Source organism: Guyparkeria sp. WRN-7, from assembly GCF_001641825.1.
Classification (GTDB): Bacteria; Pseudomonadota; Gammaproteobacteria; order Halothiobacillales; family Halothiobacillaceae; genus Guyparkeria.
In genome coordinates this window covers 1-112,573 of the sequence record NZ_LRFH01000016.1, presented here as the reverse complement: position 1 = coordinate 112,573, position 112,573 = coordinate 1, and the positions used below count along the sequence as shown (strand labels likewise).

The window sequence follows — 112,573 nt, the reverse complement described above, 5'->3', positions numbered from 1 at the left end:
CCGCATGTCTCCAATGGCGCGCGCGGGCTGCTGGGCATCGGCCTGGAGATCACACCCGAGGCCGCGGACTATGCGCGGCTGCGCCAGCGCTTTCTCGACCTGTATGCCGCGGACCTGGCCGTGCACACCTGCCTGTTCCCGGGACTGGAAGCATTGGTGGAATCGCTCGAGGGGCGCGACATGCCCTGGGGCGTGGTGACCAACAAGCCCGGCGGGCTGACCCACCGGCTGCTCGATGCACTCGAGCTCGTCCCGGCGGTGGTGGTCTGCGGGGACGAACTCAAGCGGGCCAAGCCGCACCCCGACCCGCTGCTGTTCGCCGCGGGCAAGCTGCGGCTGGCGCCAAAGGACATCTGGTACATCGGCGACCACGAACGCGACATCATCGCCGGCAATGCCGCCCGGATGCCGACCATCGCCGGACGCTGGGGTTACCTGGACGGCGAGCGCCCGATCGAGGACTGGGGCGCGACCATGGTGATCGACCGCCCCGAGGACATCGCCGGCCTGCTCCAAACCGACAACCCGACCGAGGCGAACGCCTGAGATGATCCCCCGCGTCACCGCCCTGCTCGCCTGGCCCGTGGAAGTGAAACTGCGGGAAGCCCCGTTGGTGCCGGTGACCGAGCCGGCCAACCTTGGCGACCTGATCGCGCACTACCGCGCCCGCCTGCCGGCCTTCCGGCCCGCCTGGTTCAAGCGTCTCGGCAAGGCCGACCAGGCCCGGGTGGACGGACTGATCACGGCGGTGCTGATGCTCGACGGCTGGCTGGATGCGCATGCCGACTGGGCAGCGGGGCATGCCATGCGCCTGCCGGCCGACACGCTCGCCGAGATGCGGGTCACCGACTCGCACTGGCGGGAAAAGCGGGTCGACTTCGCCTTCCGGCGATTCAACGAACACTTCGCCGGGCAGATTCGCGGCGTGCTGCAGGGGGCAGCCGCCCTGGGCCAGCCCTGGCTGGGCGGCTGGCGTTACCGGCTGACGATCGCCCGGGTCGAGCAGATCCTGCGCGAACGGCAGGTCGACCCGTCGCTGTGGTTCACCGACCGGACCGAACGCCACGGGATGGCCAGGCCGATGGCCGCCGCGCGGGTCGCCTGGCGAGTGTTGACCGGCCGCGGCTGACGCGGCCCGCCGAGTACCGGATCAGAGCCGGAAGCGCGACACCTGATCGGCCAGCCGGCCGGCCTCGCGATTGACCGAATCGACGGCGGTGCTCGCCGACTGCATTACCTCGCCGTTGCGCTCGACCACCTCGATCAGGGTATTGAGATCCTCGGTCAGCCGCTCGATGGCCGCCTGATGCTGATGACCGTGACCGGCCGCCTCTCCGGTCAGCGACACGGTCTGCGACACCGACTCGAGCATGCGGGCCAGCCCGCCGGAGGCCGTCTGCAGCGACCGCTCGGCATCCGACGAGTAGCGGCTGGCCTCCTGCATCTTCGTGTCGGCGGCCGTGACGTCGTCGCCGAGCGACTCCATCACCAGCCCGATCTCACGTGCGGCCTCGGCACTGCGGCCGGCCAGCTTGCGCACCTCGTCGGCGACCACCGCAAAACCGCGGCCGTGCTCGCCGGCGCGGGCGGACTCGATCGCCGCGTTCAGGGCGAGCAGATTGGTCTGCTCGGCGACCGCGTCGATAGTGGCGGTCATGCCGCTGATGCGGTCGCGGGCGGCAACCAGCGAGGTGATGATGTCGGCGGTCTCGCGGACACGTTCCTGCGAACGGCTGATCGACGTGACGCTCTCGCCGACCTGGTCACGCGTCTGCTCGGCGCGCGACTGCATTTCGCTCGCCTGCTGCCCCGCCTCGACGATCGCGTCGACCAGTCGGTCCCCGCCGTCGGCCACCTCGCGCGCCTCGCCGATGGTGCGCTCCCGCTGCGCCTGGACCCGACCCTGGGCGGCCATGACACTCGACACGCTCTCGTCGAGACTGCCCGCCGCGGAGGAAAGCGAATCGGAGCTCTGGTTGAGATCGCCGATCTGGCCGTGCAGCTGGTCGATCATGGCGTTGACGCTGGCGACGATATCGCCCAGCGAGTCGTCGCTCGCAATGGTGCACTTGTGGGTCAGGTTGCCGTCCCGAACCGCCGCGGCGATCCGTGCCAGCGATCCCATGCGCCGCAGCAGGATCAGGTTCGCCAGCCCATAATTGACGAACCCCACCGTCAGTCCCGCGCCGAGACAACCGACCACGAACCAGCCCAGCATGCCGTCACGGAATTCGACGAAGAACGAGGCGAACACCGGAAAAATGGCCCCCATGACAACGCCCATGCCGACAAACGACCACTTGAGACGGCGCAGAATGCTGGGTTGCTTCATTGTTGGGGATACCTATTTCGACGGAACGGCGGAAAATACTAGACGCTCTGTTTGCCGTTGTATCGGTCGCGCGACGGATTTCTTGAGCGCAGGGCCGAGCCGGCGGGCTCCCGGGAACTGATATGATCCGCGCCCATGAGCAGTGAACCCGTCAACCCCAGCGTCGACCCGCATCTGGCCCACGCCGAATGCGAGCGGCTCGCCCGCCCGGTCGGCAGCCCGTTCCGGCTCGCCAGCCTCAAGCTGCCCGCCGATCGACAGCAGGCGATCACCGCACTGCGGGCGCTGGACGTGTCGCTGGCCGAGATCCCCGAGACGGTCAGCGAGCCGCAGGTCGCGATGGCCAAGCTCGACTGGTGGCGCGAGGCGCTGCTGGGCATGACCCGGGGGCGCAGCGAACACCCGGTCATCCAGTCGCTGCTGGCCGGCCTGGATGCGCTCGGCCTGGGCGAGGAAGCCCGTCGCGAGGACTCGCCGTTGATCGCCCGGCTCGAGGAACGACTGGGCGGCGCGCGCATCGAGCTCGAATACGAGGGTTTCGCCGCGGAAGCCGACCTCGAGGCCTACCTCGATGCCCGCTACGCAAGCCTGTTCGCCCTTTACGCCCGGCTGCTGGATGCCTCCGACGAACAGGTCGACGCGGCGGCACGCCTGGGCCGCTGGCATGGCCGACTGGACCGGGCGCGCCTGCTCGGCCGTCACGCGCGCAGCGGGCGGGTCTATGTGCCGCAGGAGACCCTCGCCCGCCACGGTCTGGACGAGGCGGACCTGTATCGCGAGACCGCCCCGGACAGCCGCGAGGCGCTGTTCCGCGAGGAGCTCGAACACATTGCCGCCGGCCTGGACGACTGGCAGGCCACCGGACGGCCGCCGCGCCTGTTTCGCATCCTCAATGCCATCGACCGCGAACACCTGCGCCTGATGCGCAGCGCACCGGCCGAGCTGACGGCCGGGCGGGTGGAGATCAGCCCGCTGCGCTGCTGGTGGCTTGCCTGGCGTGCGGCCTGGTAGTCCCGTTCACCTCGAAGGAAAACCGATGACCGATTCGTCCCGCCCCGACACCTCCTTCGCCGGCCAGATCGTGCTGATCAACGGCGCCAGCGGCGCGCTCGGCACGGCCACGGCACAGACCCTGGCCGCGCGCGGCGCGACGCTGATCCTGCTGGGGCGCAAGCTCGATCAGCTCGAACGACTGGCCGACGACATCAGCGAGCGCGTGCTGCCCGAGGTGCCGGCCGACGCGCGTGGCGAGGCACCGGTGATCCAGCCGGTCGACTTCTCCGGCGCCGCTCCCGAGGACTACGAACAGCTGGTCACGGGCATCGAACAGGCCTTCGGCCGACTCGACCTGCTGGTCCATGCCATGGGAACGGCCGGCGAACTCGCGCCGCTCGCCCATGCCGACCTGATGAAGTTCCAGGAAAGCCTGCACGTCAATCTGACCGCACCCTTCGCCCTGACCCGCGCCTGCTGGCCGTTGCTGGAACGCGCCGACCGCCCCCGGGTGCTGTTCTTCACCGACCGCGGCACCGAGGCCTTCGGCAGCGCGCATGACATCGCTCACGCCGGGCTCGAGCGCATGATCCGCCAGTGGGCGGCCGAATCGCCGGAGGTCTGGATCGGCGGTTTCGACCCGGGCGCGGTGAACAGTCGCCTGCGACACGCCCGGTTTCCCGGCGAGCTCACCGAAGACCGGCAGCCCCCCTGCGCCGTGATGCCGGCCCTGCTCGAGTGGCTGGCGCAAGGCGAGTCCGGGGAGGTCCGCCGCCTGCCCCGCGAGCCCGGCTGATCAACCGCCGAGACGCAGGCGCATGACGCGAAAGCGCTCGCCCATCTCGGTAGGCATCACCAGCTCGCGGAACTCCTGCGCCAGCTGCGCCTGATCGGTCAGCGAATCGCGCGCCTGGAGTTCGCGTTCGACCTGTTGCGGGACGTCGGTCCCCAGCAACCACTGCGCCTGGCTGCGCTCGCCGTCAATCGCGAATCCCGCCTTCCGGGCTGCCTGCTCGACGGCCTGGAAATCGACCCAGGCCGTGATGTCCTGCAGCCCCGGGTAGACGAAGGGGTCCTCGTGGGCCAGGTGGCGGTAGTGGCACTTGAGCGTGCCCTCGTCACGGTCGGCGCGGTAGATGTCGGCAGTGTGGCTGCCGTAATCGAACAGGTAGACCCAGCTTTCGTCCCCCGCGCCGAGGGCGCCCGCCATCTCCGCGAGCCACTGGCCCAGCTCCGGGTTGTATTCGGCCAGCACCGTCTCGCGCGGGGTCACGATCGGCTGCTCGATGCGCGCACCGATCGCCTCGACCGCCGCCCGCAACCCCGCATCCGCCGACCGCGTCTCCCAGACGAAGCGCTGGCCGCCGAACCCCACCAGCATCCGCTCGGCCGTCTCCGGCTTGCCCGGCCACCAGCGAAAGCGCTCGACCGGCATGGCGTCGAGGACCTCGTTGGCGATCACGACCCCGCCGGACCAGTCCAGTGCCGACCAGGCATCGATCCAGCGCACCCGCTCGACCACCTCGGGGGGCAGCGACTCTTGCAGGTTGTCTGCCTGGCGGGTGGCCAGGGCGGGCGAGATCTCGAGGATGGTATAGCGCTCCGGGAGGGCATCGGCCGCAGCCAGCTGCTCGAGCAGGTCGATGGCCAGGCGCCCGGAACCGGCGCCGACCTCGAGGATCTCCTGCCCCAGCCCCGACTCGCGGGCCTGGCGCCACTCGTAGGCCAGCCCGGCGGTGAAGAAGCGGGAACGCTCGGGGGCGGTGATGAAGTCGCCTCCGGCGCCGAAGGCCACCTGGCCACTGCCGTAGTAACCCAGCGTCGGGTGGTAGAGCACCGTCGCCATGTAATCGGCAAACGGGATCGGCCCGTCGCGCATCTGTTCGACCAGCAGCTCGATCAGCTCGAGGCTCTTGGCCTGATCGGCCTGGCCCGGCGCGGGCAGCTCGAAGCCTTCCTGGCGGGACTCGGCGTTCATGCGCCCTCCCCGGCGGCGGCCTCCCGCGTGATCTCGACGCCGACCCCGGCCGCCTCGGCCAGCGCGTGCGGTTTCATCGCTCGCAGCGTGATCCGCCGGATGGGGAATTCCGCGAGCAGGGCTTCGCACGTCCGCTCGGCCAGGGTCTCGACCAGCTGGAAGCGCCCTTCGCGGGCAATTTCGGTCACCCGCCGCGACACGGCCGCATAATCGACCGTCCGATCGATCTGCTCACTGGCCGCCGCCTCGCGAAACGAATCGACCTCGAGCACCAGATCGATACGCAGTGGCTGCGGGATCTCGCGCTCCTGCGGCAGGATGCCGATGATGGTCTCGAACTCGAGCCCCTGCACCAGGATGCGATCGGTGGCGGGGGCGGTCGACAACGGGGGAGCGAGTGGTTGGTCGGCGTCGGTCACGGCGTCGGCTCTCGGGGGTGGGCGATGGACCCCGGGGTGCCCGGGGAGCCGCCCATTTTAGCCCGGATACACGCCGCTGTGCAGCGCGCGCCGGCGATCAGAACTGGGCGAAATCGAACTCGAGGGTTTCCTGCGGCGCCTGGATGAAGTCGCCCTGCACGAAGTCGACCCCCATTGGCCACAGGATCTGCAGGCTGGCCGCGTTCTCCACGTTGGGCACGATCACGGCCATCTCCGACTGCTTGGCGTGCTGCACCACCTCGCCGACACGCTCCTGGTTGGCCGCTTCCTGGGAGAAGCTCTCCAGCAGCGGACGGGCGATCTTGATGGTCGAGACCGGCAGGTGATCGAGGATACGGAAGCCGTCGTCGCCCGAGCCGAAGCCGTCGAGGATCAACTCGCCGCCCAGCGGCCGCAGCGTGTCCTGCAGATCGGCGAGGTGACGCAGGGCGTGACCGGCCTTGTCGACCGAGACCTGCATCGCGAGCAGCGTGTCCGGCAGACGCGTCATCTGCAGGCGCTGGGCCACCCACTTGCCGAACTCGGGGTCGTGCAGCGAGGCATCGCTGATACGAATGTAGAGCTTGGGTTTCTCGCCGGCCTTGACGCCGTTGTGGATCTGCTTGATCGCCGAGAGCACCACCCAGCGGTCGATCGACTGGATCAGATCGCCGCGTTCGGCCTGGGAGAGGAATTCCGCCGGCGAGATCAGGCTGCCGTCCTCGTCGACCATGCGGACGAAAACCTCGTAGCGGCTGATCTCGCGATCGCCGGTCAGCGAAACGATCGGCTGGAATACCAGCGAGAAGCGGCTCTCGCGCAGGGCATTCTTGATCTTGCGCGCCCATGCCTCGTCCTGTTCGCGCTCGGAGGCCGTCTTGATATCCGGCTCGTACAGCCGGGAGAGGTAATCGCCCTCCTGCGCTGCCCGGTTGGACGCGCGCTCGACCCGGTCGACCAGCTCCGCGGCCTTGGACGGCGAATTCTCGTCGAGCACGAGATAGCCTGCCGAGGTGATCACCGTCACCGACGTGGTCCCCTGGGTATAGACGTACTCGCGGGCCAGCTCGTTGAGCGCGTCGGCCAGCTCGGCGGTGCGCTGAGGGTCAAGGCGACCCAGCAGCGTCAGGAAAGAGAAGGCGCCATGCCGGGCCACCAGACCCTGACCGCCGACACGCTCCTCGATCTCCTTGCCGAATTCGGTCAGGAGATTGTCCATGCCGGTGGTGCCGATGTGCTTCTTGATCTCGTCGTGATTGAGGATCTCGAGCAGCAGCAGGGAACCGCTACCTTCCTCCTCGGCATCGATTTCCGCTCGACGAGCCTCGATCTGCTCGAACAGGTAGTTGCGGTTGTACAGGCCGGTGAGCAGGTCGCGACGGGCGAAGTATTCGAGCTGTTCGGAGATGTCGCCGACATCTTCCTTCACCTGATTGGCGAAGATCTGCAGGCAGGGCTCGCCGTCAAAGGAGGCGGCGGTGCTGCTCACCTTGACGTCGATCTCGTGGCCGCCGCTGGTGCGCAGCGTGAAGGTGTCCTCGGCATCCTCGGTCTTGAGGAACGCCTTGAGCCGCTGGGCCGAGTCCCCGCCCGCCAGGTCGAGGATGGGCTCCTCGAGCAGATCGTCGATGCTCTCGAAACCGAGCAGGTCGAGATACGCCCGGTTGGCGTAGATGTGCAGACCGTCCTGGATGTAGGCGACCGCCTCGGCCGACCCGTCGATCAGTTTCTGGCAGCGCAGCTCGGACTTCGCCAGCTGGGCGGCCTTGCTCTCGCGATCCTTGTGCATCAGGCCGGTGGCCACCGCGCGCATCAACAGCGGCTCGACCAGCGCCTCATCGCCGATGACCAGAAACGCCCCGGCCTCGAGGAATCCCTCGACCTCCTCGGTGCCGGCCATGTCGTCGTACACGACAACCGGCACGCCGTTGAGGGCCGGCTCCTTGGCAGCCAGCTCGCTCAATGCCGTCAGCATTTCCCGGGCATTGGCACCGAATTCGATGTAGATCACATCGACCGGCGTCTTGGCAAGCTCCTTGCGGACGGCATCGAAATCGGCAGCGTTGTGCACGCTGGCCTGCAGGCCGGCATTGCGCAACTCGCCCCTCAGCGCGATCGAGTCATTGACCGAGCCGGTGATGTGCAGAATGGAAAACGGGGTGTTTTCGATGGATTCGACGAGGGTCACGCGTTGCTTGCCTCCATGACCACCAAGTGGGAACCGACCATCACGATTCGCTCCAGTTTGAGATGAATGTCGCCGCCCTGCTCGCGGATCACGGTCACCCGGTCACTACGACCGGCAAGCTCCGGCGGCAGGATCAGGCGGTCGACCTGTCTGCCGGCCAGGCGGGCCAGCACGGGCCATGTGCCCGACGCCTGCGCAGAATCCTCGCTGGGATGGGCGAAATAGGCCATCCAGTTGCCGGCCAGTCGCTCCACGCCCATGTCGATGGTGCGGTTCGCCTCATCGAGGTGGCGCACCCAGCGAACGATGCCAAGCCCGATGACGGCATCGAGCCCGCCGAATTCTTCGTCCGGATCCTGTTCGATCAGGATCAGCTCGTCGACGGCTGCCCGGCTGTTATCGGCCAGACGCCAGTGAAGCCTTAGCCCTCGCTCGGACAGATTGACCACGTCCCAGGTGGCCGGCTCGTTCAGTCGCGGCCCCCTGCGCCGCCTTTCGGCGTCCGGCCTGGCTTCCCAGTCGATGTCGTCCTTGGCGCCGCCTTCGAGCTCGAGCTTGAAGTCGTGAATGCTGGGCGCTTTCTTGACCTGCCCGTGCACCGGGCGCTCCAGCCCCTCCCAGTCCAGCCCGGAAAAGGTCAGGTGCTGCGAGGCGCGCATGGTGTAAAGCATCTCATCGAGCAGGCGATGATGCACGCTGTGAAAGCCGATGGTGATCAGCGAACGCTCACCGACCGGCGCTTCGTGATGCTCTCGGTGACGCGTTTCCCGCGGCGTCAGGAAAAAGTTCAGCCGCTGCAGAAAGCCACGCAGGGCCTCGCGACATTCGCCATCAAGCTCGGCGGCCACCTCTCGCTCGTAGAGCGGATCCACAGCCACGTAGACGGCACCATCGGCAGCCGCCTGGCCACCGCGGACGGCGATATGCGGGGCCAGGCGGCCGGTCACGTCGACGAACCGCGCCGATCCCGGCGGCCGCTCAGCCGTAATCTCGACCCGGTCGGCGACCTCGCGAAGACAGGGGTAGAGCCCCACCATCTCGTCAACCGTCAGGGCGTAGGGGTTGACCATGCCAAGCAACAGGATCGCCACGTAAGCGGACCGGACCCGCTCCCAGTCGCTCGGGCGGGTCTCGGCGAGATCCCGATGCGCGGCGCGAGCGAACTGGTGCAGATCCGTGAACAGTGGCCGAGGCACACTGACGTAGAGCTGATAGCAGTCGAGGATCAGCTGCGCCGACCACTCGACCCGGTGGCGATGGGCATCGATTCTCGCGTCGACCGCTGACGCGGTATCGGCCGGGGCCAGTCCGAGTTGCAGATTGGCGAGCGCCTGGGCGGCGCGATACAGCGTGAACAAGGCCGCCAGCTGGTTGCGCGCCCTGTCCGTCATGGGCAGGGGGCTCTGTCGCACGGCCCGTCTCAAAGCGGTCGCCGTCCGCTCCAGCCGCGGCTCGACGGCGGCGATGAGGTCGGCAAGCGCCTCGTCGCTCATTTCCTCCAGGTCAGCCCGACCGAGGAAGCCCGCCAGCAGGCTCGCCGCCTGGGTCGGCTCGACCACCGCGACACGTTCCAAGAGCGCCTGCAGGTCCTCTGCGGCATCCATCTGTACTGATTCCGGCATTGACGAAACTCCTTTTCCCGCCCCTACCGGGACGCGCCCACCGTCTGTTGACCCTCGCCGTCCGGGCGAAGAACCGAATGATACTGTATTCAAGCGCCTGCCCGAATCCAAGCGACGGCGCGCCCGCGGGGCGTTGCCCGGGTCAAAGCGGCGTCTTGTTCGGCTCGCCGGCCTCCTCGACCACGAAGCGGGGCACGAGGTAGCCCGGCAGCCGTGCCCGCAGGGCATCCACCAGCGCACGGCCGGTATCGGCATCGACGGCAAAGTGCGCCGCCCCGGCCACCGGATCGAGGTGGTGCAGGTAATAGGGCAGCACGCCCTGCTCGAACAGTGACTCGGAGAGCGCCGCCAGCACCTCGACCTCGTCGTTCACCTCGCGCAGGAGCACCGACTGGTTGAGCAGCGTCACACCGGCACGCCGCAGACGCTCGAATGCCTCCCGGCTGGCCGGGCCCAGTTCGCGCGGGTGGTTGACGTGAGCGACCAGCACCACCGGCACGGGAAAGGCGGCCAGGGCATCACACAGGCGCTCGTCGATACGCTCGGGCGCCACCGTGGGTATGCGGCTGTGGATACGCAGACGGCGCAGATGGGGAAGTTCGGCCAGGCGGCCGAGAACCCCGGCGAGGCGACGCGAACTGAGTACCAGCGGGTCACCACCGGAGAGGATCACCTCGGTCATGTCCGGATCGTAGGCAAGGTAATCCAGCGCCCGATCGAGGGCCGGCTCGTCGAGCCGCTGGTCGCCATAGGGGAAGTGGCGCCGGAAACAGTAGCGGCAGTGCACGGCACAGGCCCCGGTCAGCACCAGCAGCGCCCGGCCGTGATACTTGTGCAGCACCCCGGGCACGGCATTGGCGGCCAGATCGCCGACCGGGTCGGCATCGAATCCGGGCACATCGAGGGACTCGCGCGGATCGATCCGGAACTGACGGGCAATCGGGTCGTCGGGGTCGCCGGCGTCGATCTGCGAATCGACCAGTGACGTGGTCAGCTCGACGAATGCCTCGTCGGCACGATCGGCGCGGCGCTGGGATGTAGAGGGGTTATCGGGTATGATCGCGGCCATTTCCAACGACTTTCGATTGACTGACAGGTTTCCATGGCTACTTACAGCACCAACGAATTCCGCTCCGGCCTCAAGGTCATGCTCGACGGCGACCCGGCCAACATCGTCGAGAACGAGTTCGTCAAGCCCGGCAAGGGCCAGGCTTTCAACCGGGTCAAGCTGAAGAACCTCAAGACGGGCAAGACGATCGAGCGCACCTTCAAGTCGGGCGAGTCGATCGAGGCGGCCGACGTGCTCGAGCTGGAGATGCAGTATCTCTTCTCCGACGGCGAGGAGTGGCACTTTATGGACCCCGAGTCCTTCGAGCAAGTTGTCGCCACCAAGGAGGCCGTCGGCGATTCGTCGCAGTGGCTCAAGGAGCAGGACATGTGCCAGATCGTCCTGTTCAACGGCAACCCGATCCAGGTGCTGCCGCCGAACCACGTCGAGCTGAAGGTGGTCGAGACCGACCCGGGTATCCGTGGCGACACCGCCACCGGCGGCACCAAGCCGGCCACCCTCGAGACCGGCGCCGTGGTCAAGGTGCCGCTGTTCATCGAGGAAGGCGAGGTGCTGCGCTGCGACACCCGCACCGGCGAATACCTCTCGCGCGTCAAGAACTGACGCGCCCGAACCATCGGTTCACCCCCCTTCCCTGACCCGAACTGGCGCCCTGGCGCCAGCCGCGACATGCTCGTCCGGCGGGCACGCCTCAAGCGCTGCCTGCGCGCCGCCCTCGACGAGCGTGACTGGCTGGAGATCGATGCCCCGAGCGTGATCGACAGCCCGGACTTCGAGCCCAACATCGCGCTGTTCCGGGTCACCCTGCCCGACGGCACGCCCGCCGGCAGCCTGCACAGCTCGCCCGAGCTTGCGATGAAGCGCGTGCTCGCCGCCTATCCCGATCTGCCCGGCATCTACTCGCTCGCCCCGGTGTTCCGTGCCGGGGAGTCCGGCCCGCGCCACAATCCCGAATTCGGCATGCTGGAATGGTACGAGAGCGGAGCGGACCTCGAGGGCGGCATTGAGACCAGCCTCGCGCTGATTCACGAGGCATGCCGGGCACTGGACCATCCCGCCCCGCGCATCGAACGCCGCGATTACGGCGCGCTGTTCCGCGAGCATTGCGACCTCGATCCCTACACCGCCGATGACGAGGCGCTCCGGAAGGCCGCCACGGCCGCCGGCGTCACGCTCAACGCCCCCGACGACATGGAACGGGACGACTGGCTGAATCTCCTGATGAGCGTGGTGATCGAGCCCCGCTTCGACCGTGACACGCTGACGGTGGTGACCGGCTATCCGGCCAGTCAGGCGGCCATGGCCCGCCTGGAGACAAACGAGTTCGAGGGACGGGAAGTCGTCGTGGCCAATCGCTTCGAGATCTACGGCGGCACGCTGGAACTGGCGAACGGCTATCACGAGCTCAGCGATCCGGACGAGCAGGCACAACGCCTCGATGCCACGGCGGACGGTGCCGAGGTCAGCCCCTCGCAGCATCGCTTCCTTGCCGCCCTGCAGCACGGTTTGCCCGACTGCAGCGGGGTGGCACTGGGGATGGACCGGCTGCTGATGTGGCTGACCGGCAGCGACGAGATCGATCAGGTCATGCCGTTTACCACCAGCCGGGCCTGAGCTGGCCCGCCATCGACCGCCCCGATGCCGGGCAGCGGATCAGGCCTCGGCGCCAGCCGCCTGCAACCGCTCACCCAGCTTGACCGGCACCTCGGCCTGCCAGCGGGAATCGAAGTCCACGCCGGGCGCGGTCAGCAGGATCACGGTCGAACCCATGTTGAAGCGCCCCATTTCGGCGCCGCGCTTCAGGCGGATCGACAGCCCCTCCTCGTCGCGATACGTCCAGCGCCCCACCTGACGCTGCGGTGACGGCGTGACCAGCCCCGCCCAGACCGTCTCGATCGCCGAGACGTTGATCGCACCGACCAGCACCATCGCCATCGGTCCGTCGGCCGTGTCGAACAGGCAGACAACGCGCTCGTTGCGGGCGAACAGGCGCGGCACCTCGGCCACCGTGCCGGTCGAGACCGAGAACAGCCGCCCCGGCACGTGGATCATCTCGCGCAGCGTGCCGCCGATCGGCATGTGGATGCGGTGATAATCCGACGGCGAGAGATACAGCGTCGCGAACGAGCCGTCCTTGAACTGTTCGGCCAGTTCGGCATCGCCGCCCAGCAGTTCCGTGGCGGTGTAGGCATGCCCCTTGGCCTGGAAGATGTTGCCCGACTGGATGTGGCCGATCTGGCTGATCCGGCCGTCGACCGGGCTGACCCACTCGCCGGCATCACCCTCGAGCGGCCGTGCCCCGTCGGCAAGCGCGCGGGTAAAGAACGCGTTGAAGGTCTCGTAGGCGGCCGGGTCGGTCTGTGCCGCCTCGTCGAGATTGACGCCGAAGGCACGCACGAAACGCCGGATCAGCCAGGTGGTCCAGGGGGCCCGCCAGCGAGTGACGCGAAACACCACGCCCGAGATCAGGTGATGAGGCAGGACGTACTGCAGACGCGCCCAGAGACGCGATTGCCATTTCACGGTATTCGATCGGGATGCCATGTTGCCTCGCTGTGGCGTGAAGAGTGCCAGTGGAAAGGTAGTATTGTGCCAGAGTCACCGCCGCCCAACGGCCCAACCCACCTACGCATACACGATCCGTCACGACATGATGCCAGCCGAATCACAGGACCCGAGGCCGGACGCACTCGGCAACCACGACCATCTCGAGACCATCCTCGACTTCGTGCGCTGGGCAGCCAGTCGCATGGACGAGCATGGCGTGTTCCTCGGACACGGCACCACCAATTACCTCGACGAGGCCGCCTGGCTGGTGCTCGAAGGCCTGCGACTGCCGCCGGACCTGGGTCGCGACTGGTGGGACGCACGGCTGACCGGCGAGGAACGTTCGTACCTGGCCGAACTGATTCGTCGCCGCTGTCTCGAGCACATCCCCACGGCCTACCTGCTCAACCGGGCCTGGTTTCTCGGCCAGCCCTACTTCGTCGACGAGCGCGTCCTGATCCCGCGCTCGCCCTTCGGCGACCTGATCCGCGACGACTTCAAGGGCGTGCTGCACCACGGCCGGCGCATCAAGCGGGCACTGGACATCGGCACCGGCTCCGGCTGTATCGCCATCGCCCTGGCCGAACATTTCCCCGATGCCTGGGTGGTGGGTAGCGACATCGATTTCGGGGCGCTGGCCGTCGCCGCCCAGAACGTGGCCGACTACCAGCTCGAGGACCGGGTCGAGCTGATGCAGTCCGACGGCTTCGACCAGTTGCGTGACGAGCAAGACGACCCGCTGGTCTTCGACCTGATCGTCAGCAACCCGCCCTATGTGCATCCCGACGAGGCCCAGGACCTGCCGGCCGAGTACGGCCACGAGCCGGCCGATGCGCTGTTCGCGCCCGACCAGGGACTGGCGCTCGTCGAACGCCTGCTCGACCAGGCCGCGACCCACCTCGAGCCGGGTGGCTGGATCTTCGTCGAGATGGGCAATGGCCGCCACTGGTTCGACGAACGCTGGCCCGATCATCGCGGCCTGTGGGTGGACCTGTCTCCGGCACCGTCATCGATCATCGGCTTCCCCCGGGAACACCTCCACGACTGGCGCGGAGCCGGCGCCCGATAGCGCCATTTATTGTTTACTAATATTCTCAGGAACCACGTGCAAGGCTTGTATTTCAAGCCGTTACGGAACGACCGAGATCAGTAATTGCATTCCTTCTGAACGATCCTTGATTTTTCCCGCCTCCTGGGTGAACAATCGGTAACGACGCATTAACAAAGGGTCATATCCGCAAGGGCCGCAACGGCCCGCGGGGCACCGACAACAGGGGGAACACGTCATGGCACATATCGTCATTCTGGGCGCCGGCATCGGCGGCCTGCCGGCCGCCTACGAGGCACGGGAGGCATTGGGCGACGAACACCGGATCACGGTGATCAATGCCGAGCCCTATTTCCAGTTCGTTCCCTCCAACCCCTGGGTGGCCGTTGGCTGGCGCAACCGCGACGACATCACCTTCCCGATCGAGCCCTACCTCAAGCGCAAGCAGATCGACTTCATCGCACAGAAGGTCGATCGCATCGATGCAAAGGAAAACCGCCTGGATCTCGCGGACGGCGAGTCGGTGGATTACGACTATCTGATCATCACCACCGGTGCGAAGCTGATGTTCGACGAGGTCGAAGGTGCCGGCCCGCACGGCGGTTATACCGAGTCGGTCTGCACCATCGACCACGCCGAACAGGCCTACGACGACTTCAAGAAGCTGGTGGAAAACCCGGGCCCGGTGATCGTCGGCGCCATGCCGGGGGCCAGCTGCTACGGCCCGGCCTACGAGTACGCCTTCATTCTCGACTCGGCGCTGCGCAAGAAGAAGCTTCGCCACAAGGTGCCGATCACCTTCGTCACCGCCGAGCCCTACATCGGCCACCTCGGCCTGGGCGGCGTCGGTGACTCCAAGGGCATGCTCGAGTCCGAGATGCGCAGCCACGACATCAAGTGGGTCACCAATGCGCGCACCACCAAGGTCGAGGACGGCACCATGCACGTCGAGGAGCTGAACAGCGATGGCGAGGTCAAGCAGACCCACGAGCTGCCGTTCAACCATTCGATGATGCTGCCGGCGTTCAAGGGCGTGGACTGCGTCGCCGAGGTGGAGGATCTCTGCAACCCGCGCGGCTTCGTCAAGGTCGACGACTACCAGCGCAACCCGACCTACAAGAACATCTTCGCCGCCGGCGTGGCCATCGCGATCCCGCCGATCGAGAAGACCCCCGTACCCACCGGTGCACCGAAGACTGGCTACATGATCGAGTCGATGGTCACCGCGATCGTCCACAACATCCAGGCCGAGCTGACCGGCGAGGGCGAGCCGACGTCGAAGGGGTCCTGGCAGGCTATCTGCCTGGCCGATTTCGGCGACCGCGGCGCGGCGTTCATCGCCCTGCCGCAGATCCCGCCGCGCAACGTCAACTGGTTCGCGGCCGGCCGCTGGGTACACCTGGCCAAGATCGCCTTCGAGAAGTACTTCATCCGCAAGATGAAGAAGGGCACCTCCGAGCCGCTGTACGAGAAGTACATCATGCGGGCGATCGGCCTGAACCGACTGGAGAAGTAACGACTGCTGCCCCGCTCGGGCATCGAACGGCGCACCCACGGGTGCGCCGTTTTTTGTTGGCGCCCCAAGACGGATTGCCTCGCCTCGCGACGCATCAGGTAGACTCGGGGCCCGAGGATTCACCGCCGGACGAGACCACCCATGACAGATCATGCGCCCATCCCGACCCACGTGCTCGGCGACCTGTCGGTCGACACCTTTCTTCGCGACTACTGGCAGAAACAGCCGGTGCTGATCCGGGGGGCGATCCCCGGTTTCGAGAGCCCGCTGGCGCCCGAGGAACTGGCCGGTCTCGCCTGTGAGGCCGACGCCCCGTCGCGCCTTATCCTCGAGCACGGCGAGGAGCGCGACTGGCAGCTGAAGATGGGCCCGTTCCGCGAGGACGACTTCCGCGCCCTGCCGGAAGACGGCTATTCCCTGCTGGTCACAGACGTCGAGAAGCTGATCCCCGAGCTGATGGAGCTGGTCGAGCGCTTCCGCTTCATCCCCGACTGGCGCATCGACGACCTGATGATCTCCTACGCCCCGCCGGGCGGCTCGGTCGGCGCCCACATCGACGAGTACGACGTCTTCCTGCTGCAGGCGCACGGCCGGCGCCGCTGGCAGATCGAGAACCCGCCGGTGCACACCGCCTATCGTGAAGGGCTCGACGTGCGCATCCTGACCGAGTTCACCCCAAGCGATGAGTGGGTGCTCGAGCCGGGCGACATGCTCTACCTGCCGCCCGGCATCCCGCACCACGGCGTGGCGCTGGACGACTGCATGACCTACTCGATCGGCTTTCGTGCGCCCACCCAGATGGACCTGGTGGGCGGCGTCTGCGACCGGCTGGCCACGATGGCCACGGAAACCCGTTACGGCGACCCCGACCTGACGGAAAGCGCGAACCCGGGCGAACTCGAACCGGCCACGCGCGAACGCCTGCGCCAGTGGGTACGTGAGGCCATGCGCAGCGACGACGGCCTGATCGACCGCCTGATTGGCGAGACGCTGACCGAACGCCCCGTCGATCATGCCGCCCTCTACCCGCGCTATCACGAGGAGGAGATCGGCGGCATCCTCGACCACCTCAACGAACTGCCCGAATTCCAGCGCACACCGGCATCACGCTGGCTGCTACTGGAACCGACCGGCAACACCCCGGGCTACCTGTGCATCGATGGCCAGAGCCACGAACTGGATAGCGAGAGCCTGCCGCTGGCGCGTTTTCTTAGCCAGCGCATTGTTGTCGACGGCGAGGCGCTGGCCGAACGGGCCAGCAATGCCAGCGCGCGCATCCTGCTCGAGAAGATCCTGACCGCGGGGCAGTTGCTGATCCCCGACGAAGACGAACAAGACTGAGGAGACACCCATGACCCAGCCGTTTGCCACCGAATGGGGCCTGATCGGCGCCGGCGAGATCGGCGGCGTGCTCGCCCACGGCCTGCTCAAGACCGGCCACCCGGTCTTCCCCATCGGCCGTGACACCGACATCGCGACCGCCCTGGCCGCGAAGCCCGACCTAGACGGGCTGCTGGTCGCCGTGGGCGAGAAGGACCTCCAGCCGGTGCTCGAGCAGATACCGAGCGTCTGGTTCAATCGGCTGGTGCTGATCCAGAACGAGCTGCTGCCGGAGGACTGGCGCAAGCACGGCATCGAGACACCGACGGTCGCCTCCATCTGGTTCGAGAAAAAACCCGGCAAGCCGGTCAAGCCGCTGGTCTCCTCGCCGGTGCACGGCCCCAAGGCCGACGGCCTGGTCGCGGCGATGCAGTCGCTCGACATCCCCGCGCATCGGGTGACCGATAGCGATGCGATGCTCGAGGAGCTGGTGATCAAGAACGTCTACATCCTGACCACCAACATTGCCGGCCTCGAGACCGGCGGTGACGTCGAGGATCTTTGGAACAACCACCAGCAACTGGCTCGCAACATCGCGGCAGACGTCATTTCCCTGCAGGAAGCGAAAGTCGGCAAGGCATTCGACCACCAGCGCCTCATCGACGGCATGGTGAAAGGCTTCGACGGCGACCCGCAGCATCAGTGCATGGGCCGTTCGGCGCCGCAGCGGATGGCACGAGCGCTGTCGCAGGCCGAGGAGCTAAACGTGGACATGCCGCACATTGCCGACGTGGCAGCGAAACAGGCCGGCTGAATCGCAGCGATCGCCTGGCGGGAGTCACAGAGAGCGGGATTACCCTGGCCGCCCGTCTCCATCCAGCACGGCCCAGTCCACCGGCGTGGCCCGCCGCACGTCCCGCGTCACCCGGCAGCCGACCACCCGGTGGAGATGCTTCGGCGCCAGGCCGAATCCGGGGCGCACGCTGGCGACGGCATCGGCTGACACCGTATCACCGGCGCGCAGATCCCGCGTGAAGTACAGCGACCGACGGAACTGGGCGTTGCCCTGCTCGCTCGACTTCCTGCCGTAGTCGACTTCTCCCAGCGCCTCCCACGCCGTGTGGGCGCCCTTGCACAGGGCGGCAAGCTCGGCCGGCTCGAGCGAGAAACTATCGTCCGGCCCGCCGCCGTTCCTGTCGAGGGTGAAGTGCTTTTCGATGATCGAGGCTCCCAGCGCCACGCTGGTGACCGCGGTGGTGTTATCGATGGTGTGATCGGACAGGCCGGTGACCAGACCAAAACGCCCGATCATGTCGGCGATGGTGCACAGGTTGTAATCTCCCGGCGGGGCGGGATAACCGCTCACGCAGTGCAGGATGGCAAGCTGGTCGCAACCGGCATCACGGGCGGTGTCGACCGCCTCCTGGATCTCCTCGGCGTCCGCCATACCCGTGGAAATGATCATCGGTTTGCCGGTGCGGGCGACGTAGTCGATCAAGGGCAGGTCCACGGCCTCGAACGAAGCGATCTTGTAGGCCGGCGCGCCCAGCTCTTCCAGCAGATCGACTGCCGTGGCATCGAACGGCGAGCTGAAAATGGTCATGCCGAGCTTGCGGGCGTGCTCGAACAGCGGCTGGTGCCACTCCCAGGGCATGTGGGCCTCTTCGTACAACTCGTAGAGGGTGCGTCCGTCCCACAGGCCTCCCTCGATGCAAAAGTCGGCACTGTCGCTGTCGAGCGTGATGGTATCCGGGCGGTAGGTCTGCAACTTGACCGCATCGGCTCCGGCCGCCTTGGCCTCGTCGATGATCCGGAGCGCCGTCTCGAGGCGACCGTTGTGGTTCGCCGACAGCTCGGCAATGACATACGGCGGCTCGTCTGCCGCAATGCGGCGACCGGCGATTTCGATACTTGGCATTCTCATCGGACCTCAGATCCTGATTCCCGTGACCATTCCGTTGCCAGCAGCCCGAAACCGATGACATCGTGATAGCCACTGCCGTCGAAATGGTGATCACGCAGCCGGGCCTCCTGCCGGAAACCGAGGCGTTCGTGAAAGCGAACCGAGCGCTCATTGTAGGCCAGCGCCTCGCCACAGAGTTTGTGTAGCGTCAGGTCGCGGAACACGTAAGCCAACGTCTGTTCTCCGAGCTGACGACCGCTGCCCCGGGGAGCGTCCGGCGCCAGGTAGAAACCCCATTCCGCCCGCCGGGCGACCTCGTCCACGATCGTCACGTTGACGAACCCGTCGGGCCGCCCCTCTCGTTCGAAGACCAGCAGATGCCTGGCCGGATCGGCGTGAGCACGCTCGAACCACGCCTGGTGCTCGTCCCGGCCGATGACATGCTGGGTGTACATGTATCGACGGACCTCGGGGTGATTCCTCCACGCGAGGACCCGATCCAGATCCCCGGCATGCATGGGCCTCAGACCACTACCCGATTCGCTCGCCATCACGCCTCCTGATTCAGCTGCTGACACACTCTTGCCGCCCCCTGGCCGTCGGTAATCGAGGCACTGGCCCGGGACATGGCGCGCAACGTGCCCGGCCGGGTCCATTCGTTCCAGCGCTCAGGTAGCTCCGCCAGCCCGTCGGCATCATCGAGGCAGATGCAGGCGTCGGCTACGGCCAAGGCCGCGGCGATACCCCGCTGATTTTCGGCCAGCACCACCATCACGGCTGGCAGGCCAAGACAACATCGTTCCCAGGAAGTGCTGCCCGCCGCACCGATGGCAAAGTCCGCCTCGGCCATCCGCTGCGCCATGTCGGGGATATCGACCATCACCCGTGTCGGTCTCGGCATGGCGGCGGCCTGATCCTGGACCTGTCGCAACCACGGGGCGTTACCGCCCATCACCACATCGATCTGGAGATCGGACGGCAGGGGCGCGGCACGAAGCGCGTCAAGAACCTTGCCGGTGACGTTGTCCTTGTCCATGCCGCCCATGCTGACCAGCAACCGCTTCAGGCGGGGCGACCGCCGGCGGCGGCGCAGGCTGTCCTCGCGCAGTTGGGCGAACTCCGGGCGCAACAACGCATGTCGCGGTCCGATCAGGAGCCGGCAGTCCTCGGGCACCAGACCGCCGTAGTCGCCCGCCTGGCGACCCAGGTTCTGGTCGAGCAGGACGTCGGCCTGGTGAGAGCGATCGGCCAGGTCGTCCAGCACCATCAACCCGGTGCCCTGTGGCCTCACGGTGGCTTCCCAGCGGGCGTCGAGCGCGTAATGATCGACCACCACCCAGCTCGGATGGAGCCCCTGCAACACCTCGGCCGTCTGCCTGGCATCGGTCTCCCATGAGGCACCCAGCCACGGGGCATGAGCCGGCCCCGCCGCGCTCTGGCCGCCCTGCTCCTCGGAGACCGGCAGGACATGAACCGGAAACCCACGCTCCCGGATGGCATCGACCAGGTGACCGGGATGCTCCCGACAGATGAAGTGGCATTCTCGCCCCTGCCCGCGAAGGGCATCGGCCAGCGTGAGGCAGCGCATCACGTGTCCGGTACCGATCTGTAACGAGGCATCGGTGCGAAAGACGATGGTCTCCCCGTCGGTCATCGACTCTCGCCCGCCTCGGCCTGCATGGCATTGAACAGCCATTCGGCCCGACGCCAGTCCTCGGGGGTATCGATGTCCTGCACGCGCTCGCGCGGCAGAACGACCGGGACGGCATCCGAGGTCATCACCGGCCGATTCCCGAGCCACGCCTCGCTTTGCCCCCAGTAGAACTGGCCGGCATCGTGCCACGCCTCCTCCAGGTCCTGGGAGCGGGTCGTCGCGTATTCGGGCTGGAACATGGCGACCCGACCATCTTCGGTGAGCCGCAGGGCACGCTGGATGGGAAAGGCGTAGCTGGTCACGGAGAAGGCGTAATCACAGCCGGTGCGCTCCAGCGCCTCCAACCCACGCCGAAGATCGGCGGCACGAACGAAGGGGGCGGTCGCATACAGGCAACAGACGGAATCGGGCGCCGCGCCGTGCTCCCCGAGCCATTCGATCGCATGGGCGACCACCGGGACCGTGCCGGCATAGTCGTCGGCCAGAGCCTGTGGGCGCCGGAACGGCACCTCGGCCCCGAGGCGCTCGGCCGCCGTGGCGATCTCGTCATCGTCGGTGGAGACGATCACCCGATCGAAACAGCCGCTTGTGCAGGCGGCCTCGATCGACCAGGCGATCATCGGCCTGCCGCAGAACGGCCGGATGTTCTTGCGCGGAATGCGCTTGCTGCCGCCGCGCGCGGGTATGACGGCCACTCTCATGCGGCGAGCGCCCCCGCGAGCGCGGCGACCACCTGGTCCTGCTGCGCCTCGGTCAGGGTCGGGAAAAGCGGCAGACTGATCGCTTCGGCGTAATAGCGCTCCGCTTGCGGGAAGTCACCCGGCTCGAAGCCGAACTGCCGATACCACGGCTGCAGGTGGATCGGGATGTAGTGCAGGTTGACGCCGACGCCCTGCTCCCGCAGCGAGTCGAACACCGCCCGATGACCGGGTTCAATGCGGTCGAGCTCCAAGCGGATGACGTACAGGTGCCGACCCGAATAACCCTCCGGATGCTGCCATGGCGTGATCACAGGCAAGTCAGCAAGCAAGCGGTCGTAGCGCTCGGCCAGCTCGTGACGACGGGCCACGTACGAGTCCAGTCGCTCGAGCTGAGACAACCCCAGCGCCGCCTGCATTTCGGTCATGCGGTAGTTGAAGCCCAGGTCGACCTGCTGGTAGTACCACGGCCCGTCCGGCGCGTGCGTCATGCGATCCGGGTCCCGGGTCACGCCGTGGCTGCGCAGCAGGGCCATGCGCTCGGCAAGTGCCTCGTCGTTGGTGACGGCCATACCGCCCTCGCCGGTGGTGACAATCTTCACCGGGTGGAAACTGAACACGGTGACATCGCTGTAACGGCCGTTACCGATCGGTTCGTCCCGATACCGGCCGCCGATGGCATGCGAGGCATCCTCGATGATGCGGAAACCGTACTGCCGGGACAGCTCGTGAATTGCCGCCATGTCGCATGGCTGGCCGCTCAGATGCACGGCCACCAGCACCTTCGGCAGGCAGTCGTCACGCTCGGCCTGCTCCAGCTTCGCCGCCAGCGCTTGCGGACAGAGGTTATGGGTCCTCGGGTCGATGTCGACAAAGTCGACCTTCGCGCCACAGTAGAGACCGCAGTTGGCCGAGGCCACGAACGTCACGGGCGTGGTCCACAGCCAGTCGCCCTCGCCCAGCCCGATTGCCAGACAGGCGAGATGCAACGCGGAGGTGGCGCTATTGACTGCCAGCCCGTAACGGGCGTCCACCCGCCGGGCCACCGCCTCTTCGAAGCACGGCACCACCGGCCCTTGGGTGAGAAAATCCGAGTGGAGCACCTCCACGACCGCGTCGACGTCCTCCTGGCGGATGTCCTGACGGCCGTAGGGGATCACACGCCCGCCCTCTCGTTGAAAGCGAGGATTTCATCCTCGTCGAGAAAGTGATCGTTGCTGCCCGAGTTGTACTCGAACCCGATCTCGACCGGGCGGCCGGTCTCGCCCAACGAATTGGTCTCGAAGTCATTGTTCCGACCGGTAAAAGTGATCGTCGGCCGGATGACGAAGTGGTCGTCGAATTCCAGGGTCAGGTGGGAGTCGTCCGCCGGGCACATGATCTCGTGGAGTTTCTCGCCGGGGCGGATACCCACGATCCGCTGAGGCAGGTCTGGCGCCAACGCCCGGGCCAGGTCGGTAATGCGCACCGACGGCAGCTTGGGCACGTAGATCTCCCCGCCGTGCATGCGCTGGAACGCGCTGATGACCAGGTCGACTCCTTCCTGCAGCGTGATCCAGAAGCGGGTCATGTCCTCGTGCGTGATCGGCAGGTGGTCCGCCCCCTCGGCAATCAGACGACGGAAGAACGGCACCACCGAGCCGCGGGATCCCACGACGTTGCCGTACCGCACCACGGAGAACCGCGTCGGGTGCCCGCCGGCCATGTTGTTCGCCGCGACGAACAGCTTGTCCGAGGCCAGCTTGGTCGCCCCGTAGAGATTGATCGGATTGGCCGCCTTATCGGTGGATAACGCGACCACCCGGGCGACGTCGTTCTGCAGGGCGGCCTGGATAACGTTCTCGGCCCCGTGCACGTTGGTCTTGATGCACTCGGTCGGGTTGTACTCCGCCGCCGGAACTTGCTTGAGAGCCGCGGCGTGAATGACGTAGTCCACCCCCTGCATCGCCTGCTGCAGGCGCTCGCGATCCCTCACGTCACCGAGGAAGAAGCGCATGCGCGAATCGGTAAAGCGCTGCTGCATCTCGAACTGCTTGAGTTCGTCCCGCGAATAGACGATCACACGACGCGGACTGTGCTGCTCCAGCAGCGTGGAGACCATGAGCTGGCCGAAGGAGCCGGTGCCCCCGGTGATCAGAATCGATTTATCCTCAAACATCGCTCGTCGTGTTCCTTAAGTGTTCCCTTGCTCAACGGCGGGTTATGTATCCTTGACCTCGGACCGGGCCGCGGACATGGCCCGTCCCGGCCGGTGTCCGGCCGCACCGAACGATCAGCACAGGGACAACCATACATGACGACCGCCGAACGCTCGTCGACTACCGCCCCAGAGCACCGGGAGAGCTTGGAATCCCCCCGCGAATGGCTCCAGACGCAGCAGGGCGACTGGATACTGCCATCCATCAATGCGCGCCATTTCGGGGCGCAGCCAGGCAGCGCTCCGGAGACCGATCAACAGGAAAGCAAGAGCCATGCCCAGACGGTCCTTGCGGAGCACTTCGGCGACCGGTTACACCGGGAAGATAGGCTTTACGTCATCATCGGCAGCGATTCCGGCCAACTGCTGCGCTACATACGCGAACATGCCCCGATGCCGCGGGGCAGCCGCTGGCTCGTCATCGAGCCCGAGGACATCCTCCAGACGCTGCGGCAGAACCCCGCCATCGGCGCACTCTGTGACGAGTTCGTCCAGCTGGTGGGTTTCGACGAATGGCAGGAGCAAGCCGCCCTGCTGCAGCTGCCGGCCTACTTCAGAATCGATGGAGTGATACTGGAACGCTCGCTTGGCGCGCTCGACGGCACCGACCCGCAATACGTCGAGCTCACAGCCCACTTCGATGCACACCTGACGGCAGAACGTTTCCGCACCACCGCCCAGCTCAACGTGGCGCCGTTCATTGAGCCCCACATCCTCTCAGCACCCAATTTCCAAGGTGGCATTGACTCCTTTGAAAAGCTCTTCGTCGGACGACGGGCGGTCATTATCGCCGGCGGTCCGTCACTTGACAGCCAAATCGACTGGCTCCTCGAAAACCGAGACGCCCTATTCTTGATCGCGGTTTCGCGAGTGAGCGCGCGGCTGCTCGAGGCAGGCATCAACCCGGATCTCGTGGTCACCGTTGACCCATTCCCGATAAGCCTGACAGTCAGTCGTCAAATGTTTGACTTCACCGAACGCACGATCCTTGTCACCAGCAGCCATCCATACCCAGCCATAGCCAATCGCTGGCCTCACAGCCTTTTTTGCGTCGGCCCGATCGTCCCTTGGGCGGACGACTCCATCAACACCGGGCGGTCGATCTCGATGAGCGGCCCGACCGTAACCCACATGGCAGCTCAGCTCGCCGTCTTCATGGGGTTCAGCGAGTTGATCTTTTGTGGACTCGATCTGTGTCACGCGCCAGACGGACAGACACATGCCAGCGGCAGCAGTGAAGCGGCCGCCGGCCCGCTGATGGAATTCAGCGCCGTGCCGGTAACGACCAATTCCGGAGAGGCCACCTGGACCACCCCAGATTACTATGCCGGCATTCGAGCAATGGCCGAAATAGCCCGGCAAGCCACCTCCGTGGACTTCATCAATCCAAGTCCAAATGCAGCGGTCATCAAAGACGTCAATCATCAACCGCTCGATACCATCGCGATTCCCGAGCAGACCTTCGACCGAAAACCGCTTGATCGGATACGTGAAAGCGTGACAAAAGAGGCTCGCGAGGCGACGCTCCAGGCTCTTAACCACAGCCTGTCCAATATCCGCGATGAATTGCAAAAGGTGGGTAACCTCGCGCAACTAGGTCTGGAATCCAACCAGGCATATTTCAATTTAATTCACCCCGGCCGTCAGAAGCGTCACAAGCGCCGCATGCAGGCCATCGACCGGCTGTTCAAAGGACGCTTTAAAAGGGCGGCGCGCTTGGCCCAACGAGCTGCGACTCGGGCCATCATGCGGACCGATCTACCGCACGATTTCTTTGCACTCGACCGACAGCAGGCAGAGGAACTAGCCAGTCGCTATTACGACGCCATTCGCGAAGAGGCGCGACGCCTGATCATCCCATTGGAGCTGGCCCAAGAACGGGTAATTACCCGGGAACTCGAACTATCCGATTTAGCGAATGCAGATGAAATAGCACAACGCTACATCGAACATGGCGAACCAGAGCGCATCAGGTGGCTGGAATGCCGTCACGATGGCGCCGATACCTCGGCCATGTGGGAAGCCCGGAGCGCCTATGACGACCGCATCGAGCATCTGCTCGAGAAAGACCGGGAGCGAAACCGACAGAAGCGCTCCCCACGCGTCTCGCTGAGGCAGATTGAACGCCACTTCTCGACCAACAACTCGGAGGCTCTCAGCTCTCTCGCACAGGCTTTGGAACACCATCGAGAGAGCGACATCGCCCGTCCTTACGCCAGTTATGCAAGAGGGCTTGCGGCAGAACTCAGCCAAGATTTGCTCACAGCTGCAGACATGCATGCCGCTGCACTCGAGTGGGCCGATCCGGAACATGATGCGGTACTAATCGAACACACGCTGTTGCGCCTTACACATATCAACATCGAAGCACACAGACCGTCTGATGCTTTAGCGACCTTACAGACCGCTGCAACCATCAACCCCACCCACTGGCGAATGGCCGCGCGGCTAGCACTACTGGAGAATGACGCGGAAGCCGGCATTACCGCCCTGACCCGCCACCTTGAGCAGTTCCCTGGTGATGTCAAACGCATCAAACAAATGGTACGGCTGTTCGTGGCACTGAAGATCCCGGACGGCATCCCGTTCTGCGAGCAATACCTGAACTACTGTGCCCCGGCGGCCCGGAACGAGCTCGAGGCGTTTCTTCAGGAAGCGCGGCTAGCCCTCGACACCCCTGCCGCCCCAACCTAATACAAAAAAAAAGGCCGCCGTCCTCGATGGACAGCGGCCCTTTCCGTGTTCTGAACAGTGTGGCGTCTCTGCAGATCAGGATACCTGATTCTTCAAGTAGGCATCCGAGGCCCGATGGCGTGACAGGCGCAATTCCGCCTCACCGTTCAACTGGCGGCGCGCACGCTCGACAAGCCCGAAAAAACGCTCGAACCGGTTTAGCCAGTCTGATTTGAGTGCCACCAGCCTAGGGTCCCCGAGCTGCTGACGCGACTCCGCTTCGACCACGAGCTCCGCGATCTGCGCCTCAGCCTGATCGAGGCCCTCGGCCATCTCGCTCAGCGTCTCGTCCTGATCACCCGCCTCAATCCGCGAGGCAATCTGGTCCAGGGAGAGAGCCAACCCATCGAGCTCTTCGATTGAAGCTTCGATCGACGATACGTCCGTCATCAGTTGCCTTCCTCCGGTCACCACGGATCCAGACGTTAATATGCATCTGTCGGGAGTCAGATCCGACTAGTCGGCACAGTCCTTTCAGCTCGCCTGGGCCATCTGAGCGACTTCCGGCTCGATGGCGTCCCAGGCCTCCTTGACCTCGCGGATCAGCGAAGCCACCTCGTCGAAGCCCTCGGCATCACGCTGTGCGCTGGCATCAAGCAGACGACGCTGGCAGTAATCGTACAGCTCGCCCAGACGCTCAGACAATTCCGGGCTTTGCTCTGGGTTCAGGCCATCCTTCAGTCCGCCAAGGATGTTGTGCGCCTTGGTCACGTTGATGCCCTTCTGCTCGAAGTTGCCGGCGAGCATGGCCGCCTTGGCCTGAGCCACCCGCGTGAGAAAGCCCTCGTACAGCATGCCGATCAGACCGTGCGGCGATGCCGACTCGACCTTCGCCTCAAGGTCGATGGACTGGTACTGCGCGTAAGGATTCGCTCGCATGGTTGTCTCCTGAAATCTCTTTTATCTGGCTTGTCGTTCTGAGCGGGAGAAGCGTTGATCCGCGCTCTTCGCTCTACTCAAGTTGATCGGCCAGTCGAGTAAAAACTTGAGGCCTTCACTCCCCCGGATTTTCTCGGGATCAGGAGCCCACATCGATGCCAATCCGGCTGAGATAGCTTGCGGAGGACTGAATGTTCTGCACGATCTTGTCCATGGCGGTGAACTGCTTGGTCAGGCTTTCCTGGTAATTCTCCATCCGCCGATCCAGCGCCGCCCGCTGGTCATCGATGCGGTCGATCGAGCGGTTCAAGCTGTCCGTGCGGTTGTCAAAGATACCGTCGAAGCTCAGGTACGGCTTGAGCAGCTCGTCCACCTGTTGCGAGACCCCGTCGGCCGGGTCCGTAAGAAAGTCTTTCACGGCCTGACTGTCGCTGTTGAGGGCGTTCTCGGTCACCGACTCGTCCAGGGTCATCTTGCCCTCGGAATCGATCTGGATGCCGATCTCGGACAGGTTGTCGATGGTGCCGGTGCCCATATTGTCACCGAGGAGCGATCGCAACCCGCGGTTGATGCCGTTCGCCGTCGCGTCGCCCTGGAGCACCCCGCCCTGCTCGGTCTCCGCGTCATAGGAGGTCAGGCCCCGATAGGTGCTGTTCAACGCGTTGTACTTCTCGACGAAATTGTTAAGCGCCTCGAGTACAGGTGCGTTATCGCTCTCGACGGCCACTTCCACCTGGGTGCCCGGTTCGGCCTGGTTGAGATTGAGGGTCATCCCCTCGACAACCCCTTCGACCACGTTAGTGGAACTGGTGACGGCCATGCCATCCACGGTCAGTTGGGCATCCTGCGCGGCCGTGAGCTCGGTCAGGTTGGCGCTGGCAAGCTGGGAGAGGCCGGCGGCATCGGTGTTGTTGCCATCGTCATCGGTCGCCGTCACGGTCACGGCGTTGGCCGTCCCCGTTTCGCTGGCAGAAAACACCAATCGTGCCTCGGTGCCGCCGGCGCCATCATCCACGTTCAGGATCGAGGCGCGCACCGAGTCATTTGTACTCGCGTTATTGACCTTGTCACGGATATCGGCCAGCGAATCACCCGCGGCCACGGCGACGCTGAACGAGCTGCTGCTGGTGTCGAACGTCAGCTGCCCGGACCCGACGGTCGCGGTCGAATCCGCAAAACCAGTCGAAGCCTGCTTCTGAGCGGTAGCCAACTGACCGACTTCGACTTGGTACTTCCCCAGCGCCGTGCCGGGCGAGGCCGTGGCTGTGAGGATGTCCTCGTTGCTCGACGATACTGAGCGCGTGCGAAATGTGTCCAGACTGCGCAGATCGAATGCCGCCGAACTCAGCTCGGATGCGGCGCTCTTCAATTTCGAAAGGCCCGACAAGGTCGCCTCGTAGGAGGCTTCACGACTGTTTAGAAGATTCAGTCGCGGGGAGCTCTCCGCACGGACGAGCTGGCTGACAATGCCTTGAATGTCGAGGCCGCTGCCTACGCCGGAAATGGAAAGTCCACTGGAACTGGCCATGGTTACCCTCTCTGCTCAAGATTCGTCGGAAAGGAGGCTGCCCGCAGGAAGCACATCGGACCAGCGAAGCTCATCGAACTCTCTTAGCCGCTCCCGCATGGCAATGATCTCTTCGGGAGGTATTTCCCGAATAACCTGTTTGTTTGACGGATCAACGACCTTGACGACCACGTCTCCCAGCTTATCGTTCACGGAAAAGTCCAATGCCCTGGGACCAGGCTTCAACTTCTCCTGAATCGCCTCGATAGCCTCCCTTAGCTTGTCTCTTCCACCCTCGAACTGGGAACTGGCGCTCTCAGTTTGCGCGAGCTCGACAGGTCGCGAGCCGGACGAAGGCTTTGGCGGCTGCTCCGCTGGAGCGGCCGTCGAAACCTTCGATTCCACAGGGCGCAATTTGCCCTTTTCTGAAGACAAAAAGGCATCCTGTCCGCTGGCTGCGGACGGGATGCCCATCATGGAAATCAGATTGATCGAACTCATGGGTTCGTCCTCAAGCATCAAGCGGTCACAGCATACACAAACTCAAATTTTAACGACTTGGGTTCAGGTGTGTGACTGTCGGGGTCCGTCCCCACCGCTCTACTGATAAGCCGGGACCTCCTCAGGTCACCGGCTTATCCATTTCCTTTTGGGGTATTAGCCCAGGAGGCCCAGTACCGACTGCGGCGCCTGGTTGGCCTGCGTCAGGACCGAAGTGCCAGCCTGCTGCAGGATCTGCGCCTTGGACAGTTGAGCCGTTTCCTTGGCGAAGTCCGCATCCTGGATGCGCGAGCGGGCAGCCGATTCGTTGACGATGAAGTTGTTCAGGTTGTCGATCGTCACTTCGAAGCGGTTCTGGACGGCACCCAGCTTTGCTCGAGTCGTATCTACCGTGGTGATCGAGCTATCCAGGATATTGACGGCACTCATGATGTCGCCAAAGGAGGCGTTGCTACCGATTGATACAGCTGCGTTCAAGGCTGAACCAATACCCGTGCTGGCAGCGGCGCCGAGGCTAGCCAGGGAGAAGGTAATCTGGTTGTCAGCCGTCGTGTTGGCACCAACCTGGAACTTAGCACCATCGCCGATGGACCCAGCAAGGATCTTCTGACCGTTGAACTCGGTGTTGTTGATGATGCGACCCAGCTCGTCCTGCAACTCTACGAATTCGGTCTGAAGGTTCTGACGATCACTGGAGCTGTTCGAGGCGTTCGCTGCCTGGATCGCCAGATCACGCATGCGCTGCATGGTGTCGGTGAGTGCGCCCATTGCGCCCTCAGCGGTCTGTGCCATGGAGATGCCATCGTTGGCGTTGCGAGCAGCGACTTCGGAGCCACGGATCTGGGTGGTCAGGCGGTTGGTAATTGCCAGACCAGCCGCATCGTCCTTGGCGCTGTTGATGCGCAGGCCGGTGGACAGACGCTCCAGGGAGGTCTGCAGCTGGTTGTTGGTCTGACGCAGTGCGTTCTGACCCTGCAGCGAGAAAATGTTGGTGTTGATGACACTTGCCATGATGAAAAACCCCTTACGACGTTGCGTAAATTCCGGCCCTTGGCCTTTGTTGGACAAGACGCCTTTCAGGTCGCCTTGCTGAGCTTATCGGCTGAGTCTCGAAGAACTTTAATCCCGATTTTCATCCGATTTTCGCTGGATGCCCTTTCGGCTTTTCTCGGGCTTCGGGCCGGTTGGTCACGACTCCCGGATCTGGCATCCGAGAAGGTTGTCGGTCCCGCTCCGTAAAACTTTAGCCCCCTGGCAAAAAAATCCGCTGATACTCGAGATGGCGGGATCACGGGGAACGCCGCGGCCGTTATCCAGGCGCAACAAAAGCCCCCTACACTCGACCGTCAGCCACCCATGGACGAGCAGACGCCGTGTCGCATACCACCTATCACCTTGAAATCCGCCCCACCCTGCCGCCGGCTCTCGCTCGGCTCAACGATCTGGCCAGCAACCTGTATTACAGCTGGTCGCGGCGCACCCGGGACCTGTTCCAGGCGATCGACCCGGCGACCTGGGCGATGGTGGAGGGCAATCCGGTGCGCTTTCTGCAGCTCGTTGCACAGCCCCGACTCGATGCCATGGCGGACGACCCGGCCTTTCTCGCCGAGGTTCGGGCCGTCTGGCAGGAATTCGAACGCTACCTGGGCACCACCCAGCCGGGGCCATTGACGCCGGATGGCAACGACCATCATGTCATCGCCTATTTCTGTGCCGAGTTCGGCTTCCACGAGTCGCTGCCGATCTACTCGGGGGGGCTTGGCATCCTGGCGGGCGATCACTGCAAGGCCGCCTCCGACCTCGGCTTGCCGCTGGTGGGCATGGGGCTGCTGTACCGGCAGGGCTATTTCCAGCAGTACATCGATGCCGAGGGCCGCCAGCAGGCGCGCTACGCGGATCTGGACTTCGAGCATCTGCCCATCCGGCCGCTTTACCGTGACGGGCAACCGGTGCGGGTGTCGGTGGGGCTGCCCGGGCGGCAGGTGCGGCTGCAGGTCTGGGAAGCCCGCGTCGGCCGGGTGTCGGTCTATCTGCTCGATGCCGACGTCGAAGACAACGAACCGGCCGATCGCAAGATCACGTACCGTCTCTACGACAGCGACCCGCGCCGTCGGCTGGAACAGGAAATCCTGCTAGGGGTCGGCGGGGTAAGAGCCTTGAGCGCTCTCGAGATCGAACCCGGTGCCTGGCACATCAACGAGGGACACGCCGCGTTCTCGATACTCGAACGGGTAGCGACTCTGACCGCCGAGGGACTGGGCTTCGATACCGCCCTCCAGGCCGTCGCCGCATCAACGGTATTCACCACCCACACGCCGGTTCCGGCCGGTCACGATCGATTCGCCGCGGACCTGATCAGCGAGTATTGGGATGCGTGGCTGCCGGGATTGGGCATCGACCGAGCGGCGCTGCTGGCCCTGGGTCACGATCCCGCCAACGACGGCCATCACTTCAACATGACCGCGCTCGCCATCCGCGGCTCGCGCCAGTGCAACGGCGTCTCTCGCATCCACGGCGGTGTGGCCGCCCGGGTGGCGCGGGGTTTCTGGCCCGAAATCGAGCCTGAGGAAAACCCCATCACCCACGTGACCAACGGCGTGCACGTCGAGACCTTTCTCTATCGCGATCTGGCACGCCTGTTCGATGCCACGCGTCTGGATTGGCGCGACCATCTCCACGAGGCCGGCATCGGTTCGCTGGTGGAAAAGACCGAGCCGGCACGCCTGTGGTCGCTGCACCTGTCGGCCAAGGCCGAACTGGTGGACGACCTCAAGCGACGTCTCCAACGACAGGCGGAACGCTGGACTCAGAGCGACGTACGGCTCAGGCAGCGCGAACAAGTGCTCGAGCGGCCGCTCGACGAGTTTCTTCTGGTGGGCTTTGCCCGACGGTTCGCCACCTACAAGCGGGCCACCTTGCTATTCGAGGATCGCGACCGACTGGCCCGACTGATCGCCAGCTCGTCACGCCCCGTGCTGTTCGTCTTCGCCGGCAAGGCCCACCCGGCCGACGAACCGGGCCAGGCCATGATGCGCACCATTCACGAACTGGCCGACGACCCCCGCTTCACCGGACACGTGCTGCTGATCGAGGGCTACGACATGGGACTGGCGCGCCGCCTGGTGGCCGGCTGCGACATCTGGCTCAACACGCCCGAATACCCCATGGAGGCATCAGGCACCTCGGGTCAGAAGGCAGGCATCAACGGCGTACTCAACCTGTCGATCGCCGACGGCTGGTGGGCGGAAGGCCACGAGCAGGACGAGAGGGCGGCCAACGGCTGGTCGGTGGCACCCTACCCGTCCACCCCCGACCGCCTGCAGGCCGAAGCCTGGGATCTGCTTACCGTGCTGGAACACGAGGCGATCCCGCTGTTTGACCGCCGGGACGATCAGGGCCTGCCGCGCGACTGGATCGAATGGCAACGTCTGGCCATCGCCACGATCCTGCCGCGATTCAATGCCGCGCGGATGGTCCGCGACTATGCCGAGCGTCACTACCATCCCGCCGCCCGTGCCGGCCGGATGATGGCGGCCGACGCATTCGCATCGGCACGGGAGCGTGTCGTCTTCGAGAAAGCTCTCGCCGATCACTGGAACGACGTGGAGGCCCGAATCGTCCGCGTGCCGGACGCCGTCATCGAAAGCGGGGCCGCGGCGGTGATCGAGATCGAGCTCGTCAGTCCCGGCCTGCTACCGGAAGGGCTTCGCTGCGAAGCGGTGCTCGACACCATCGAGACACGCCGCGTCATTGCCGGCGAACGGGTCGAACAGGCAGCAGATCGGTGGCTGGGTCGCCACCGGATCACCCTGCCCGCCGATCTGGGCGGGGAAATCGACTATCGCCTGCGGATCGTGCCGACCCACGAGACGCTGCTGCATCCCTACGAGCTGGGACGCATGCGCTGGCTGTGATCCGACCGCCCCGGTCAGTCCACGGTGAGTCCGTGACGACAGCCGGCCCGCAGTGAGCAGTCATGGCAGGCCGGCCGGGCCCGGCAGTGGGCCTTGGCGTGCTCGACGATCAGGCCGTGCCACTGCGCCAGTCGCTCGGCGTCCGGAGCGGGGGTCGCGTCCAGCAGTTCGGCGGCCAGTGCGTCGTAGGGCATGTCGGCAAGGGCAGGGAAGCCCAGCCGGGCGAACAGACGGCGGGTGTAGCTGTCGATCACCCAGACCGGCCGCTGGAAACCGTACAGGAGAATGTCGTCGGCCGTCTCCCGGCCGATCCCGTGGATGTCGAGCAACCAGAGACGCAAGGCCGACGTCTCCATGCGCTCGAGGTCTTCGTAGCCGCCGGCCGCCAGCCACGCCTCGGTGAACGCGCGCAACCGGCGGGTCTTGATGCGATAGAAGCCCGAGGGGCGGATCAGATCGGCAAGTTCGTCGTCCGCCAGCGCAGCGATCGCATCGGCACCGAGGGCATCGGCACCGTCCAGATTGGCCAGCGCCCGCTCGACGTTCTTCCAGTTGGTGTTCTGCGTCAGCACCGCCCCCACGGCGATCTCGAACACCCGCTCGGGGCGTTGACGCGCGTAGCCCGCCGGCCACCACGGCATGTCCTCCGCGTGCGTCTCGTCGAGCCGATGGGCGTGCGCTGCCAGCAACCGCGCTTCGACCCATGGCAGGCAGTCACGCAGAGAGGCGAACGGGCGTTCCGACGGGGTGGTGGCAGCAGTGGAATCTGTCATCGTTCGGCGAGTCCCAACATCGGATTATCTGAACTATGGTCGTGCACGGGCCGGGCATTGTCGGCCCGACGCGATCACACACCAAGTGGGGATTAGAAACGCATGAGCCAAGCCACCGAGGCCACCACGACCAACAGGGCCACCTTCGCCGCCGGCTGCTTCTGGGGCGTGGAGGATCGCTTCCGCCAGCTGCCCGGCGTGATCGAGGCCATCTCGGGCTACACCGGCGGGCATGTCGATCATCCCGACTACCGCCAGGTCTGCACCGGCACCACCGGCCATGCCGAGGCCGTCGAGGTGCGGTTCGACCCGGCCGAAATCGACTACGAAGACCTGGTGCGTGCGTTTTTCGCCATGCACGACCCCACCACCCCGAACCGCCAGGGACCGGACGTCGGCACGCAGTACCGTTCGGCCATCTTCGTCCATGACCGGACCCAACGCGAAACCGCCGAGCGGGTCCGGTCCGAGCAGGAAAACCAGATGTCGCGACCAATCGTCACGGAGATCACCGATGCCGGCACGTTCTGGCCGGCGGAGGACTACCATCAGCGCTATCTCGAGAAGCGCCGGGCCGGCGTGCTCTGAAACCGCCGACTTCCGCTCTTGGGCTGACACAAGGAGACCACGATGCTCGAACTACCGTATGGCGGCCTGCTGGGCCTGATCGTCCTGATCCTCGACATCTACGCGATCGTCAAGATCGCGCAGAGCACGGCCACCACCGGCATGAAGGTGCTCTGGATCGTCCTGGTCGTGCTCCTGCCGGTACTCGGCCTGATCATCTGGGCGCTGTTCGGCCCCAAGGGATGACCGATGGTCGAGGTGCGCACGAAACGGGTTCATGACCCGGTCGAGCGCGAGGACGGCTACCGCGTGCTCGTCGACCGGCTGTGGCCACGCGGTGTGAAAAAACAGGACCTCGTCCACGACGAGTGGATGAAGAAGGTTGCCCCGTCGGGAGCCCTGCGCCGCTGGTTCGGGCACGACCCGGAGCGGTTCGAGACGTTCGCGGAGCGCTATCGGCACGAGCTCGAAGGCAACGAGGAATTCGGTCACCTGGCCGAGATCGCCGCCGAACGCCCCGTCACTCTGCTCTACGCCGCCAAGGACCGCGAGCACAACCACGCGGTCGTGCTGGCCGACTGCCTCGGCCGACGATGACTGTCCCGTGGATCAGCCGCGCAGGCCGATCCCCTTGCGGAACAGGCGCAGCGCGTACAGGTAGGCCGCCAGGATGCCCACGGCGAGGATCCCGTAGGTGCTCCACACGGGCACGTCCGTGATCCCCAGCATCGCGTAGCGGAAACCGTTGATGATGTAGAGCACCGGGTTGTAGAGCGACGCCTGCTGCCAGAACTCGGACAGCATGTTGATCGAGTAGAACACCCCGCCCAGGTACGTCAGCGGCATCAGCACGAAGGTCGGCACGATCGAGATGTGGTCGAAGTGGGTCGCGTAGACACCGTTGATCAGCCCGAGCAGGGCGAACAGGGTCGAGGTCATCAGCGCCACGCCAAAGAGATTGAGCACGCTGTAGACCGACAGCTCGGCGAACAGCAGCGCGACCAGGGTGACCGCCCCGCCGACGGTCAACCCGCGGGCCACCCCGCCGGCGACGTAGCCGATGATGATCAGCCAGTTGGGCATCGGCGAGACCAGCAGTTCCTCGACGTGACGGGCGAACTTGGCACCGAAGAACGAGGAGACCGAGTTGGCATAGCTCTGCGTGATCACCGACATCAGGATCAATCCCGGCACCAGGTACTGGATGTAGGGCACGCCGTCGATCACGCCGATACGGGGGCCGATCAGGTGGCCGAAGACCACGAAGTACAGCGCGGTCATGATCATCGGCGGCAGCACGGTCTGCACCCAGATGCGGCCAAAACGCAGGATCTCGCGTGTCAGCAGCATGACGAAGGCATTCCATGCCCCCCGCGCGGTCAGGCCGACGGCCCGCTCGCCCGGCCCTTGATGATCGAATGCCTCGGTCTCGGAACGGATGCTCATGAGCGCCCCTCGGTGGATTCCTGCTTCGCCGCCTCGTCGTCCTGCACCAGACGCAGGAACAGTTCCTCGAGGCGATTGGTCTTGTTCTTCATGCGTTCGATCACGATGCCGTGCCCGCGCAACACGTCAAACACGCCGGTCAGCTCCTGCCCGCGGGTCAGGTCGACCTCGATGGTCTCCTCGTCGACCAGCCGGGAGCCGACCACCGGCATCTCCGGCAGCGACTCGACCGGCTCGCGGGCGTAGAGAACGAAGGTCTCCTGCGACAGCTTGGCCAGCAGGTTACGCATCGAGCTATGCTCGACGATCCGTCCCTCGTTGATGATCGCGATATTGCGGCACAGCGCCTCGGCTTCCTCAAGGTAGTGCGTGGTCAGGATGATCGTGGTTCCCTGCCGGTTGATCTGGGTGAGGAAGTCCCACATGCCGCGGCGCAGCTCGATGTCCACGCCGGCGGTCGGCTCGTCGAGGATCAGCATGCGCGGGCTGTGCACCAGGGCACGGGCGATCATCAGCCGGCGCTTCATGCCGCCCGAGAGCGCGCGGGCCATGCCTTCGCGTTTCTCGTACAACCCCAGCTGCTTCAACAGCTCGTGGGCGCGCTTCTTCGCCGCCTTGCGGGTCATGCCGTAGAAGCCGCCCTGGTTGATGACGACTTCCTCGACCGGCTCGAACTGGTTGAAGTTGAATTCCTGCGGCACCACGCCGATCTGCGACTTCACCCAGGCCCGATCGCGATCGAGGTCGTGGCCGAACACCCGCACGGTGCCGTGACTCTTGTTCACCAGCGAACAGAGGATGCCGATGGTGGTCGACTTGCCCGCCCCGTTGGGGCCCAGCAGGGCGAAGAAGTCGCCCTCGTCGATGGTCAGTTCGATGCCCTTGAGGGCACGGGTGCCCCCTTCATAAGTCTTCTCGAGCTCGTAGATCTCGACGGCCTTGTTCGTGGCGTTGCTCATGGAATGGCTCGCGACTCCGTGAATACGAATGGGCCGTCAGCCGTTGGCCGACGGCAGGTGCCAGTGATAGCGGATGCCCAGACCGCGCACGACCAGGGTGACGGTAAATCCGAGGATCAGCGCGGCGATCGGCCACTCCAGCCAGTGGGCGAACAGAACATAGACGATCCCGCCGGCCAGAGCGGCCGAAGCGTAGATCTCGCGATGCAGCAGCAATGGTGGCTCGCCTGCCAGCACGTCGCGGATCAGCCCGCCGAAGGCGGCCGTCATGATGCCCATCATCACCGCAATCATCGGATTGGCTTCCATCGACAGGGCGATCTGCGCGCCGATCACGCAGAAGGCTGCCAGCCCGATGGCGTCGGCCCACGGAAGCCAATTGGCCCGCTGGTGGAACGGCTTGCTGGCATAGAAGAAGACGATCGCCATCACGGCCGCGATCACCAGGTATTCCCACTGCGTGAGCCAGAAGACCGGCCGGTCGAGCAGCAGGTCCCGCAAGGTACCACCACCGATGCCGGTGACCGTGGCCAGGATCAGGAAACCCATCAGATCCATGCGCTTGCGATCGGCCACCAGGGCGCCGGTAACGGCGAACACCGCCGTTCCGAAATAATCCAGCCACTGCAGCAACTCGCCGATCATGCCCGCCTCCACTGACTCACCTGCCCGCCCGGGGCCGAAGGAGCGTGGAGGATAGCCATTCAGCCGCTCGGGGAAAAGTCACTCCCCCGGGATTTCCCAGCATTCTACTCGGACGACGAGAACAGCGGGAGGCGCTAGACTCCTGCGACCGTCCATCCATTTCCGTTGACCGACCGCCGCCCATGAGCCAGACCGAGATTCCGTTCGACGCCGACCTGATCCGCCGCTACGACACCAGCGGGCCGCGTTATACCTCCTACCCGACCGCCGTGCAGTTCCACGACGGTTTTTCCGAGGACGACTACCGCGCGGCGGCCGCACGCTCGAACGCCGCCGGCGGGCCGCTGTCGCTGTACGTGCACATCCCGTTCTGCGACACGGTCTGCTACTACTGCGCCTGCAACAAGGTCGTCACCAAGGATCGCGCCAAGGCCCGTCCGTATCTCGAGGATGTCTACCGGGAGATGGCATTGCAGGCGGCGCTGTTCGACGACGGCCGCCCGGTCGATCAGCTCCACTGGGGCGGCGGCACGCCCACCTTCCTCTCGCACGACGAGATGCGCGAGCTGATGGCGAAGACCGCCGAGCACTTCGCCCTCAAGACGGACGATACCGGCGAGTACTCGATCGAGATCGACCCGCGCGAGGCCGACGCAGCGACCATCCGCGTCCTGCGGGAGATCGGCTTCAACCGCATCAGCCTCGGGGTGCAGGACTTCGACCCCGACGTGCAGAAGGCGGTCAACCGGATCCAGAGCTTCGAGGAGACCCGCGAGGTGGTCGAGACCGCCCGCGAGCAGAACTTCCACGGCGTGAGCATCGACCTGATCTACGGTCTGCCGCACCAGTCGCGCGAGCGGTTCATGAAGACGCTCGACCGGGTGATCGAGCTCGATCCCGACCGGCTGTCGATCTTCAACTACGCCCACCTGCCGCAGCGCTTCAAGCCGCAGCGGCGCATTGCAGGCACGGACCTGCCCAGCCCGGCGGAGAAGCTCGACATCCTTGGCTCGACCATCCGCTATCTGCAGCAGGCCGGCTACGTGCTGATCGGCATGGACCACTTCGCCAAGCCGGACGATCCGCTGGCGATTGCCCAGCGCGAGGGGACGCTGCAGCGCAACTTCCAGGGCTATTCGACGCACGCCGAGTGCGACATGGTGGCCATGGGCGCCTCGTCGATCAGCCAGGTGGGCGGCGCGTTCAGCCAGAACGTCAAGGATCTCACCGCCTATCACGAGGCACTGGTCGCCGGTCACCTGCCGATCGAGAAAGGCGTGGTGATCACCGAGGAGGACGTGCTGCGCCGTCACGTGATCACCGAACTGATCTGTCATTTCCGGCTGTCCATCCCGGAGGTCGAGGCCCGCTTCGGCATTGACTTTGCCGAGCACTTCGCCGACGCCCTGGCCGAGCTTTCCGACATGGCGGCCGACGAGCTGGTCACCATCACTCCTGACGAGATCGTGGTCCAGCCGCGCGGTCGCCTGCTGATCCGCAATGTCTGCATGGCCTTCGACGAGTACCACGGCACCCACAACGGCCAGCGCTTCTCGAAGGTGATCTGACGACGGCACGGCCTCCGGCAGAGCCTCGGCCCACCCGGGTCGTGGCAAAGCGTCTTCCATATATGCATACTGCGTGCATATTTGAGACTCGAGTCCCCATGCCGTGCAACTCAATCAGCAGACCGATTTCGCTTTCCGGATCCTGATGTACCTGGCCGATCACGCCGCCAGCACGACGGGCGACGATACCGTTGCCCGCCCCAAGATCCGCGAGATCGCCGACTTCTACCGTGTCTCCTACAACCATCTGATGAAGGTGGCCAACGCACTGGCCACGCACGGCTACGTGCAGTCAAGGCGGGGCAAGAACGGCGGCCTGGCACTGGCGCGCGAACCGGAGGCCATCTCGCTGGGCGTGGTGGCGCGGGATATCGAGGGTCACTGGGAAGTGGCCGAGTGCTTCGGCACGACCACCGACTGCCCCCTGGCGAACGGCTGTCGGCTGGCACCGATCCTGAGCGAGGCCCTGGAAGAGTTCTGGGCCATTCTCGACCGATACACCCTGGCCGACATTGCCCACCTGCCGGTGGCCGAATCGCCGGTGACCTTCCGCCGCCCCACGCCGGGCGCCCTTGCCTGAAGTCGGCCGGACGCAACCGCAAAACCCGCATGACAGCGCCGTTACAGCGCCATTCCTCCCGCCCGGGGTGGCGCAACCAAGGTTGAGCTTTCCACCTCATGCCCTATAATGACGGCTCACTTATACGGACCTGAACGCGGCTGGAAACGAACGCGAGCAGGCAGATAAAGCATGACGATTCATTTTCGTGAACCGCGCCTCGAGGACGGGGGTCGGATTCACCAGCTGATCGAGCGAGCGGGCACGCTCGACTTGAACTCGGCTTACCTCTACTTCCTTCTGGCGGATCACTTCCGCTCGACCTGCGCCATCGCGGAAAACGGCGATGACCTGGTGGGCTTCGTCACGGCCTACCGCCTGCCGGACAACCCGGACACCCTGTTCGTCTGGCAGATCGGCGTCGACGCCTCCGCCCGCGGCCAGGGTGTGGCCTCCCGCCTTCTCAACACGCTGCAAGAGCGCGACTGGTTCGGTGACATCAAGCGCATCGAACTGACCATCGCCCCGGACAACCCGGCCTCCCAGGCCCTGTTCACCCGCTGGGCGGAAAAGCTGGGTCGTTCGATCCGGCACGAACCCTACCTCTCCAGCGAGCTTCTCGGCGATGGCCATCAGCCGGAAGATCTCTACGTCATCGATCTCTGATCATCGACACCGCCGGCCGGCTCCGAAAGGGCCGGCCGCGCAGCTTTTGTTTCGCACCCGATTCCCCTTTCACGTTTCAAACGAGGACCTGTGATGAACATCGATCTGTTCGAGAAATACGAGTCCAACGTCCGCGGTTACATCCGCTCGTTCCCGACCATTTTCGTCAAATCCAAGAACGCCACGATGTGGGACAACGAGGGCAAGGCCTACATCGACTTCTTCGGTGGCGCCGGCTCCCTCAACTACGGCCACAACGACCCGGCGATCAAGCGCGCCATCATCGACTTCATCGAGCGTGACGGCGTCACCAACGCGCTCGACAAGGCGACCGACGCCAAGTACCTGTTCATCAAGAAGCTGCAGGAGACCATCCTTCAGCCGCGCGGCCTGGACTACAAGGTCCAGTTCGTCGGCCCGACCGGCACCAACGCCGTCGAGACGGCCCTGAAGCTCGCGCGCAAGGTCAAGGAGCGCTCCAAGATCGTCTCCTTCACCAACGCCTACCACGGTCACACCCTGGGCGCGCTGGCGGTCACCGGCAACGAGTTCTACCACGACGACTTCTACGGCGTGCCGCTGAACGTCACCAAGATGCCGTACGACAATTACTTCGACCCGACCGGCGAAGGCCAGATGGACAGCATCGACATGATGCGCCAGTACTACGAGGACGCCAGCTCGGGCTACGAGCTGCCGGCCGGCATCGTGGTCGAGACCATCCAGGGCGAAGGCGGCATCAACGTCGCATCCGTCGAGTGGCTCAAGAAGCTCGACAAGATGTGCAAGGACCTCGACATCCTGCTGATCGTCGACGACATCCAGGTGGGCAACGGCCGTACGGGCAACTTCTTCAGCTTCGAGCGTGCCGGTATCAAGCCGGACATCGTCACCATCTCCAAGTCGATCGGCACCGGCCTGCCGATGGCGATCGTGCTGATGCGTCCGGACATCGACCAGTGGTCCCCGGGCGAGCACACCGGCACCTTCCGCGGCAACTCGCTGGCCTTCATCGCCGGTGCCACCGCACTGGAGCGCTGGGAGACCGACGAGTTCTCCAAGGAAGTCGTGGAGAAGGGCAAGAAGGTCGAGGCACGCTTCAAGGCCATCGCCGAACGTCACAAGGACCTGATCTCCGACGTTCGCGGCCTGGGCATGATCTGGGGCCTGCAGTCCGACGAAGAGGACTTCTGTAACGAAGTCTCCGCGGAAGCGTTCAAGCGCGGCCTGCTGGCAGAGACCGCCGGCGCCGACGACCAGGTAATCAAGTTCCTCGCCCCGCTGACCATCAGCGAGGACGAGCTGAACAAGGGCCTGGACCTGCTCGACGAGTCCGTCGACGCCGCGGCCGCCGCTCGCAAGGGCTGATCACCGACCGGACCGCCCCCCGCTTACCGCGGGGCGGTCTTTCACCAGTTACGGAGACAACCATGCTCGTACGTTATCTCGACCGGGACATTCTCGGTACCGAACGCGAAGTCGAGGCGGAGAACGGCAACTGGGTCAGCCGTCGCCTGATCCTGGCCGACGATCGCGTCGGCTTCTCGTTCAACGACACCATCATCCGTGCCGGCACGGAGACCTTCATCCACTACCAGAACCACATCGAGGCGGTTTACTGCGTCGCCGGTAACGGGGAGATCCACGACATCAACAACGATGTCACCTACCCGATCCGCGACGGGATGATGTATCTCCTCAACGACCCGGATGCCGACAAGCACTACCTGCGTGGTGGCAGCGAGGACATGCGCCTGATCTGCGTGTTCAACCCGCCGCTCACCGGCCGCGAAGTGCACGACGAGAACGGTGTCTACCCGGCCCTGAGCATCGACGACTGATCGCTGCCGCATCGGTAGACAGAGAGAAACCCGGCCTCCGCAAGGAGCGCCGGGTTTCTTTTTTTGTCAGGCCACTCGCTCGGCACGCTCAGGGATAGGCGGCATCCCGGCCGAAGTGCCGGGTCAGCAGGTAGTAGATCACCGCGCGATACTTGTGCCGATTCTCCCGCCCGTAGCGATCGATTGCCTTGTCGATCGCGGCATCCAGATCGGGCCCATCGGTCAGGCCGAGCTTGTCGATCAGAAAGTGTTTCTTGATGTACTCGATCTCGCGGGGATCGTCGCCGGCGACCACCGAGGCATCGCGGTTGTAGACCGCCGGCCCCAGACCGACGACCACGCGGGTCAGCAGGTCCCGGTCGGCCGTCACGCCGCATTTCTCGGCGAGCTCGGCCGCATATTTGTCGATCAACTCGTCCCGATGGCTCATTGCCTTCCCTCCCCTGGCTGGCCGGGCAACGGGTTCGCCCGCGCCGTTTGGTTGACCGGACCGTCAACCGCCCATCCATCTGCAACGGGCGGACACCACCCGCCGCCACTCAACCGGGATGCTCGCCCGGTTCGAATTCACGCTGGCGACTGACCTGAATGATCAAGACCAGCGCCTGATCCGGGTCGTCGCCGCGTTGCGCCTCGGCGGCCTTGGTCACCAGTCCTTCGAGGATCTGGCGAACACCCAGTTCCTCGTCGGCAAACCGCCGCATCACGACGATACGAAAGCCGGGCCGCGTCCATCCCAACGGCAGCTGCCGGGTGTAATGAGGCACGACCAGCGCCAGGCGATCCTTGGCGAAGAAATCCATGCGTGCGTCCTTGAGGACGCGAATGCCACGCTCTTCCGGATTGAGGACACGCAGGCTCTCCGGGCGGGAGGTTCGCCCATGGCGGCTGTCGAGGCTCAGATCGTCCGCACCCACCTCCTTGAGGTACTTCTCGGCTGCGCGAATCTGCTCCTCGGAATACAGACTGGTTGACTTCATCGGGTTGGTGCCCACCTCTCGGCTCGCGCGTCCCTTCCCGTTGTTGCATCGCCAATCCATGGCCCTTTGCGGCACTCTACGTCAATATGACGACCGAGTGCATCCCTTCGCCCACCTGCCCTGCCTTACGCATGCACCACTCCCCCTGCTATCGATCAGGCCGTTCGAAGGCCGGATGACGCCAGGCGAACGGCCACGCGACCCGTCTGGCAGACGTGACCTGGCCGTCGACCACCTGCAAGGCGCCGTGACGGTCGGTCCGCCATACGGTGGCGCCAGCGGCCTGCCACCGGGAGACGACCGCCGGACGCGGATGTGACCAGCGATTGAGAAACCCGGCGCTGACCAGCGCATGTCGCGCTCCGGTCGCCCGGATGAATGCAGCGGTCGACGAGCTCGACGAGCCATGGTGCCCAACCAGCACAACGTCTGACCGCACATCGCCCTGCCGCGCCAGCCATTGCTCGCCGGCCGCCTCGATATCGCCGGTCAGCAGCAGCGTCCCGGCGGCACTCACCACCCGCAACACGCAGGAACGATCGTTTGCCGAGCCGAACGGCGGTCGAGCCAGTTCGAATCGCACCCCATCCCATTGCCACGCCTCGCCGTGACGGCAAGGCCCACCCTCGCCGGCCGCCAATCCGTGTCCCGGCCCCTCCAACCCGATCACGCCCGCATCGGGAAAGGCCGCACGGATGGACGCCAGCCCGCCGGCATGATCGCGTGCCGCATGACTGATGACGATTCGATCCAGCCCGACCACCCCCATCGACCGTAGTGCGGGGAGGACGACGGCCTCGCCGGTATCGAACTGGCCGAAGCGCGGTCCGGCATCGTAAAGCAACGCGTGGTCGGCCGTGCGCAGGACCACCGCGAGCCCCTGGCCGACGTCGAGCACCGTCGCCTCCAACCGTCCGGGCGACGGCCCGGACGAACTGAGCAGCAAGGCCGGACCAATCAACACGACGGCCACCAGCCGCCCCGGGAAACGGCGCGGCAGCATCAACCAGGCAAGCCCCGGCACCAGAAACGCCAGCGCCAGCCAGGGTGGCGGAGGCCGGATGGAGTCGGGAAACGCCGCGACCAGCCAGTCGAGGACCGCGAACAGGCCCGCGCCCAGCCAGCCGATCAACCAGGCAACACCCCCGCCGGGCATCGGGCCGATCATCGATGCCACCAGCCCCGCCAACGCCAGTGGCGTGATCAGTACCGACACCAGCGGCACGGCAACCAGGTTGGCCGGCAGCGAAGCGAACGCAACCCGGTCGAACAGCACCCAGGTCAGGGGCAGCAGCCCCAAGGTGAGCAGCCATTGCAGCCGCAGCAATTCGAACGGTCGCCAAAGCGTCTCGCGGCCCCGCACGAACAGCAGAATCAGCAACACGGCGGCGAACGAAAGCCAGAACCCCATGTCGAGGGGAGCGAAGGGATCGAGCGCCAGCACCAGCACGAAGGCCAGCAGCCAGAGATCCACCAACCGCCAGCGCCGCTGCACGAGCACTCCGAGCAGAAGCACGCTGAGCATCAGCGCCGCGCGCAGGGTGGGAATGGAAAGCCCCGCGATCACCGCATAGCCCCAGCCGGCAATGACCGCAGTCAGGGCCGCCACACGCTGGGCAGGAATGCCGCGACTGACGCCCAGCCGCCCCCAGAGCGCACGCACCAGCAAGGCGGCCAGCGCGGCGATCATGCCGACGTGCAGGCCGGAGATCGCGAGCAGATGATTCGTGCCCGAAGCCAGCAACGTCTCCCACTGCCCGTCGGTCAACTCGCCCCGGTCTCCCAGGGCCAGGCCGTGCGACAGCGCGGCCGCCGAACCCCGGGCGACATCGGGCAGACCGAAATCGTCGGCCTGTTGCAGACTGGCCGCGAGCTGTACGCGAGCCCGGCTGCGCAGCCGATCCACGACGGCAGACCAGCCCCAGGCAGCACCGAGGTCGACCGGTGGCTCGCGCAGATAGCCGGTGGCCACAACCCGATGACGGAACAACCAACGCCGATAATCGAAACCGCCGGGATTGACGTGGCCATGCAGCGGCTTGAGTCGTGCGACCAACCGATAGCGATGACCAGCGGCCAAACGGAGCCGGTCGTCGCCCCGGTGATAGTCGCTCAGCCGCAGTCGGCTGCCGGCCAGGCCCTCGCCGCAGACAGCAGCGGCGGCCTGGTCGTCGCGAGCCACCGGGGCGGCATGACTCACCACCAGTCGAAAGCGACGCCGATCCGGCCCCACATCGACCAGGCCGGCAACACGCCCCTCGAGTCGACAGTCGATGCGCTGATCGAAACTCGGGGTCTGGGCGATCAATGCCCCCGCCGCGCCGAGGGTGTGCAGCACGCCGGCCAGGATCAGCATTGCCACGGCGAGTCGCGGGCGCAGGAGCCGCCAGGCGATTACCGCGGACAATGCCAGCGCCCATGGCGCGACAGGCGTGATAGCCGCCAGCCAAGCCGTCATTGCCGGCCCGATGCCCACCGCCTGCGGCCCCGTTCGCCACGGGACGAACCACGCCGCCAGCACGGCGAGCGCCCAGACAAGCAATAGCCAGCGCAGCGACGGGCAGCGGCGCCCGACGACCCCCTGGCCGGGGGTGAAAGCAGAGTCTTTATCCATGCAGCCGCGTCCTTGCAGCAGGAATGGGTTCGGGGGCAGGCAGACCCTTCGGTCGATCATGCGATCGCGGGCATTCCTTGCCCCGGACCGACTGCGTTACCATGCCGCCATGAGCACTGTAACCGCGCCGACCATCCATTGCATTCCCGTCCTGTCGGACAACTACGTCTGGCTGATCGAAGGCCTCGATGGCGCCACCGTCATCGTCGATGCCGGCGAGTCCGGGCCGGTAATCGAGGCGATCGAATCACGCGGCCTGCGACCGGTGGCCACCCTGGTTACCCACCACCACGGGGATCACGTCCAGGGCCTGGCGGATCTCGTGGCACGCTACTCGATGCCGATCTACGGACCGGACAGCTGCCGGCGAGTCGGGGTCGATCACGTCGTCGGCGACAACGATGCCTTCGAGATCCCCGGCATCGGCGACTTCAGTGTGCTGGCCACGCCCGGCCACACCCAGGATCACCTCTCCTACGTGCTGGGCGAGCATGTCTTCTGCGGCGACACGCTGTTCACGGCCGGATGTGGCCGGCTGTTCGAGGGCACGGCAGCGCAGATGCTCCACTCGCTCGACCGCCTCGCCGGCCTGGGCGACGACAAGACGATCCACTGCGGACACGAGTACACCACCGACAGCCTGCGTTTCGCCGCCCATGCCGAGCCGGACAATGCCGACATCGCTGCGCGGGTGAAGGACGTCGAAGCCAAGCGCGCGGCGAACGAACCCACCGCCAGCGCCTCGATGGTGCTGGAGAAGAAAACCAACCCGTTCCTGCGTGTCCGCGAGCCGGTACTGCGTCGCGCGATCGAGGATTACGTCGGCGAACGCATCGACGACGACATCGAGGCCTTCGCCCAATTGCGTCACTGGAAAGACGACTTCGACGGCCTCGCCCGTCTGTAACCCCGAATCAGGACCGACAAGGAAGCCCGCCATGCACCAGCCGACCCGACCGCCTTTCGCCATCTCGTCCCGGCCCGGTCGCGCGGGCTGGGCTCGCGGGCTGCTCCTGTCACTGACGGTCCTGATGCTGCATGGCTGCGCGTCCCTGGTACCGCCACCGGATTCCGGTTCGGGCGGCGAAGACCAGAGCCGCACCCCGACCTACTCGACCCTGCCGGCCATCAGCCGCCCGGATGCCGACGGCACGCGGGCGGAGGACCACGAGCACGACCTCTGGCGCGCCGTGGCCACGCGCTTCACGCTGCCGGTACCGGACAACGCCCGCATCGACGCCGAGTTGCGTCGCTACACACGTCATCCCGACTACCTGCGCAAGGTCAGCGAGCGTGCCGAGCCCTATCTGTACATGATCGTGGAGAAGCTCGAGGCGGCGAACCTGCCTCTCGAGCTGACCCTGCTGCCGATCGTCGAGAGCGCCTACCTGCCACAGGCGCTTTCGTCGAGTTCGGCGGCCGGCATCTGGCAGTTCATCCCCTCGACCGGCACCTATTTCGGGCTGGAACGGGACGCCTTCTACGACGGTCGACGTGACATCGAGGCCTCCACCGAAGCCGCAGTGACCTACTTCACCCAGCTGCGCGGCATATTCGACGGGGACTGGCCCACCGCCATCGCCGCCTACAACGGCGGCCAGGGCACCCTGCTCAACGCCATCCGCGAAAACGAGCGCCGCGGACGGCCCACCGACTTCTGGAGCCTTGGTCAGCTGCGCAAGGAAACGCGCGACTACCCGGCTCGCTTCTATGCGCTGGTGAAGATCTTCTCCAACCCGGAAAAGTACGGTTTCACCCCGCACCCGATCGAGAACCGGCCGGCACTGGCACAGGTCGATCTCGATCGGTCGGTCAACCTGGTGAAGCTGGCCGATCTGACCGGGATGGACCACGAGGCGCTCTACCGGCTCAATCCCGGGTTCGGTCGTTCGATCACCGGCGACAAGCCGCGTCAGTTGCTGGTCCCGCACGAGACACGCGGACGGTTCGACGTGCAGACCCTGACCTCGGCGGCCAGCGCGGCGGAAGCCTGGCAGCGCTATACCTTCGTGCGCGGCGACAGTTTCTACCGCGTCGCACGACGTTATGGCAGCTCCGTGGACGAGCTCCTGGCCATCAACCGGCGCCAGTCGGCACTCGCCCGTCCCGGCGAGGTGATCCTGGTGCCAGCCGGCCGCGTCGACCGGGCGGTGGCTGCCGGCAATGCCGAGACCTATACCGTCCAGCCCGGCGATTCGCTCTGGGCCATCTCGCGCAAGCACGACATCAAGCTCGCCGAGCTGCGCCGCATGAACCACTATGCCGACAACCCGGTACTGCGCCCGGGGGACAAGGTGGTCATTGGCGTGAAGAACGAAACCGGTCCGGCGGGCGGCTCGAAGTACGTGGTCCAGCCGGGCGATACCCTGTGGCAACTGGCGCGGCGCTTCTCGATGACGGTCGACCAACTGACCGACCTGAACCAGATCGGACGGAACGCCCCCCTCAAGCCAGGACAGGAGCTGGTGATCGCCAGCAACTGAGCAAGAAAAACGGGGCCGAAGGGCCCCGTTCTCGTTTCCGCCGCCCAGCGTCCGGCCGGTGTCAGATCCCCAGCCAGCGCACCGCGTTTTCCTGCGTGCGTGCCGCCATCTCCGGCAGGCTCTCGCCACGCACGTCGGCAAGCACCTCGGCGACGTGACGCACGCGGATCGGGTTGTTGGGCTTGCCGCGGTAGGGCACCGGGGAGAGATACGGCGAATCGGTCTCGATCAGCAGCCGGTCACCGGGGACCTTCTGCGCCACCTCACGCAGCGAGGCGGCATTCTTGAAGGTCACGATCCCGGAGAAGGAGATATAGAAACCGAGATCGAGCGCCCGACGGGCCGTCTCCCAGTCCTCGGCAAAGCAGTGCATTACCCCGCCGCACCGCTCGGCATGCTCGCGCTCGAGCACGTCCATGGTGTCGTTGGGCGCCCCGCGCGTGTGGATAATTACCGGCTTGTTGACGGCCTTCGCCGCCTCGATGTGCTCGACGAAGCGATCGTGCTGCCAGCGCTCACCCTCCTCACAGTGGAAGTAGTCCAGGCCGGTCTCGCCCACCGCGACGATCGAGTCCGCGTGCCGATCCTCGTTGATGGCGCGCACCAGTTCCTCGGCGGGGACCACCGTCCCGGCATCGTCGGTCGGGTGAAGACCGTAGGAGAGAAATACCTCGGGGCGCTCGGCACGACGCTCCGGGTTGCCGGCCAGGTAGGGCGAGACAAGGTCGGTCATCGCCGGCCAGGTCGAGGGCTTGATCGAGACGCAGAGCATCCTGGTGACCGACTCGAGCCAGGCGGTGTGCATGAAGTGGTCGAAGTCGTTGTCGAAGGCGTCGAGTTCCACCCGGTCGAGGTGGCAGTGCGAATCGAACAGTTGCATGTCGCTCCGGTGCTTGCAGTAGATCGCCCCGTCGCGGCCCATGGCCGCCACGGAGCATTCACATGGTGTAGGTCGGCGTTTCCTTCTCGAGCGCCCCGGCGAGATAGGTCTCGATCTGCTTGCGCGTGCGCCCCTGGTCCATGCGGCCGAACTGCACGCCGATGCCGGCCGTCTTGCCGCTTTGTGCACCTTGCGGGGTCACCCAGACGACCTTCGAGGCGACGGCGAGGCGCTCGGCACTCCCCATCAGGGTCAAGGTGAGGAAGATCTCCTTCCCCATCGGGATGTGCGTATGCCCGGGAATGAACAGCCCGCCATTCTTCACGAACGGCATGTAGGACTTATAGAGCGTGTCCTTGTCCGGAATGTTGTGGTGGATCATGCCTCCACCCAGGCCGCCTCCTGCTGCCATGGCACGCTACCTCGTGACGGTTTGCCGAAGAAGATGCAATCCGGCCCTCGGGACACGAGACGACCCGGATGCACACGTAGTCTAACGGGATTGGGCGCCGCGTCGAAGCGCCGCTGCTCAGACGGCCGAATCGAGGCGTCGCGGCAGGCGGGGGTCGACCAGGTCCAGCGCCAGCTGCTCGACCGACAGCTCCGGATGCAGGGGGTGACCGGCTTCGCGTGCAAAGCGGATCAGTCGTGTCTGCACCGCAAGCCACTGCTCGGTGCCGTGGGCCGCGGCGAGACGTTTGACCGATGGCTCGAGTCCAGCCGGCAGTCCTTCGGCTGACAGGCCCGCCTGATGTCGGGCGACCGCCGGCCACAGCCGCAGCAGCCAGCGGGCCAGCACCGGGCGTGGCGTGGCCAGCCATGGCGCAAGCGGGGCCAGCGGGGAGCCGCGCCCCTCGGCCAGAGTCACCCAGGCCTCGGTCACCGCCTGCCAGTCGAAGGTCGGCTCATGGCCATCGACCAGGGTGGGATCGTCGATGAAGGCGAGCAGTTCGGCCTGCTCCGGGGAACAGCCGGTGGTCTGCCGCCACCAGCGGGCCTGCTCCTCGGGTCTGGGTTCGCGCAGACGCAACCGCTGCAGCCGCGACCGGATGGTGGGCAGCAGCCGGTCGACCTGCTCGACGGTGCAGAGGAACTGCATCGACTCCGGCGGTTCCTCGAGAAGCTTGAGGAGCGCGTTGCCCGAGGCCCGATTCAATCGCTCGATCCGCTCGACCAGGACCAGGCGCATCCGCCCGTAACGGGTGAGGAACGCCCCCTCGATCAGGCCGCGGATCGCATCCACCGGAATGTCCCGGTGCTCGGGGTCGTCGGCCAGTCGCTGGATGTCCGGGAAACTGCCCTGCTCCGCCTGCCGGCACGCCGGGCAGTGCCCGCAGGGCCAGCCCTGCTCGGGGGCGTGGCAGATCAAACGCCGGGCCAGCGTCTCGAGGAGCGCGGTCATGGGCGCACCGAGACGGCCGTGCAGCAACAGACCGTGCGGCAGCCGCCCGCCCTCGATCATCTGGTCGAGCCGCCCCCAGGCATCAAAGAGCCAGCCGGCCTCGCGGATGGTGGCCGGGTCGCTGACCAGGCGTTGCTCGGCCAGTCCGGCGATCGCCTGATCCTGCACGTCATTCGCCATGACGGGCCTCCAGTGCGGATTCGACCGCTGCCTGCACCTCGGCCAGCGGCCGGGTGGCGTCAATGCGCTGCACGCGTTCCGGCTCGCGTCGAGCGAGTGTCTCGAATCCGCCGCGCACCCGCTCGAAGAAGTCGAGCGTCTCCTGCTCGAAACGATCGGCCGCCTCCCGTGCCGCGGCCCGCTCGAGTCCCAGTGCCACCGGTACGTCGAGCCACAGGGTCAGGCCGGGATTGCTGTCAGGGTGGGCGACGTCCGCGAGTTGTTCGATCACGTCCATGGACAATCCCCGACCGGCGCCCTGATAGGCACGGGTCGAATCGGTGAAGCGGTCGCAGATCACCACCTTGCCCTCGGCCAGGGCCGGGCGGATGACCCGCTCGACGTGCTGGGCACGCGCCGCGAACATCAGCAACAACTCGGTCGACGGCGCGACTGGCTCGTCACGCACCGCCTTGAGCACGCCGCGCAATTCCTCGGCCAGCGGCGTGCCGCCCGGCTCGCGGGTGCAGACCACGCTCTCGCCGCGGGCCTCGAACCAGTCCCGGGCGAAGGCCATCGCGGTCGACTTGCCGGCCCCCTCGAGCCCTTCCAGGGTGATGAAGCGTGCATTGGTGGCGGCCATCAGTTCGCCTCCGATTCTCGCTTGTGTTCGCGCCAGCGAGAGACCGCCCGGTTGTGTTCCCTGAGCGTACGGGAAAACGCGTGACCGCCGCTGCCGTCGGCGACGAAGTACAACGCATCGGTCGCTTCGGGCCGGGTGGCCGCCCGCAGGGAAGCGGCCGACGGCAGGGCGATCGGTGTCGGTGGCAGACCGTCGCGCGTGTAGGTGTTGTACGGCGTGTCCTCGCGCAGGTGCCGCCTGTACAGACGACCCTCGTAGGCATCACCCATGCCGTAGATCACGGTCGGATCGGTCTGCAGCCGCATGCCTCGTTTCAGGCGATTGACGAACACCCCGGCGATGCGACCACGCTCATCCGGTACGGCGGTTTCCTTCTCGATCAGCGAGGCGAGGATCAGGGCCTCGTAGGCCGAATCGATCGGCAGGTCGTCGTCCCGGTCGGCCCAGGCCGCATCCAGCTCCTCGCGCATCAGGCGATGGGCGCGCCGCAGCAGCGCCACATCGGTGGTGCCGGCCGGATAGTGATAGGTGGTGGGAAACAGCCAGCCCTCGAGGTGGTCGAGCGGCAGGTCCAGGGCCTCGATCACCGCCTCGGGCGTGAGCGGATCGAGGGTTCGTCGCACCTTCGGCGCCCGGGACACCTCGGCCAGAAACTCGTTTGCCGTCACGCCCTCCGGGACGGTGAAGCGGTACTCGATCACGTCACCGGCCACCATCCGGTCAAGCAGCGCGGGCAGGCGTTCGCCGGCGCGGATCTGGTATTCGCCCGCCTGGATCTGCCGGGACTGGCCACGAAAACGCGCCGTCCAGTAGGTCACCCGTGCCGGCAGGGCCGGCCGGATGTCGTTCAGGGTGGCAGCGACATCACGCATCGATTGCCCGGGCTCGACCTCAACGGTCGTGGGTTCGTCGACCAGCGGCATCTGCCAGTAGTGATACGCCAGGGCGGCCGCTGCCAGCAGCGCGGCCACCAACCCCATGCTCATCACCCAGACCAGGAAGACTCCGATCGCTCGCCGCATCCGCCACTCCAAGACATGATGGAACCCCTGAGGGCGTCGGGGCAGTCGCCCGATACCCTCAGCGGGTTTCCTGAATTCCTTCGCGCCGGGCCACCCGGCCCCAACGGGTATTGCCCATCGCCTCCGACAGCGAGGCCGGCCAGGGGTTCGCCGCCGGCAGGTCGGGCTGCCAGAAGCCCTCGATCGATTCCAGCGCCGCGGTCGGCGGCACTCCGGCTTCCAGCCGCCGACCCAGCAAGCGGACAATCGGCCGCCATGCCGAAACTGCATTACCGAGAAACGCCGCCTCGGCCAGCGCCAGACGACCGACGGCGCACGGTGTCACCTCGGCCCCCAGCACCTCGATTAGCCAGGCGCGCCGGGTGCCGGCGATGGCCCCGTCCGTCAACGGCGGGGTATGCCAGCGACCACGCTCGCACCAGAACAGGTTGCTCATGGTACCGGAAACCACCCGGCCGGCGCCGTCGGTCATCAGTGCTTCGCCGTGATCGGCCGGCAGCGCCTCCTGGGCCAGCACCTGCACCAGACGATTGAGGTGTTTCAGTCCTCGCAAGGCGGCGGCGCCCGACAGGGGCACCGGCGACAACGCCACCGCCTGACCGCTGGGCGGGGCTGCCGGCAACGGGCCGAAGCTGGCACGAATGGTCGGTTCCGGGCGCGCCGGGCGACGATAACCACGCGGCCCCGTGCCGGCGGTAACAGTCAACTTGCAGACGCCGGTGGGCGCGCCCTCGCCGATCGCGGCGTCGATTGCCGCCATGACCGAATCGAAGGGCGGCTCGGGCAACCCCAGACGTGCAAGACCGCAACGCAGGCGTGTCAGGTGCTCGGCGAGCGCCACCGGCCGGCCACGATGAACGAACAGCGTCTCGAACAGGCCGTCGCCGAAGGCGAAGCCACGATCGCCTAGCGCCACCTCCGCGTTCATTCTCTGGGCACCCCGACTGCGAGCGCCGCCTCGCCACCCAGGGCGTCGAGTACGCCGCGAGCCTTCTGGTAGGTTTCGTCGAGCTCCCGGGCCGGATCGGAATCCGCGACGATACCGCCGCCGGTACGGAACTGGCCGCGTCCGTCGGGCGAGAGATACACGCTGCGAATCAGGATGTTGCTGTCCAGCGGGCCATGATTGCTCAGGTAGCCGAGGCTGCCGGTGTACGGCCCGCGACCGGTCTGCTCGAGCTCGGCGAGTATCTCCATGCAGCGCACCTTCGGGCAACCGGTGATGGTGCCGCCGGGAAAGCATGCGGCGAGCGCTTCGAGCGGCGATGTCGTCGCCGGCAGTTGCCCACCGATGTTCGAAACCAGGTGGTGCACATGCGCGTAGGACTCGACCACCATCAGCTCGTCGACCGCCACCGAGCCCGGCTCGCACACCCGGCCGAGATCGTTGCGCTCCAGGTCGATCAGCATGACGTGCTCGGCGCGCTCCTTCGGGTGGCCGCGCAGCTGCTCGACCAGATCGCGGTCGCGCTCCGGATCGACATCGCGCCGCCGGGTACCGGCGATCGGGCGTGTCTCGGCCCGACCGTCCGCCACGCGCAGCAGGCGTTCGGGCGAGGAACTGAGGATCTCGCCCTCCGGCTGGCGATACCAGGCGGCAAACGGCGCCGGGTTGCGCCGACACAGTGACTGGTAGACCGCGCTCGAGGGCACGTCGTCGGCGAGACGGAAATCCCAGGCATGCGAGAGATTGGCCTGAAAGATATCGCCGGCGAACAGGTAATCGCGTACCCGCTGGACACGCTCACGGTGCGGCGCGCCCATCGGGGCATCGAGCGTCTCGAGCTCGACCGAGCGGGGCTCGCCGGTGGTTGCCGACTCACGGGCCAGCAGCAGACGCCGGGCCAGTCGCCGCCCTTCATCCGAGCCGTCGTGCACCACGACATCCTCGCCCCGCTCGTGATCGCGCACCAAGGCCGCCGGATGGTACTCGGCCACCGCCTGCGGAAAGCCGCTCGCCTGCCCGAGCGCAAAGGCCGGCAGGTCGAGGGTCGGCTCGATCTCCCCGGCCATCTCGTAGGCAAGGAAAAAGCTCCAGCCGCCGACGAACGGGAAATCCGCCGGCAGGTCGTGCTCGGCCAGCAACCGCGTCCATTCGCCGCGCTCGTCGGGGCGACGGGATATGGCCGCCTGCCAACGTGGCAGAAAGGCGGCCTGGTCGTCGATTGCCTTGGTCAGCCGCTCGGTGGGCGCGGCGAACAGGATCGACCAGCGGCTCAGCGGCCCGCCGGCGGTGACACTCTCGAACAGGTGACTGCCTGCCGGCCCGGCAGCCAGCAGCAAGTCCGCCAGTGCCGGTCCGGCACCCGGCAATCGCGTGATGGCGGGCAACTCGCTCACCGGGACTCGTGCCGGTCGACAGGCCGGCGTGTCGCGCGCGGCCCGGCCGTCATCAGTCGACCGAACGGCCGAAGACAAGCGTACCGTTGGTGCCGCCGAAGCCGAAGGAGTTGGACATCGCGACCTCGAATCCTTCGACGCGCCGCGCCTCATGCGGCACGAAGTCGAGATCGCAGTCCTCGGAGGGGTTGTCCAGGTTGATGGTCGGCGGCAGCACCTGGTCGCGCAGCGCCAGCACCGAGAACACCGCCTCGATACCGCCGGCCGCACCCAGCAGGTGCCCGGTCATCGACTTGGTCGAGCTGACCGGGCAGTTGACCGGCTGGTCGCCGAACAGCGTCTTGATCGCGTGCACCTCGGTGCCGTCGCCGGCCGGCGTGGAGGTGCCGTGGGCGTTGATGTAGTCGATGTCGGCAGGCGCCAGGTCGGCATCCTTGAGCGCGGCCTCCATGCAACGGCGGGCACCATTGCCGTCGGTGGCCGGCAGCGTCATGTGGTAGGCATCCGAGCTCATGCCGAAGCCCTTGACCTCGCCGTAGATGCGCGCCCCGCGGGCCTGGGCGTGTTCGAGCGACTCGAGCACCATCACGCCGGCACCCTCGCCAAGGACGAAGCCATCGCGGTCGCGGTCCCAGGGACGCGAGGCGGCTTGCGGATCGTCGTTGCGGGTCGAGAGCGCGCGGGCCGAGGCGAAGCCGGCCACGCCCAGCGGCGAGATCGCCCCTTCGGTGCCGCCGGCGATCATCACGTCGGCATCGCCGTAGGCGATCAGGCGGGCGGCCTGGCCGATGCTGTGCGTGCCCGAGGTGCAGGCGGTCACCGTGGCGAGGTTCGGGCCACGGAAGCCATATCGGATCGACAGCTGACCGGAGGCCATGTTGATGATCGCGCCGGGGACGAAGAACGGCGAGACGCGCCGCGGCCCCTGGGCCTCGAGGGCGAGCGCGTTGCGCTCGATGCCGCCCAGGCCGCCGATGCCCGAGCCGATGAAGGTACCCACCCGGTCGAGGTCGAGCGAATCGCTCATCAGGTCGGCATCCTCGATCGCCTCGATGGAGGCACCCAGCGCGTAGTGGATGAACGGCTCCATCTTCTTGACGTCCTTGGCGGGCAGGAACGTCGTCGGGTCGAAGTCCTTGACGGTGGCGGCGAACTTGACCGCCATCTTGTCGGTGTCGAAACGATCGATGGGGGCAGCGCCCGACCGGCCGGCCAGAATGCCGTCCCACGACTCCTTGACGTTATTCCCCAGCGGGGTCACCAGCCCGAGGCCGGTGATCACGACGCGACGTTTGCTCATGATGCTCTTTTCCAGTTCGGTTGGTGGCGACCACCAAGTAAAAAACCGCGATCGACCCCCGATACGAAGGCCGAAACACGGTTTTCAGTTCACAAGCCCGGACATCCGTTCAGGGCCTGCGAAATGCACAAGGGCCGAATTAGGCGTCCTTGTGGTTGTTGACGTAGTCGATGGCCTGCTGAACGGTGGTGATCTTCTCGGCTTCTTCGTCCGGGATCTCGCACTCGAACTCTTCTTCCAGGGCCATGACCAGCTCTACGGTATCCAGGGAATCCGCGCCGAGGTCGTCAACGAATGAAGCTTCATTGGTGACTTCTTCTTCCTTGACGCCCAGTTGCTCAACAACAATCTTCTTGACGCGTTCTTCAACGGTGCTCATTCGTATCGAACCTCTTCTGGTACAAACACTGTTCAATTAAACGTTTTGGCCCGGTGAGTTCCGGGCCAACACTGACCGGCATTCTATTGAAAACCGTCCGGCAGGCCAAATAAAAATGCCCTGCCCGCAATAGCCCGCCCAAAGGCGCTTGGGCCGGGGTTCATTAACCCATGTACATGCCGCCGTTGACGTGGATCGTCTGGCCGTTGATATAACCGGCCTCCGGGGCGGCGAGGAAACGCACCGCCGAGGCGATTTCCTCGGGCTGACCCAGGCGACCGTTGGGGATGTTGCCCAGCAGCGCATCCTTCTGCTTCTCCGGCAGGTCGCGGGTCATGTCGGTCTCGATGAAGCCCGGGGCGACCACGTTGACGGTCACGCCACGCGGGCCGAGCTCGCGGGCCAGCGACTTGGAAAAGCCCATGATGCCGGCCTTGGCCGCGGCGTAGTTGGTCTGCCCGGCGTTGCCCATCGCACCGACCACCGAGGCGATCGAGATGATCCGCCCCCAGCGCGCCTTGGCCATCGAACGCATCACCTTCTGCGACAGGCGGAACACGGAGGTGAGATTGGTCTCGAGGATCGCGTCCCAGTCGTCCTCCTTCATCCGCATCAGCAGCGTGTCGCGGGTGATGCCGGCGTTATTGACCAGCACGGCGATCGCGCCGAAACGCGACTCGATCTCCTTGATCACCGCATCAACCTGGTCGGCCTGAGTGACGTCCAGCGCCATGCCGGCACCGTTGTCGCCCAGCCGCTCGTCGATGGCGGCCGCGCCCTTCTCCGAGGTGGCCGTACCGATGACGGTCGCGCCGGCGGCGACCAGCGCATCGGCAATGGCCGCGCCGATACCACGGGAGGCACCGGTAACCAGCGCAACGCGCCCTTCCAGGTTGGCAAATTGGCTTGCTTGTTCGGACATGGGGAAATTCCTCGAGATGATTCGTCGTTGTTCCTTGTGACTTATTCGGTGCCGAGCGCCTTCTCCAGGGTCGCCTGGTCGAAGACGGGCTTGGCGCCCATGCGGCGGTCGATACGACGGGCCAGACCAGTCAGCACCTTGCCCGGGCCGAATTCGACCTGGTCGCCGGCACCCATGGCCTGCATCGCCTGGACGCAGGCGACCCACTGCACCGGCCGGAACAGCTGCTCGACCAGCGCGGTGGCGATGGCCTCGGGGTTCTCGTGGGTCAGCGCGTCGACATTGTGGATCACCGGCACGCGCGGCGGGCGGATCGATACCTGCGCGATCTCGGCGCGCAGCTGCTCGCCCGCCTCGCGCATCAGCGAGGAGTGCGACGGCACGCTTACCGGCAGCAGCACGAAGCGCTTGGCGCCCTCGTCGCCGGCAATGGCCTCGGCCCGCTCGACGGCCGAGCGGTCGCCGGCGATCACCACCTGACCCGGAGCGTTGAAGTTCACGGCCTCGCAGACCTCGCCGTCGGCAGCCTTCTCGCAGACACCGCGCACGGCCTCGTCGTCGAGGCCCAGCACGGCGGCCATCGCGCCCTGCCCCTCGGCCACGGCCGACTGCATCAGCTGGCCACGCCGCGCGACCAGTGCCACGGCCGCCTCGAAATCGATCGACTCGGCGGCGACCAGCGCGGCGTACTCGCCGAGGCTGTGCCCGGCGAGCGCCGCCGGCGTGGCGCCGTCGTTGTGACGCCAGATCTGCCAGGCGGCGACGTCGGCGGCCAGCATGGCCGGCTGGGTGCGCTCGGTCTGATTGAGCTGGGCGGCATCGCCTTCGGCGACCAACGCCCAGAGGTCGTAACCGAGCACGTCGCTGGCGCGATCGAAGACCGCCTGCGCGATATCCTCGTGTTCGCCCCAGCCGCTGGCCATGCCGATGGACTGGGAACCCTGCCCCGGAAACACCCCTGCAATCATGTTCACGCCTCGCCGATTAAAAACGGCCGCGATCGTACCACAGCCGGCCTGACGCTCCGGCACCGGCCACCCGGACTGGGAAACAGGAGATCGGAAATCGAGGCAGGGAGGATCCGGCCGATGCGCGCTAGCGGCGATCGGCGGGAAGGGTCGGCAAGGGAAACGCGACAAGGCCCGGGGCGCGAGGCATCCCGGCCTTCAAGCATCGCGACAGCGTTCGAGAGAGGGTAACTGTCGCTTAGATGCTGTTGAACAGCGAGAGCTGCTGGATCTTGGCCATGCTCTGCTGCGTGGCCTGCAGCGTGAGGTAATTCTCGTTGAGGCGCGTGATCGCCTCGGCCAGATCGGTGTCCCGCAGCTTGGAGATCGATTCCTTGTTGCTCAGGCTCCAGGCGTTCTGGTCGTCGCGCAGGCGCTCGAGCTTGCTGAGATCATTGCCCATCTCGCCCCGCGAGGTGATCACTCGGTCGAGCACCTGGTCCACCTCGTTCTGCAGCCCTTCATAGGCGGCCTTGTCGTCGGCACGCACGGCCGCCTCGAGATCATCGATCACCTGCATGGCCGACCGGCCCGACGTCGGGGTGGTATTGAAAATGTCGCTGGCAACCCGGTTGACCGTGACCGAATCGCTCTCGCCGACCTGCAGATCGACCGGCTGCGCCGCGCCCAGCTGGTCGACGCCGGCAGCATCGTAGGGCACCTGCCCGGCACGCGTGCCGGAAAACAGGTATTCGCCCCGCTCGTCCTTGGCGTTGGCCTGCCCGGCCAGCGCCTCGCGCAGGGAAGCCAGCTCGTCGGCCAGCGCACCGCGCGAGACCGAGTCGTTGATGTCGTTGTTGGCCTGGATGGCGATCTCGCGTACCCGTTGCAGGATGTCCTCGCTGCCGGCAAGGCGGGTCTCCTGGGACTCGATCTTGCCGGTCGCCATGTCGTTGCTGCGCAGGAACTGGTCGACGCGAGCCTGCTGGCTGGTCAGCTGGCTGGCCTGACCGAAGGCCACCGGGTCCTGATCCGCGCTGCGCAGCTTGACGCCCGTGGAGATGTCGGTCTGCGCCCGGACCATCTCGGACTGCTGTCGCTGCAGACTCTGCAGCCCCTGCTGGAACATCAATGACGTGGAAACGCGCATCGCTTTACCCCCACCCCGGCCTTAGCCCAGGGCATTGAGAACGGACTGGAACAGATTGCCGGAGATCGAGATCGTCCGGGCCAGCGCCTGATACTGCTGCTGATACTTGAGGAGGTTGGCCGCCTCCTCGTCCAGATTGACCCCGGAGACCGACTGCTGCCGGGCGACCAGGCTGTCGAGGGCGGCCTGCGACGACTCGCCCTGCAACTGGGCCGTGGCAGCCACCGAGCCGGCATTGCTGACCGCCGAGGACAGCGCCCCGCCGATGGTCTGACCATCAAGGGCGTCGGTGCCGTCCTGACCCGGGCCGCCGGAAGCGGTCTGACCGACCAGACGCTGATTGGCCAGCGCGGCCATCGCCTCGATCTGGGTGTTGTCGCGGCTACCCAGCGAGCTGCCCGTGCCGTCGTCACCGGCGGCGGCGACGTCACGCGGGTCGCTCAGCGTGGTCTCGATCCGCCCTGCGGCACCGGCTGCCGGATCGATATACAGCACGTCCCCTTCCTGAGGAGTGCCGTTGAACGTCAGGTCCATGCCGGGCAGGCCCGAGGTGGTGCCGGCCGGACCGACGGTCGCCAGGATCGTGCCCGGGTCGTCCTGGCTGCTGATCTGCCACTCGTTAGCGCCGGCGTCGAACCGAGCCTCGTAGCGCGTGTCCTCGAGCAACGTGGCATCGGTGATCGCCCCGGAGGCCGAGCCGTCACCATCGTTGCGCGAATCGACGCTGACATTCGGCTCGAAGGTCCCGAGCGTGCTGAACAGCGGGCTGCCGGCATTGCCGTCGAGATCAAAGCCGCTGGTCTGGATCGCGTTGGCTTCCTGGGCCATCACCATGGCCGCCCGGCCCAGCTCGTTGCGCAGCGGCGTGATCAGCTCATTCTGGGTCTCGATCATGCCGCCCAGCGTGCCGCCGGTGACCCGTTCGGTGATCACCTTGTCGCCGATCTTCACGGTCAGGCCGGACGCGCCGTTGATCGCCTGGAACTGGGTCGCGGTGTTGTTGGTTACCAGCGACTGGCCGGTACCCACAGCCAGGTTCAGCGAGCCGGCGCCGTCGTCGGTCACGCGGATGTTGACCCGCTCGGCGATGTCACGGATCAGCTGGTCGCGACGATCGAGGAGATCGTTGGGCAGCGCGTTCGGATCCTGTCGATAGGCCTTGCTGATCTTGTCGTTGAGATTGGCGATCTCCTCGGCAAAGACGTTCACCTCGCGGGAAATCGCGTTCGCCTCCATGCCGATGCGCGCGTTCATGTCCGCCAACCGGCCATCGAGCTGGTTGAAGCGGTCGGTCAGCGCGGAGGCCTCGTTGAGATAGGCCTGGCGGGCGGTGATGTCGGTCGGATTGGCGGCCACGTCGCTCGCGGCGTTGAAGAAGGCCTGCGTGCTCTGCGCGATGCCGGTCTCCGTGTCGCCCAGCACGCCGGTGATCTGGCTGGCGAATTCGTTGACGAACTGCAGCCGGCTGTTGTCACTGGTGGCATCGCGCAGCTGGGCCTCGACGAACTCGTCGAAGCGGCGCGTGATCGATTGCACCTGGGTGCCGTTACCGACGTAACCGTTGCCCTGGAACTCCGGCGGACGGGCACTGAGGTTGACCACCTGACGGGAGTAGCCCTCGGTGTTCGCATTCGAGACGTTATGTCCCGTGGTGGTCAGTGCCCGCTGAACGGCGAGCAGGCCACTGGTTGCATTGCTGAGGAGATCCGCCATGGTGAGGCCTCGAAGGGTTTACTGCAGACTGTATCGGTCGGGAATCGGAAAACTTTAGCGCCACGTGTCGATCAGACCGCATCCCTCACGGCGGGCGAATTCATGATCGAAATCAGCTTGTCGGCATATTGCGGGTCGGTGGCATAGCCGGCCTGCTGCAACTCGCGCGCGAACTGTTCGGGATCGTGACGGGCCTCCAGGGCCTGACCGTAGCGCGGATTGTCCTGGATGAAGCGTGCGAAGTCATTGAACGAGGCGGCCATGGAATCGTACTCGCGGAATGCCGCCTGCTTCCTCACCAGGCTGCCGGATTCGAACTCGAGCGTCCCGTGGACCTGACGATCGCCGTCCCAGCCCCGGTCGGCCTTGATGCCGAAGAAGTTGTGGCTCGCCCGGCCATTGCCGTCATGCGGGACATGCTTGCCCCAGCCCGTCTCGAGCGCCGACTGGGCCACCAGCACCTTCGGCGAGACGCCCAGCTTGTCCGCCGCCTCGCGGGCATGCGGCAGGATCGCCTCGACGAACTGCTCGGGCGATTCCCAGTAGGCCGGCTGGCGCGACGTCGGCTCGGTGGAGGCTGACTGGCCTGTCGACTGGATGGCCGCCAGACGTTCCTTGGTCGGCCCCGGCTGTTCGAGCTTGTTCTCCGCGGCCTTGGCGGCTTCCTTGTCGTCGTCCTGCTTCATCCAGGCGTGTGGACGCAGGGTCCATTCGGAGGGATCCGGCAGCGGATAGGCGCGTGCCTCGCCCGCCGTGGTCATGCCCTCGGCCTGCCGTTCGAGCGGATAGCCGCCCTCCGGAGCGGGCCTCGCCTCTGCGCTCGTCTTCGACAGCTGACGCTCGATCATGTCGGCCAGGCCGATGCCGCCGGCCCGGCCGGAGAGCTTCTGCGCGATCTCCTGATCGAACATGCCCTCGAAGGTCTTCATCTGGTCGCTGTTGAACAGGCCGTCACGCGGCGTGGCCTCCCGCATCGACTGCAGCATCATCTTGACGAACTGCGTCTCGAACTGGGAGGCGACCTGCTTGAGCGCCTGCCCCGGGTCCTTGCCGGCTTGCGACTTGAGCTGGTTCAGCCCCTGGAAGTCGGTGTAGGAACGGATTTGTGCGGGATCGACCATCACATCACCTCAGATCACGATCAGCTCGGCCTTGAGGGCACCGGCACGCTTGAGGGCCTGCAGGATGGCCACCAGATCCGACGGCGAGGCGCCCACGGCATTGACGGCCTGAACGATGTCGTTGAGCTTCACGCCCGGGTCGAACAGGAAGGCGCGACTGGATTCCTCCTGAACGGCGACGTCGGACTCCGGCGTGACGACGGTCTCGCCCTCGCTGAACGGCGCGGGCTGCGAGACGTTGAGGCTCTCGTCGACGGTGACCGTCAGATTGCCGTGCGAAACGGCCGCCGCCTCGATGGTGACGTTCTGGCCGATCACGACCGTACCGCTGCGCGAGTTGACCACCACGCGAGCCGGTCCGTCGCCGGGCTCGACAGTCACGTTCTCGAGCACCGACATGAATCCGACCCGCTGGTCCGGCGCATCCGGGGCTCGCACCTTGACCGTGCCGCCGTCGACCGCCTGGGCCACGCCACCACCGAGTGCGTCGTTGATTGCCTTCTCCATGCGCCGAGCGGTGGTGAAGTCCGGCTCGCGCAGGTTGAGGAATACCGCGCCGGCGCCGCCCATCTTGCTCGGCACGCTGCGCTCGACCGTCGCGCCGTTGGGAATACGACCGGCCGTGGGAATGTTGACGGTCACCCGCGAGCCGTCACGGCCGGAGGCATCCAGTCCGCCGACGACCAGGCTGCCCTGGGCGACGGCGTAGATGTTGTCGTCGGCGCCTTTCAGCGGCGTCATCAGCAGTTCGCCACCACGCAGGCTGTCGGCATTGCCCATCGAGGAGACGGTCACGTCGATGGTCTGCCCGGGCTTGGCGAACGGCGGCAGGGTCGCGGTGACCATCACGGCCGCCACATTCGACAGCTGGACGTTGCCGCCATCCGGCGACAATCCCTGACGCTCGAGCATGTTCTGGATGCTCTGGCGGGTGAACGGCACCTGCGTGGTCTGGTCACCGGTGCCGGCAAGACCGACCACGATGCCGTAGCCCACCAGCTGGTTGTCGCGCACCCCGGCGAAACTGGCGACATCCTTGATGCGCTCGGCCCCGGCCTGCGGAGCCCAGCCGATGCTGACCGCCAGCAGTGCCAGCGGCAGCAGGCCGGCGAGGAACGCGCGTACGTGTTTGATCGAGTTCATGCCACCCACCTCAGAACGGGAATACCGGGCTGTTGAAGAAGCGGGCCAGCCAGCCCATGTTGTTCGACTCGTTGATCACGCCCTCGCCGCCATAGGCGATCTTGGCGTTGGCCACCCGGGTGGACATGACCGTGTTGTCCGGCGCGATGTCCTGCGGGCGCACCATGCCGGCGAGCTTGATGAACTCGCTGCCCTGATTGATGCCGATCCACTTCTGGCCACGGATGACCAGGTTGCCGTTGGAGAGCACCCGCGAGACGGTGACCGTGATCTGTCCGTTGAGCGTGTTCTGCTGGCTGCTTTCGCCGTCGCCGGCAAAATCGCGTTCCCCGGCCATCTGGGCATTGAGCCGATCGACCAGCGGCCCGCTCAAGCCCAGGACGTTCGGCGGCGTGATTCCCACCTCCTGGCTCTTGCCGGTCGAGGTCTGGGCGCTCTTCGAGGCCTGCATGCGCTCCTCGAGAATGACCGTCAGGATGTCGCCCACCCGGTACGGCCGGGCATCGGCGAACATGTTGTCCACCTGGCCGGTCTGGAAGATCGCGCCGTTGCTCTGCACCGGGTTGTGCTGGGACGGCTCCGGCGGCATGGCGGCATTGAACTGCGGATCCGGCTTGATCGGCGGCTGACTGGCGCAACCGGCCAGCAGCGCGACGCCCAACAGGATCGATGCCCGGGAAAGCCAGTGGATTGACGGTTTCATGGTGTGCCTCCGGCGGTGGCCGCGCTGACGATACGGGCCGTTACACGTTCTGGTTGAGGTACTGGAGCATGCCGTCGGTGGTCGAGATGGCCTTGGAATTCATCTCGTAGGACCGCTGGGTCTCGATCATGCTGACCAGCTCCTCGACCACGTTGACGTTCGAGCTTTCCAGCGCACCCTGCTGGATTGCCCCCATGCCGTTGAGGCCCGGCGTGTCCAGCTGCGGCGCGCCACTGGCACCCGACTCGACGAACAGGTTGTTGCCGACCGGCTGCAGGCCCGCCGGGTTGACGAAGTCCGCCAGCTGGATCGTGCCCAGCTGCACCGGCTCGGCCTGCCCGGCCAGCTGCGCACTGACGGTGCCGTCCGAACCGATGGTGATCGACTGGGCGCCCTGCGGCACGTTGATCGCCGGCTGCACCGGCTGGCCGTTGGCGGTCACGAGCTGGCCGTCGCTGTTGAGCGAGAAGTCGCCGTCACGCGTATAGGCGATGTTGCCGTCCGGCTGCAGTACCTGGAAGAAGCCGCGGCCGTTGACCGCCATGTCCAGGGCATTGTCGGTCTGCTGGATGTTGCCCTGGCTGTGCTGCTTCTCGGTGGCGACGACGCGGACACCCGTGCCGACATTCAGGCCGGTCGGCACCTCGTCCTGCTGGTTGTTCGCCGCGCCGACCTGACGGTAGTTCTGGTAGATCAGGTCCTCGAACACCGCCCGATCACGCTTGAAGCCGGTGGTGTTGACGTTGGCGAGGTTGTTGGAAATCACCGACATGCGCGTCTGCTGCGCGTCCAGGCCGGTCTTTGCTGTCCAGAGTGCGGGTGTGGTCATGGTATTTCTCCCCTAACTGGTTTAACCGAGGCGCATGAGGCGGTCGGCAAGTTCGCCGTTCTCGTCCGCCGTGCGGAGCATGCGGCTCTGTGTCTCGAACATGCGGCCGTACTCGATCATGTTGACCATGGCCTCGACGGCATTGACGTTGCTGCCCTCGAGCACGCCACTGGCGACCTGCACGGCGGCATCGGCCGGCGGCTCCTCGGCGCCGGGGCGCAGCGAGAAGCGGCCGTCTGGCGCCTTCTGCAGATCGGCCTGATCCGGGTTGACCAGCCGGATGCGATCGACCATCGCCGGGGCGTTGGCCTGCCCGCCGACCGGGATGATGCTGATGCTGCCGTCGGCATGGATGTCGATCTTCTCGGCCGGCGGAATGGCGATCGGGCCCTCGTTGCCCATCACGGGATCGCCCTGACCGGTCTGCAGCTGGCCGTTGGCCGTCAGGTGCAGGTCGCCGCGCCGCGTGTAGGCCACTCGCCCGTCCGGGGCCTCGACGGCGATGAAGCCGTCGCCCTTGACGGCAATGTCGAGCCCGCGCCCGGTGGTCTGCAGCGGGCCGGGCGAGAAATCGGCCCCCTTGCCCTGGGCCTCGGTGTAGGCCCGCGAGGCCTGCCCCGGGCCATAGACCGGCAGGCTGGCAAACGCGTCGATATCCGCCTTGAAGCCCTGGGTATTCACGTTCGCCAAATTATTGGCGTTGGTAGCCTGGGCCCGTAGGGTCTGCGAGGCACCGCTCATGGCGATATAGGCCAGACGATCCATCACGCACCTCCAACAATTCACTGATCAGGATGGGGAAAGTCCCCGATGCCCTGACTAATGCAGAAGGTGTGCCAAGTAGGGAAAACGCGCCGGCCGGTCGCGTCGGCGGGCCGACACCCGAGCCGCACGGCACAAAAAAAGCGGGCCGACTGGCCCGCTTTTCCGATCGAGCGCTATCGCGCGTTACCGGATGCCGATGATCGTGTCGCTCAGGGTCTTGTTGGCCTCGATCGCCCGCGAGTTGGCCTGGAAGTTCCGCTGCGCGGTGATCAGGTTGACCAGCTCGGCGGTCAGATCGACGTTGGAGGCTTCGAGCGCCCCGCCCTGGATCGCGCCGAAAGTGCCGCTACCGGCCTCGCCACCCAGCGGCTCGCCCGAATCGATCGACTCGATCCAGGAATTGTCGCCCACCTGCTTCAGGCCCTGCGGGTTGCGGAAGTCGACCAGCGCCACCTTGCCCAGCGGGATCGTTTCACCATTGGTATAGCTGGCCCGGATCAGGCCGTCGGTCCCCACCGAAATACCGGTCAGCTGGCCGGTGGTGTTGCCGTCCGCCGACTGATCGGCCACGTTGAACGGCCCGTTGTACTGGGTCGAATCGGTGCGGAACGTCATGGCGATACTGAGATCACCTGCGCCGGTCCCCAGGTTCGCCCCCGTCTCGCTGACCGTCACCGGGTTGGCGTCGGCCGTACTAAACGAGCCATCGGTATTGAACTCAACCGTCTGCTGAGTCATGTCGGCCACCGGCTGGTCATCGATCTGGTAGTAAACGCTCCATTGGTTGTCCACACCCGTTACCGCGGGATCGTTCTTGACGAAATAGCTCGTCAGGGTGTGCGGGTTACCCAGCGAGTCGTAGATCCGCTGCGAGTTCGCCTGGTTGTAGGAGTCCGGGTCGTCCGGATCGAAGGTGGTCACCGGCGGCGTGTCGGCGCCTGCCGGCAGGTTGACCGAGATGGCCGCCTCGGTGGTCGCCTGCGGGGCACCGGCCGCGACCGGCAGCTGCACCGGGCTGGCGGTCGCCAGGGAGGTCGACTGCAACGTGCCGTTCTCGTTGACCGGCAGTGCCTGCAGGTACTCGCCCGACTGGTTGACCAGGTAGCCGTTCTTGTTCACGCCCAACGCACCGGCCCGCGTGAACACCGCCTCGGAGTTGTCGAGCGCCTTCTGAAAGGCAAAGAAGCCCTGCCCCGAGATGGCGAGATCGAGCGAGTTGTCCGTGAACTCAAGGTTGCCCTGCGAGAACTGCTGGGTAACCGCCTGGTTGAGCACACCCTGGCCCACGGCGGTCTTGCTGTTGCCGAACGCGCTGACCGCATAGATATCGCCGAACTCGGCCCGCGACTTCTTGAAGCCGGTGGACTTGGCATTGGCAATGTTGTTGCTCGTCACGTTCAGGTCTTTCTGAGCGGCGTTCAGGCCGCTGATGGAGGTATTGAACGACATGCTGCGTCCTCCGGTTTAATTAATGATTTCAACGATATCCGACAGCTTGACCGAGGACAAACCGTCGAGATTCAGTTCCGGACCATTCTTGGTCACGCCCACACTGCTGATGACCGCCCCGACATAGGTCTGGGGCGCCTGCCCCTTGCCGTCCACCGTGGCGTTTGCACTCACCGTGTAATTTCCCTCGGGCGCCATGCGCCCGTCATTGAGCCGACCATCCCAGGAAAAGGACGGCCGATCCGATCCGTTCACCGGCACGTCGATGGTTCTGACGACCTGGCCGCTGGCATCAGCGATATCGACCGTCAGATCCGTTGCCCCCGTCGGCACGTCGACCGCACCCAGAATCCCCGAGGGCGCCTTGCTGCCGTCGGCCTGGGTCATGTGATACATCTGCGCGGTATCGCCCTTGACGATCGCCGCCTTGCCCACGAGTGACGAGGCCTGCATCACCTGGTTGGACTGCACCGACGACTCGAAGCCGGATACCGTCTCGTTCAGGTCCTGGATGCCCTGCAGCGAACTGAACTGGGCCATCTGCGCGACGAACTGGGTGTTGTCCATCGGCTTCATCGGATCCTGGTTCTGCATCTGTGTCGTCAGCAGCTTGAGAAAATCCGTCTGATCCAGGCTCTTCTTGTTCTCGCCCTTGCTGCCCTGCGAGGCGGCAAGCCCGAGATCAGAGTAGATGTCGCTGTTTACGGAACTGGTCATGTCATGCTCCCTGCCGTGCTACGGCCTTATTGCCCCTGACCCAACTGCAGGGTGCGCATGGCCAGCTGCTTGGTGGTATCCATCACCTGCACGTTGGTCTGGTAGGTCCGCGAGGCCGACATCATGTTGACCATCTCCTCGACCGGATTGACGTTCGAGCCGTAGACATAGCCGTTCTCGTCGGCGAGCGGATTGCCCGGATCGTGCTTCTGCACCGGCTGGGCCTGTGATTCGGTGATCCCGGCAACCCGCACGCCACGCCCGCCCTGCGCCTCCAGCACCGTCTGGAAGACCGGCTGGCGCGCCTTGTAGGCCTCCTCGGGAGACGAGGCGTCCACGTTGGCGTTGGCCAGGTTGGAGGCGGTCGTGTTCAGCCGGGTGGACTGCGCCGCCATGGCGGAGGACGAAATGCTGAAAACGTCATACAAGCTCATGGTTCACCTGCCTTGACTGGAAAATGGTCGTTCGGCCCGCGGATCACTGTCCGCCCAGGGCCTTCTTGATGCCGGAAATCCGGCTGCTGAGAAACGAAAGCGTGGTCTGGTAGCCGATGGCATCCTGCGTGTAACCGACACGCTCCTGGTCCAGGTCGACCGTGTTGCCGTCCAGCGCCGGCTGGTCCGGCACCGAGAACCCCTCACGAATCCCCGAAGACGACATGCCCTGAAGCTGGCGCGAGTCGCTGGTCGCCAGCCGGCTAGCCGAGCCCGGCGACGACTTGGACTGCAAGGCTGCCTCCATCGCCTGGTCGAACGACATCACACGGGCCTTGTAGCCCGGGGTATCCGCGTTGGCGATGTTCTCGGCACGCAACTTGAGGCTGCGCTCCTGGAGCTGCAGCGCATCGTCGTGGATGCCAAACAGGCGGTCATTGATGATCGACATCGAAAAAACCCTCGACACGTGGTCAGTGCCGAGGGCTTATGCGATAAGCGTGCCAGTTTTCGGAAGGGAGGGTGCCGGAGCGCTCGGGAAGGCCCGGGGTCAGTCCTTGAGACGATAGGCCGTGCCGCCGGTCGGCAGGCGCTCGGCCGTAAAGCGATCGCTGAGCTGCGTGAGTGATTCCGAGGCACCGAGAATCAGGTAGCCGCCCGGCACCAGCGTGTTTGCGATGCGGTCGATGATCTTCGTCTTGGTCTCGCGGGAGAAGTAGATCAGGACGTTCCGGCAGAACACCAGATCGTAGCGACGCGCCTCGGGCCGCAGCTCGAGCAGGTTGCCCACCCGGAACTGCACCCGGCGGCTGATCGCCGGAGCGATTTTCCAACCGTCGGTCGTCTTGACGAAATATTGACGCTTTCGCTCCGGCGAGAGACCACGGCCCAGCGAAAGATCGTCGAACACCCCGCGGCGCGCCTTTTCCACCACCTCTTCGGAAATGTCGGTACCGACGATCTCGACGCTGAAGGGCACCCGCTGTTCTTCGGCCGTGATGCTGATCGAGAAGGCCTCCTGGCCGGTCGAGCAGGCCGCCGACCAGATGCGCAGGCTCGACTTCTTCGCGGCGACCGCCTCGGGGAAGAACTTCTTCTCCAGCGCGGCAAAGGGATAGCCATCACGAAACCACAGGGTCTCGTTGGTGGTCATCGCGTCGACCACGTCACGCGCCAGGGTGCGATCACGACGCGACAGCAGCGTCTCGATCAGGCCCTCAACCGAGGCATGCCCCTGGGAACGGGCCACGCGGGACAGCCGCGTTTCCACCAGGTACTGCTTGTCCGTACTCAGCAGAATCCCGCTGTGCTGCTCGAGAAAGGCGGTGAACCGGGCGAAGGTTTCGGCCTTCATGCCCGCGGTCAAGCCTCGCCCACGGCGTGGTGCACCTCATGGCGCGCGAGCGCCTCGCCCACGACCCGCGCCAGGTCGTCCGGATGGAATTTCGGGATGAAGCGATCGGCGCCGACCTGCTTGACCATGTTCTCGTTGAACACACCGGAAAGCGACGAGTGCAGGATGACGTAGACGCTCTTGAGGGCCGAATCCTGACGGATCAACGAGGTCAGCGTGTAACCATCCATGGTCGGCATCTCGATATCCGAGACCACCATGGCGAGCCGCTCCAACTGCTCCGGCTGCTTTTCCTTCCAGCGCCGCAGCGTGTCGATCGCCTCCTGGCCGTTCTTCGTCACCACCGTGTGCAGATGCATCTGCTCGAGCGTGCTCTCGACCTGCTTGCGGGCGACGACCGAGTCGTCCACCACCAGCACCAGGTCACTCTCCTTGCTGATCTCCCCGAACTCGCCGATCACGTCATCCGAGACCGTCTCGGCGACACCGACCACACGGGCGAAGATCTGCTCGACATCGATGATCTCCACCAGCTGCTTGTCGATCCGGGCCACCGCGGTCAGGAAGTTCGAGTTGTTGGTGCCGCTCGGCGGCGTGAGGACCTCTTTCCACGACAGGTTGACGATCCGGTCGACCGAATGCACCAGAAAGCCCTGCACCGCGCGGTTGTACTCCGTGATGATCACGAACGCGTCCTGCACCTGCTCCTCCGTCATCCGCCCCTTGCCGATAGCTTCCGACAGATCGATGACGGTGATGGTGTGACCGCGCACGTCGGCAATGCCGCGAATCGAGCTGTCCGAATGCGGCACATCCGTCAGCTTGGGACAACGGATCACCTCGCGCACCTTGAAGACGTTGATCCCGAAACGCTGATCGGTGCCCAAACCGAAGACCAGAAGCTCGAGCCGGTTGCGACCGGCCAGTTGGGTGCGGGAATCGACTGATGACATCACGTTGCTTTTCACGACTGGTCCTGCCTCGGTGGCACTTGTTGGCTGGGTGATTCACGTTTTCCAGACGAGGTATCGGCCCCGGAAGGACAATCTTTAGTCCGCCGGCCAAGCCGGACACACGGCGATGACCCCGCGCTTTATCAGGGGTGGCGGCCGATTCTCAGGGCATGGTAGCGCAGTCGCTTCACCCTTGCGTGACGGGTCGCCACAGGCGCGAGCGTGGCATGGTAAATGCTAGTTCTGACAATGCAATTCAAACCGTGCCTGCAGCCACTCTCGCTCATGAGCCACATCTCTTCGTCATTCGGCATGTTGCCCCGCGGGTCACTCCGGCGTCGGCCGACGGGCCTCGCCGTGGTGCTGACGGCATTCACCATGCTGCTCGCCGCTTCACAGGCCGGGGCCGCCACACCGGCCTCGCCGGACAGTGTTCAGGCACAGGTGGCCACGGCAATGGACCGCTTCCTGAAACAACAGGGCGGTGCCCGCGGCGACCTGACGCTGCGCGCCGATCGGCTGGATCCCCGGTTGCGGCTGAGCATCTGTGACCAGGCGCTGGAGATCAACGAAGGACGCCCGCTCAATCTCAATCGCGGCCGACAGACCGTCAAGGTGAGCTGTCACGGCAGTTCACCCTGGCGCATCTACGTGCCTGTCGAACTGACCCGCCGTCAGCAGGCCGTGGTCGCCGCCCGGCCGCTCGCGTCCGGCGACGTGATCACGGCAGCCGATCTCAGCCTCGCGACGGTCGATGCGAACCGCGCTCGCCAGCGCTATTACACCGACCCGAGGGAACTTATTGGCATGATGGCGACTCAACCGCTGCAATCGGGGCAACTGATTACCGCGCGCAACCTGGGCGTGAACGCCGTCGTCGACCGGGGCGATGTGGTCTCGATTCAGGCTGGCAAGGGTGGTTTCATTGTCGGTTCGACCGGCGAGGTTCAGGGCCGCGCCGGCGTCGGGCAGCGCGTCCGGGTCAAGAACACCCATTCCGGCAAGATAATCGAAGCGGTGGTCGTCGACAGTCGGACCGTGGAGGCCATCGGCGGATGAGAGCCCGACTCCCCGAAGAAAAGTATTTCAGTCGGCGCTAAAGTTTTCCCGAAAGCGGCCGATGGTTTAAGAGCGAAGGGACATTTACGTTAACCTAGACGCCTGTTTGCCGGGGCGGAGCCGCGGCACGGACAGACCGTCCGAGACAGGAAGGATCAAACACCATGGCAAACGAAATCAACGGCTTCGGCCCGCGCAATCTGGGCCAGAACTCGTCGGTGGACTCAGCCCGCAGCCGCACCGAGGCCAAGGGCGAGTCGCAGCGCGCTTCTGGCGATGCGTCGGCGTCCATCCGAGAAGACGACGCCCTGACGTTGTCCAGCGGGGCATCGGAGATGCAGGAGCTGGGTCGTTCGCTGGCCGAATCCGCGCCGTTCGATCAGACCAAGGTCGACCGGATCAAGGATCTGATCAGCCAGGGCGAGTACCAGGTCGACTCCGCCAAGATTGCCGAGCGGCTGCGCCAGTTCGAGAACCTCTAAGGTCTCTCCTCCAGCCACCGCACCAGCGGACCCGACACCTGCCCACCCCGGCCGGCAATTGCTGACCGGGGTGCTTCGTTCGTCCCGGCGATTGGCGTATGCTCCACCGGGACCCGCCTTGAGACCTTATCCGCCGAGTGCCTAGCCACGATGAGCGAACACGTCCCTTCCGATCTCCCCACCTGGTTGACGACGATGCAGGCGCATGCCGACGCCCTGCTCGATCAGCACGAACGCCTTGCCGAACTGCTCAGGCGCAGCGACACACCCTCACTGGACGAATTCGATGCCGTCTTCGAATCGATTCGCCAGCACAACGAGGGGCTGGCCGATGCCGAACAGGCTCGCCTGGAGTGGGTTGCCGCCGCGGGGGCGAATGAAACGGAGGCCGCACTGGCCGGGCAGCCCGAAGCGGCGCGGATGGCCTGGGAGGCGCTCAAGAAGACGGCCCAACGTTTCCGTGAGCTCTCGCAGAGCAATCTGATGGCTCTGCGTCGGATCGACCAGTTTCTCGGCGAACGCATCGACTTCCTGCTGCAGCGCGACGAATCGGGCGGGTCGCTGTACACCGCTCAGGGCGCCGAGAGCCAGGCCGGCGGGCGCGGGCGCACGCTGGGCGACGCCTGATCCCGGAACGTTCCCACAGGCCTGCCCCGGCTCACCCCCTCGCCAGCAGGACCGACCGACTCTCGCCGGCTCGCGTCTCCCGACTGACGACGAACCCCGCCGGCAGTCGCAACGCGTCGAGGTCCGCGGCCTCGATGAACAGCCGCGCATCCTCGGCCAGCCACGGGGCCTCGGCCAGCCGGTCCAGCGACTGCTGCAGCAAGGCCGGCTGACGAAACGGCGGGTCGAGGAAGACCAGGTCGATGGCCCGACCCTCCAAGGGCGACTGATCCAGCCACTTCAGCGCATCGCGCGTCCAGACGCTGTAGCGCAATGGCTCGGCGCCGAGTTGCTCGAGATTGGCCGCGACCGCCCGGGCAACACGCGGCGACTGCTCGACAAACCCAACCCAGGCCGCCCCGCGCGACAGTGCCTCGAAGCCGAGCACACCGCTGCCGGCGAACAAGTCCAACACGCGCCAGCCGGTCACTGTCTGCCCCAGCCAGTTGAACAGGGTCTCCCGGACCCGGTCGGGCGTGGGACGCAGATCGCGGGCTGCCGGGAAGCGCAACCGGCGGGAACGCCACTCGCCGCCGATGATACGGATTTGCTCGCCGCGCGACGGGCGGCGCCCCTTGGGGGTGCTGGGCATCGACGATTCCTCCCTCGGACGCGTCACTGATCGTTTCGGGAAAATCCTGCACGAACCGGATATTGCCCTGCGGGGGTTGGCCAGAATGCCGCCCGAGTTCGTGCCGCGTTTCCCCAGAGCCTGCATGATAAACTTCGTCGGCGTCTCGCGGGGGCCGCCACCTCGGAACGCCCTCTCCCGTCGCCAACCCAGGTACCATCACGCTTCATGTTCGGATTTCTCAGACGCAAGAAACGCAAGACAGACGTCGCCGAGACCACGGAAGAGTCCGCGGCCGGATTGACCGACAGCGAGGCGGCACCCGGCGAAGCCGACGCCGAGCCGGCCGGCCAACAGACCGAATCTGCCGATACACCGACCAGCGAACCACCCCGGGAGACGGACACCACGGAGTCGGCCGCCCCGACTTCCGAGGAGACCGACACCCAGCGTCAGGAATCCGACACCACCGTGGCGGCCACGCCGGCCGCCTCGAGTGACGACTCGGGCTCCCTGTTCAGCCGGCTGGCCAAGACCCGCTCCGGGCTGACCGAGGGGCTCGGCGATCTCTTCCTCGGCAAGAAGAAGATCGACGACGACATGCTCGAGGAACTCGAGACGAGGCTGATCATGGCCGATGTCGGCCAGCAGACCACCATGGCGCTGATCGACGAGCTCACCGACGAGATCAGCCGCAAGCACGTCGACGACCCCGAACGCCTGTTCGAGACCCTGCACCGCCTGATGGTGGAGCGCCTGACGTCAGTCCAGCCGGCCACCCCGCCGAGTCGGCGCCAGTCCGGCCGACCGCACGTGATGGTGGTCTGCGGCATCAATGGCGGCGGCAAGACCACGAGCATCGGCAAGCTGGCCCACCGCTTCAAGGGGGAGGGCCGCAACGTCACCTTGGCCGCCGCCGATACCTTCCGGGCGGCGGCCGTCGAGCAGCTGATCGCCTGGGGCGAACGCAACGACGTCCGCGTTATCGGCGAACCCGGCCGAGGCGACCCCGCCTCGGTGGCCTTCGACGCCGTCAGCTCGGCCAAGGCCCGGGGCAGCGACATGCTGATCGTCGATACGGCCGGACGCCTGCACACGCAGTCGGGCCTGATGGATGAACTCGGCAAGCTGATCCGTGTCATCGGCAAGGCCGAACCCGAGGCACCCGACGAGGTGCTGCTGGTCATCGATGCCAGCATCGGCCAGAACGCGCTGATCCAGGCACGACAATTCAATGATGCGGTCAAACTGACCGGACTGATCGTCACCAAGCTCGATGGCACGGCCAAGGGCGGTATCGTGTTCGCCATCGCCGAGGAGCTGGGCCTGCCGATCCACTTCATCGGTGTGGGCGAGAAATCCGAGGACCTGCGGCCGTTCGAACCGCGGGCATTCGTCGATGCACTGCTGGATCATCGCCCGGACTGACCACCGCCACCTCGAGAACCGTCACACGCCAGTTCGAGTGCAAGGAGCCGCGCAGTGAGCGACGCGAGACACCAACAAAGCCGGCAGGGAACGACGCCTTCGGCCATGCAGCCGTCGGACGGCACACCCGGTCGATCGAGGAGCCCGTCCCGATGATCGAGTTCGCCAACGTCTCGCGCCGTTACGCCAACGGCCAGTTCGGCCTCCAGGACATCAGCTTCCGGCTCCCGGCCGGACGGATGGCCTTCCTCACCGGCCACTCCGGGGCGGGCAAGTCGACGCTGCTGCGCATGATCCCGGCCCTCGACCGCCCCACTTCCGGGCAGGTGCTGATCGGCGGCTACGATCTCGGCAAGATGGGGCGACACCAGTACCCGAAGCTGCGCCGGCAGATCGGCGTGGTCTTCCAGGACCACCACCTGCTGCCGGACCGGCGCGTATTCGACAACGTCGCCCTGCCCCTGCAGGTCTCGGGCTATCTGCCCGGCGACACGCGTCGTCGCGTCGACGCGGCGCTCGACAAGGTCGGCCTGCTGGGACGCCAGCGTGCCCGGATCGAGGAACTTTCCGGCGGTGAGCAGCAGCGGGTCAACATCGCCCGCGCCCTGGTCAACCGACCGCGCATCCTGCTCGCGGACGAACCGACCGGTAACCTCGACCCGGAGCTCTCGCGCGACATCTTCGACCGCTTCTTCGAATTCCATGCCGTCGGCGTGACTGTGCTGATCGCCAGTCACGACGTCGACCTGCTCAAGCAGTACCCGGTCCCGCGGATCGCGCTGAACGAGGGGCGCATCAGCGCCTTCGAGGAGGCCGAGACATGAGCCCGCAGGCCGAGGCACCCGCAACGCGCGAAAAGAGCCGCCATCCACTCGCCGCGTGGCGTCGCCATCATCGCCAGTGCCTGCGCGGCGCGTTCGCGCGACTGATTCATCGCCCCCTCGGCGCCTGGGCCACCATCCTGGTCCTCGGTGTCATGCTCAGCCTGCCCGCCCTGGTCATGACTCTCGGCCATCAGGTCGAGCGGGTGGGCGAGATCTGGATGACCGATGCCGCTCGCATGGACCTCTACCTCAAGCCGAACACCAGCGAGGAGGAGCGCCAGGCCCTGCGCGACTGGCTCGACCGGCAGGCCAGCGTTGACGAGCAGCGCGTCGTCCCGCCAGAGGCCGGGCTGGCCGCCCTCACGGAAAGGCTTCGCATCGAGGGCCTCGATACCCTCGATGACAACCCGTTGCCCTGGGTGGTGGAGCTGACACTGACCGACGCGCGTCAGGACACGCGCCTGGCCCTGACTGAGGCCCTGCGCGAGCAGCCCGCGGTCGCCGAGTTCTCCACCGGCGGCGACTGGGTCGAACGCCTCGAGCAGATTCGTCGCTTCTTCGACGAGCTGGGCTGGTGGCTGCTGCTGTTGCTCGGACTGACCGTGGTGTTCGTCGTCGGCAATACCCTGCGACTGGAGCTGCACGAACGCCGTCGCGAGATCGCGTTGATTGCCCTGATCGGCGGCACCGAACGCTACATGCTGCGCCCACTGCTCTACGACGGCACCCTGACCGGGCTGCTGGGCGGAGCGATCGCGTCCCTGCTGGTCTCCACCGCGGTCTCGGTCACCGCCGGGCCGATCGAACGCTTCGCCGCCTCGTACGGGGCGTCGATCTCGCCGCAAATCGATGCCGCCGTCATCGGCCTGCTGCTCGTCTCCGGCGCTTTTCTCGGCTGGCTGTCGGCCCAGGTGATCGGCCGCTTCTATATCGGTCGTCTGAGCACCCCGTGAATTACCCCTGCCCCTGCATTAATCTCTAGGACTCCACCGTCTCCCGGTGGAACTATTCACCCCTTTAGCACTCCCACCCAACGAGTGCTAAAATGCGTGAGGTGATAGATACATTGGGATACTTGCAACGAGGCGAGCTGATGCACAAAGCAGGCAACCAGATGACCAACTCCGAGTCGCGGGCGATGACCCCGGCCGTCGGCATGACCATGCCGGTGATGGGGGATTCGTTGTCGCAGTACCTCAGCGAGGTACGTCGTCTCCCTGTGATCTCCGTCGAGGAGGAGCAGGCCCTGGCGCGCCGGCTGAAGGAATCCGGCGACATCGAGGCGGCCCAAAAGCTGGTGCTTGGTCACCTGCGCTTCGTGGTGCACGTGGCACGCGGCTATCGCGGCTATGGCCTGCCGCTCGCCGACCTGATCCAGGAAGGCAACATCGGCCTGATGAAGGCGGTCAAGCGCTTCGACCCGGACCAGAAGGTCCGTCTGGTCACCTTCGCCGTCCACTGGATCCGCGCCGAGATTCACGAGTACATCCTCAAGAACTGGCGCATCGTCAAGGTGGCGACCACCAAGGCGCAGCGCAAGCTGTTCTTCAAGATGCGCCAGATGAAGAACTCGATCGGCTGGCTCTCCAAGTCGGAAGCCGAGTCGGTCGCCGAGGAACTGGACGTGCCCGAGCGCGAGGTCATGACCATGGAGGCGCGCCTCTACGGGCGTGACATGGGGCTCGACACGCCGGCCTACGACGGCTCGGAAGACGGCGACGGTCCGTCCTACGAACAAATCCTGGTCGACCAGGACGCGCTCTCGGTCGAGGACATCGCCGCCCAGCGCGACGAGGACGATCGGGTCTCCGCGATGAACGAGGCCCTGTCGATGCTCGACGATCGCAGCCGCGACATTCTCAGCCGCCGCTGGCTGGACGAGCCCAAGGCCACGCTGCAGACGCTTGCCGACGAGTACGGCGTGTCCGCCGAGCGGATCCGCCAGATCGAGACGGCAGCACTGAAGAAGCTGCGCACCGCCCTGCCCCAGCCGGCCTGAGGACACCTGCCGCAGTCGGGCAGCCTCCGCTGATCCGGGCCAACCGGGCAACAAAAAAAGCCACCGCTTTTGCGGTGGCTTTTTTAATGGCCGAACTCAACGCGCCGCGCGCATCGTGATCAGCCGAAGAAGATCACGCTCAGGAAGCTCAGCCAGGAAAAGACGATCAGGCCGATGGTGAACGTGAACGCGAAATTATCGAAGTTGAACATTTCTTTCATGTGAGGCTCCTCCGGTTTCTGCGGCTATCCTAAACCAGCCTCGGGGCAATGTCACTAGTCCCGACGGGGTTATTGACGACGGCGATCATCCTCGCTGGCCGGTTCGTCCCGCCCCGGCTCCCCGCCGGGATCGGAGGCCTCGTCCCCGGTCGGAATCTTGGGGTCGTCATCGTCCATCAGGATGCGATGGGCCGGCCCCTCCAGATCCTCGAACTGGTTGTTGCGAATAGCCCAGAAGGCCGCCCAGACAAGCCCGGCGACCACGAGCATGCTCAGCGGAACGAACAGGTAGAGGACTTCCATCGCGATTCTCCGTCAGGCTGTCGCTTGGTCGAACGAAAAAGGCCCGCTCGATGGCGGGCCTCCCACACCGGCCCACCGGGACCGGCATTGTCCCCCGCCCCCGGCGGGGTTTCAAACCAGATCGCGACCGAGTCAGGCGGTTCGGGCGTGGCCGGCGGCCGCTCGCAGGGCGGCGATCCGCTCGTCCAGCGGCGGGTGCGACATGAACAGCCGGCCGAAATTGCCGGTGCGGCCGAAGATGCCAAAAGCAGTCATCTGGGCCGGCATGTCGGACGGCCGGTCGTAGTTCACCTTCAGGCGCTCGAGGGCGGCGATCATCTTCTCGCGGCCGGCAAATCGGGCCCCGGCGTCATCGGCACGGAATTCCCGCTGACGGGAGAACCACATCACGATGGTGCTCGCCAGGATGCCGAAGACAATCTCCGCGACGATAGTGGTAACGAAGAAACCGATACCCGGCCCTTCCTCGTTCTTCAGCAGCACGCGGTCGACGAAAAAGCCGACGATGCGCGCGAAGAAGATCACGAAGGTGTTCACCACGCCCTGGATCAGGGTCAGGGTGATCATGTCGCCATTGGCGATGTGGCCGACCTCGTGGCCGAGGACCGCCTCGGCCTCGTCGCGGGTCATGCTCGAAAGCAGTCCCGTGGACACCGCGACCAGTGCCTTGTTGCGGCTCGCGCCGGTGGCGAAGGCGTTGATCTCGGGCGAATCGTAGATCGCCACCTCGGGCATGCCGATGCCGGCCTCGCGCGCCTGGCGCTGCACCGTCTCGACCAGCCAGCGCTCGGACTCGTTGCGCGGCGTCTCGATCACCTGCGCACCGACGCTCTTCTTGGCCATCCACTTGGAGATCAGCAGCGAGATCAGCGAGCCGCCGAAGCCGAACACGGCAGCCAGCACCAGGGTGCTGGTCAGGTTGATGGTGCCCGCCTGGTAATCCATCGTCCGGCCGAGACCGAATACGCTGGAAAGCACGAACCAGACGATCATCAGCACGACGATCACGGCCAGGTTGGTCAACAGGAACAAGCCGATGCGTTTCATCTCTACCTCGGAGTGAAGTTGGCGAAGTCCGGCGGGTCGGAAATACCCGACCCGCCCGGTGGGAAGATTACCCCAATCTGGGGCGCCACGGCGGTTTTTCAAGACGCCGCGCTAATCAGCCGTCGGTGGGAGCGGCGGCCAGGCTATCGACGCGGGTCAGGCCGCGCGGCAGACGCCGGCCTCGGGCGGCCCGCTTGCCGTGGTAGAGGGCCAGATCGGCGGGCTTGATGGTCATGGTGCGCGCACCGGCCGTGACCCGCAGGCCATCGGTCTCGCCGAGTGCCGTCACGGCGACCACCTCGACCCCGCTCTTCAGGGCCACGAGCTTGTTGCCCTTGCCCTTGGCGAGTTCGGGCAGTTCGTCGGCGTCCATCACCAGCACGTGCCCGTCGCTGGTGGCCACCGCCAGGTAACCGAATGCCTTGCCTGGCAGCACCGGCCGTCCCGGCGCCACGCCCTTGGGCAGGGTGAACACCTTCTTGCCCGCGCGCTGACGACCGACAAGGTCCGTCATCGAGGTGACGAACCCGAAGCCGGCCGGCGACCAGAGGAACACCTTCTGCGCCGGCTCGCCCATCGCCAGGGCGACGAAGCGCGCGCCGGACGGCGGCGTCACCCGACCGGTAACCGGCTCGCCCTGCCCGCGTGCCGACGGCAACGTATGGGTGGCAAGCGTGTAGGCCCGTCCGGTGTCGTCAAAGACCACCACCGATTGGGTCGACCGTCCGGCGACATGGGCCTGGTAGCCATCACCGGCCTTGTAGGAAAGCGACTCGGGATCGACATCGTGGCCCTTGGCCGCGCGGATCCAGCCGTTCTGGCTGAGGACCACGGTGACCGGCTCGGCGGTCATCAGGCGGGTCTCGTCGAGCGGCTGGGCCGATTCGCGCGTCACCAGCCGCGAGCGGCGCGCATCGCCGTACGCCTCGGCATCCGCAACGAGCTCGTCGCGCATCTGCCCGCGCAGCGCCGACTCGTCGGCGAGCAGCGTGCGGATGCCCTCGGCCTCCTCGGACAGTTCGGCCTGTTCCTTCTTGACCGCGATCTCCTCGATCTTGGCCAGCTGGCGCAGGCGGATCTCGAGGATCGAGTCGGCCTGCAGCTCGGTCAGCTCGAAGCGGGCGATCAGCTCGGCCTTGGGATCCTCGGCCTCGCGGATGATCGCGATCACCTCGTCGATATTGAGGAAGGCGATCAGCAGGCCGGCGAGCACTTCGAGGCGGCGCTCGATCTTGGCCAGACGCCATTCGAGCCGGCGGCGCAGGGTCGCCTGGCGGAAGGCAAGCCATTCGGCCAGCAGATCCTTGAGATTGAGCACCTGCGGCCGGCCGTCGGCCGTGATCACGTTCATGTTGATCCGGTAGCTCTTCTCCAGATCCGTGGTCGCGAACAGGTGGGCCATCAGCGCGTCGATGTCGACCTGGCGGCTTCTGGGCACGATCACCAGCCGGGTGGGCGACTCGTGGTCCGATTCGTCACGGAGATCGGTGACCAGCGGCAGCTTCTTGGCGTGCATCTGGCCGGCGATCTGCTCGAGCACCTTGGACCCGGAGACCTGGAACGGCAACGCGGTGATCACGATCTGGCCCGACTCCATCTCGTAGCGGGCCCGCTGGCGCACGTTGCCGGTACCGGTCTCGTACATCTTGCGGATGTCTTCCGGCGGCGTGATGATCTCGCCCTCGGTCGGGAAATCCGGTCCCTTGACGTGCTTGCACAGCGCGGCGACGTCTGCCTCCGGGTTCTCGATCAGCGCCACGCAGGCGTTGACCACCTCCTTGAGGTTGTGCGGCGGGATGTCGGTCGACAGACCGACGGCGATGCCGGTCGAGCCGTTCAGCAGCACGTTGGGCAGGCGCGCCGGCAGCAGCGCCGGCTCCTTGAGCGAGCCGTCGAAGTTGTCGACCCAGTCGACCGTGCCCTGGTCGGCCTCGGCCAGCAGCGTCTGGGCATAGCGGGTCAGGCGCGACTCGGTGTAGCGCATCGCGGCGAACGACTTGGGGTCGTCGGGCGAGCCGAAGTTGCCCTGCCCGTCGATCAGCGGATAACGGTAGGAGAACGGCTGGGCCATCAGCACCATGGCCTCGTAGCAGGCCGAATCGCCGTGCGGGTGATACTTGCCGAGCACGTCACCCACCGTCCGGGCGGACTTCTTGTGCTTGGCCAGCGCCGAAAGTCCCAGCTCGCTCATCGCGTAGACGATGCGCCGCTGCACGGGCTTGAGGCCGTCGGCGACGTGCGGCAACGCCCGGTCGAGGATGACGTACATGGCGTAGTTCAAGTACGCCTTTTCCGTGAAGGCGCCGATCGACTGGCGCTCGTATTCGTTGCTGCTTGGCTCTTCGAACATGCGGTTCCCTTGAGTTCGCTTGAAGGCTACCGGTAAGCGTCAGGCCGCCTGTCGGCGCGTGCGCGGCGTGGCCCGGTAGAGGGCCACCACCCCGGCCGCCGAGAACAGGGCTGGTGGCAAGATGGTACTCAGGATCGGCGAAATACCGTAGGCCGGCGCCAGCGCCGAGACGATCTGCGTCAGCGTCATGTAGGCCACGCCCAGCAGGATGGCGATGAACAGCCAGCGTCCGGCCGACCCGCCCCGCTGGGCGACGAAGACGAACGGCAGCGTCACCAGGAGCATTGCCAGCACCGAGATCGGCTGGACCACCCGGGACCACATCGCCGTGGCGTAGACCGAGGCGTCGAGCTGGTTGCGCTCCAGATAGGCGACATACTCGGACAGCTGGGCGACGTTCATGTAGCGCGGATTGAGCGCGGCGATCTCGATCACCTGCTGGTCGAACAGCGTCATCTCTTGGCTGCGGGCGCGCTCGACCGTCACCTTGCCCTCGGGCTCGGCGATCGGCAGGCGCGTATCGACCACGCCCCGAAGCCGCCAGCGATCCTCGCCCAGGCTCGTGGCGCGCGCCGCCTGGATCACCCGCTGCGGCCGGCCGTCGGCCGACAGCTCGAACACGTGCAGGCCGATCAGATGGCCGTCGACCAGCGCCCGCTCGACATTGACGATCCGGTCGCCTTCACGCAGCCAGAAGCCGCTGGCCAGATCCGTGCTCACCTGGCTTTCGGTCGCCGCGGCCCGCATCGTGTTCGCCTTCGCCTGGCCCCAGGAGCCGATGGTCTCGCCCATCACCGTGCCCAGGGCGGCCAGGATCACCCCGGCGACCAGCACCGGCCGGGCCAGACGCAACAACGACATGCCGGTCGCGCGCATCACGGTCAGTTCGGAGTGCGCCGCCAGCGCGCCCAGGCTCAACAGCCCGCCGACCAGCACGGTGACCGGAAACAGCTCGTAGAGATAGCCGGGCGTGGTCAGCACGACGAACCATACCGCCTGCAGCGTGCTGTAGTCCGCCCCGATCTTGCTCGCCTCGTCGATCATGCCGAAAACGAGGATCAGCACGGCGAAGGCGGCCGAGGCCCCCAGGCCACCGGCGACCACGCTGCGGATCAGATAGCGGTCAAGCGTATTCACGGCGTCCCTTCCAGAGTCGACGGAAGCGGCCCCAGCCGCCGCGCGCGGACCAGAACAGTGCCGCCCACAACAGCACGAAGCCCCCGTGCGCGGCCACCAAAGCACCTCCCAGGCCGTACTGGCCGGCCTCGATGCCGTCGGCGGCCAGCGGCACGGCGTTGAAGTACAGCGCGTAGATCAGGAAGGCCCAGAACAGGCGCCCGTAACGTCCGCTGCGCGGCGGCGCCTGCGCCAGCGGGATGGCTATGAGCATCAGCACCAGCGCCACCAGTCCCTGGGAGAGGCGCTCGAACAGCTCCGCCCGATCGTTGGGCGAGCCCGAGGCCCAGAGCGCCGCGGACGAGCGCACGTGGGCCTGCACCTCGTCCTCGTCGGACTGTCCGGGCAGGCGCATCAGGTGACGTTCGTAGTCGAGCCGGTTCCAGTCGGCCTCACCGACCTGCCCCGCGATCCGTCGGCCGTCCTCGAGCGCGATGTAACGACGTCCGTCCTCCTCGACCATCACCCCGCTCGGGGCACTTTCGATGGCGATGGAGCCATCCTCGGAACGGTCGTACAGGAAGATGCGTCGATAACCGCCGTTCTCGGTCGCACCGACGTAGGCCACCAGGCGGCCGTCGTTCGCCTCGATGAAGCGGCCCACCGGCACCTGCTGGCCGATGTAGTCGGTCTGGGCACCCTTGACCATGCTGTCGCGTGCCTGCTCGGCCATCGGCCAGCCATACACGGAAATCCAGGCGGTAAGCGCCGCGAGGATCACGCCGATCGGCAACAACGCCGCGGTGATCCGCCACAGACCGAAGCCGCTGGCGCGCATGATGGTCTGCTCGCTGTCGCGGTTGAGCCGGCCGAGCGCGAACATCAGGCCGATGAACAATGCCACCGGCATGACGTACATGGTCATCTTGACCAGGTTGAATCCCAGCAGTTTCGGCACCAGTGCCGCCGGCAGCGTGCCGTCCGCGGCCAGCGACAGTGCGCGAGCCAGGAGGTTGGTCGCCATGATCAGCATCAGGACGGTCGCGACCGCCCCGATGGAGATCAGCGCCTCACGGCGCAGGTAACCGCCCAGCCGCACGCCGTCAGTCGGCCAGGTTGCGGGCGATCAGCCCGTAGCGCAGGCGGTCGCCGAAGGCCTCGGCCCCTTCCGGCAGGCGCAGGCGCACACGCCAGCCGCCACCGGGTGCCTCGTCCAACGGCTCGCCTTCCAGCGTCTGCATCTCGGCGAGCTTATCGACGCGGTTGCCGTCGGGGAGCAGGAAGGTGACCTGGTCGCCGACCTTGAGCTTGTTCTTGACCTCGACCCGCGCCCACGGCCCCTCGACCTCGCTGATCTCGCCGACGAACTGCTGCTGACGGCTCTTGGACACACCCTCGATGTAGTTCTGGTATTCCTGGGTGTGGTGGCGCTTGTAGAAGCCGTCCGTGTAGCCGCGGTTGGCGAGGTTGTCGAGATCCGCGATCAGCGACTCGTCGAACGGCCGGCCGGCGACGGCATCGTCGATCGCCTGGCGGTAGACCTGCGCGGTGCGGGCGACATAGTAGTGCGACTTGGTGCGCCCCTCGATCTTGAGGCAGTCGACGCCGATGTCGACCAGCGCCTGGACGTGCTCCACGGCCCGCAGGTCGCGCGAGTTGAGGATGTAGGTGCCGTGCTCGTCTTCCTCGATGGGCATCTGCTCGCCGGGACGGCTCTTCTCCTCGAGCAAGTAGACCTGGTCGGCCAGCGGGTGGCGTTCCTGCTCGCCCATCGCGCCGTCGCGCATCGGGTTGGCCGCATTGAGCGCATCGAGCGAGATGGGCTTCTCGTCGGCCGGTTCCGGGCGCACCACGCCGGAGATGTCCTCGGAGGCGTTCTGCGGGGTGTATTCCCATCGACAGGCGTTGGTGCAGGTGCCCTGGTTCGGATCACGGTGATTGAAGTAGCCCGAGAGCAGGCAGCGCCCCGAGTAGGCGATGCACAGGGCACCGTGGACGAACACCTCCAGCTCCATGTTCGGGCACTTTTCGCGGATCTCGCGGATCTCGTCGAGCGACAGCTCGCGCGACAGGATCACGCGGGTCACGCCCACGGATTCCCAGAACTTCACCGTGGCCCAGTTGACCGTGTTGGCCTGCACCGACAGATGGATCGGCATCTCCGGGAAGGCCTCGCGCACCATCATGATCAGGCCCGGGTCGGCCATGATGAAGGCATCCGGTTTCATCGCGACGATCGGCTCCATGTCGCGGATGAAGGTCTTGAGCTTGCTGTTGTGCGGCGAGAGATTGACCGTGACGAAGAACTGCTTGCCGGCGGCATGCGCCTCCTCGATACCGATGCGCAGGTTGTCCTCGAGGAAGTCGTTGTTACGCGCCCGCAGCGAGTAGCGCGGCAGGCCGGCATAGACGGCATCCGCGCCATAGGCGAAGGCATAGCGCATCGACTTGAGCGTCCCCGCCGGGGAAAGCAACTCGGGCGCCTTGCGGGTGGTGCCGGTTTGGGAGGCCTGGGTCATAAGAGGGGGCTCCGGATCGATCTGGTGCGTGTGTGGCGCGCGATTCTAACAGGTTGACCGAAAAGGCCCCGCGTCATCCCCCATCCGCGATGGCCTCAATAGAGGGTGCGCTCCTGGCGCTCGTCCAGACCATCGTCGTAGGCCGCCCCGTCGATGTCGGACTCGGGCACGCCGGCAAGCATCTCGCCGGCCGTCGGCGTGTCGTCCGCCAGCGCCCGGCTCTCGGCATCCCACAACCGGGCACGCAGCAGGGCCCGGGCGCACTGGAAGAAGACGGTTTCGATCTCGACCACGATCACGCATTGCGGCGGCCTTCCCCGCATCGCCGCCTGTTCCATCAGGGCCGGATCGGTGGTGATGCGCGCCCGGCCGTTGACCCGCAGCGTTTCGCCCTTGCCCGGGATCAGGAACAACAGGCCGATCCGCGGATCCTCGACCAGGTTCCTGAGGCTGTCGATGCGGTTGTTGCCGCGCCGTTCGGGGAGCGCGATATGGCGCTCGTCGAGCACCTTGACGAAACCGGCCGGATCGCCGCGCGGCGAGCAGTCGAGACCGCCGGCGCCCTCGGTGGCCATGACGTAGAACGGCGAGGCCTCGATCAGGCGCCGGTAGACCGGCACGAGGTGATCGACCTCCTTGCGGATGGCCGCCTCGCCGGGCGCGTCGAACAGGGCGTCGAGCTGGTCGATCGACTGGATCTGGTGCGGGTCCAAACCGGGCTCCTCGGGACGGATGGGCGTGCCCCAAGGATACGGCAAAACCCGGCGAGGACGACTGTCAGCGCATCGACTCGATCGATTGCGTGCGCACGAACACCTCGGGCTTGATCACGGCATAGCCCTGCTGCTGGTAGTGAACCAGGTCGGTAAAGGCCGACGGGACCATGGTGATGAAGTCCTGGAAGTCCTCGCGGTCGTAGTCGTAGTCCTCGGCGGCCAGCCCGCAGACGTGGAAATCCACCCCGAGATTGGCGTAGTAGCGCATCCGCGCCACGGCGGTCGCGTACTTCTCCTCGTTCTTCTTCGCCACGGTGACGATCTCGGTGCCATGGATGATCACCACGATGTCCATGTCCAGCATCGGATCCATGTTGTAGGGCGCCGCCTGCAGCGGGTTGACCAGCGAGCGGATCCAGTAGAGCGCCGCGCCGATCTTCTGCGGGTCATCCAGGTAGAAGTCGTAGACGACCTTCGGCGGCTGGTAGTCGGGAGTGATCTCCTTGGCCTGCGCCCAGACCGAACCGGATCCGAAGGCAAAGCAGAGTGCGAATACCAGGACGGCCTGGCGCCAATACGAACGGGTGGGAATCGGGCATGTCATGATCAGCACCTCTCGCCGGGCCGGATCGGCTTTGCCGATGGGGCGCCTTGCGGCGACGGGCCCACATCGGGCCGGGGTGATCCGGTTGCCCTACCCTGAGCGTAGGCGATTCGAACGGCGAGAGCGCGGCAAAAACAGCGCCTTGCCAACTACCGCCCGGCTACCGCGAGGGTCAATCGCCCGCAGGCCGGCGGCAGATCGGGGTGTCGTCAGGGTGCTCGACGGCGTTGGCGATCCGGGAGACGAAGTCACCCAGTTCGTCGGCGCTCAACACCGACAGCATCCGGCTGACCATGTCCGGCGGCACCGGGGCGAAGCTGGAACGACCGTCGCTCAACTGCACCCAGACCCCGGCTGAGACATCCGCCTCGGCATCGCCACTGGCAAACAGCTCGGCCTCGGCCGCCTGGGTCTCCTCTTCGTACCATTCCTCGATCCGGTCAGCGAGCGACTCGTCGATGTCGTCCGGGATCGACACCGTGGTCGCCTCCTCGGCGATCGGGTCGCTGGTCACGGTGACCTCGAGCCCCTCGGCCTCAAGCCGCTTGATGAAGCCCGCCCCGCCGTCCGGCGTGAGAAACGTGAATTCGTACATGCCCCCTCCGTCTGATTGCGCCCGAGCCGTCACGGGCGTATGTGACGGGCGCGTTCGTATTGCTATCCTACCGACCCTTCGCTCACAAACGCCAACCGGAGCCCGACATGCCGTTCTCGCGCTCGTATCCCGCCTACCGTCCTCGCCGCATGCGTCGCGACGCGTTCAGTCGCCGCCTGATGCAGGAACACACGGTCACCGCCAACGACCTGATCCTGCCGGTGTTCGTGCTCGAGGATCCCAACGGGCGCGAGGCGGTCGAGTCGATGCCGGGCGTCGAGCGCCTCGGGATCGAGAACCTGTCGAAACTGGCCGAAGAGGCCCTGGCACTGGGTATCCCGGTACTGGCGCTGTTCCCGGTCACCCCGCCGCAAGCCAAGTCCGAACACGCCGAGGCGGCCTACGACCCGGACGGGCTGGTCCAGCGCACCGTGCGCACCCTCAAGGAGCGTTTCCCGGAGCTGGGCATCATGACCGACGTCGCCCTCGACCCCTACACCACCCACGGGCAGGACGGCATCATCGACGAGAGCGGCTACGTCCTGAACGACGAGACCGTCGAGGTGCTGATCCGTCAGGCCGAGTCCCACGCCGAGGCCGGTGCGGACATCGTCGCCCCGTCGGACATGATGGACGGTCGCATCGGCGCGATCCGCGAGAACCTCGAGGCCAAGGGCCACATCCATACCCGCATCATGGCCTACAGCGCCAAGTACGCCTCGGCGTTCTACGGTCCGTTCCGCGACGCGGTCGGCTCGGCCACCAACCTCGGCAAGGCGGACAAGACCACCTACCAGATGGACCCGGCCAACGGCAGCGAGGCCATCCACGAGGTGGCCGCCGATCTCGCCGAGGGCGCGGACATGGTGATGGTCAAGCCGGGCATGCCGTACCTGGACGTCATCTACCGGGTGAAGCAGCGCCTCGAGGTGCCGACCTTCGCCTACCACGTCTCCGGCGAGTACGCGATGCTCAAGGCCGCCGCCGAGCGCGGCTGGCTCGACTGGGACAAGTGCATCATGGAAACCATGACCGGCTTCAAGCGCGCCGGCGCCGACGGCATCCTCACCTACGCCGCACTCGATATCGCCCGTCAGCTCTGACGTTCCGACGTCAGAAGGGCTTTCACCGGGGGGCAGGGAATCAACGGCATGGCGGAAATCGAGGAAAACGCGGACCAGTACGGCGACGACAGCGACACGCGACAGCAGCAGAGACGTGCGGGACTGTCGCGATTCTTCCTTGGCGTGATAGCCGCCATCGCACTGACGTATGCCCTGATCAACGCGATCCACTTCCAGGCCTACTCGCTCGCGGCCATGGAGCTGATCGTGTTCCTTGTGGCCGCCGCTTCCCTGCTCGATCTGCGCCTCAACGGCAATGCCGATCGGGCCGCCTGGGTGACCGTTCTGATCACCGGGCTGCTGATCATCTTCTACTTCATTTATGTGCAGGCGCGATTCTCCGCCCTGGCCTGGGTGGTCTTCTTCGCGTTGATCGCCTTCTACTTGCTCGGCACCCGTCGCGGCACCGCGATCTATCTGACCTACTCCGTCGTCATTACCCTGCTGGTGATTTTCCAGCGGGATGACTGGCCGGCGCTGCAACCGGTGGCCACCCTGATCAACCTGTTTGGCGCCCTGGCTGGCTTCGGGCTGATCGCCTACTACCAGGAGCGATCACGGGAGAATGCCCACCGACAGGTCGAGACGCTGGCTAACCGTGACGCGCTGACCGGCGTGGCAAACCGACGCCACTTCGTCGAGTACTTCAATCGGATGCGAGAAACCCTGCGGGCGCAGGAACGCCCCTATGCCCTGGTCCTGCTGGACATCGACCACTTCAAGCGCATCAACGATAGCTGCGGTCATGTCGTCGGCGACCGGGTGATCTCGGTGGTGTCGCAACGGTTGCAGGCGAACGTGCGCCAGAACGACCTCGTCGGCCGCCTCGGCGGGGACGAATTCGCCATCCTGCTGCTCGATTGCGACCAGGCCCAGGCACGACAGCGTGCCGAATCACTCCGGCAGGCCGTGGCCTCCACCCCGATATCCGCGGCCGGCCACTCCATATCGGTAACTATCAGCCTCGGAGCGATCGGTGCCGACCCGGAGACCGAGGACGTCAACACGGTGCTCGCCGAAGCAGATCGGCTCCTGTACGCGGCCAAGGCAGACGGTAGGAATACCGTAGGATCCGGCACGACCGCGTGACACTGCCGAGACTGGTGCTTCCCGTTCACGCACTTTCGCTATAAATTGCCCTGCAAGGGGCATCGGCATCCCGCCCTGAAGAGGCAGGCTTGTCGGTGGGCGTTCGCCCACCTCGCACCCCGGACTTCACCGGCTGAAGGGAGACGGCACCGTGACACGCCCCGAACACACCATGGAACCCGACCACGAGGTCTACCGGACCCTGCTCGAATCCACCAAGGCGATCCCCTGGAAGATCGACTGGGAGACGCTGACCTTCTCCTACATCGGTCCGCAGATCGAGGCACTGCTCGGCTGGAGCCCGGAAAGCTGGGTCGGCATCGACGACTGGGCCGAGCGCATGCATCCCGACGACCGCGAGCGGGTGGTCAATTTCTGCGTCGCCCAGTCCAAGGCCGGCGCCGACCACGAGGCCGACTACCGCGCCCTCACCCGGGACGGCGACTACGTCTGGATCCGCGACGTGGTGCACGTGATGCGCGACGCCGACGGTCGGGTCGACAGTCTGGTCGGCTTCATGTTCGACATCAGCGAGCGCAAGGCCAGCGAAGAGAAGCTGCTGCGCCTGCAGCAGGAGCTGGAGGACCTGTCGCTGCGGGACGGGCTGACCGGGGTGGCCAACCGGCGCATGTTCGACTCGATCCTCGAGGTCGAATGGGCCAACGCCAAGCGCCACGGCCAGCCGATCTCGCTGGTGATGCTCGATATCGACTACTTCAAGCAGTACAACGACGAGTACGGCCACCTGGCCGGCGACGACTGCCTCAAGGCCGTCGCCCGGGTGCTGGAGTCATCCGGTGCGCGCGCCGGCGACCTGCTGGCCCGCTTCGGCGGCGAGGAATTCCTGCTCCTGCTGCCGAACACCGACGAGACGGCCGCCCACGCGGTGGCCGACCGCTGCCGCCAGCTGATCCTCGACCAGCGCATCCTCCACGCCACCTCGCCCATCGGGCCGCACCTGTCCGCGAGCTTCGGTGTGGCCACCGCCATTCCCACCGATGCGATGGACGCGCTGGAACTGCTCGAGACCGCCGACTGCCACCTCTACCGGGCCAAGGACGGCGGCCGCAACTGCGTCCATTCGCTCGCGTGAGCGGACTAGCGCTACCGGGACAACCGACGGATCTGGCGATCCTGCCATCGTGACAGCGTGACCAGCGCGGCGAGTGCGCCCACCAACGCGAGGAACATGTCCGACTGCGTGTCCCAGGGGTCGCCTTGGGTGCCGAGGAAGGCCACGGCACCGTCGGCGGCGAATACCGCCACGCCCCACTCGATCAACTCGTAGCTCGCACTGATGGCCAGCACCACGCAAACGACCAGGAAGTCGCGCATCCATCGCCCGCGGACGAACGCCCCCCGGATGAGGATCTCGCGGGCGATCAGCGCGGGCACGAACCCCTGGAAGAAATGCCCGATGCGGTCGTAGGGGTTGCGCGCCAGATCGAACCAGTCCTGCAACTCGAACCCCAGCGGCACCCGCGCATAGGTGTAGGCACCGCCGTAGATCAGCACCAGCGCGTGCAGGAAGATGCCGACGTAGACGATTGCCGTCAGCGGGAAGCGATGGCGAGTCAACCACAGGGTCGGCAGGGCGATGACCGCCGGGGCCACCTCGAGCATCCAGGTGGCGCGGTCGTACGGGTCGATGCCGGAGGCGATCAGCGCGGCGAGGACCAGCAACGTCCCGCCGGTCAAAAGCCAGGGCCGCTCGCCCACGCGGGTCGTCATCCGGTCTGGTCCCCGAGTTCGGCGTCCAGCCAGATCGTGCCGTCCGGATCGAGCGTCCAGAACGGGTTGTAGGCCACCTCCCAGAGATGCCCGTCCGGATCGGCGAAATAGCCGGAATACCCACCCCAGAATGCCTTTGCCGCGGCCTTGACGATGCGGCCACCTGATCGCTCGGCCTGCGCGAGCACTTCGTCGACCGCCGCCGGCGAACGCACGTTGTGAGCCAGGGTGATGCCCGCAAAGCCGCTGCCCGTGGCCGGCACACCGACATCCTCTCCCAAAGCATCCCGGGCCAGCGCCTCACGCGGGTAGAGCGCCAGCACCATGCCATTGAGCTGGAAGAACACGATCTGGGCGGCGCTGTCGCCGACGACCCAACCCATGCCCTGTTCGTAGAACCCCCGCGAACGGGCTAGGTCCGTCACGCCCAGGGTGATGACACTCACACGCTGTTCCATCCCCTGCCCTCCCGGCATGACTCGCTAACGGTTGTCGGCGGACCGCTCGCGGATCGCGCTGAGGATCAGGCGGGCCAGATTGCGGTCGACCAGCGGCCGGTGCTCCGGGGCGATCCGCGAGGCGCGCATCGCCTGCCGACCGATACGCAGGGAATATAGCGCCACGGCCACGCCCTGCCCGGCGCGGGCACCCAGATTGACCAGCAGGTTGCTCGCCCAGCCTTCACTGGCCGAATCGAGCACGGTCTCGGTGGCCGAGGCAAAGGCCATGTTCTGCACGATCATCCGGTACAGCCGCCAGCGCGCCGGAAACGACAGCGTCAGCCCGTAGATCCTCGCGATGGCATTGACCATGCGCGCGTTGCGCCAGGCCACCAGCAGAAGGTCCAGCGCCGGATAGGGGCTTGCGGCGATGAAGAGCCCGGTGCGCACCACCTCGCGCTGGATCAGGGCCCGGGCGCGTGCATCCGGTTCGGCATAGCCGCGTTCGAGGGCGACCACCAGCTCGGTGGCGTGACTGCCGGCGTCGATGCCGAGCAGGTTGTCCTCGAAGGTCTTGCGGTAGGGGTTGTCCGCGAGCAGGTGTTCGGCGGCCTCGCGCAGCTCGACCACCGAATGCCCCACCTCGCCGTCGCTCTCGGCCCGGGCCAACCGGCGGTTCAGTCGCGTGATCGCGTCGATCTGGTGACGCTGCCGCCAGGCCCGCCCGACCAGCACCAGCCCGGCAGCACCGACGAACACCCCGATGGCGAACACCACCCAGCCCAGCGCCGGATGTGTCGCGTGCGCCCAGTAGATGGCCTGCAGCCAGTTGATCGCGATCCAGGTGACCGCCACCACAGCCAGCAATGTCGACAGCCAGGGAAAGCCGCGGCGCGGCTCGAGCAGGCTCTCGCCGTCATCGCCCAGCTCCGCCGTGTCGTAGAGTGCCTCGGGATCGATATCGGGCACGCCCTCGCCCTGGGCATGAATCCGCGTGGCCAGATGGCCGTCGCGAGAGGATCGAGCGTCAGTCATGCCGGTTCTCCAAGTGCATCTCAGTGTTCCCCGATCAGGAAGTCGAGCAGGCTGTCCACGCGTCGGCCGGGGAACGGCCGGGCCCGGTCCAGTCCGGCCGGTGGCGCCAGCGTGGGCAGATCGTCGATGGCCAGATCGAGATCGTGCGGCATCTGCTCGGGAATGCTCGGCGGGGTGAAGGCGATCTTCTGCCGCGAGCTCTTTTCGGTCCCCACCAGCATCGGCTCACCGCGGCCATCCTCGCGCGACTGGGCGGCCGTCACCGCCGAGACGGCAAACAGGCGCAGCTCGACATCCTTGCCCGCCAGCGACTGGGTCAGCTCGAACAGGTAGCTGTCGAGCAGCCGGGTCAACCGGGCCTGGTCCGCCGGCAACAGGTGATCGATCTGCGTGGCGACGATCGCGACCCGGCGAATGCGCCGGCCGAACAGGTTCGCCAGCCAGTGACCGTCGCGATAGCGAAACGGCTCGAGAATCGATTCGAGGGCCGCGCGCATGTCCGCCAGCGCGTCGCGCCCACTGCGCAACGCGCCGAGCAGGTCGACCAGGATCACCTGGGCATCCAGCCGGCCGAAGTGCGACTCGAAGAACGGCCGGGCGACCCGGTCGCGGTAATACGTGAAGTGGTCGCGGCAGACCTGCCCCCAGGACCCGTCGGGCCAGTCGGCGTCATCGGCCTCGAGTGCCCGTGGCAACGGCAGGAACGGCATGGCGTCCGGGTCGAACCCCTCGCCGGGCATCAGCCAGCGCCCGGGCAGGTTGCGCGACAGGCGGTGTGGCGGCAGGCGGCTGTCGGCCAGCATCATCGACCAGCGCTGCGACAGTGCCGCCATCCGCTCCGCATCGAGCGGTGCGGCCGGATCGATCGCCGCCAGCTCGTCGAGAAGGCCCGGGGCGATCTCGCGACGCGGGCGATGCGCCAGCCAGTCGCGCCAGTGGGCCGTGTAATCGGCGTAGGACCAGTCGAGCAGCGACAGGTCCAGCAGCCATTCGCCCGGGTAGTCGAACAGTTCCAGGCAACGTCGCCGTGGGCGCAGCGAGTACCAGCGTCGCTGGTAGTCGAGCGTCAGGCGTGCAATCGACCAGTCGCGGGTCGACTCGGGCCAGCTGGGCGGCTGGCTGGTCAGGGCCGTCAGGGCGTGGTCGTAGTCGAATGCCCGCTCGATCTCGCGATGCCAGCGGCCGTGGCGAATGGCCGCCAGCCCGGGCTGGTCGGTCAGAGCGCCCCGGCGGGCATTCTCCAGATGATTGATGATCGCCGTTATCAGCGTCGACTTGCCGGCCCCGGACAGGCCCGTGATGCCGATGCGGGTGACCGGGCAGCCGGCGAGCGGGGAGGTGGACGAGTCAGAGGCCATTGAATGCAGTGATTCCCGCGTAAGAACTAAGGTGTGCCGATGGTAGTCGAGCCAGTCACGGCGCCCAAGCCCTGTCCGCCGTTCGGCGCGTTGCGGGCGCCATTCGAACGCGCGGGCTGGCGCTCGCGATCCGGCTGCATTAAAATGGGACTAATCTAGTTCGGTATTAGTCTTGCCTAACTTTCCCGACGGCGCATGGCGGCCTCGCACGTGCGCCCGGGGCCGGCACCGACTCTGACGAGGCGACCATCACATCATGGCCCATCAACACGCCAAATTGCTGCGCATGGTCACCACCGCCTCGGTGACCCTTGCCCTGACGCTCATCGCGCTCAAGCTCGCGGCGACGATCACCACCAATTCGGTGAGCATGCTCGCCTCGCTGATCGACTCCACCATGGACCTGCTGGCCTCGCTGGTCACGCTGGTCGCCGTGCGCATCGCCCTGCAACCACCCGACGAGGACCACCGCTACGGCCATGGCAAGGCCGAACCGCTGGCCGCACTGGCGCAGGCGACGTTCATCGCCGGCTCGGGCGTCTTTCTCATGGTCGAGGCACTCAATCGACTGATCCGCCCGCAGGCGATCGACGCGGTCAACTGGGGCGTGGCGGTGATGCTGTTCTCCATGATCGCCACACTCGCGCTGATCACCTTCCAGCGCTACGTGATCCACAAGACCCGCTCGCCCGCCATCAAGGCGGACGCCTCGCATTACAGCATGGATTTCCTGGTCAACGCTTCGACCATCGCCGTCCTGATCCTTGCCGGCTACGGGCTGAGCTGGATCGATCCGGTCTTCGCGGTGGCTGTCGGCTCGTTCGTCCTCTACAGCGCCTGGAAAGTGGGCAGCGAGGCACTCGACCACCTGATGGACCGCGAAGTGCTCGACGGCACGGAAAACCGTGTCGCCCAGATCGCCACCGCCCATCCGTCCGTGCATGCAGTCGACCAGATCCGCACCCGGCTGGCCGGACGTACCATGATCATCCAGCTCTACCTCTACCTGGACAATCACATCGACCTCAATCACGCCCACCGGGTCGGCGATGAGGTCGAGGCGCGGCTGCTGCGCACCTTCCCGGGCGCCGACGTGATGATCCACGAGGAGCCGCTGTCGGCCTGGAAGCCGGGCAACGGCCCGTCACCGATGCGCATCGAACCGCTGACCACGCGTCGCCCCCGCGCCGGGCAGTGCGAAACCTGCCGCGACCTGACCGACACGAAAACCAGCCTGTGGCGCCGCCTGCCGCTGGTCCGCGGACTGCGCCGCTAGGCCGGCCACGACCGGACCGCCGGGCACACGGGTGCATCCCGGCGATTCGGGGCGTACACTTGACCCACAACACTTTGCCCGGCCGGCTGGCCGGGCGACCAAAGCCACACGCAACACCGGGAGAGGCGACATGGCCGACCCAGTAGCCGCCGGCGGCATCCAGGCCGCCATGCCGAACGTACAGCTGGCACAGGAAGTCGGCGTACGCGTCCAGAAAGAGGCGATGGAAACGCAGGAAAAGGCGATGGCCCCGCTGATCGAATCGATCGATCAGGGCGGCGAGGCGGACACACCGTCGAGTGACGGCCCGGTCGGCGGTCAGATCAACACCTACGCCTGACCTGGCCCCACCGGCCTAACCGCTGCGGCGGTCTCCCGATCCCCGGCCCGGCCGGGGATTTTTCGTTCCGGTCAGCGCCATCCACCCTGGGGTTAATCCGCTTGGACGACGTCACCCTCCTCCAGCTCGTGCTCGCCAATCTCGCGATCTTCGCCGGCGCCCTGTTGCAGGGACTGGCCGGCTACGGCATCGGCACGCTTTCGGCCCCACTGCTGTTCCTGATCAGCCCGCTGTTCCTGCCCGGCCCACTGATCCTAAACGCGGTGCTGCTGACCGTCCTGATCCTGTGGCGCAGCCGCGCCAACCTCGCCTTCCGCCAGGTGCGTTACGCCATTGGCGGCGACATCGTCGGCACGCTGGCTGCAGTGGCCACGCTGGCCGTGCTCACGCCGAGAGGATTCGAGCTGGCCTTCGGCATCCTGATCCTGCTCGCCGTGCTGCTGTCCGTGGTCGGACTGCAACCACGACTCAACGATCGCAACAGCGTGATCGCCGGCGGCGCCTCGGGTTACATGGGCACCATCACTGCCGTGGGCGGCCCGCCGATCGCCCTGATCTACCAGAACGAGCGCGGCCCGCTGGTGCGCGCCAACATGTCGGCCTTCTTCCTGTTCGCCAGTTTCGCCAGCGCCGTGGCACTGTTCTTCTCCGGCTTCATCGGTCCGCGGGAATGGTGGCTGTTCGCCGCGATCTTCCCGGGCACGCTGCTCGGCTTTCTCGCCTCCGGTCACCTGGTCCACCGGGTGCCGTTCGCCGCCCTGCGCCCGGTGATCCTCGGTATCGCGGCGATCGCGGGGGTCAGCGCGATCGTGAAGGGGCTGATGCCCTGACGCCTCCCTGCCCTGCCGTTACAATGCCCGACCGTTCGCCACCGAGCCGCTCGCGATGACCATCGACCGCGCCGACAACCTGCCCGTCACCGCAACCGCCAACCCGTGGCGGTTCTGCGTGGCGCCGATGCTCGACTGGACCGACCGCCACTACCGCTTCCTCGCCCGGCAGCTGAGCCGGCATGCGCGCCTGTACACCGAGATGGTGACCACCGGCGCCCTGCTGCACGGCGACGTCGAGCGCCACCTGCGCTTCGATGCCAGCGAGCACCCGGTCGCCCTGCAACTGGGTGGCTCGGACCCCGAGGCGCTGGCCGAGGCGGCACGCATCGGCGCCGAGTGGGGTTACGACGAGATCAACCTCAATGTCGGCTGCCCCAGTGACCGGGTACAGAACGGTGCCTTTGGCGCCTGCCTGATGGCCCAGCCCTCCCTGGTGGCCGAGTGCATCGCCGCCATGCGTGCGGCGGTCGACGTGCCGGTAACGGTCAAAAGCCGGATTGGCATCGATCACCAGGAAACATACGAGGAATTCCGCGAATTCGTCGACATCGTCGCCGACAAGGGCGGCGCCGAGGTGTTCATCGTGCACAGCCGCAAGGCGTGGCTGAAGGGGCTCTCGCCGAAACAGAACCGGGACGTGCCGCCACTTCGACCGGAGTTCGCCACCCGGCTCAAGCAGGAGCGACCGGACCTGACCGTGGTATTGAACGGCGGACTGACCGGAATCGATGCGATGCGATCGGTGCTCGACGAGCTCGACGGGGTGATGGTGGGCCGGGCGGCCTATCAGAATGTCGGCCTGCTCGCCGAGATCGACGCCGCCCTGTTCGGCGACGAGCGGCGGGTCGACCGGCTCGCGGCTGTGCAGGCCTATCGCGACTACGTTGCCGCCGAGATCGAGCGCGGCACCCGCCTGCCCACCCTGATCAAGCCCATCCTCACGCTGTTCCAGGGCAAGCCGGGAGCACGTGCCTACCGACGCCACCTCAGCGAGCAGTCACCGAAACGGGCCGACGATCCGGCCGTCATCGACGAGGCGATCGAACTGCTGCGCTGGCGCTAGTGGGGATCAGCCGCGTCGCGGCGAGACGACCGCGAAACGGTCAAGCACGAAGGCGCTGCCAAAGCCGTTGACGTAGCTGCCCGCACCGGGATGGAAACCCAGCAGGTGGAAGTCACCCAGACCGCAGAGAAGGTCGACGGTCTTGCCGTGGCGCCCGCGCAGTGCCGTGGTGATACCGGCAAACCGATCGTCGTCCCGCCCGACGGACTCGACGCTCGCGGTCCACTGGGCTCGCTCGCGGGCGAACGGATTGCGGGTCACCGCCTGGTCGGCGAGCAGCGCGACACTGGCCTCGCGCCCCGCCAGCAGGGGCCGGGTGTGCGGCGCCAGCTCGCTCGCCAGCACCCAGAAGGCGCCATCAAGGCAGGCGAACGGCAAGGTGCCGATCACCGGCACGCCGTCCGCGAGCGGCGAGACGGCGAGCACCAGGCTCGTCTGCTCGTTCAGGAACCTCACCAGCCGATCCGCCTCGGCAGCCAGATCGGGGGAATCCTCGCGACTCTGTGGCGAGACCATGCGCTCGCTCAGCCTGCTCCGGCGTAGGCCGCCTGCAGCTGCATGACGCGGCGCACGTAGGTCTTCGTCTCCCGGTACGGCGGGATGCCGCCATAGCGCTTGACGGCATTCTCCCCGGCGTTGTACGCCGCCACCGCCAGTTCACGGTCGCCACGGAACATCTTCAGCAGCAGCGCCAGGTAGGCGACCCCGCCGGCAATGTTCTGTTCGGGGTTGAAGCGGTCGACGACGTTGAAGCGCTTGGCGGTGCCAGGCATCAATTGCATCAATCCGCCCGCGCCCTTGGGCGAGACGGCATCGGGTCGGAAGGCACTCTCGGCGTGAATCACCGCGCGTACGAGCGACGGGTCGACCCCGTGACGAACGGAGAAACGATTGACCACGTCGGCAAACCGGTCACGGTCGAGCTTCGGCAGCACCCGATAGCCGTCCTGCCATCCCTTGGGCTTGGTGGCCTCGCCCTTGCGCCAGAGCTTGTAGGGCTCGTTGGCCGACTGCTGCGGCACGTTGGTCAGGTGGACCACGCCCTGGGCATCACGGTACTTGTAGACATCGGCCATCGCCGCCGGCACGGCGAGCAGTGGGGAAAGGCACAGGGCAACGGCCGCTGCCCGAAATCGCGCCCACGCCCCGGCCGTCGTCCGGACTGTCTGTCCGTGACGTTTCCGATTCATGCGGAGGTTCCCTAAACTGGCGGGCATGAACGTCAACACCGGCATCCCTCATTACACCGAACACGATCCATTCGATCAGTTGATGGATCTCTATGAGCAGAACTATATCCTGATCCGTCGACTGCTCGGCGACCTGCGGCGACTGACCCCGGGCGACGAGTTCACTCTCGGCTTTCAGGTGATCGCCCGGGTGACCGAGCGCGGCCGCTTCACCCTCGAACTGGCCTTCACCGACCACGCCGCGCTCGACTCCCAGCAGCAGCCGGTCACCCTGCGGGTGCGCATCTACCTCGACGCACGCTCGGCGGAACTGCACGACCCGCGCCATCCGGCTGCCTGCCTCAAGGCCGACCGTACCGAGTGTAACCGTGCACGCCAGTCACGCAACCGCCTGTTACAGCGCTGGCTTCTCGCCCGTCTGCGCCGGCATTGACGACGTGGCCGGGCCAGAATCGCCCCAACCGGCAAAAAGCGACTTGACAAGGGGGCGCTTCCTGATGAAAATTGCGCCCCCTCAAGCGGGAATAGCTCAGCTGGTAGAGCACAACCTTGCCAAGGTTGGGGTCGCCGGTTCGAATCCGGTTTCCCGCTCCAGATTGCGGCTGGATGGCAGAGTGGCTATGCACCGGATTGCAAATCCGTTTACCCCGGTTCGACTCCGGGTCCAGCCTCCAAAACCGTTTGCAGAGAACCCGCCTCGTGCGGGTTTTTCTGTGTCTGGCGCCCTGGCATCCCCCTCGGGTGGCCGGCGCCGGCGTGACGGGCGAGCCCCTCGAGACGCATGACCGACCCGCACCAACATCCCGAACGCTTCGAGCTCCAGGACGAACCCGCCTTCCGCGGCCATCGCCTGTTCTGGTTCGCGATGCTGTTCATCGGCCTGAGCGCCGCCGGCATCTACGCCGTCTACTCGCAGGTCGCCGGTCATACCATCACCTGGGACAGCCGCCTGCTCTCCCCGTCACTGATCCTGGCGAGCCTCGGCCTGTTGCTGGTCTATTTCGCCGCCGACGGGCTGCGCCTGTGGTTCACCTTGCGCGCGCTCGGCCAGACGGTCCCGCTGACCGCCATGGCCCGGCTGGTGTTCCTCAACATCTTCGTCTCCAACATCACGCCGCTGGCGACCGGCGGGGGCGTGGCCCAGGTCTGGTTCATGCGCCGTCGCGGCGTGCCGGTGGGCACCGGCCTGACAGCCACCACCATTCGCACCGCGCTGGCCGTGCTGTTCATCTTCGGCGCGACGCCGGTCCTGGTCCTCACCCTGCCCGGGGCCGAACAGGCGACGCAGAGCCAGTCCCTGGTGGCCACCCTGATCGTCTCGGTGTTTCTCTACCTGGGCTTTTTCACCGTGCTGGTGCTGCGGTCAAACTGGCTGTTGCGACCGCTGCTGGGCCTGCTCAAGCTGCTGCGGACCATGCACCTGATCAACGCCCGCCGGCACCACCGCTGGCGCCACCGACTGGTCCGGGAACTGCAGCGCTTCGCCCACGGCTTCGTGCGCTATTTCCAGGGGCGCTGGTTCGACATCGCCGCCTCGTTCGTCTTCACGGCGCTCTTCCTGCTGGCGCTGTTCTCGTTCCCCGCCCTGCTGTTCTGGGCGCTGGGCTACGGTTTCGATTACTGGGTGGTCATCGGCCGGATGGTGATGACCACCTTCGTCATGTACTTCTCGCCCACGCCGGGGGCCTCGGGCATAGCCGAGGGCGTGTTCGGCCACTTCTTCCGTGACATGGTGACCGCCTCGCACCTGGTGCTGGTCACGGTCGCCTGGCGGGCACTGACGATCTACCTGGGCATGCTGATCGGGCTGTTCATCACCCAGCGCGAGATCGCGGCCAGCCGGCGGGGCGACCAGTGAGCCGGCTGTCGCAAAAACTCACCCCGCGCCGGCTCAAGGTCGCCTTCTACCTGACGCTGACGGCCATCCTGCTGCTGGTCGGCTACCGCATCTACCTGCCGTTCTTCGAACAGACCTACCACGCCGTACACGCCGAGCAGATCGAACGGATCCAGTCACGCGCCGCCGACGGCCTGCACTTCGCCGTGGTCGGCAACATCAACAACTCGGTGGGCCTGTTCGAGCGCAAGATGATCCCGATGCTCAACCGGGCCGATCTCGACTTCGTCGTCTCGGCCGGCAACGCGGTCAGCGGCGGCGGCGAGGACAAGTACCGGGCGCTCTACCGCACGCTGTCCCACCTGGAGATGCCCTACCTGCTCACGGTGGGCGAAAAGGAGAGCGGCGCCTTCGGCTCGTTCAACTACTACGAGCACTTCGGCCCCTACTTCTTCGGTTTTCGTGCCGGCGGCAGCCAGTTCCTGTTCCTCGACAGCACCGATCCGGACACCTATCCCTTCCAGCTTCACTGGCTCAGGGAGCAGTTGCGCGACCCGTCGGCAGCGCATCGCTTCGTGTTCATCGGCCACCCGATGTTCCGGGCGGTCAAGGAAAGCCCGCTCGACTTCGACGACCAGTATCTCGACGACATCGAGTTCCGCGACCGCCTGCACCAGCTGTTCCGCGAGCACGGCGTCGATGCGGTGTTCTCCAGCAACCTGCACCTGTTCGACCACCAGGTCCGCGACGGCGTCGATTACGTGGTCACCGGCGGGGCCGGCGGACTGGTGCTCAACGACGAGACCAGCTTCTACCACTACGTCGACGTGAGCACCGCGGGCGACGAGATATCCATCAGCGTCGAGCGGCTAGACATCGGCCAGCACCAGGTCTTCAAGACGCTGGAAAGCCTGTGGTTCTTCATCCACTCGCTGTTCTACGTCGGCCACCTCAACTTCCTGCTGGTGCTCGGCCTGCTGACGCTGCTGGCGATCAAGCTCTACAGCGCGATCTTCGTCGAGCGCGACTACTACCGGAACTACGATCTGGATACCTCGCCGTGGCGTGACCGCCCCTTGCGGGTGGCAATGATGACCAACAACTTCCTGCCGTTCATCGGCGGGGTGCCGATCTCGATCGACCGGCTGCGCCGGGGGCTGGAACAGCTGACCCACCGCGTGCGCATCGTCGCGCCCAGCTACGCCGGCCAGGACGATCACGACATGGACGTAACCCGGATCCCGTCGCTGTTCAGCATGGGCCGCCACGACGAGTTCCGCCTGGCCAACCCGCTCTCGCCGCGCATCCGCCACGGCCTGAAGGATTTCGCCCCGGACCTCATTCACATCCATCACCCCTTCTGGCTGGGCTGGAGCGCGCTGTGGCGGGCCCGTCGCCTGAAGGTGCCGACGGTGTTCACCTATCACACCCGTCTCGAGCACTACTCGCACTTCGTGCCGCTGCCCGGCCCGCTGTTCCGCAACCTGATCGCGCACACGGCGATCCGGCGCTTCGCCAACCGTTGCACCGGCGTGATCGTGCCGACCGAGTCGGCCGAGGAGTATCTGCGGGTGATCGGCGTGACCTCACCGATCTACGTCCACCCGACCGGTATCGATTTCGACCGCTTCCGCTCGGTCGACACGGCGGCGGTCGAGGCACTGCGCGAGGCGCACGGTATCGGCGAGGACGAACGGGTGCTGGTGAGCGTGTCGCGGCTGAGCCAGGAGAAGAACATCGACTTCCTGGTCGCCGCGCTCGACGAACTCAACCGCCGCTCGGCGCGGGCGTTCCGCTGCCTGATCATCGGCGAGGGCGAGGAGCACCAACGCCTGCAGGAGCGCATCGAGGCGCTCGGGCTGGCCGACACCATCACGCTGGTCGGCAGCGTCCCGCCCGACGAGATGGCGCGCTACTACCGGTTAGGGGATGCGTTCGTCTTCGCCTCGAAGTCCGAGACCCAGGGCATGGTGATCCTCGAGGCGATGGCGGCCGGTCTGCCGGTGGTGGCCGTGCGATCCAGCGGCATCGACGACGTGGTCAGGAACGAGACCAACGGCTTCAAGACCGCCGAGGACATCGACCGCTGGACGACCGCCGCGCAGCGGCTGATCGAGGACGACGAGCTACGTGCGGCCATGGCCGAGCAGGCCGTGACCACCGCGCGCCGCCATGCCATCGATCACTTCGCCCGTGACGTGGCCGACACCTACCGCCAGGTCCTGGCGCTGTATCACTGGCGAGAGCGCCCCGACGACTAGCCCTGCCTCAGAGGGGGTGGCGCCATTCGCTCAGCGCCTGCTGGGCCGAGGCGTTCAGTTTCGCCAGCAGGCCACGCTTCTTGATCGGCTGGCTGATCTCGAAGACATCGCCGCGATCGACGGCATCGAGAATCAGGTCGTCGCTGGTGCCGATGGCGTCGATCAGGCCGAGCTCGAGCGCATCCTCGCCGTACCAGTGCTCACCGGTCGCCAGGCGCTCGAGATCGAGAGACGGGCGGTAACGTGACAGGAACTGCTTGAACAGCAGGTGCGCCTGCTCGAGCTCCTCGCGGAATTTCTCCCGACCGGCCTCGGTGTTCTCGCCCAGCAGGGTCAGGGTGCGCTTGTACTGCCCCGCGGTGTGCAGCTCGACATCGATGTCGTTGCGCTTCAGGAGCCGGTGGATGTTGGGCAGCTGGGCGACCACGCCGATCGAGCCGATGATCGCGAAGGGGGCGGCGACGATGCGGTCGGCCACCGCCGCCATCATGTAACCGCCGCTGGCGGCGACCCGATCGACGATCGCCACCAGCTCGACCTCGGCGGCGCGCAGGCGAGCCAGCTGGGCGGCCGCCAGGCCGTAGCCCGGAACCACCCCGCCAGGGCTGTCGAGCACCAGCAGCACCCGGTCGACGCCCGGACGGGCGACCTGCAACACGGCCGAGACTTCCTCGCGCAGGGCATCAACTGCCGAGGCGCGAATATCCCCTGCAAAGTGGAGCACGTAGTGTCGCGGGGCCTCGCCGCCCTTTTCGCCCTCTTCCGCCGGAGCCGCGGCCGAAACCTGCGTCGATGCCTCCTGCTCGCCGCCCTCGTCGGCTCCCTTGTCCTTGTCGCCGCGACCCGGCAGGCGATCACGCAGCCTGGCCCACGCCCCCTTCAGGCCGCCGGCGGGCTTCTCGATCGCCTGGCGAAGCTGCTTAGTTCGGGACTCGATCTCGTCGTTCAGCCGACGAATCTTGAGCGGCTTGAGCGGCGACTCGCCGGACTGGGCGTTACGCGCCTGGGCCACGACCGAGACCACCGCTGCCACGACGAAGACAACCGCCACCACCAGGGTCACGGTCTTGAGCAGAAACAGGAAATACTCGTGCCACATGAACAGATCACTCCGGGCAAAGACGCCGAGTATAGACGTGCCGGTGCAGCCCGGGAAAAGGGGCTAGACTTTCGTCAGGACACCGGAAAATCCATCATCAACGTGAACAGCAACCTGAGCATGTACCACCCGGAGGAGACCGCATGCAGGCACCGTTTCACCCGCTGAGTGAACTGTTCGAGCAACTGGGGCTGGATGCCTCGGAAGAGGCGATCGAGGCGTTCATCGAACGCCACCACCCCCTGCCCAGTGACGTCGCCCTTGCCGATGCGCCGTTCTGGAGCGAGAACCAGAAGCGCTTCCTGCGCGAGTCACTCGCCGAGGATGCCGACTGGGCCGAGGCGGTGGACCATCTCGACGCGCGGCTGCGCGCCCACCCGGCCACCTGACCGCCGGGCCGGCCCTCGCAGGTCGTCTCAGGCGTCGCCCGGCGACGCGCGACCGGCGAAGGCCTGACGCAACTGCGCCATGGCGCGATCGATCACCCGCGTGGGCGTGGCCAGATTGATACGCATGTAACCCCGGCCGGGCTCGCCGAAGATGATGCCCTGGCTGAGTCCCAATCCCGCCTCGTCAATGAAGAAGCGCTGCAGGGCCCGGTCCTCGGGATCGCTTGCGGCATCCGAAAGTCCCATCCCGCGGCAATCGAGCCACAGCAGGTAGGTCGCCTCGGGAGCCATCGCCTCGATCGGCAGGTCCGCGACCGCCTCGATCACCCGGTCGCGATTGACGGCGATATGCCTCATCAGCTCGTCGGGCCAGTTGGCCCCGCGCGCATAGGCGGCCTTGAGCGCGGTCAGACCGAACACCGACCCCTCGCCCAGGTGCATGCCGCGACGCTCGCGGTCGAAGCGCTCACGGATGGCGGCATCGGGGATCACGGCGTAGCCGCCGCCGATGCCGGCGGTGTTGAAGGTCTTGCCCGGCGCGGTGACCGTGAACCAGCGGCACCCGGCCGCATCCCCCACCCGGGCGAACGGCGTGTGCCGAACCCCCGGGTAGGTGAGATCCATGTGGATCTCGTCGCTGATCACCATGACGTCGTGGCGAGCGCAGATCGCGGCGACCTGCCCCAGCTCTTCCTCGGTCCAGACCCGGCCGCCGGGGTTGTGCGGATTGCACAGCAACAGCATCTGGGCCTCGCGCGCCTCGGCCTCCAGCGCCTCGAAATCCATCACGTAGCGCGTGCCGCCGGCCTCGTCCGGCTGCTCCACCAGCGGATTCTCGACCAATGTCCGGCCCTGGTCGCGCACTACCTGGAAGAACGGGAAGTACACCGGCGGCTGGATGATCACCCGCGCACCGGGGCTCGTGAAGGCGCGAATGGCCATCGCCATGGCCGGCACCACACCCGGCACGGGCACGATGGCCTCTGCATCGACGTGCCAGTCGTGCTGGCCGGCCAGCCAGCCGGTGATCGCCTCGAAATGCCCGGCATCCGGCTTGGCGTAGCCGAAGGCGCCGTCGGCCAGCCGGTCGGCCAGTGCCTCGGTGACGAAGTCAGGCGCGGGAAAGTCCATGTCCGCCACCCACAGCGGGATGACGTCCTCGCGACCGAAGATCTCGCCGCGCCGGTCGTACTTCTCGCAACCGGATCCCGGGTACTGGGCCAGCCGGGTGAAATCGGTCTGGCTCATCCCTACTTCGCTCATGCTTTCCTCGCCCAGACCGTCACCTGACTGACCGTGTGCTGAAAGCGCCGGGCGGTGTCGCGGATGACGAACGGGATGTCCGCCGGTTCGCCCACCAGCTCGAAGTGCGGCTCGAGGCGCTTGATCAGCGTGTCGAGCGTCGTCACCGGTCGCCCGTCCTCGTCGACGTAGCCCCCCAGCCAGCGCTCGCGCGGCGTGACCTCCTCGAGCCAGGTATACGGCGAGGCCAACACCAGGAGGCCGCCTTCGTTGATGCGCCCGGCAATGTCGTCGAGGAACTTGCCCGGATCGTAGAGGCGGTCGATCAGATTGCCTGCCAGCACAAGGTCGTAGCCGGTGAAATGCGGCTTCATGTTGCAGGCATCCTGCTGCCAGAAATCGATGTTGTCGCGCGCCTCGAGGCCCAGCCCCGCCAGCGAGGCGGCGCGGTCCTCGGTCAGCTCCCCCTCGGTGGGCAGGGCGTAGGCGATCTGGCCGTCGTCGAGCATCGCCTGGGCGATCTGGATGAAACGCGCCGAGAAATCGAGCCCGGTGACCGACTCGAAGTGCGGGGCCAACTCGAAGGTCGCCCGCCCGGTGGCGCAACCGACGTCGAGGGCTGCGCCGCGGTTGCGCCCTTCCATCTGGCGCAGGGCGTACTCGGCCAGCGCCCGGGGGAAGTTGGCCACGCCGAAGTACGAGCGGCCGTAGTGGAAGTCGCAGTACTGCGCCAGCTGGGCGTCGGTCTCGTAGTAGCTCTCGTCCCGGGAGGCCGGCGGCCGCACCGGCTCGCCCTCGACGTAGCGGAACCCGGCGTGCTGGAAGAAGTGCCGGCGGAAGGCGTAACGCGCGTCGCGGGTCGCCTCGTTGCCGGTCGAGATCCACGAGCCGCCCTTGATCAGGTTGTGCTGGTTGTCGAAGGTTGGCACCGAGAAGTCGTCGTAGATCGGGTGCGGCTCGAAGCCCTCGAAGGCATCGATGGGCGTCTCGCTCCACTGCCAGACGTTGCCGATCACGTCATAGAAATCACCCTGGGAGAAACGGTCGACCGGACAGGCCGAGGCCCAGTACTCGAGGTTGATGTTGCCCGGCGCCCGCTCGCCCCACTCCGGCTCGTCCGGCACGCCGGCGACCTGGCGCAGGCGCTCGTACTCCGGTTCGGTCGGCAGGCGGATGGACTTGCCCGTGGTCTCGGAAAGCCAGTTGCAGAAGGCCTTGGCCTCGAGATAGTTGACGTCCACCGGCCAGTCCCACGGCATGTCGATCTCGCGGGTCATGGTCCGGTAGCCCCAAGAAGAGCGACCTTGGGAATCCCCGCGCGGCACCCAGAAGATCGGGTGGGCCGCACCGCGGAAGTCGAGCCAGCGCCGCCCCTCCTCGGTCCACCACTCGGGCGTCTCGTAGCCGCCGGCCTCGACGAAGGCAAGGAACTCGGCGTTGGAGACCTGCATGCGGCTGGCACGGAAGGTGTCCACGCGGGTGGTCAGCCGGCCGTATTCGTTGTCCCAGCCGTACAGGGGTGCGTCGGACGACTTGCCCTGCTCGACCGTGCCGCCGGCCACCTCGAGCAGTTCGTTGACGGGTGCCTCTGCCGGAGTGGCCGCGGCGGCATCGCAGATCGGCCAGTCATCGTTCGGGCGTACCCATTCGAGATCGAGCTGGCGGATCAGCACCGAGGAGGTCTCCAGATGGATGCGCTCGTGCTCGATGCCCATGAAGATCGACCAGGTGGGGTGGTCCTCCCAGCGCACCGGCGGGGTCCAGTCGAGCTCGGTGATCAGCTGGTCGACGCGTTCGCGCACCGCACGGCGGTACTCGCGCACCCGGTCGACCGAGGGCCAGTCGTAGTGGTCGTCGTTAAGGTCGTCCCAGGACATCTCGTCGACGCCGATGGCGAACATGCCCTCGAGCTGCGGGTCGATGCGCGTGGTCGCCTTCGCCGTGACCAGCTTGTTGATATAGAAGGTCGCGGTGTGGCCGAAGTAGAAGATCAGGGGGTGGCGCAGCGGTTCCGGCCGCTCGTAGAAGGCCTGATCGTCGGTGATGACCTCGAAGAGCTTCTCGTAGATGTCCATCGTGCGATGGAAGTAGGCCCGCACGGCCTCCCGCTTGGTTTCGGCATCCTGCCCGGTCAGCAATACCGAGCGGCTCTTGAGTCTGGACAGCATCACGACACTCCTTATGGCAAGAATCGAACGAATGCATCTGGCGACGCATGTTTCGATGACTGACTTTAGGCCATCGCCCTGTAGGGATAAACCGGGTGCCGACGCGTCTGCCGGGACCCCCACCCCCATGTCATTCCGTCGGCAAGCCGACTAGACTGGCCCGCAATCAAGAAAAACAACGATGGACCGCCCCGCATGCTCACCCGACTGATCCCGCCCCCCGTTGCCCTGCTGATCGGCATCGGCCTGATGTACGGACTTTCCCACCTCTGGCCGACGACCACAGTCGAATGGTCCGGACTGCCCTGGGTGGCCGGTGTCTTTTTCGCCGCCGGGGTCGGGCTGATGCTGGCGGCCGTCTGGTCACTCTGGCGAGCGCATACCACCATCGACCCCTTTCGCCCGGAACGGGCCTCCCACCTCGTCACCACCGGCATCTACCGGCTCAGCCGCAATCCCATCTACCTGGGTGATGCACTGCTGCTGACAGGCGCCGCCTTCTGGCTGGGCCAACCTCTTGGCCTGATCGTCGTGGTCCTGTTCGTCCTGTTCATCGACCGCTTTCAGGTCCGTGGCGAGGAAGCGGCGCTGGAGCGGCATTTCGGCGAGCGATTCGGTCGGTATCGCGACCAGACGCGCCGGTGGCTGTGAGCGCCGGACCGACATGGCAACGGGCCATCGACCAATGGGCGAGCAAAAAAGATTGATTTGTCCCTAGCGGAGAAAACGATTAGCTTGACTCATAATCACGCACTCGGCGCAACTCGCGCCATGGCCGGGCACACATGAAAGCCACGACCGACACACCCATCCTGATCAAGTCCTACCTGCTGATGGTGGCCGCCGCCTGCGTCACCATCGGCGCCGTTGGACTGGTCGCGCCCTTGCTGATCCCCGAGCCGGGCCCACTTGGACTGCCGCTGACGAGGGAAAGCGCCGTGGCCGCGCTGCTCGCGGGTCTGGGCCTGGGCGGCCATCTGCAGCGCTGGCGCCCGCTCCACTACACCGCCGGGATGGGGCTGCTGTTCCTGATCGGGTTCAGCGCCGCGACCAACGGCATCCACCTGCCAGGCTCGCTGGACCCAAGCCACATCGCACACGACCACCTGTCGATCGAGGCGGCCCTGCTGCTCGCCGCGATCGCCTTCTGCCTGATGATCCCCGGCGATTCGCCGCTGGTGCGCCGCCCCTGGCAATGGGTAGGCGGATTGATGCTGTTCCTCGGCGGCGTCTCGGCGCTGTGGATGCTGCTGGGCAACGCACCGTGGCTGCAGTTTCACTCCACCGCCGCCTGGGTAGCCATCCTGTTCATTCTGCTGTTCGGCGGGGCGATGTGGCTCGCCAGCCGACGGAACATCCAACGGCTGGATGAGCTGGGCGGGCTGGCAGTAGCGGCCGCCATTGTCGGCTCACTGCTCAGCGCCCTGGCCTGGTACCAGTTCTCGCTTGATCACAACCGCCAACTTCAGGCCATCGGCGAATCCGAGCTGGACCGGGTCGAGATCCTCAGCCAACAGGCACTGACCAGCCGCGTCGAGGCACTGCGCCGCCTCTCGACCCGCTGGCGGATGTTCAATCAGTTACCCACGGCCGACTTCATTCGCGAGCGGGAATCGCAAAGCTACTTCGCGGACCTGGAAAGCCTGCAGTTGCTGGCTACCCTCGACCGCGACAAGAATGTCGTCTGGCACAGAAGCCGTGGCCCCGGCGGCGAGCGATTGATGCGGCAGCTGCTCGGTGACGAAGGCACACGGACCTGGCTGCAGGCGGCCGATCCCGCTCCCCGCCTGATGCTGCTGCCCGGCCTGCCCTCGCGCGGTCAGAACACGAGCATGGTGGCGATCCCCATGCCCATCCCCGGGCGAGACGAGCAGCAGATGCTGGCCCTGCTCGACTTCGATCGGCTTGCCGCCAAGGCCCTGCCACCCAACACGGGCCCCGTCGCCGTGCAGTTCTCCCTGGGCGACAGAGGCACCATCGAGCTCTACGGTGATCAGATGGGTCTTGGGTACAAGGCCCTGCTGGCCGAACGCGAACTCGCTTTGCCGTTCGGCACGACCCTGCTGGCCCGGGGCTATCTCGAGGAGGGCACCCGGGTCGGGGTCGGCGCACTCCTGCCCGCTGCCGCCGCCCTGGTCGGGCTGGCGATCACCCAGCTGGTCGTGCTGCTGCTGGCGACCGGCCGCAGCCGCCTGGCCCACGCACGACGGCTGACGATGACGCGCCGGGAGCTCGAATCGCAGCAGGCGATCCAGCAGATGATCCTGCATTCCGACTCGCTGGAACACACCCTGCGCTCGATATGCGAACTGCTCGAGGAACACCAGCCTTCTTCGCACTGCTCGATCATGCTTGCGGACGCCGATGGCACCACCCTGAAACTCGCCGCGGCGCCCAGCCTGTCCGCCAGCTATCGAGATGCCATCGCCTCCATACCGCTGACCGAAGTCGGCTCCTGCGGCACCGCCGCCTGCCGGAGGGAACCGGTGTTCAGCGAGGACATCGCCACCGATCCCAGATGGTCCGGCTTCCACGAGATCACGCGGGAAAACGGCCTGCGTTCATGCTGGTCCTACCCGTTGCTGGACTCCGACGGCGAGGTGCTGGGTACGTTCGCCAGCTATCGGGAGACACCGGGTCGGCCCTCGCCCAGCCATCAGCGACAGATCGCGCGTGCCGCCGACCTGGTTTCCCTGGCGATCGAACGGCATCGCGACCGCAGCGCGCTGGAAGAGAACGAGCAACGCTATCGCTCGTTGTTCACCTACAACCCGGACGCGGTGTTCTCGCTGACGGCCGGCGGACGCCTCAAGGGGTTCAATCATGCCACCGAGGCCATGTTCGACCGCCCGGCGCGCGAGCTTGAAGGCCACTCCCTGATCGAGCTGATCGACCCGGCCGACCAGTCACGCGTGACCCGCGCGATCGAACGCACCATCCGCGGCCGCACCCAGAGCTCGGAACTGACGGTCAACCACGGCGACGGCAGCCGCCACGACTTCGACGTCAGCTACCTGCCGATGGTGATCAACGGTCGCATCGAGGCGGTCTTCGGCATCGCCAAGGACATCACCGTGCGCAAGCGCCAGGAGCGTCGCCTGCGCACGCTCGAACGCAGTGTCGAGGCGAGCATCCACGGCGTGGTGATCGCCGATGCACGCCGCCCGGGCCTGCCGATCGTCTACACCAACGCCGCCTTCACCCGCATCACCGGCTACAGCGCCGAGGAAGTCCTGGGGCACAACTGCCGTTTCCTGCAGGGCGAGCGGACCGACCCCGAGGCGGTCGACGAGATCCGCGAGGCACTGGTCGAACAAAGGCCGGTCCGGGTGCTGCTGCGCAACTACCGCAAGGACGGCAGCCAGTTCTGGAACGAGCTGCACATCGCGCCGGTTGAGGACGAATCGGGCGAGGTGAGCCACTTCGTCGGGTTGCAGAACGACGTCTCGGCACACAAGTCCTACGAGGCCCAGCTGGCCTTCAACGCCACGCACGACAGCCTGACCGGGCTCGCGAACCGCTCACTGTTCGAGGACCGGCTGCAGCACACCGTCGAGCTGTCGAAACGACGCGGCAACCGAGTCGCGGTCCTCTTCATCGACCTCGACGAATTCAAGCCGATCAACGACAGCCTGGGCCATGCGGTCGGCGACAAGATCCTGATCGAGGTCTCGCGCCGCCTGGCTGCGCAGATGCGGGCCGAGGACACCCTGGCGCGCTTTGGTGGTGACGAATTCGTCGCCCTGCTGGCGGACATCGACGGCGAGGACGAGGCACTGCTGGTGGCAGAGCGTCTGCTGCCGGACATCAGCCGGCCCTACCACGTCGACGAACACGAACTCTATCTGAGCGCGAGCATCGGCATCACGATCAGCGAGCCGGACACGAAAAAGCCGCAGTCGCTGATCCAGCAGGCCGACATGGCGATGTATCGGGCCAAGCAGCAGGGACGCAATACCTGCCAGATCTTCAACGAGGAGATCAACAAGCAGGTGCGCCGCCGCGTGGGTCTGCGCAACGACCTGCAGGAAGCACTCGAGCACCACGACTTTCACGTCTTCTACCAGCCGCTGGTACGCGGCTCGGATCGCGAGATCACCGGCTTCGAGGCCCTGTTGCGCTGGCACCACCCCGAACACGGCTGGGTCTCGCCGGCCACCTTCATCCCGCTGGCCGAGGAGACCGGGCAGATCATCCCCTTGAGCGAATGGGTGCTCGAACGGGCCTGCCGGGACATGAAGACCTTGGTCGACCACGGGCTCGAAGAAGGTCGAATGGCGATCAACCTCTCGCCGGTGCAGTTCCACCGGCCCAATTTCCTCGCCACCATCCACCGCATGCTCGAACTCACCGGCCTGCCCGCCAGCCGTCTGGAACTGGAACTGACCGAGGGCATCCTGATGAGCGAGACCGACTCGGCGATCGAGACCCTGCACCAGCTGCGCGACAGCACCGTCAGCGTCTCGATCGACGATTTCGGCACCGGTTTCTCCAGCCTGAGCTATCTGAAGCACCTGCCCATCGACAAGATCAAGATCGATCGCAGCTTCATCCAAGGGGTCGAGGACAGCGCCGACGATGCGGCGATCGTCCAGGGCATCATCTCGATGGCGCATCACCTCGGCATCACGGTGATCGCCGAGGGCATCGAAACCGAGGCACAGCGGGACATTCTGGTCAATTGGGGCTGCGACAGCCTGCAGGGCTACCTGTTCGCCCGCCCCATGCCGCTGACGGATCTGGTCGGCTGCCTGGAGGACAACCGCAACATCATCACGGTCTCGGACAGCCACTGAGCCCCGGCCCTGACCCACCATGCAAAAAGCCCCCGGCGGACACGCTCGGGGGCTTTTCTCGCAAGGCGCATGCACGCCCTTCTGTCTGGTGCGCCCGACAGGATTCGAACCTGTGACCTTCGGCTTCGGAGGCCGACACTCTATCCAGCTGAGCTACGGGCGCGATGAGCGGGGCATGATAGCGATTTGCCCGCGCCGCGTCCATGGCGGACGCGGATTCGACGGCGCGATCAGTCGCCCAGCGCCTCACCGACGACGCCCTGCGCCTGCTCGAGGATCTGCTCGAGGTGTGCGGCATCGTGGAAGCTCTCGGCGTAGATCTTGTAGATCGGCTCGGTGCCCGACGGGCGCGCCGCGA

At 66.1% G+C, this 112,573-nt stretch carries 111 protein-coding genes and 3 tRNA genes (1 of these 114 cut by a window edge); 44 read left to right on the top strand and 70 right to left on the bottom strand.

The features are described 5' to 3' along the window. Window positions 1-546, top strand: the 3' portion of a protein-coding gene (locus AWR35_RS08835) for an HAD-IA family hydrolase (protein ID WP_058575591.1). 135 nt of this gene lie to the left of the window's left edge; only the last 546 of its 681 coding nucleotides appear in the window; the start codon falls outside the window, past its left edge; the stop codon is at window positions 544-546. A 1-nt stretch (window position 547) separates the two neighbouring features. After that, a complete protein-coding gene (locus AWR35_RS08830) occupies window positions 548-1,129 on the top strand; it encodes a hypothetical protein (RefSeq protein WP_058575590.1) in 582 nt (193 codons plus the stop codon). Window positions 1,130-1,150: 21 nt separating this feature from the next. On the opposite strand, the gene AWR35_RS08825 is transcribed toward AWR35_RS08830, so the two are convergent. Continuing rightward, the gene (locus AWR35_RS08825) at window positions 1,151-2,332 is read right to left on the bottom strand and encodes a methyl-accepting chemotaxis protein (RefSeq protein ID WP_058575589.1); all 1,182 of its coding nucleotides are present in this window, start codon (window positions 2,330-2,332) and stop codon (window positions 1,151-1,153) included. Window positions 2,333-2,467: 135 nt separating this feature from the next. Between AWR35_RS08825 and AWR35_RS08820 the strand changes: the two genes are divergently transcribed. Together AWR35_RS08820 and AWR35_RS08815 are read left to right on the top strand one after the other, a co-directional pair. Then, a complete protein-coding gene (locus AWR35_RS08820; protein WP_058575588.1) occupies window positions 2,468-3,343 on the top strand; it encodes a squalene/phytoene synthase family protein in 876 nt (291 codons plus the stop codon). A gap of 25 nt (window positions 3,344-3,368) precedes the next feature. Further along, window positions 3,369-4,121 carry an SDR family NAD(P)-dependent oxidoreductase gene (locus tag AWR35_RS08815; RefSeq protein WP_058575587.1) on the top strand — a complete coding sequence of 251 codons (753 nt, stop codon included), beginning with the start codon at window positions 3,369-3,371 and terminating at the stop codon, window positions 4,119-4,121. Here the strand turns inward: AWR35_RS08815 and AWR35_RS08810 are convergent, their stop codons facing one another. From AWR35_RS08810 to epmB, 5 genes are all read right to left on the bottom strand, one after another. Next, entirely contained in the window at window positions 4,122-5,303 is a 1,182-nt protein-coding gene (locus tag AWR35_RS08810; protein ID WP_058575586.1) for an SAM-dependent methyltransferase, read from the bottom strand. Continuing rightward, entirely contained in the window at window positions 5,300-5,722 is a 423-nt protein-coding gene (gene folB, locus AWR35_RS08805; RefSeq protein WP_197408183.1) for a dihydroneopterin aldolase, read from the bottom strand. The genes AWR35_RS08810 and folB overlap by 4 nt, the downstream gene beginning before the upstream one ends. A 97-nt stretch (window positions 5,723-5,819) precedes the next feature. Continuing rightward, complete coding sequence (locus AWR35_RS08800; protein ID WP_058575585.1) at window positions 5,820-7,910, bottom strand: EAL domain-containing protein; 2,091 nt, start codon at window positions 7,908-7,910, stop codon at window positions 5,820-5,822. After that, entirely contained in the window at window positions 7,907-9,532 is a 1,626-nt protein-coding gene (locus AWR35_RS08795; protein WP_156413972.1) for a hypothetical protein, read from the bottom strand. The genes AWR35_RS08800 and AWR35_RS08795 overlap by 4 nt, the downstream gene beginning before the upstream one ends. A 142-nt stretch (window positions 9,533-9,674) precedes the next feature. Beyond that, the gene (gene epmB, locus AWR35_RS08790) at window positions 9,675-10,601 is read right to left on the bottom strand and encodes an EF-P beta-lysylation protein EpmB (protein ID WP_058575583.1); all 927 of its coding nucleotides are present in this window, start codon (window positions 10,599-10,601) and stop codon (window positions 9,675-9,677) included. 33 nt (window positions 10,602-10,634) lie between these two features. Here epmB and efp point away from each other — a divergent pair, with 33 nt between their 5' ends. Both efp and AWR35_RS08780 read left to right on the top strand, forming a co-directional pair. After that, window positions 10,635-11,204, top strand: coding sequence for an elongation factor P (gene efp / locus AWR35_RS08785; RefSeq protein WP_058575582.1), 570 nt, complete (start codon window positions 10,635-10,637; stop codon window positions 11,202-11,204). Between the two features lie 66 nt (window positions 11,205-11,270). Beyond that, window positions 11,271-12,215, top strand: coding sequence for an amino acid--tRNA ligase-related protein (locus AWR35_RS08780; RefSeq protein WP_058575581.1), 945 nt, complete (start codon window positions 11,271-11,273; stop codon window positions 12,213-12,215). Window positions 12,216-12,254: 39 nt separating this feature from the next. Here the strand turns inward: AWR35_RS08780 and asd are convergent, their stop codons facing one another. Continuing rightward, complete coding sequence (asd, locus tag AWR35_RS08775; protein ID WP_082664033.1) at window positions 12,255-13,145, bottom strand: archaetidylserine decarboxylase; 891 nt, start codon at window positions 13,143-13,145, stop codon at window positions 12,255-12,257. Between the two features lie 106 nt (window positions 13,146-13,251). Between asd and prmB the strand changes: the two genes are divergently transcribed. The 4 genes from prmB to AWR35_RS08755 all read left to right on the top strand — a co-directional run bounded on the left by prmB (window position 13,252) and on the right by AWR35_RS08755 (window position 17,846). After that, window positions 13,252-14,217, top strand: coding sequence for a 50S ribosomal protein L3 N(5)-glutamine methyltransferase (gene prmB / locus AWR35_RS08770; protein ID WP_058575580.1), 966 nt, complete (start codon window positions 13,252-13,254; stop codon window positions 14,215-14,217). Window positions 14,218-14,434: 217 nt separating this feature from the next. After that, on the top strand, window positions 14,435-15,712 hold the full coding sequence (locus tag AWR35_RS08765; RefSeq protein WP_058575579.1) for an FAD-dependent oxidoreductase: 1,278 nt from the start codon (window positions 14,435-14,437) through the stop codon (window positions 15,710-15,712). Window positions 15,713-15,853: 141 nt separating this feature from the next. Further along, a complete protein-coding gene (locus tag AWR35_RS08760) occupies window positions 15,854-17,053 on the top strand; it encodes a cupin domain-containing protein (RefSeq protein WP_058575578.1) in 1,200 nt (399 codons plus the stop codon). A 10-nt stretch (window positions 17,054-17,063) separates the two neighbouring features. Then, window positions 17,064-17,846 carry a hypothetical protein gene (locus AWR35_RS08755; RefSeq protein WP_058575577.1) on the top strand — a complete coding sequence of 261 codons (783 nt, stop codon included), beginning with the start codon at window positions 17,064-17,066 and terminating at the stop codon, window positions 17,844-17,846. A gap of 39 nt (window positions 17,847-17,885) precedes the next feature. On the opposite strand, the gene pseI is transcribed toward AWR35_RS08755, so the two are convergent. The 6 genes from pseI to pseB are packed head-to-tail and all read right to left on the bottom strand — an operon-like array spanning window position 17,886 to window position 23,445. Beyond that, complete coding sequence (pseI, locus tag AWR35_RS08750; protein WP_348769653.1) at window positions 17,886-18,950, bottom strand: pseudaminic acid synthase; 1,065 nt, start codon at window positions 18,948-18,950, stop codon at window positions 17,886-17,888. 2 nt (window positions 18,951-18,952) lie between these two features. Beyond that, window positions 18,953-19,486, bottom strand: a complete 534-nt coding sequence (pseH, locus tag AWR35_RS08745; protein WP_197408182.1) for a UDP-4-amino-4,6-dideoxy-N-acetyl-beta-L-altrosamine N-acetyltransferase — start codon at window positions 19,484-19,486, stop codon at window positions 18,953-18,955. Beyond that, complete coding sequence (gene pseG / locus AWR35_RS08740) at window positions 19,486-20,589, bottom strand: UDP-2,4-diacetamido-2,4,6-trideoxy-beta-L-altropyranose hydrolase (RefSeq protein ID WP_058575575.1); 1,104 nt, start codon at window positions 20,587-20,589, stop codon at window positions 19,486-19,488. The genes pseH and pseG overlap by 1 nt, the downstream gene beginning before the upstream one ends. Next, window positions 20,586-21,290 (bottom strand): pseudaminic acid cytidylyltransferase, encoded by a 705-nt coding sequence (pseF, locus tag AWR35_RS08735; RefSeq protein ID WP_058575574.1) that lies wholly within the window; start codon window positions 21,288-21,290, stop codon window positions 20,586-20,588. Before pseF ends, pseG begins: the two co-directional genes overlap by 4 nt. Continuing rightward, on the bottom strand, window positions 21,287-22,447 hold the full coding sequence (pseC, locus tag AWR35_RS08730) for a UDP-4-amino-4,6-dideoxy-N-acetyl-beta-L-altrosamine transaminase (protein WP_058575573.1): 1,161 nt from the start codon (window positions 22,445-22,447) through the stop codon (window positions 21,287-21,289). The genes pseF and pseC overlap by 4 nt, the downstream gene beginning before the upstream one ends. After that, window positions 22,444-23,445, bottom strand: a complete 1,002-nt coding sequence (gene pseB / locus AWR35_RS08725) for a UDP-N-acetylglucosamine 4,6-dehydratase (inverting) (protein WP_058575572.1) — start codon at window positions 23,443-23,445, stop codon at window positions 22,444-22,446. Before pseB ends, pseC begins: the two co-directional genes overlap by 4 nt. A 135-nt stretch (window positions 23,446-23,580) precedes the next feature. Between pseB and AWR35_RS08720 the strand changes: the two genes are divergently transcribed. Next, window positions 23,581-26,178 (top strand): 6-hydroxymethylpterin diphosphokinase MptE-like protein, encoded by a 2,598-nt coding sequence (locus AWR35_RS08720; protein WP_058575571.1) that lies wholly within the window; start codon window positions 23,581-23,583, stop codon window positions 26,176-26,178. Window positions 26,179-26,253: 75 nt separating this feature from the next. Here the strand turns inward: AWR35_RS08720 and AWR35_RS08715 are convergent, their stop codons facing one another. From AWR35_RS08715 to AWR35_RS08695, 5 genes are all read right to left on the bottom strand, one after another. Then, the gene (locus AWR35_RS08715) at window positions 26,254-26,607 is read right to left on the bottom strand and encodes a hypothetical protein (RefSeq protein WP_058575570.1); all 354 of its coding nucleotides are present in this window, start codon (window positions 26,605-26,607) and stop codon (window positions 26,254-26,256) included. A gap of 84 nt (window positions 26,608-26,691) precedes the next feature. After that, the gene (gene fliS, locus AWR35_RS08710; protein ID WP_058575569.1) at window positions 26,692-27,096 is read right to left on the bottom strand and encodes a flagellar export chaperone FliS; all 405 of its coding nucleotides are present in this window, start codon (window positions 27,094-27,096) and stop codon (window positions 26,692-26,694) included. Between the two features lie 139 nt (window positions 27,097-27,235). After that, complete coding sequence (gene fliD, locus AWR35_RS08705; RefSeq protein ID WP_058575568.1) at window positions 27,236-28,624, bottom strand: flagellar filament capping protein FliD; 1,389 nt, start codon at window positions 28,622-28,624, stop codon at window positions 27,236-27,238. A gap of 15 nt (window positions 28,625-28,639) precedes the next feature. Beyond that, the gene (locus AWR35_RS08700; RefSeq protein ID WP_058575567.1) at window positions 28,640-29,104 is read right to left on the bottom strand and encodes a flagellar protein FlaG; all 465 of its coding nucleotides are present in this window, start codon (window positions 29,102-29,104) and stop codon (window positions 28,640-28,642) included. A 156-nt stretch (window positions 29,105-29,260) separates the two neighbouring features. Beyond that, window positions 29,261-30,115: a flagellin gene (locus AWR35_RS08695; protein WP_058575566.1), complete on the bottom strand. Its 855-nt coding sequence runs from the start codon at window positions 30,113-30,115 to the stop codon at window positions 29,261-29,263. A gap of 362 nt (window positions 30,116-30,477) precedes the next feature. On the opposite strand from AWR35_RS08695, the gene glgP reads away from it, so the two are divergent. Continuing rightward, the gene (gene glgP, locus AWR35_RS08690) at window positions 30,478-33,018 is read left to right on the top strand and encodes an alpha-glucan family phosphorylase (RefSeq protein WP_058575565.1); all 2,541 of its coding nucleotides are present in this window, start codon (window positions 30,478-30,480) and stop codon (window positions 33,016-33,018) included. Between the two features lie 14 nt (window positions 33,019-33,032). On the opposite strand, the gene AWR35_RS08685 is transcribed toward glgP, so the two are convergent. Continuing rightward, the gene (locus tag AWR35_RS08685) at window positions 33,033-33,791 is read right to left on the bottom strand and encodes a hypothetical protein (protein ID WP_082664030.1); all 759 of its coding nucleotides are present in this window, start codon (window positions 33,789-33,791) and stop codon (window positions 33,033-33,035) included. Between the two features lie 102 nt (window positions 33,792-33,893). Between AWR35_RS08685 and msrA the strand changes: the two genes are divergently transcribed. The 3 genes from msrA to AWR35_RS08670 are packed head-to-tail and all read left to right on the top strand — an operon-like array spanning window position 33,894 to window position 34,955. Next, window positions 33,894-34,379, top strand: coding sequence for a peptide-methionine (S)-S-oxide reductase MsrA (gene msrA / locus AWR35_RS08680; RefSeq protein ID WP_058575564.1), 486 nt, complete (start codon window positions 33,894-33,896; stop codon window positions 34,377-34,379). Between the two features lie 42 nt (window positions 34,380-34,421). Next, a complete protein-coding gene (locus tag AWR35_RS08675) occupies window positions 34,422-34,604 on the top strand; it encodes a PLDc N-terminal domain-containing protein (protein ID WP_058575563.1) in 183 nt (60 codons plus the stop codon). Window positions 34,605-34,607: 3 nt separating this feature from the next. Further along, window positions 34,608-34,955 (top strand): DUF488 domain-containing protein, encoded by a 348-nt coding sequence (locus tag AWR35_RS08670; protein WP_058575562.1) that lies wholly within the window; start codon window positions 34,608-34,610, stop codon window positions 34,953-34,955. Between the two features lie 12 nt (window positions 34,956-34,967). Here AWR35_RS08670 and AWR35_RS08665 read toward each other — a convergent pair whose 3' ends face one another. The 3 genes from AWR35_RS08665 to AWR35_RS08655 are packed head-to-tail and all read right to left on the bottom strand — an operon-like array spanning window position 34,968 to window position 37,408. Further along, window positions 34,968-35,804, bottom strand: coding sequence for an ABC transporter permease (locus AWR35_RS08665; RefSeq protein WP_156413971.1), 837 nt, complete (start codon window positions 35,802-35,804; stop codon window positions 34,968-34,970). Then, window positions 35,801-36,763 (bottom strand): ABC transporter ATP-binding protein, encoded by a 963-nt coding sequence (locus AWR35_RS08660; protein ID WP_058575561.1) that lies wholly within the window; start codon window positions 36,761-36,763, stop codon window positions 35,801-35,803. Before AWR35_RS08660 ends, AWR35_RS08665 begins: the two co-directional genes overlap by 4 nt. 36 nt (window positions 36,764-36,799) lie before the next feature. Further along, a complete protein-coding gene (locus tag AWR35_RS08655) occupies window positions 36,800-37,408 on the bottom strand; it encodes a trimeric intracellular cation channel family protein (RefSeq protein ID WP_058575560.1) in 609 nt (202 codons plus the stop codon). A 182-nt stretch (window positions 37,409-37,590) separates the two neighbouring features. Here AWR35_RS08655 and hemN point away from each other — a divergent pair, with 182 nt between their 5' ends. From hemN to AWR35_RS08630, 5 genes are all read left to right on the top strand, one after another. Beyond that, window positions 37,591-38,976: an oxygen-independent coproporphyrinogen III oxidase gene (gene hemN / locus AWR35_RS08650; RefSeq protein ID WP_058575559.1), complete on the top strand. Its 1,386-nt coding sequence runs from the start codon at window positions 37,591-37,593 to the stop codon at window positions 38,974-38,976. Between the two features lie 103 nt (window positions 38,977-39,079). After that, window positions 39,080-39,556 carry an Rrf2 family transcriptional regulator gene (locus AWR35_RS08645; RefSeq protein WP_058575558.1) on the top strand — a complete coding sequence of 159 codons (477 nt, stop codon included), beginning with the start codon at window positions 39,080-39,082 and terminating at the stop codon, window positions 39,554-39,556. Window positions 39,557-39,727: 171 nt separating this feature from the next. After that, window positions 39,728-40,201, top strand: a complete 474-nt coding sequence (gene ectA, locus AWR35_RS08640; RefSeq protein ID WP_058575557.1) for a diaminobutyrate acetyltransferase — start codon at window positions 39,728-39,730, stop codon at window positions 40,199-40,201. 93 nt (window positions 40,202-40,294) lie between these two features. Beyond that, window positions 40,295-41,569, top strand: coding sequence for a diaminobutyrate--2-oxoglutarate transaminase (gene ectB / locus AWR35_RS08635; protein WP_197408181.1), 1,275 nt, complete (start codon window positions 40,295-40,297; stop codon window positions 41,567-41,569). A 62-nt stretch (window positions 41,570-41,631) separates the two neighbouring features. Next, window positions 41,632-42,042: an ectoine synthase gene (locus AWR35_RS08630; RefSeq protein WP_058575556.1), complete on the top strand. Its 411-nt coding sequence runs from the start codon at window positions 41,632-41,634 to the stop codon at window positions 42,040-42,042. Between the two features lie 88 nt (window positions 42,043-42,130). On the opposite strand, the gene AWR35_RS08625 is transcribed toward AWR35_RS08630, so the two are convergent. From AWR35_RS08625 to AWR35_RS08615, 3 genes are all read right to left on the bottom strand, one after another. Then, window positions 42,131-42,472 carry a DUF2853 family protein gene (locus AWR35_RS08625; RefSeq protein ID WP_058575555.1) on the bottom strand — a complete coding sequence of 114 codons (342 nt, stop codon included), beginning with the start codon at window positions 42,470-42,472 and terminating at the stop codon, window positions 42,131-42,133. Between the two features lie 109 nt (window positions 42,473-42,581). Next, entirely contained in the window at window positions 42,582-43,022 is a 441-nt protein-coding gene (locus AWR35_RS08620) for a hypothetical protein (RefSeq protein WP_156413970.1), read from the bottom strand. A 148-nt stretch (window positions 43,023-43,170) separates the two neighbouring features. Continuing rightward, a complete protein-coding gene (locus tag AWR35_RS08615) occupies window positions 43,171-45,636 on the bottom strand; it encodes a DNA internalization-related competence protein ComEC/Rec2 (RefSeq protein ID WP_197408180.1) in 2,466 nt (821 codons plus the stop codon). Between the two features lie 109 nt (window positions 45,637-45,745). On the opposite strand from AWR35_RS08615, the gene gloB reads away from it, so the two are divergent. Together gloB and AWR35_RS08605 are read left to right on the top strand one after the other, a co-directional pair. Next, window positions 45,746-46,543, top strand: a complete 798-nt coding sequence (gene gloB / locus AWR35_RS08610) for a hydroxyacylglutathione hydrolase (protein ID WP_066185131.1) — start codon at window positions 45,746-45,748, stop codon at window positions 46,541-46,543. A 31-nt stretch (window positions 46,544-46,574) separates the two neighbouring features. After that, entirely contained in the window at window positions 46,575-48,119 is a 1,545-nt protein-coding gene (locus tag AWR35_RS08605; RefSeq protein ID WP_058575551.1) for a LysM peptidoglycan-binding domain-containing protein, read from the top strand. Between the two features lie 61 nt (window positions 48,120-48,180). Here the strand turns inward: AWR35_RS08605 and AWR35_RS08600 are convergent, their stop codons facing one another. The 24 genes from AWR35_RS08600 to AWR35_RS08485 form a co-directional block, all read right to left on the bottom strand. Beyond that, on the bottom strand, window positions 48,181-48,999 hold the full coding sequence (locus tag AWR35_RS08600; protein WP_058575767.1) for a TatD family hydrolase: 819 nt from the start codon (window positions 48,997-48,999) through the stop codon (window positions 48,181-48,183). A gap of 58 nt (window positions 49,000-49,057) precedes the next feature. Next, the gene (locus AWR35_RS08595) at window positions 49,058-49,411 is read right to left on the bottom strand and encodes a PilZ domain-containing protein (RefSeq protein WP_058575550.1); all 354 of its coding nucleotides are present in this window, start codon (window positions 49,409-49,411) and stop codon (window positions 49,058-49,060) included. A gap of 117 nt (window positions 49,412-49,528) precedes the next feature. Then, a complete protein-coding gene (locus AWR35_RS08590) occupies window positions 49,529-50,581 on the bottom strand; it encodes a hypothetical protein (RefSeq protein WP_058575549.1) in 1,053 nt (350 codons plus the stop codon). Further along, window positions 50,571-51,203: a dTMP kinase gene (tmk, locus tag AWR35_RS08585; RefSeq protein WP_058575548.1), complete on the bottom strand. Its 633-nt coding sequence runs from the start codon at window positions 51,201-51,203 to the stop codon at window positions 50,571-50,573. The genes AWR35_RS08590 and tmk overlap by 11 nt, the downstream gene beginning before the upstream one ends. Next, the gene (gene mltG / locus AWR35_RS08580) at window positions 51,203-52,225 is read right to left on the bottom strand and encodes an endolytic transglycosylase MltG (RefSeq protein WP_058575547.1); all 1,023 of its coding nucleotides are present in this window, start codon (window positions 52,223-52,225) and stop codon (window positions 51,203-51,205) included. Before mltG ends, tmk begins: the two co-directional genes overlap by 1 nt. A gap of 58 nt (window positions 52,226-52,283) precedes the next feature. Then, on the bottom strand, window positions 52,284-53,153 hold the full coding sequence (locus tag AWR35_RS08575; protein WP_058575546.1) for an aminotransferase class IV: 870 nt from the start codon (window positions 53,151-53,153) through the stop codon (window positions 52,284-52,286). Beyond that, window positions 53,150-54,565: a chorismate-binding protein gene (locus AWR35_RS08570; protein ID WP_231723584.1), complete on the bottom strand. Its 1,416-nt coding sequence runs from the start codon at window positions 54,563-54,565 to the stop codon at window positions 53,150-53,152. The genes AWR35_RS08575 and AWR35_RS08570 overlap by 4 nt, the downstream gene beginning before the upstream one ends. Before the next feature lie 52 nt (window positions 54,566-54,617). After that, window positions 54,618-55,865: a beta-ketoacyl-ACP synthase II gene (gene fabF / locus AWR35_RS08565; RefSeq protein ID WP_058575545.1), complete on the bottom strand. Its 1,248-nt coding sequence runs from the start codon at window positions 55,863-55,865 to the stop codon at window positions 54,618-54,620. 139 nt (window positions 55,866-56,004) lie between these two features. Further along, on the bottom strand, window positions 56,005-56,244 hold the full coding sequence (gene acpP, locus AWR35_RS08560) for an acyl carrier protein (protein WP_058575544.1): 240 nt from the start codon (window positions 56,242-56,244) through the stop codon (window positions 56,005-56,007). 163 nt (window positions 56,245-56,407) lie between these two features. Continuing rightward, entirely contained in the window at window positions 56,408-57,166 is a 759-nt protein-coding gene (fabG, locus tag AWR35_RS08555) for a 3-oxoacyl-ACP reductase FabG (protein WP_058575543.1), read from the bottom strand. Window positions 57,167-57,207: 41 nt separating this feature from the next. Then, window positions 57,208-58,134, bottom strand: coding sequence for an ACP S-malonyltransferase (fabD, locus tag AWR35_RS08550; RefSeq protein WP_197408179.1), 927 nt, complete (start codon window positions 58,132-58,134; stop codon window positions 57,208-57,210). Between the two features lie 238 nt (window positions 58,135-58,372). After that, window positions 58,373-59,263 (bottom strand): flagellar hook-associated protein FlgL, encoded by an 891-nt coding sequence (flgL, locus tag AWR35_RS08545; protein ID WP_082664027.1) that lies wholly within the window; start codon window positions 59,261-59,263, stop codon window positions 58,373-58,375. Between the two features lie 21 nt (window positions 59,264-59,284). Further along, a complete protein-coding gene (gene flgK / locus AWR35_RS08540) occupies window positions 59,285-60,976 on the bottom strand; it encodes a flagellar hook-associated protein FlgK (RefSeq protein ID WP_058575540.1) in 1,692 nt (563 codons plus the stop codon). Window positions 60,977-61,047: 71 nt separating this feature from the next. Further along, on the bottom strand, window positions 61,048-62,097 hold the full coding sequence (gene flgJ, locus AWR35_RS08535) for a flagellar assembly peptidoglycan hydrolase FlgJ (RefSeq protein WP_058575539.1): 1,050 nt from the start codon (window positions 62,095-62,097) through the stop codon (window positions 61,048-61,050). 9 nt (window positions 62,098-62,106) lie between these two features. Then, entirely contained in the window at window positions 62,107-63,240 is a 1,134-nt protein-coding gene (locus AWR35_RS08530) for a flagellar basal body P-ring protein FlgI (RefSeq protein WP_058575538.1), read from the bottom strand. 10 nt (window positions 63,241-63,250) lie between these two features. Continuing rightward, window positions 63,251-63,943: a flagellar basal body L-ring protein FlgH gene (gene flgH, locus AWR35_RS08525; protein WP_058575537.1), complete on the bottom strand. Its 693-nt coding sequence runs from the start codon at window positions 63,941-63,943 to the stop codon at window positions 63,251-63,253. 40 nt (window positions 63,944-63,983) lie between these two features. Beyond that, a complete protein-coding gene (flgG, locus tag AWR35_RS08520) occupies window positions 63,984-64,772 on the bottom strand; it encodes a flagellar basal-body rod protein FlgG (RefSeq protein ID WP_058575536.1) in 789 nt (262 codons plus the stop codon). 21 nt (window positions 64,773-64,793) lie between these two features. Beyond that, the gene (flgF, locus tag AWR35_RS08515) at window positions 64,794-65,537 is read right to left on the bottom strand and encodes a flagellar basal-body rod protein FlgF (RefSeq protein WP_058575535.1); all 744 of its coding nucleotides are present in this window, start codon (window positions 65,535-65,537) and stop codon (window positions 64,794-64,796) included. Window positions 65,538-65,720: 183 nt separating this feature from the next. Then, entirely contained in the window at window positions 65,721-66,986 is a 1,266-nt protein-coding gene (gene flgE, locus AWR35_RS08510) for a flagellar hook protein FlgE (RefSeq protein WP_058575534.1), read from the bottom strand. A gap of 15 nt (window positions 66,987-67,001) precedes the next feature. Beyond that, on the bottom strand, window positions 67,002-67,703 hold the full coding sequence (locus AWR35_RS08505; protein WP_058575533.1) for a flagellar hook assembly protein FlgD: 702 nt from the start codon (window positions 67,701-67,703) through the stop codon (window positions 67,002-67,004). A 26-nt stretch (window positions 67,704-67,729) separates the two neighbouring features. Beyond that, window positions 67,730-68,137 (bottom strand): flagellar basal body rod protein FlgC, encoded by a 408-nt coding sequence (gene flgC, locus AWR35_RS08500; RefSeq protein ID WP_058575532.1) that lies wholly within the window; start codon window positions 68,135-68,137, stop codon window positions 67,730-67,732. Between the two features lie 43 nt (window positions 68,138-68,180). After that, window positions 68,181-68,588, bottom strand: a complete 408-nt coding sequence (gene flgB / locus AWR35_RS08495) for a flagellar basal body rod protein FlgB (RefSeq protein WP_066185126.1) — start codon at window positions 68,586-68,588, stop codon at window positions 68,181-68,183. Window positions 68,589-68,687: 99 nt separating this feature from the next. Further along, a complete protein-coding gene (locus AWR35_RS08490; protein ID WP_058575531.1) occupies window positions 68,688-69,491 on the bottom strand; it encodes a protein-glutamate O-methyltransferase CheR in 804 nt (267 codons plus the stop codon). Between the two features lie 8 nt (window positions 69,492-69,499). Next, window positions 69,500-70,459, bottom strand: a complete 960-nt coding sequence (locus AWR35_RS08485) for a chemotaxis protein (protein WP_348769652.1) — start codon at window positions 70,457-70,459, stop codon at window positions 69,500-69,502. A 270-nt stretch (window positions 70,460-70,729) separates the two neighbouring features. Here AWR35_RS08485 and flgA point away from each other — a divergent pair, with 270 nt between their 5' ends. The 3 genes from flgA (at window position 70,730) to flgN (ending at window position 72,612) form a co-directional block, all read left to right on the top strand. Then, window positions 70,730-71,503 (top strand): flagellar basal body P-ring formation chaperone FlgA, encoded by a 774-nt coding sequence (gene flgA, locus AWR35_RS08480; protein ID WP_231723583.1) that lies wholly within the window; start codon window positions 70,730-70,732, stop codon window positions 71,501-71,503. A gap of 164 nt (window positions 71,504-71,667) precedes the next feature. Then, complete coding sequence (gene flgM / locus AWR35_RS08475) at window positions 71,668-71,985, top strand: flagellar biosynthesis anti-sigma factor FlgM (RefSeq protein ID WP_058575529.1); 318 nt, start codon at window positions 71,668-71,670, stop codon at window positions 71,983-71,985. A gap of 150 nt (window positions 71,986-72,135) precedes the next feature. Further along, window positions 72,136-72,612 (top strand): flagellar export chaperone FlgN, encoded by a 477-nt coding sequence (gene flgN, locus AWR35_RS08470; RefSeq protein WP_058575528.1) that lies wholly within the window; start codon window positions 72,136-72,138, stop codon window positions 72,610-72,612. Between the two features lie 31 nt (window positions 72,613-72,643). Here flgN and rsmD read toward each other — a convergent pair whose 3' ends face one another. After that, window positions 72,644-73,243, bottom strand: coding sequence for a 16S rRNA (guanine(966)-N(2))-methyltransferase RsmD (rsmD, locus tag AWR35_RS08465; protein WP_058575527.1), 600 nt, complete (start codon window positions 73,241-73,243; stop codon window positions 72,644-72,646). Window positions 73,244-73,450: 207 nt separating this feature from the next. On the opposite strand from rsmD, the gene ftsY reads away from it, so the two are divergent. From ftsY to rpoH, 4 genes are all read left to right on the top strand, one after another. Then, on the top strand, window positions 73,451-74,650 hold the full coding sequence (ftsY, locus tag AWR35_RS08460) for a signal recognition particle-docking protein FtsY (RefSeq protein WP_058575526.1): 1,200 nt from the start codon (window positions 73,451-73,453) through the stop codon (window positions 74,648-74,650). Between the two features lie 152 nt (window positions 74,651-74,802). Beyond that, the gene (locus AWR35_RS08455) at window positions 74,803-75,474 is read left to right on the top strand and encodes an ATP-binding cassette domain-containing protein (RefSeq protein ID WP_058575525.1); all 672 of its coding nucleotides are present in this window, start codon (window positions 74,803-74,805) and stop codon (window positions 75,472-75,474) included. Then, entirely contained in the window at window positions 75,471-76,427 is a 957-nt protein-coding gene (locus AWR35_RS08450) for an ABC transporter permease (RefSeq protein WP_058575524.1), read from the top strand. The genes AWR35_RS08455 and AWR35_RS08450 overlap by 4 nt, the downstream gene beginning before the upstream one ends. Window positions 76,428-76,567: 140 nt before the next feature. Further along, window positions 76,568-77,473 carry an RNA polymerase sigma factor RpoH gene (rpoH, locus tag AWR35_RS08445; protein ID WP_348769651.1) on the top strand — a complete coding sequence of 302 codons (906 nt, stop codon included), beginning with the start codon at window positions 76,568-76,570 and terminating at the stop codon, window positions 77,471-77,473. A gap of 290 nt (window positions 77,474-77,763) precedes the next feature. Here the strand turns inward: rpoH and ccoS are convergent, their stop codons facing one another. From ccoS to AWR35_RS08400, 9 genes are all read right to left on the bottom strand, one after another. After that, window positions 77,764-77,997: a cbb3-type cytochrome oxidase assembly protein CcoS gene (gene ccoS, locus AWR35_RS08440; protein WP_058575523.1), complete on the bottom strand. Its 234-nt coding sequence runs from the start codon at window positions 77,995-77,997 to the stop codon at window positions 77,764-77,766. A gap of 132 nt (window positions 77,998-78,129) precedes the next feature. Further along, the gene (gene htpX / locus AWR35_RS08435; RefSeq protein ID WP_058575522.1) at window positions 78,130-79,044 is read right to left on the bottom strand and encodes a protease HtpX; all 915 of its coding nucleotides are present in this window, start codon (window positions 79,042-79,044) and stop codon (window positions 78,130-78,132) included. Window positions 79,045-79,159: 115 nt separating this feature from the next. Beyond that, a complete protein-coding gene (parC, locus tag AWR35_RS08430; protein ID WP_058575521.1) occupies window positions 79,160-81,394 on the bottom strand; it encodes a DNA topoisomerase IV subunit A in 2,235 nt (744 codons plus the stop codon). 39 nt (window positions 81,395-81,433) lie between these two features. Continuing rightward, window positions 81,434-82,531, bottom strand: a complete 1,098-nt coding sequence (lptG, locus tag AWR35_RS08425) for an LPS export ABC transporter permease LptG (RefSeq protein WP_058575520.1) — start codon at window positions 82,529-82,531, stop codon at window positions 81,434-81,436. Then, window positions 82,518-83,609, bottom strand: a complete 1,092-nt coding sequence (gene lptF, locus AWR35_RS08420) for an LPS export ABC transporter permease LptF (RefSeq protein WP_058575519.1) — start codon at window positions 83,607-83,609, stop codon at window positions 82,518-82,520. The genes lptG and lptF overlap by 14 nt, the downstream gene beginning before the upstream one ends. A gap of 4 nt (window positions 83,610-83,613) precedes the next feature. After that, window positions 83,614-85,029 (bottom strand): tRNA 5-hydroxyuridine modification protein YegQ, encoded by a 1,416-nt coding sequence (yegQ, locus tag AWR35_RS08415; protein ID WP_058575518.1) that lies wholly within the window; start codon window positions 85,027-85,029, stop codon window positions 83,614-83,616. A 95-nt stretch (window positions 85,030-85,124) separates the two neighbouring features. Continuing rightward, the gene (locus tag AWR35_RS08410; RefSeq protein WP_058575517.1) at window positions 85,125-85,742 is read right to left on the bottom strand and encodes a pyridoxamine 5'-phosphate oxidase family protein; all 618 of its coding nucleotides are present in this window, start codon (window positions 85,740-85,742) and stop codon (window positions 85,125-85,127) included. A gap of 64 nt (window positions 85,743-85,806) precedes the next feature. Further along, window positions 85,807-86,349 carry a DsrE family protein gene (locus AWR35_RS08405; RefSeq protein ID WP_058575762.1) on the bottom strand — a complete coding sequence of 181 codons (543 nt, stop codon included), beginning with the start codon at window positions 86,347-86,349 and terminating at the stop codon, window positions 85,807-85,809. 172 nt (window positions 86,350-86,521) lie between these two features. Beyond that, a complete protein-coding gene (locus AWR35_RS08400; protein ID WP_058575516.1) occupies window positions 86,522-86,944 on the bottom strand; it encodes a hypothetical protein in 423 nt (140 codons plus the stop codon). 107 nt (window positions 86,945-87,051) lie between these two features. On the opposite strand from AWR35_RS08400, the gene hemB reads away from it, so the two are divergent. The 3 genes from hemB to AWR35_RS08385 all read left to right on the top strand — a co-directional run bounded on the left by hemB (window position 87,052) and on the right by AWR35_RS08385 (window position 90,250). Next, window positions 87,052-88,047: a porphobilinogen synthase gene (hemB, locus tag AWR35_RS08395; RefSeq protein ID WP_058575515.1), complete on the top strand. Its 996-nt coding sequence runs from the start codon at window positions 87,052-87,054 to the stop codon at window positions 88,045-88,047. 48 nt (window positions 88,048-88,095) lie between these two features. Further along, entirely contained in the window at window positions 88,096-89,157 is a 1,062-nt protein-coding gene (locus AWR35_RS08390; RefSeq protein ID WP_058575514.1) for a GGDEF domain-containing protein, read from the top strand. 172 nt (window positions 89,158-89,329) lie between these two features. Beyond that, window positions 89,330-90,250: a sensor domain-containing diguanylate cyclase gene (locus tag AWR35_RS08385; protein ID WP_058575513.1), complete on the top strand. Its 921-nt coding sequence runs from the start codon at window positions 89,330-89,332 to the stop codon at window positions 90,248-90,250. Window positions 90,251-90,261: 11 nt separating this feature from the next. Here AWR35_RS08385 and AWR35_RS08380 read toward each other — a convergent pair whose 3' ends face one another. The 4 genes from AWR35_RS08380 to AWR35_RS08365 are packed head-to-tail and all read right to left on the bottom strand — an operon-like array spanning window position 90,262 to window position 93,721. Further along, window positions 90,262-90,888, bottom strand: a complete 627-nt coding sequence (locus AWR35_RS08380; RefSeq protein WP_058575512.1) for a DUF2238 domain-containing protein — start codon at window positions 90,886-90,888, stop codon at window positions 90,262-90,264. Next, on the bottom strand, window positions 90,885-91,346 hold the full coding sequence (locus AWR35_RS08375; RefSeq protein WP_058575511.1) for a VOC family protein: 462 nt from the start codon (window positions 91,344-91,346) through the stop codon (window positions 90,885-90,887). The genes AWR35_RS08380 and AWR35_RS08375 overlap by 4 nt, the downstream gene beginning before the upstream one ends. A 24-nt stretch (window positions 91,347-91,370) precedes the next feature. Then, entirely contained in the window at window positions 91,371-92,363 is a 993-nt protein-coding gene (locus AWR35_RS08370; protein ID WP_058575510.1) for a DUF697 domain-containing protein, read from the bottom strand. 20 nt (window positions 92,364-92,383) lie between these two features. Continuing rightward, window positions 92,384-93,721, bottom strand: coding sequence for a YcjX family protein (locus AWR35_RS08365; protein WP_058575509.1), 1,338 nt, complete (start codon window positions 93,719-93,721; stop codon window positions 92,384-92,386). A 256-nt stretch (window positions 93,722-93,977) separates the two neighbouring features. Between AWR35_RS08365 and AWR35_RS08360 the strand changes: the two genes are divergently transcribed. The 4 genes from AWR35_RS08360 to dusA all read left to right on the top strand — a co-directional run bounded on the left by AWR35_RS08360 (window position 93,978) and on the right by dusA (window position 97,233). Beyond that, window positions 93,978-94,997, top strand: a complete 1,020-nt coding sequence (locus tag AWR35_RS08360) for a cation diffusion facilitator family transporter (RefSeq protein WP_066185125.1) — start codon at window positions 93,978-93,980, stop codon at window positions 94,995-94,997. 130 nt (window positions 94,998-95,127) lie between these two features. Then, entirely contained in the window at window positions 95,128-95,337 is a 210-nt protein-coding gene (locus AWR35_RS08355; RefSeq protein WP_058575508.1) for a YjfB family protein, read from the top strand. A gap of 101 nt (window positions 95,338-95,438) precedes the next feature. After that, a complete protein-coding gene (locus tag AWR35_RS08350) occupies window positions 95,439-96,167 on the top strand; it encodes a sulfite exporter TauE/SafE family protein (protein WP_058575507.1) in 729 nt (242 codons plus the stop codon). A gap of 55 nt (window positions 96,168-96,222) precedes the next feature. After that, window positions 96,223-97,233 (top strand): tRNA dihydrouridine(20/20a) synthase DusA, encoded by a 1,011-nt coding sequence (gene dusA, locus AWR35_RS08345; protein ID WP_058575506.1) that lies wholly within the window; start codon window positions 96,223-96,225, stop codon window positions 97,231-97,233. 6 nt (window positions 97,234-97,239) lie between these two features. On the opposite strand, the gene AWR35_RS08340 is transcribed toward dusA, so the two are convergent. Together AWR35_RS08340 and AWR35_RS08335 are read right to left on the bottom strand one after the other, a co-directional pair. Next, window positions 97,240-97,749: a hypothetical protein gene (locus AWR35_RS08340; protein WP_058575505.1), complete on the bottom strand. Its 510-nt coding sequence runs from the start codon at window positions 97,747-97,749 to the stop codon at window positions 97,240-97,242. An 8-nt stretch (window positions 97,750-97,757) separates the two neighbouring features. After that, entirely contained in the window at window positions 97,758-98,423 is a 666-nt protein-coding gene (locus tag AWR35_RS08335) for a lytic transglycosylase domain-containing protein (RefSeq protein WP_231723582.1), read from the bottom strand. Here AWR35_RS08335 and AWR35_RS08330 point away from each other — a divergent pair. The 5 genes from AWR35_RS08330 to AWR35_RS08310 all read left to right on the top strand — a co-directional run bounded on the left by AWR35_RS08330 (window position 98,422) and on the right by AWR35_RS08310 (window position 102,521). Beyond that, on the top strand, window positions 98,422-98,856 hold the full coding sequence (locus AWR35_RS08330; protein ID WP_082664023.1) for a DUF1249 domain-containing protein: 435 nt from the start codon (window positions 98,422-98,424) through the stop codon (window positions 98,854-98,856). The genes AWR35_RS08335 and AWR35_RS08330 overlap by 2 nt on opposite strands. A gap of 85 nt (window positions 98,857-98,941) precedes the next feature. Then, window positions 98,942-99,017 (top strand) — tRNA-Gly (locus AWR35_RS08325). A 6-nt stretch (window positions 99,018-99,023) separates the two neighbouring features. Continuing rightward, window positions 99,024-99,097 (top strand) — tRNA-Cys (locus AWR35_RS08320). 107 nt (window positions 99,098-99,204) lie between these two features. Beyond that, a complete protein-coding gene (locus AWR35_RS08315) occupies window positions 99,205-100,281 on the top strand; it encodes a lysylphosphatidylglycerol synthase transmembrane domain-containing protein (RefSeq protein ID WP_058575502.1) in 1,077 nt (358 codons plus the stop codon). Beyond that, window positions 100,278-102,521, top strand: a complete 2,244-nt coding sequence (locus AWR35_RS08310) for a glycosyltransferase (protein ID WP_197408177.1) — start codon at window positions 100,278-100,280, stop codon at window positions 102,519-102,521. The genes AWR35_RS08315 and AWR35_RS08310 overlap by 4 nt, the downstream gene beginning before the upstream one ends. Before the next feature lie 7 nt (window positions 102,522-102,528). On the opposite strand, the gene sohB is transcribed toward AWR35_RS08310, so the two are convergent. Beyond that, a complete protein-coding gene (gene sohB / locus AWR35_RS08305) occupies window positions 102,529-103,626 on the bottom strand; it encodes a protease SohB (RefSeq protein ID WP_058575501.1) in 1,098 nt (365 codons plus the stop codon). A 137-nt stretch (window positions 103,627-103,763) separates the two neighbouring features. Between sohB and AWR35_RS08300 the strand changes: the two genes are divergently transcribed. Continuing rightward, entirely contained in the window at window positions 103,764-104,009 is a 246-nt protein-coding gene (locus tag AWR35_RS08300) for a DUF2789 domain-containing protein (RefSeq protein WP_058575500.1), read from the top strand. A 27-nt stretch (window positions 104,010-104,036) separates the two neighbouring features. Here AWR35_RS08300 and AWR35_RS08295 read toward each other — a convergent pair whose 3' ends face one another. Next, window positions 104,037-105,272 (bottom strand): PatB family C-S lyase, encoded by a 1,236-nt coding sequence (locus tag AWR35_RS08295; RefSeq protein ID WP_082664022.1) that lies wholly within the window; start codon window positions 105,270-105,272, stop codon window positions 104,037-104,039. Further along, a complete protein-coding gene (ovoA, locus tag AWR35_RS08290) occupies window positions 105,269-107,419 on the bottom strand; it encodes a 5-histidylcysteine sulfoxide synthase (RefSeq protein ID WP_058575498.1) in 2,151 nt (716 codons plus the stop codon). Before ovoA ends, AWR35_RS08295 begins: the two co-directional genes overlap by 4 nt. A gap of 195 nt (window positions 107,420-107,614) precedes the next feature. On the opposite strand from ovoA, the gene AWR35_RS08285 reads away from it, so the two are divergent. Next, a complete protein-coding gene (locus tag AWR35_RS08285; RefSeq protein WP_058575497.1) occupies window positions 107,615-108,070 on the top strand; it encodes an isoprenylcysteine carboxylmethyltransferase family protein in 456 nt (151 codons plus the stop codon). Window positions 108,071-108,204: 134 nt separating this feature from the next. After that, complete coding sequence (locus tag AWR35_RS10670; protein WP_058575496.1) at window positions 108,205-112,215, top strand: EAL domain-containing protein; 4,011 nt, start codon at window positions 108,205-108,207, stop codon at window positions 112,213-112,215. An 86-nt stretch (window positions 112,216-112,301) separates the two neighbouring features. Here the strand turns inward: AWR35_RS10670 and AWR35_RS08275 are convergent. Then, a tRNA-Arg gene (locus AWR35_RS08275) sits at window positions 112,302-112,378 on the bottom strand. A 67-nt stretch (window positions 112,379-112,445) separates the two neighbouring features. Continuing rightward, on the bottom strand, window positions 112,446-112,573 hold a 128-nt coding region (locus tag AWR35_RS10665), incomplete at its 5' end, for a hypothetical protein (RefSeq protein ID WP_156413969.1).

Bases quoted from the DNA above. Each gene is read 5' to 3' on its own strand.
- pseH (WP_197408182.1), bottom strand. From the start codon at position 19,486: ATGGCGAGCGAATCGGGTAGTGGTCTGAGGCCCATGCATGCCGGGGAT.
- AWR35_RS08625 (WP_058575555.1), bottom strand. From the start codon at position 42,472: ATGAGCCATCGGGACGAGTTGATCGACAAATATGCGGCCGAGCTCGCC.
- pseI (WP_348769653.1), bottom strand. From the start codon at position 18,950: ATGCCAAGTATCGAAATCGCCGGTCGCCGCATTGCGGCAGACGAGCCG.
- AWR35_RS08370 (WP_058575510.1), bottom strand. From the start codon at position 92,363: ATGACTGACGCTCGATCCTCTCGCGACGGCCATCTGGCCACGCGGATT.
- ectA (WP_058575557.1), top strand. From the start codon at position 39,728: ATGACGATTCATTTTCGTGAACCGCGCCTCGAGGACGGGGGTCGGATT.
- AWR35_RS08335 (WP_231723582.1), bottom strand. From the start codon at position 98,423: ATGAATCGGAAACGTCACGGACAGACAGTCCGGACGACGGCCGGGGCG.
- AWR35_RS08405 (WP_058575762.1), bottom strand. From the start codon at position 86,349: ATGACATGCCCGATTCCCACCCGTTCGTATTGGCGCCAGGCCGTCCTG.
- mltG (WP_058575547.1), bottom strand. From the start codon at position 52,225: ATGCGGCGAGCGATCGGAGTCTTCCTGGTCTGGGTGATGAGCATGGGG.
- epmB (WP_058575583.1), bottom strand. From the start codon at position 10,601: ATGGCCGCGATCATACCCGATAACCCCTCTACATCCCAGCGCCGCGCC.
- AWR35_RS08620 (WP_156413970.1), bottom strand. From the start codon at position 43,022: ATGAAGTCAACCAGTCTGTATTCCGAGGAGCAGATTCGCGCAGCCGAG.
- ovoA (WP_058575498.1), bottom strand. From the start codon at position 107,419: ATGCTGTCCAGACTCAAGAGCCGCTCGGTATTGCTGACCGGGCAGGAT.
- flgA (WP_231723583.1), top strand. From the start codon at position 70,730: ATGAGCCACATCTCTTCGTCATTCGGCATGTTGCCCCGCGGGTCACTC.
- AWR35_RS08450 (WP_058575524.1), top strand. From the start codon at position 75,471: ATGAGCCCGCAGGCCGAGGCACCCGCAACGCGCGAAAAGAGCCGCCAT.
- ftsY (WP_058575526.1), top strand. From the start codon at position 73,451: ATGTTCGGATTTCTCAGACGCAAGAAACGCAAGACAGACGTCGCCGAG.
- AWR35_RS08810 (WP_058575586.1), bottom strand. From the start codon at position 5,303: ATGAACGCCGAGTCCCGCCAGGAAGGCTTCGAGCTGCCCGCGCCGGGC.
- pseF (WP_058575574.1), bottom strand. From the start codon at position 21,290: ATGAGAGTGGCCGTCATACCCGCGCGCGGCGGCAGCAAGCGCATTCCG.
- msrA (WP_058575564.1), top strand. From the start codon at position 33,894: ATGAGCCAAGCCACCGAGGCCACCACGACCAACAGGGCCACCTTCGCC.
- rsmD (WP_058575527.1), bottom strand. From the start codon at position 73,243: ATGCCCAGCACCCCCAAGGGGCGCCGCCCGTCGCGCGGCGAGCAAATC.
- AWR35_RS08375 (WP_058575511.1), bottom strand. From the start codon at position 91,346: ATGGAACAGCGTGTGAGTGTCATCACCCTGGGCGTGACGGACCTAGCC.
- AWR35_RS08380 (WP_058575512.1), bottom strand. From the start codon at position 90,888: ATGACGACCCGCGTGGGCGAGCGGCCCTGGCTTTTGACCGGCGGGACG.
- AWR35_RS08295 (WP_082664022.1), bottom strand. From the start codon at position 105,272: ATGAGCGAAGTAGGGATGAGCCAGACCGATTTCACCCGGCTGGCCCAG.
- AWR35_RS08530 (WP_058575538.1), bottom strand. From the start codon at position 63,240: ATGAACTCGATCAAACACGTACGCGCGTTCCTCGCCGGCCTGCTGCCG.
- yegQ (WP_058575518.1), bottom strand. From the start codon at position 85,029: ATGACCCAGGCCTCCCAAACCGGCACCACCCGCAAGGCGCCCGAGTTG.
- tmk (WP_058575548.1), bottom strand. From the start codon at position 51,203: ATGGCCGCCACCAATGCACGCTTCATCACCCTGGAAGGGCTCGAGGGG.
- hemN (WP_058575559.1), top strand. From the start codon at position 37,591: ATGAGCCAGACCGAGATTCCGTTCGACGCCGACCTGATCCGCCGCTAC.
- AWR35_RS08365 (WP_058575509.1), bottom strand. From the start codon at position 93,721: ATGGCCTCTGACTCGTCCACCTCCCCGCTCGCCGGCTGCCCGGTCACC.
- AWR35_RS08825 (WP_058575589.1), bottom strand. From the start codon at position 2,332: ATGAAGCAACCCAGCATTCTGCGCCGTCTCAAGTGGTCGTTTGTCGGC.
- AWR35_RS08590 (WP_058575549.1), bottom strand. From the start codon at position 50,581: ATGGCGAATGACGTGCAGGATCAGGCGATCGCCGGACTGGCCGAGCAA.
- acpP (WP_058575544.1), bottom strand. From the start codon at position 56,244: ATGAGCACCGTTGAAGAACGCGTCAAGAAGATTGTTGTTGAGCAACTG.
- parC (WP_058575521.1), bottom strand. From the start codon at position 81,394: ATGTTCGAAGAGCCAAGCAGCAACGAATACGAGCGCCAGTCGATCGGC.
- AWR35_RS08685 (WP_082664030.1), bottom strand. From the start codon at position 33,791: ATGACAGATTCCACTGCTGCCACCACCCCGTCGGAACGCCCGTTCGCC.
- flgE (WP_058575534.1), bottom strand. From the start codon at position 66,986: ATGTCGTTCAATACCTCCATCAGCGGCCTGAACGCCGCTCAGAAAGAC.
- gloB (WP_066185131.1), top strand. From the start codon at position 45,746: ATGAGCACTGTAACCGCGCCGACCATCCATTGCATTCCCGTCCTGTCG.
- AWR35_RS08670 (WP_058575562.1), top strand. From the start codon at position 34,608: ATGGTCGAGGTGCGCACGAAACGGGTTCATGACCCGGTCGAGCGCGAG.
- flgM (WP_058575529.1), top strand. From the start codon at position 71,668: ATGGCAAACGAAATCAACGGCTTCGGCCCGCGCAATCTGGGCCAGAAC.
- prmB (WP_058575580.1), top strand. From the start codon at position 13,252: ATGATGCCAGCCGAATCACAGGACCCGAGGCCGGACGCACTCGGCAAC.
- flgF (WP_058575535.1), bottom strand. From the start codon at position 65,537: ATGGATCGTCTGGCCTATATCGCCATGAGCGGTGCCTCGCAGACCCTA.
- flgH (WP_058575537.1), bottom strand. From the start codon at position 63,943: ATGAAACCGTCAATCCACTGGCTTTCCCGGGCATCGATCCTGTTGGGC.
- flgC (WP_058575532.1), bottom strand. From the start codon at position 68,137: ATGAGCTTGTATGACGTTTTCAGCATTTCGTCCTCCGCCATGGCGGCG.
- rpoH (WP_348769651.1), top strand. From the start codon at position 76,568: ATGCACAAAGCAGGCAACCAGATGACCAACTCCGAGTCGCGGGCGATG.
- htpX (WP_058575522.1), bottom strand. From the start codon at position 79,044: ATGAAACGCATCGGCTTGTTCCTGTTGACCAACCTGGCCGTGATCGTC.
- flgG (WP_058575536.1), bottom strand. From the start codon at position 64,772: ATGACCACACCCGCACTCTGGACAGCAAAGACCGGCCTGGACGCGCAG.
- AWR35_RS08630 (WP_058575556.1), top strand. From the start codon at position 41,632: ATGCTCGTACGTTATCTCGACCGGGACATTCTCGGTACCGAACGCGAA.
- dusA (WP_058575506.1), top strand. From the start codon at position 96,223: ATGACCATCGACCGCGCCGACAACCTGCCCGTCACCGCAACCGCCAAC.
- fliS (WP_058575569.1), bottom strand. From the start codon at position 27,096: ATGCGAGCGAATCCTTACGCGCAGTACCAGTCCATCGACCTTGAGGCG.
- flgL (WP_082664027.1), bottom strand. From the start codon at position 59,263: ATGCGCGTTTCCACGTCATTGATGTTCCAGCAGGGGCTGCAGAGTCTG.
- AWR35_RS08675 (WP_058575563.1), top strand. From the start codon at position 34,422: ATGCTCGAACTACCGTATGGCGGCCTGCTGGGCCTGATCGTCCTGATC.
- flgJ (WP_058575539.1), bottom strand. From the start codon at position 62,097: ATGGTCGATCCCGCACAAATCCGTTCCTACACCGACTTCCAGGGGCTG.
- AWR35_RS08665 (WP_156413971.1), bottom strand. From the start codon at position 35,804: ATGAGCATCCGTTCCGAGACCGAGGCATTCGATCATCAAGGGCCGGGC.
- AWR35_RS08715 (WP_058575570.1), bottom strand. From the start codon at position 26,607: ATGACGGACGTATCGTCGATCGAAGCTTCAATCGAAGAGCTCGATGGG.
- AWR35_RS08815 (WP_058575587.1), top strand. From the start codon at position 3,369: ATGACCGATTCGTCCCGCCCCGACACCTCCTTCGCCGGCCAGATCGTG.
- AWR35_RS08285 (WP_058575497.1), top strand. From the start codon at position 107,615: ATGCTCACCCGACTGATCCCGCCCCCCGTTGCCCTGCTGATCGGCATC.
- AWR35_RS08385 (WP_058575513.1), top strand. From the start codon at position 89,330: ATGGAACCCGACCACGAGGTCTACCGGACCCTGCTCGAATCCACCAAG.
- flgK (WP_058575540.1), bottom strand. From the start codon at position 60,976: ATGGCGGATCTCCTCAGCAATGCAACCAGTGGCCTGCTCGCCGTTCAG.
- AWR35_RS08755 (WP_058575577.1), top strand. From the start codon at position 17,064: ATGACCCAGCCGTTTGCCACCGAATGGGGCCTGATCGGCGCCGGCGAG.
- pseB (WP_058575572.1), bottom strand. From the start codon at position 23,445: ATGTTTGAGGATAAATCGATTCTGATCACCGGGGGCACCGGCTCCTTC.
- AWR35_RS08700 (WP_058575567.1), bottom strand. From the start codon at position 29,104: ATGAGTTCGATCAATCTGATTTCCATGATGGGCATCCCGTCCGCAGCC.
- AWR35_RS10670 (WP_058575496.1), top strand. From the start codon at position 108,205: ATGAAAGCCACGACCGACACACCCATCCTGATCAAGTCCTACCTGCTG.
- AWR35_RS08655 (WP_058575560.1), bottom strand. From the start codon at position 37,408: ATGATCGGCGAGTTGCTGCAGTGGCTGGATTATTTCGGAACGGCGGTG.
- pseG (WP_058575575.1), bottom strand. From the start codon at position 20,589: ATGACCGACGGGGAGACCATCGTCTTTCGCACCGATGCCTCGTTACAG.
- AWR35_RS08575 (WP_058575546.1), bottom strand. From the start codon at position 53,153: ATGAACGCGGAGGTGGCGCTAGGCGATCGTGGCTTCGCCTTCGGCGAC.
- AWR35_RS08695 (WP_058575566.1), bottom strand. From the start codon at position 30,115: ATGGCAAGTGTCATCAACACCAACATTTTCTCGCTGCAGGGTCAGAAC.
- AWR35_RS08505 (WP_058575533.1), bottom strand. From the start codon at position 67,703: ATGACCAGTTCCGTAAACAGCGACATCTACTCTGATCTCGGGCTTGCC.
- AWR35_RS08455 (WP_058575525.1), top strand. From the start codon at position 74,803: ATGATCGAGTTCGCCAACGTCTCGCGCCGTTACGCCAACGGCCAGTTC.
- AWR35_RS08400 (WP_058575516.1), bottom strand. From the start codon at position 86,944: ATGTACGAATTCACGTTTCTCACGCCGGACGGCGGGGCGGGCTTCATC.
- AWR35_RS08340 (WP_058575505.1), bottom strand. From the start codon at position 97,749: ATGGTCTCGCCACAGAGTCGCGAGGATTCCCCCGATCTGGCTGCCGAG.
- AWR35_RS08390 (WP_058575514.1), top strand. From the start codon at position 88,096: ATGGCGGAAATCGAGGAAAACGCGGACCAGTACGGCGACGACAGCGAC.
- asd (WP_082664033.1), bottom strand. From the start codon at position 13,145: ATGGCATCCCGATCGAATACCGTGAAATGGCAATCGCGTCTCTGGGCG.
- AWR35_RS08315 (WP_058575502.1), top strand. From the start codon at position 99,205: ATGACCGACCCGCACCAACATCCCGAACGCTTCGAGCTCCAGGACGAA.
- AWR35_RS08615 (WP_197408180.1), bottom strand. From the start codon at position 45,636: ATGGATAAAGACTCTGCTTTCACCCCCGGCCAGGGGGTCGTCGGGCGC.
- fliD (WP_058575568.1), bottom strand. From the start codon at position 28,624: ATGGCCAGTTCCAGTGGACTTTCCATTTCCGGCGTAGGCAGCGGCCTC.
- efp (WP_058575582.1), top strand. From the start codon at position 10,635: ATGGCTACTTACAGCACCAACGAATTCCGCTCCGGCCTCAAGGTCATG.
- hemB (WP_058575515.1), top strand. From the start codon at position 87,052: ATGCCGTTCTCGCGCTCGTATCCCGCCTACCGTCCTCGCCGCATGCGT.
- AWR35_RS08355 (WP_058575508.1), top strand. From the start codon at position 95,128: ATGGCCGACCCAGTAGCCGCCGGCGGCATCCAGGCCGCCATGCCGAAC.
- AWR35_RS08780 (WP_058575581.1), top strand. From the start codon at position 11,271: ATGCTCGTCCGGCGGGCACGCCTCAAGCGCTGCCTGCGCGCCGCCCTC.
- AWR35_RS08330 (WP_082664023.1), top strand. From the start codon at position 98,422: ATGCGGAGGTTCCCTAAACTGGCGGGCATGAACGTCAACACCGGCATC.
- AWR35_RS08820 (WP_058575588.1), top strand. From the start codon at position 2,468: ATGAGCAGTGAACCCGTCAACCCCAGCGTCGACCCGCATCTGGCCCAC.
- AWR35_RS08795 (WP_156413972.1), bottom strand. From the start codon at position 9,532: ATGCCGGAATCAGTACAGATGGATGCCGCAGAGGACCTGCAGGCGCTC.
- AWR35_RS08720 (WP_058575571.1), top strand. From the start codon at position 23,581: ATGACGACCGCCGAACGCTCGTCGACTACCGCCCCAGAGCACCGGGAG.
- fabD (WP_197408179.1), bottom strand. From the start codon at position 58,134: ATGATTGCAGGGGTGTTTCCGGGGCAGGGTTCCCAGTCCATCGGCATG.
- fabF (WP_058575545.1), bottom strand. From the start codon at position 55,865: ATGAGCAAACGTCGCGTCGTGATCACCGGCCTCGGGCTGGTGACCCCG.
- flgB (WP_066185126.1), bottom strand. From the start codon at position 68,588: ATGTCGATCATCAATGACCGCCTGTTTGGCATCCACGACGATGCGCTG.
- flgN (WP_058575528.1), top strand. From the start codon at position 72,136: ATGAGCGAACACGTCCCTTCCGATCTCCCCACCTGGTTGACGACGATG.
- AWR35_RS08765 (WP_058575579.1), top strand. From the start codon at position 14,435: ATGGCACATATCGTCATTCTGGGCGCCGGCATCGGCGGCCTGCCGGCC.
- AWR35_RS08760 (WP_058575578.1), top strand. From the start codon at position 15,854: ATGACAGATCATGCGCCCATCCCGACCCACGTGCTCGGCGACCTGTCG.
- ectB (WP_197408181.1), top strand. From the start codon at position 40,295: ATGAACATCGATCTGTTCGAGAAATACGAGTCCAACGTCCGCGGTTAC.
- AWR35_RS08660 (WP_058575561.1), bottom strand. From the start codon at position 36,763: ATGAGCAACGCCACGAACAAGGCCGTCGAGATCTACGAGCTCGAGAAG.
- AWR35_RS08490 (WP_058575531.1), bottom strand. From the start codon at position 69,491: ATGAAGGCCGAAACCTTCGCCCGGTTCACCGCCTTTCTCGAGCAGCAC.
- AWR35_RS08595 (WP_058575550.1), bottom strand. From the start codon at position 49,411: ATGGCAGCAGGAGGCGGCCTGGGTGGAGGCATGATCCACCACAACATT.
- fabG (WP_058575543.1), bottom strand. From the start codon at position 57,166: ATGTCCGAACAAGCAAGCCAATTTGCCAACCTGGAAGGGCGCGTTGCG.
- AWR35_RS08360 (WP_066185125.1), top strand. From the start codon at position 93,978: ATGGCCCATCAACACGCCAAATTGCTGCGCATGGTCACCACCGCCTCG.
- AWR35_RS08830 (WP_058575590.1), top strand. From the start codon at position 548: ATGATCCCCCGCGTCACCGCCCTGCTCGCCTGGCCCGTGGAAGTGAAA.
- AWR35_RS08605 (WP_058575551.1), top strand. From the start codon at position 46,575: ATGCACCAGCCGACCCGACCGCCTTTCGCCATCTCGTCCCGGCCCGGT.
- ccoS (WP_058575523.1), bottom strand. From the start codon at position 77,997: ATGGAAGTCCTCTACCTGTTCGTTCCGCTGAGCATGCTCGTGGTCGCC.
- AWR35_RS08600 (WP_058575767.1), bottom strand. From the start codon at position 48,999: ATGCAACTGTTCGATTCGCACTGCCACCTCGACCGGGTGGAACTCGAC.
- AWR35_RS08300 (WP_058575500.1), top strand. From the start codon at position 103,764: ATGCAGGCACCGTTTCACCCGCTGAGTGAACTGTTCGAGCAACTGGGG.